The organism is Chloroflexus sp. (genome assembly GCF_056331925.1).
Genome location: NZ_JBWGQH010000008.1, coordinates 47,352 through 131,551, shown reverse-complemented (window position 1 = coordinate 131,551; position 84,200 = coordinate 47,352). Strand labels below are relative to the sequence as shown.

At 54.7% G+C, this 84,200-nt stretch carries 93 protein-coding genes; 65 read left to right on the top strand and 28 right to left on the bottom strand.

Annotated features, from left to right (window positions below):
* The 43 genes from AC01ZF_RS06350 to AC01ZF_RS06140 form a co-directional block, all read left to right on the top strand.
* On the top strand, positions 1-167 hold a 167-nt coding region (locus tag AC01ZF_RS06350; protein WP_476575213.1), incomplete at its 5' end, for an EF-Tu C-terminal domain-related protein.
* Between the two features lie 64 nt (positions 168-231).
* On the top strand, positions 232-540 hold the full coding sequence (rpsJ, locus tag AC01ZF_RS06345; protein WP_012258230.1) for a 30S ribosomal protein S10: 309 nt from the start codon (positions 232-234) through the stop codon (positions 538-540).
* Positions 541-649: 109 nt separating this feature from the next.
* Positions 650-1,282 (top strand): 50S ribosomal protein L3, encoded by a 633-nt coding sequence (gene rplC, locus AC01ZF_RS06340; protein WP_015941738.1) that lies wholly within the window; start codon positions 650-652, stop codon positions 1,280-1,282.
* Positions 1,283-1,294: 12 nt separating this feature from the next.
* Positions 1,295-1,963: a 50S ribosomal protein L4 gene (gene rplD, locus AC01ZF_RS06335; RefSeq protein WP_015941737.1), complete on the top strand. Its 669-nt coding sequence runs from the start codon at positions 1,295-1,297 to the stop codon at positions 1,961-1,963.
* Positions 1,964-1,966: 3 nt separating this feature from the next.
* Positions 1,967-2,251, top strand: coding sequence for a 50S ribosomal protein L23 (gene rplW / locus AC01ZF_RS06330; protein WP_015941736.1), 285 nt, complete (start codon positions 1,967-1,969; stop codon positions 2,249-2,251).
* A gap of 78 nt (positions 2,252-2,329) precedes the next feature.
* Complete coding sequence (gene rplB / locus AC01ZF_RS06325; RefSeq protein ID WP_424675966.1) at positions 2,330-3,154, top strand: 50S ribosomal protein L2; 825 nt, start codon at positions 2,330-2,332, stop codon at positions 3,152-3,154.
* Positions 3,155-3,208: 54 nt separating this feature from the next.
* Positions 3,209-3,496 (top strand): 30S ribosomal protein S19, encoded by a 288-nt coding sequence (rpsS, locus tag AC01ZF_RS06320; RefSeq protein ID WP_015941734.1) that lies wholly within the window; start codon positions 3,209-3,211, stop codon positions 3,494-3,496.
* Between the two features lie 89 nt (positions 3,497-3,585).
* A complete protein-coding gene (rplV, locus tag AC01ZF_RS06315; RefSeq protein ID WP_015941733.1) occupies positions 3,586-3,927 on the top strand; it encodes a 50S ribosomal protein L22 in 342 nt (113 codons plus the stop codon).
* 14 nt (positions 3,928-3,941) lie between these two features.
* Complete coding sequence (gene rpsC, locus AC01ZF_RS06310; protein WP_424675965.1) at positions 3,942-4,667, top strand: 30S ribosomal protein S3; 726 nt, start codon at positions 3,942-3,944, stop codon at positions 4,665-4,667.
* Positions 4,654-5,109, top strand: coding sequence for a 50S ribosomal protein L16 (gene rplP / locus AC01ZF_RS06305; RefSeq protein ID WP_424675964.1), 456 nt, complete (start codon positions 4,654-4,656; stop codon positions 5,107-5,109). Before rpsC ends, rplP begins: the two co-directional genes overlap by 14 nt.
* Positions 5,096-5,302, top strand: a complete 207-nt coding sequence (gene rpmC, locus AC01ZF_RS06300; protein WP_424675963.1) for a 50S ribosomal protein L29 — start codon at positions 5,096-5,098, stop codon at positions 5,300-5,302. Before rplP ends, rpmC begins: the two co-directional genes overlap by 14 nt.
* Positions 5,303-5,319: 17 nt before the next feature.
* The gene (gene rpsQ, locus AC01ZF_RS06295; RefSeq protein WP_015941729.1) at positions 5,320-5,589 is read left to right on the top strand and encodes a 30S ribosomal protein S17; all 270 of its coding nucleotides are present in this window, start codon (positions 5,320-5,322) and stop codon (positions 5,587-5,589) included.
* Between the two features lie 2 nt (positions 5,590-5,591).
* Complete coding sequence (gene rplN / locus AC01ZF_RS06290; protein WP_015941728.1) at positions 5,592-5,960, top strand: 50S ribosomal protein L14; 369 nt, start codon at positions 5,592-5,594, stop codon at positions 5,958-5,960.
* Entirely contained in the window at positions 5,960-6,292 is a 333-nt protein-coding gene (rplX, locus tag AC01ZF_RS06285) for a 50S ribosomal protein L24 (RefSeq protein ID WP_015941727.1), read from the top strand. Before rplN ends, rplX begins: the two co-directional genes overlap by 1 nt.
* A 54-nt stretch (positions 6,293-6,346) precedes the next feature.
* Positions 6,347-6,889, top strand: a complete 543-nt coding sequence (gene rplE / locus AC01ZF_RS06280) for a 50S ribosomal protein L5 (RefSeq protein ID WP_424675962.1) — start codon at positions 6,347-6,349, stop codon at positions 6,887-6,889.
* A gap of 57 nt (positions 6,890-6,946) precedes the next feature.
* Complete coding sequence (locus AC01ZF_RS06275; protein WP_424675961.1) at positions 6,947-7,132, top strand: type Z 30S ribosomal protein S14; 186 nt, start codon at positions 6,947-6,949, stop codon at positions 7,130-7,132.
* A 55-nt stretch (positions 7,133-7,187) separates the two neighbouring features.
* Positions 7,188-7,589: a 30S ribosomal protein S8 gene (gene rpsH / locus AC01ZF_RS06270; protein ID WP_287904768.1), complete on the top strand. Its 402-nt coding sequence runs from the start codon at positions 7,188-7,190 to the stop codon at positions 7,587-7,589.
* Positions 7,590-7,607: 18 nt separating this feature from the next.
* A complete protein-coding gene (gene rplF, locus AC01ZF_RS06265; protein ID WP_424675960.1) occupies positions 7,608-8,171 on the top strand; it encodes a 50S ribosomal protein L6 in 564 nt (187 codons plus the stop codon).
* A 90-nt stretch (positions 8,172-8,261) separates the two neighbouring features.
* Positions 8,262-8,624 carry a 50S ribosomal protein L18 gene (rplR, locus tag AC01ZF_RS06260; protein ID WP_424675959.1) on the top strand — a complete coding sequence of 121 codons (363 nt, stop codon included), beginning with the start codon at positions 8,262-8,264 and terminating at the stop codon, positions 8,622-8,624.
* A 29-nt stretch (positions 8,625-8,653) separates the two neighbouring features.
* The gene (rpsE, locus tag AC01ZF_RS06255) at positions 8,654-9,193 is read left to right on the top strand and encodes a 30S ribosomal protein S5 (protein ID WP_015941721.1); all 540 of its coding nucleotides are present in this window, start codon (positions 8,654-8,656) and stop codon (positions 9,191-9,193) included.
* Entirely contained in the window at positions 9,193-9,390 is a 198-nt protein-coding gene (rpmD, locus tag AC01ZF_RS06250) for a 50S ribosomal protein L30 (protein ID WP_015941720.1), read from the top strand. The genes rpsE and rpmD overlap by 1 nt, the downstream gene beginning before the upstream one ends.
* Positions 9,387-9,899: a 50S ribosomal protein L15 gene (gene rplO / locus AC01ZF_RS06245; RefSeq protein WP_428111467.1), complete on the top strand. Its 513-nt coding sequence runs from the start codon at positions 9,387-9,389 to the stop codon at positions 9,897-9,899. Before rpmD ends, rplO begins: the two co-directional genes overlap by 4 nt.
* 54 nt (positions 9,900-9,953) lie before the next feature.
* Positions 9,954-11,306, top strand: coding sequence for a preprotein translocase subunit SecY (gene secY / locus AC01ZF_RS06240; RefSeq protein WP_287904773.1), 1,353 nt, complete (start codon positions 9,954-9,956; stop codon positions 11,304-11,306).
* A 142-nt stretch (positions 11,307-11,448) separates the two neighbouring features.
* A complete protein-coding gene (locus tag AC01ZF_RS06235; protein ID WP_015941717.1) occupies positions 11,449-12,117 on the top strand; it encodes an adenylate kinase in 669 nt (222 codons plus the stop codon).
* A gap of 12 nt (positions 12,118-12,129) precedes the next feature.
* Positions 12,130-12,351, top strand: a complete 222-nt coding sequence (infA, locus tag AC01ZF_RS06230; protein ID WP_012258253.1) for a translation initiation factor IF-1 — start codon at positions 12,130-12,132, stop codon at positions 12,349-12,351.
* Between the two features lie 47 nt (positions 12,352-12,398).
* Complete coding sequence (rpmJ, locus tag AC01ZF_RS06225) at positions 12,399-12,515, top strand: 50S ribosomal protein L36 (protein WP_012258254.1); 117 nt, start codon at positions 12,399-12,401, stop codon at positions 12,513-12,515.
* 96 nt (positions 12,516-12,611) lie between these two features.
* Entirely contained in the window at positions 12,612-12,992 is a 381-nt protein-coding gene (gene rpsM / locus AC01ZF_RS06220; RefSeq protein ID WP_424675956.1) for a 30S ribosomal protein S13, read from the top strand.
* 19 nt (positions 12,993-13,011) lie between these two features.
* Positions 13,012-13,425, top strand: coding sequence for a 30S ribosomal protein S11 (gene rpsK / locus AC01ZF_RS06215; RefSeq protein WP_015941715.1), 414 nt, complete (start codon positions 13,012-13,014; stop codon positions 13,423-13,425).
* A gap of 190 nt (positions 13,426-13,615) precedes the next feature.
* Positions 13,616-14,236 (top strand): 30S ribosomal protein S4, encoded by a 621-nt coding sequence (rpsD, locus tag AC01ZF_RS06210; RefSeq protein ID WP_476575212.1) that lies wholly within the window; start codon positions 13,616-13,618, stop codon positions 14,234-14,236.
* Between the two features lie 23 nt (positions 14,237-14,259).
* Entirely contained in the window at positions 14,260-15,237 is a 978-nt protein-coding gene (locus AC01ZF_RS06205; protein ID WP_476575211.1) for a DNA-directed RNA polymerase subunit alpha, read from the top strand.
* Between the two features lie 10 nt (positions 15,238-15,247).
* On the top strand, positions 15,248-15,598 hold the full coding sequence (gene rplQ, locus AC01ZF_RS06200) for a 50S ribosomal protein L17 (RefSeq protein ID WP_015941712.1): 351 nt from the start codon (positions 15,248-15,250) through the stop codon (positions 15,596-15,598).
* Positions 15,598-16,434 carry a tRNA pseudouridine(38-40) synthase TruA gene (truA, locus tag AC01ZF_RS06195; protein WP_424675954.1) on the top strand — a complete coding sequence of 279 codons (837 nt, stop codon included), beginning with the start codon at positions 15,598-15,600 and terminating at the stop codon, positions 16,432-16,434. The genes rplQ and truA overlap by 1 nt, the downstream gene beginning before the upstream one ends.
* Before the next feature lie 5 nt (positions 16,435-16,439).
* On the top strand, positions 16,440-16,871 hold the full coding sequence (gene rplM / locus AC01ZF_RS06190; RefSeq protein ID WP_424675953.1) for a 50S ribosomal protein L13: 432 nt from the start codon (positions 16,440-16,442) through the stop codon (positions 16,869-16,871).
* Between the two features lie 92 nt (positions 16,872-16,963).
* Complete coding sequence (gene rpsI, locus AC01ZF_RS06185) at positions 16,964-17,362, top strand: 30S ribosomal protein S9 (protein WP_424675952.1); 399 nt, start codon at positions 16,964-16,966, stop codon at positions 17,360-17,362.
* 168 nt (positions 17,363-17,530) lie between these two features.
* Positions 17,531-18,118 carry a 16S rRNA (guanine(966)-N(2))-methyltransferase RsmD gene (gene rsmD / locus AC01ZF_RS06180; RefSeq protein ID WP_476575210.1) on the top strand — a complete coding sequence of 196 codons (588 nt, stop codon included), beginning with the start codon at positions 17,531-17,533 and terminating at the stop codon, positions 18,116-18,118.
* A gap of 3 nt (positions 18,119-18,121) precedes the next feature.
* Entirely contained in the window at positions 18,122-18,607 is a 486-nt protein-coding gene (coaD, locus tag AC01ZF_RS06175; RefSeq protein WP_424675951.1) for a pantetheine-phosphate adenylyltransferase, read from the top strand.
* Positions 18,604-19,038 carry an SPFH domain-containing protein gene (locus AC01ZF_RS06170; protein WP_424675950.1) on the top strand — a complete coding sequence of 145 codons (435 nt, stop codon included), beginning with the start codon at positions 18,604-18,606 and terminating at the stop codon, positions 19,036-19,038. The genes coaD and AC01ZF_RS06170 overlap by 4 nt, the downstream gene beginning before the upstream one ends.
* 70 nt (positions 19,039-19,108) lie before the next feature.
* Positions 19,109-19,642 (top strand): YceD family protein, encoded by a 534-nt coding sequence (locus tag AC01ZF_RS06165; RefSeq protein ID WP_424675949.1) that lies wholly within the window; start codon positions 19,109-19,111, stop codon positions 19,640-19,642.
* On the top strand, positions 19,612-19,842 hold the full coding sequence (gene rpmF / locus AC01ZF_RS06160) for a 50S ribosomal protein L32 (protein WP_476575209.1): 231 nt from the start codon (positions 19,612-19,614) through the stop codon (positions 19,840-19,842). Before AC01ZF_RS06165 ends, rpmF begins: the two co-directional genes overlap by 31 nt.
* 108 nt (positions 19,843-19,950) lie before the next feature.
* Positions 19,951-20,955 (top strand): beta-ketoacyl-ACP synthase III, encoded by a 1,005-nt coding sequence (locus AC01ZF_RS06155; protein ID WP_424675947.1) that lies wholly within the window; start codon positions 19,951-19,953, stop codon positions 20,953-20,955.
* A 95-nt stretch (positions 20,956-21,050) separates the two neighbouring features.
* On the top strand, positions 21,051-22,010 hold the full coding sequence (gene fabD / locus AC01ZF_RS06150) for an ACP S-malonyltransferase (protein ID WP_424675946.1): 960 nt from the start codon (positions 21,051-21,053) through the stop codon (positions 22,008-22,010).
* Positions 22,011-22,018: 8 nt separating this feature from the next.
* Complete coding sequence (locus AC01ZF_RS06145; RefSeq protein WP_424675945.1) at positions 22,019-22,765, top strand: 3-oxoacyl-ACP reductase family protein; 747 nt, start codon at positions 22,019-22,021, stop codon at positions 22,763-22,765.
* Positions 22,766-22,881: 116 nt separating this feature from the next.
* On the top strand, positions 22,882-23,631 hold the full coding sequence (locus AC01ZF_RS06140; protein WP_424675944.1) for a 3-oxoacyl-ACP reductase family protein: 750 nt from the start codon (positions 22,882-22,884) through the stop codon (positions 23,629-23,631).
* Between the two features lie 676 nt (positions 23,632-24,307).
* Here the strand turns inward: AC01ZF_RS06140 and AC01ZF_RS06135 are convergent.
* From AC01ZF_RS06135 to AC01ZF_RS06110, 6 genes are all read right to left on the bottom strand, one after another.
* Complete coding sequence (locus AC01ZF_RS06135) at positions 24,308-25,795, bottom strand: phytoene desaturase family protein (protein ID WP_424675943.1); 1,488 nt, start codon at positions 25,793-25,795, stop codon at positions 24,308-24,310.
* Positions 25,796-25,901: 106 nt separating this feature from the next.
* Positions 25,902-27,377: a TadA family conjugal transfer-associated ATPase gene (locus AC01ZF_RS06130; RefSeq protein ID WP_428111478.1), complete on the bottom strand. Its 1,476-nt coding sequence runs from the start codon at positions 27,375-27,377 to the stop codon at positions 25,902-25,904.
* Between the two features lie 15 nt (positions 27,378-27,392).
* Positions 27,393-28,766 carry an ATP-binding protein gene (locus tag AC01ZF_RS06125; protein WP_424675941.1) on the bottom strand — a complete coding sequence of 458 codons (1,374 nt, stop codon included), beginning with the start codon at positions 28,764-28,766 and terminating at the stop codon, positions 27,393-27,395.
* 164 nt (positions 28,767-28,930) lie between these two features.
* Positions 28,931-29,779 carry a tetratricopeptide repeat protein gene (locus AC01ZF_RS06120; RefSeq protein WP_424675940.1) on the bottom strand — a complete coding sequence of 283 codons (849 nt, stop codon included), beginning with the start codon at positions 29,777-29,779 and terminating at the stop codon, positions 28,931-28,933.
* A 136-nt stretch (positions 29,780-29,915) separates the two neighbouring features.
* Positions 29,916-31,268, bottom strand: coding sequence for a tRNA (N6-isopentenyl adenosine(37)-C2)-methylthiotransferase MiaB (gene miaB, locus AC01ZF_RS06115; RefSeq protein WP_476575208.1), 1,353 nt, complete (start codon positions 31,266-31,268; stop codon positions 29,916-29,918).
* 7 nt (positions 31,269-31,275) lie between these two features.
* A complete protein-coding gene (locus AC01ZF_RS06110) occupies positions 31,276-31,896 on the bottom strand; it encodes a hypothetical protein (RefSeq protein ID WP_424675938.1) in 621 nt (206 codons plus the stop codon).
* Positions 31,897-32,081: 185 nt separating this feature from the next.
* On the opposite strand from AC01ZF_RS06110, the gene AC01ZF_RS06105 reads away from it, so the two are divergent.
* Complete coding sequence (locus AC01ZF_RS06105; RefSeq protein WP_476575207.1) at positions 32,082-33,332, top strand: hypothetical protein; 1,251 nt, start codon at positions 32,082-32,084, stop codon at positions 33,330-33,332.
* Positions 33,333-33,392: 60 nt separating this feature from the next.
* On the opposite strand, the gene AC01ZF_RS06100 is transcribed toward AC01ZF_RS06105, so the two are convergent.
* On the bottom strand, positions 33,393-33,707 hold the full coding sequence (locus AC01ZF_RS06100; protein ID WP_428132048.1) for a DUF4342 domain-containing protein: 315 nt from the start codon (positions 33,705-33,707) through the stop codon (positions 33,393-33,395).
* Positions 33,708-33,960: 253 nt separating this feature from the next.
* Between AC01ZF_RS06100 and AC01ZF_RS06095 the strand changes: the two genes are divergently transcribed.
* From AC01ZF_RS06095 to holA, 3 genes are read left to right on the top strand one after another with little or no spacing between them, the layout of a single operon-like run.
* Positions 33,961-35,415 carry a PPC domain-containing protein gene (locus AC01ZF_RS06095; protein WP_424675935.1) on the top strand — a complete coding sequence of 485 codons (1,455 nt, stop codon included), beginning with the start codon at positions 33,961-33,963 and terminating at the stop codon, positions 35,413-35,415.
* 14 nt (positions 35,416-35,429) lie between these two features.
* On the top strand, positions 35,430-36,551 hold the full coding sequence (locus AC01ZF_RS06090; RefSeq protein WP_428111485.1) for a hypothetical protein: 1,122 nt from the start codon (positions 35,430-35,432) through the stop codon (positions 36,549-36,551).
* Positions 36,548-37,522 carry a DNA polymerase III subunit delta gene (gene holA, locus AC01ZF_RS06085; RefSeq protein ID WP_428111487.1) on the top strand — a complete coding sequence of 325 codons (975 nt, stop codon included), beginning with the start codon at positions 36,548-36,550 and terminating at the stop codon, positions 37,520-37,522. The genes AC01ZF_RS06090 and holA overlap by 4 nt, the downstream gene beginning before the upstream one ends.
* A 47-nt stretch (positions 37,523-37,569) precedes the next feature.
* On the opposite strand, the gene rpsT is transcribed toward holA, so the two are convergent.
* On the bottom strand, positions 37,570-37,854 hold the full coding sequence (gene rpsT, locus AC01ZF_RS06080; protein WP_424675932.1) for a 30S ribosomal protein S20: 285 nt from the start codon (positions 37,852-37,854) through the stop codon (positions 37,570-37,572).
* Between the two features lie 103 nt (positions 37,855-37,957).
* Between rpsT and murJ the strand changes: the two genes are divergently transcribed.
* The gene (murJ, locus tag AC01ZF_RS06075; protein WP_428132056.1) at positions 37,958-39,535 is read left to right on the top strand and encodes a murein biosynthesis integral membrane protein MurJ; all 1,578 of its coding nucleotides are present in this window, start codon (positions 37,958-37,960) and stop codon (positions 39,533-39,535) included.
* Between the two features lie 98 nt (positions 39,536-39,633).
* On the opposite strand, the gene AC01ZF_RS06070 is transcribed toward murJ, so the two are convergent.
* The gene (locus AC01ZF_RS06070) at positions 39,634-41,115 is read right to left on the bottom strand and encodes a phytoene desaturase (RefSeq protein ID WP_428111490.1); all 1,482 of its coding nucleotides are present in this window, start codon (positions 41,113-41,115) and stop codon (positions 39,634-39,636) included.
* A gap of 352 nt (positions 41,116-41,467) precedes the next feature.
* Here AC01ZF_RS06070 and AC01ZF_RS06065 point away from each other — a divergent pair, with 352 nt between their 5' ends.
* The 6 genes from AC01ZF_RS06065 to AC01ZF_RS06040 all read left to right on the top strand — a co-directional run bounded on the left by AC01ZF_RS06065 (position 41,468) and on the right by AC01ZF_RS06040 (position 46,940).
* Positions 41,468-42,205 (top strand): SCO family protein, encoded by a 738-nt coding sequence (locus AC01ZF_RS06065; RefSeq protein ID WP_424676936.1) that lies wholly within the window; start codon positions 41,468-41,470, stop codon positions 42,203-42,205.
* A gap of 15 nt (positions 42,206-42,220) precedes the next feature.
* Positions 42,221-42,382, top strand: a complete 162-nt coding sequence (locus AC01ZF_RS06060; RefSeq protein ID WP_424676937.1) for a hypothetical protein — start codon at positions 42,221-42,223, stop codon at positions 42,380-42,382.
* Positions 42,379-42,867, top strand: a complete 489-nt coding sequence (locus AC01ZF_RS06055) for a cytochrome c oxidase subunit II (protein WP_424676938.1) — start codon at positions 42,379-42,381, stop codon at positions 42,865-42,867. Before AC01ZF_RS06060 ends, AC01ZF_RS06055 begins: the two co-directional genes overlap by 4 nt.
* Positions 42,868-42,953: 86 nt before the next feature.
* The gene (locus AC01ZF_RS06050; protein ID WP_424676939.1) at positions 42,954-44,633 is read left to right on the top strand and encodes a b(o/a)3-type cytochrome-c oxidase subunit 1; all 1,680 of its coding nucleotides are present in this window, start codon (positions 42,954-42,956) and stop codon (positions 44,631-44,633) included.
* Positions 44,634-44,813: 180 nt separating this feature from the next.
* Positions 44,814-45,830, top strand: coding sequence for an ABC transporter ATP-binding protein (locus AC01ZF_RS06045; RefSeq protein ID WP_424676940.1), 1,017 nt, complete (start codon positions 44,814-44,816; stop codon positions 45,828-45,830).
* A 15-nt stretch (positions 45,831-45,845) separates the two neighbouring features.
* The gene (locus AC01ZF_RS06040; protein ID WP_424676941.1) at positions 45,846-46,940 is read left to right on the top strand and encodes an ABC transporter ATP-binding protein; all 1,095 of its coding nucleotides are present in this window, start codon (positions 45,846-45,848) and stop codon (positions 46,938-46,940) included.
* Positions 46,941-47,001: 61 nt separating this feature from the next.
* On the opposite strand, the gene AC01ZF_RS06035 is transcribed toward AC01ZF_RS06040, so the two are convergent.
* The 3 genes from AC01ZF_RS06035 to AC01ZF_RS06025 form a co-directional block, all read right to left on the bottom strand.
* A complete protein-coding gene (locus AC01ZF_RS06035) occupies positions 47,002-47,757 on the bottom strand; it encodes a protein kinase (RefSeq protein ID WP_424676942.1) in 756 nt (251 codons plus the stop codon).
* Positions 47,758-47,926: 169 nt separating this feature from the next.
* A complete protein-coding gene (locus AC01ZF_RS06030) occupies positions 47,927-50,968 on the bottom strand; it encodes an ATP-binding protein (RefSeq protein ID WP_424676943.1) in 3,042 nt (1,013 codons plus the stop codon).
* Complete coding sequence (locus AC01ZF_RS06025; protein WP_424676944.1) at positions 50,965-51,654, bottom strand: phosphoribosyltransferase; 690 nt, start codon at positions 51,652-51,654, stop codon at positions 50,965-50,967. The genes AC01ZF_RS06030 and AC01ZF_RS06025 overlap by 4 nt, the downstream gene beginning before the upstream one ends.
* Positions 51,655-51,803: 149 nt before the next feature.
* On the opposite strand from AC01ZF_RS06025, the gene AC01ZF_RS06020 reads away from it, so the two are divergent.
* From AC01ZF_RS06020 to AC01ZF_RS06005, 4 genes are all read left to right on the top strand, one after another.
* Positions 51,804-52,046 carry a cyclic-di-AMP receptor gene (locus tag AC01ZF_RS06020; RefSeq protein WP_424676945.1) on the top strand — a complete coding sequence of 81 codons (243 nt, stop codon included), beginning with the start codon at positions 51,804-51,806 and terminating at the stop codon, positions 52,044-52,046.
* Positions 52,047-52,050: 4 nt separating this feature from the next.
* Positions 52,051-53,277 (top strand): glycosyltransferase family 4 protein, encoded by a 1,227-nt coding sequence (locus AC01ZF_RS06015; RefSeq protein ID WP_424676946.1) that lies wholly within the window; start codon positions 52,051-52,053, stop codon positions 53,275-53,277.
* Positions 53,278-53,462: 185 nt separating this feature from the next.
* Complete coding sequence (locus AC01ZF_RS06010; protein ID WP_428132063.1) at positions 53,463-54,668, top strand: adenylate/guanylate cyclase domain-containing protein; 1,206 nt, start codon at positions 53,463-53,465, stop codon at positions 54,666-54,668.
* Positions 54,669-54,885: 217 nt separating this feature from the next.
* Entirely contained in the window at positions 54,886-58,680 is a 3,795-nt protein-coding gene (locus tag AC01ZF_RS06005; RefSeq protein ID WP_476575206.1) for an AAA family ATPase, read from the top strand.
* Positions 58,681-58,705: 25 nt separating this feature from the next.
* Here the strand turns inward: AC01ZF_RS06005 and dnaK are convergent, their stop codons facing one another.
* From dnaK to AC01ZF_RS05985, 4 genes are all read right to left on the bottom strand, one after another.
* The gene (gene dnaK / locus AC01ZF_RS06000) at positions 58,706-60,586 is read right to left on the bottom strand and encodes a molecular chaperone DnaK (protein ID WP_424676949.1); all 1,881 of its coding nucleotides are present in this window, start codon (positions 60,584-60,586) and stop codon (positions 58,706-58,708) included.
* 101 nt (positions 60,587-60,687) lie between these two features.
* Complete coding sequence (locus AC01ZF_RS05995; protein ID WP_424676950.1) at positions 60,688-61,929, bottom strand: flavin monoamine oxidase family protein; 1,242 nt, start codon at positions 61,927-61,929, stop codon at positions 60,688-60,690.
* Positions 61,930-61,964: 35 nt separating this feature from the next.
* Entirely contained in the window at positions 61,965-62,918 is a 954-nt protein-coding gene (locus AC01ZF_RS05990; protein ID WP_424676951.1) for a LysR family transcriptional regulator, read from the bottom strand.
* A complete protein-coding gene (locus AC01ZF_RS05985; RefSeq protein WP_424676952.1) occupies positions 62,896-63,657 on the bottom strand; it encodes a TerC family protein in 762 nt (253 codons plus the stop codon). The genes AC01ZF_RS05990 and AC01ZF_RS05985 overlap by 23 nt, the downstream gene beginning before the upstream one ends.
* A 246-nt stretch (positions 63,658-63,903) precedes the next feature.
* Here AC01ZF_RS05985 and AC01ZF_RS05980 point away from each other — a divergent pair, with 246 nt between their 5' ends.
* The 4 genes from AC01ZF_RS05980 (at position 63,904) to AC01ZF_RS05965 (ending at position 68,697) form a co-directional block, all read left to right on the top strand.
* Complete coding sequence (locus AC01ZF_RS05980) at positions 63,904-64,401, top strand: hypothetical protein (RefSeq protein WP_424676953.1); 498 nt, start codon at positions 63,904-63,906, stop codon at positions 64,399-64,401.
* Positions 64,402-64,443: 42 nt separating this feature from the next.
* Complete coding sequence (locus AC01ZF_RS05975; protein ID WP_428111504.1) at positions 64,444-67,542, top strand: AAA family ATPase; 3,099 nt, start codon at positions 64,444-64,446, stop codon at positions 67,540-67,542.
* Positions 67,543-67,718: 176 nt separating this feature from the next.
* A complete protein-coding gene (locus AC01ZF_RS05970) occupies positions 67,719-67,862 on the top strand; it encodes a hypothetical protein (RefSeq protein WP_424675385.1) in 144 nt (47 codons plus the stop codon).
* 4 nt (positions 67,863-67,866) lie between these two features.
* Entirely contained in the window at positions 67,867-68,697 is an 831-nt protein-coding gene (locus tag AC01ZF_RS05965; protein ID WP_424675384.1) for a metallophosphoesterase family protein, read from the top strand.
* A 105-nt stretch (positions 68,698-68,802) separates the two neighbouring features.
* On the opposite strand, the gene AC01ZF_RS05960 is transcribed toward AC01ZF_RS05965, so the two are convergent.
* Entirely contained in the window at positions 68,803-69,702 is a 900-nt protein-coding gene (locus tag AC01ZF_RS05960) for a PIG-L deacetylase family protein (RefSeq protein WP_476575205.1), read from the bottom strand.
* Positions 69,703-69,848: 146 nt separating this feature from the next.
* Between AC01ZF_RS05960 and proC the strand changes: the two genes are divergently transcribed.
* From proC to AC01ZF_RS05945, 3 genes are read left to right on the top strand one after another with little or no spacing between them, the layout of a single operon-like run.
* Positions 69,849-70,667 carry a pyrroline-5-carboxylate reductase gene (gene proC / locus AC01ZF_RS05955; protein ID WP_424675382.1) on the top strand — a complete coding sequence of 273 codons (819 nt, stop codon included), beginning with the start codon at positions 69,849-69,851 and terminating at the stop codon, positions 70,665-70,667.
* Positions 70,668-71,447, top strand: a complete 780-nt coding sequence (locus tag AC01ZF_RS05950; protein ID WP_424675381.1) for a hypothetical protein — start codon at positions 70,668-70,670, stop codon at positions 71,445-71,447.
* Between the two features lie 53 nt (positions 71,448-71,500).
* Positions 71,501-72,901, top strand: a complete 1,401-nt coding sequence (locus AC01ZF_RS05945; protein ID WP_424675380.1) for a MurT ligase domain-containing protein — start codon at positions 71,501-71,503, stop codon at positions 72,899-72,901.
* A 103-nt stretch (positions 72,902-73,004) separates the two neighbouring features.
* Here the strand turns inward: AC01ZF_RS05945 and AC01ZF_RS05940 are convergent, their stop codons facing one another.
* From AC01ZF_RS05940 to aroH, 11 genes are all read right to left on the bottom strand, one after another.
* Entirely contained in the window at positions 73,005-74,768 is a 1,764-nt protein-coding gene (locus AC01ZF_RS05940; protein ID WP_476575204.1) for a peptide ABC transporter substrate-binding protein, read from the bottom strand.
* Positions 74,769-74,905: 137 nt separating this feature from the next.
* A complete protein-coding gene (locus AC01ZF_RS05935) occupies positions 74,906-75,877 on the bottom strand; it encodes a P1 family peptidase (RefSeq protein WP_424675378.1) in 972 nt (323 codons plus the stop codon).
* A complete protein-coding gene (locus AC01ZF_RS05930) occupies positions 75,874-76,386 on the bottom strand; it encodes a zinc ribbon domain-containing protein (protein WP_424675377.1) in 513 nt (170 codons plus the stop codon). The genes AC01ZF_RS05935 and AC01ZF_RS05930 overlap by 4 nt, the downstream gene beginning before the upstream one ends.
* Positions 76,387-76,488: 102 nt before the next feature.
* The gene (locus tag AC01ZF_RS05925; RefSeq protein ID WP_424675376.1) at positions 76,489-76,815 is read right to left on the bottom strand and encodes a cyclic-di-AMP receptor; all 327 of its coding nucleotides are present in this window, start codon (positions 76,813-76,815) and stop codon (positions 76,489-76,491) included.
* A gap of 29 nt (positions 76,816-76,844) precedes the next feature.
* Positions 76,845-77,522, bottom strand: a complete 678-nt coding sequence (gene tmk, locus AC01ZF_RS05920; RefSeq protein WP_424675375.1) for a dTMP kinase — start codon at positions 77,520-77,522, stop codon at positions 76,845-76,847.
* A 147-nt stretch (positions 77,523-77,669) separates the two neighbouring features.
* Positions 77,670-79,292, bottom strand: coding sequence for a R3H domain-containing nucleic acid-binding protein (locus AC01ZF_RS05915; protein WP_424675374.1), 1,623 nt, complete (start codon positions 79,290-79,292; stop codon positions 77,670-77,672).
* Positions 79,293-79,298: 6 nt separating this feature from the next.
* Entirely contained in the window at positions 79,299-80,294 is a 996-nt protein-coding gene (locus tag AC01ZF_RS05910) for a hypothetical protein (protein ID WP_424675373.1), read from the bottom strand.
* Positions 80,291-80,863, bottom strand: a complete 573-nt coding sequence (pdxT, locus tag AC01ZF_RS05905) for a pyridoxal 5'-phosphate synthase glutaminase subunit PdxT (RefSeq protein ID WP_424675388.1) — start codon at positions 80,861-80,863, stop codon at positions 80,291-80,293. Before pdxT ends, AC01ZF_RS05910 begins: the two co-directional genes overlap by 4 nt.
* 47 nt (positions 80,864-80,910) lie before the next feature.
* Positions 80,911-81,792 carry a pyridoxal 5'-phosphate synthase lyase subunit PdxS gene (gene pdxS / locus AC01ZF_RS05900; protein ID WP_015941652.1) on the bottom strand — a complete coding sequence of 294 codons (882 nt, stop codon included), beginning with the start codon at positions 81,790-81,792 and terminating at the stop codon, positions 80,911-80,913.
* Between the two features lie 206 nt (positions 81,793-81,998).
* A complete protein-coding gene (aroF, locus tag AC01ZF_RS05895) occupies positions 81,999-83,012 on the bottom strand; it encodes a 3-deoxy-7-phosphoheptulonate synthase (protein WP_424675372.1) in 1,014 nt (337 codons plus the stop codon).
* 188 nt (positions 83,013-83,200) lie between these two features.
* Positions 83,201-83,620: a chorismate mutase gene (gene aroH, locus AC01ZF_RS05890; protein ID WP_424675371.1), complete on the bottom strand. Its 420-nt coding sequence runs from the start codon at positions 83,618-83,620 to the stop codon at positions 83,201-83,203.
* Positions 83,621-84,200 lie beyond the last annotated feature (580 nt).

Genomic DNA, 84,200 nt, shown 5'->3' with positions numbered 1-84,200 from the left:
GGGCGATTAGCTTGCCGGCGGGGATGGAGATGGTGATGCCGGGTGACAACGTGGTGATGACGATTGAGCTGATTGTGCCGGTGGCGATTGAAGAGGGCCTCCGCTTCGCTATCCGTGAGGGTGGGCGCACCGTCGGTGCAGGTGTCGTTACCAAGATCCTTGATTAGCGATATGTGAACCGAGAACGGAGGCGTAGGCCTTACCTACGTCTCCGTCGATTGGAGAAAAACAATGGCTAAGCAAAAGGTTCGTATTCGCCTCAAGGCGTATGATCATAAAATTCTCGACCAATCTGCGCGTCAGATCGTTGAGGCTGCCGAGCGAACAGGCGCACTCGTCGCCGGGCCGGTACCACTTCCGACCAAGATCGAACGCTATAGCGTGATCCGGTCGGGATTCATCGATAAAGACTCGCAAGAGCAGTTTGAGATTCGTACTCATAAGCGGTTGATCGATGTCCTCGATCCAAGTCAACAAACAATTAACGCGCTGATGAAACTCAATCTGCCGGCCGGTGTCGATATTGAGATTAAGTTGTAGAAGAAAGTAGGTATCACTCCGACTGCGACGGCTTCGTTCTTGGACTACAGTTTCGGGGTGAGCCGGAAAGGCAGCCGCTGCGCATCGACGCATGCTGCGGAGGTACACTATGATTCACGGATTGTTAGGTCGTAAAATCGGGATGATGCAGTACTTCACCAAGGAAGGGAGGGCTATCCCGGTAACGGTTATTGCAGCCGGACCTTGCATCGTCACCCAGATTCGCACACCCGAACGCGATGGCTATAGCGCGGTGCAGCTCGGTTATGAGGAGGTAGAAGCGCGCAAGCTCACCAAGCCCCAGCAGGGTCATCTCAAGGCGTCGGGTGGTAAGATGTTGCGCTACCTCCGTGAGTTTAGCGCCGACGACCCACTTGCCCATAAACCCGGTGAAGTGGTGACGGTTGAACTGTTTAAGCCCGGCCAGAAGGTCGATATTTCAGGAACCTCAAAGGGTCGTGGCTTTGCGGGTGTCGTCAAGCGGCACGGCTTCCGTGGTGGCCCTAAGACCCACGGCCAAAGTGACCGCCACCGTGCTCCCGGTTCGATTGGAGCCGGTACCACCCCCGGTCGTGTATGGAAAGGCCAGCGTATGGCCGGTCGAATGGGCGGCGACCGCGTCACCATCCAGAATCTGGAAGTGGTTGAAGTACTGCCCGAACAGAATTTGCTACTGGTAAAGGGCTCCGTTCCCGGCGCCCGCAATGGCCTGCTTCAGATCCGCAAAGCGGTGAAGGGCTAAAGGGGTACAGCGATGCAGGCAACACTCTACAATCAGGCCGGAGAGCAGGTGGGCTCAATTGAAGTCAGCGATTATATCTTCGGCATCGAACCAAACGTGCCGGTGATGCATCAGTACGTGGTGATGCAAAACGCTAATGCCCGCCTCGGTACACACAATACACGCGGTCGTGGAGAAGTTAAGGGATCGACCCGCAAGCTCTACCGCCAAAAGGGTACCGGTCGCGCTCGCCAGGGATCGATCCGCGCACCACACCACAAAGGTGGTGGTGTTGCCCACGGTCCACACCCACGCTCGTATCGGGTCTCGATGCCGCGTAAGATGCGCCGGCTTGGGGTACGCTCGGCTCTGTCGGTAAAGTTCGCTGCAAACCAGATTCGCTTTATCGATGAGCTTACCTTTCCTCAGCCGCGTACCAAGGATTTCGTTGCATTCTTGCAAGCGCACGGTCTCGCCGATAAAAAGACTCTTGTTGTCATCGATAGCAAGAGCCCGGCCAACGAGAATCTGCGCCGCTCGGCCAACAATTTGCCGAAGGTGAAGACGTTGCTGGCTCACTATCTGAATGTTCGTGATTTGCTGGTCTACGACCACATCATCATGCCTAAAGCGGCGGTTCAAGTGGTCGAGAGTTATCTCGGCGAACGCTCTCGCTTGGCGGCGCCGGCGCAGGAGGGATAGACCATGCTGACGCCGTATGATATTTTGATTCGCCCGCTGATCACCGAGAAAAACACGAGTTTGATGGAACTCAACAAGTATACGTTTGAGGTCCATCGCAATGCGACGAAGCCGCAGATTAAGCATGCGGTAGAGACCATCTTTAATGTGAGGGTCACGAAGGTTCATACGATGAACGTGCGCGGGAAGCGCCGCCGGCGCGGTCAGTCGGTTGGCTATACCCGCGATTGGAAGAAGGCCATCGTCACACTTGCCGAAGGCGATCGGATCGAGATCTTCGGCGCCTAACGTCGCTGCTGCACTGAAAGCAGCGACCGGTATCGGTTCGCACTGAAGAATCGATACCGTTAGAGGGAGAGAAAAGTTATGGGTATTCGCGTCTACAAGCCAACCTCGGCCGGTCGCCGCAATATGTCGGTTTCGACCTTCGAGGAGATTACCAAGAAACGACCGGAGCCAGGCCTGATCGAGCCGCTACGCAAGAAGGCCGGGCGTAATAACCAAGGTCGTATTACGGTACGCCATCGTGGCGGTGGGCACAAGCGCTTCTATCGGATCATCGATTTTAAGCGCGATAAGTTCGGGATTCCGGCCAAAGTGCAGGCGATTGAGTACGATCCCAATCGCAGTGCCCGGATCGCGCTGTTAGCCTACGTCGACGGTGAAAAGCGCTATATTATTGCCCCACTCGGCTTAAAGGTCGGTGATACGGTGATGAGTGGCCCCAACGCCGAGATTCGGGTTGGGAATGCGTTGCCACTCGGTGCGATCCCGCTCGGTACCCAGATCCACAACATCGAGCTGGAGATTGGACGCGGTGGTGTGTTGGTGCGCGCTGCCGGTACTGCTGCCCAGTTGATGGCCAAAGAGGGCGATTACGCAACCATCCGTATGCCCTCCGGCGAAGTGCGCATGATCCACCTGCGCTGTATGGCAACGATTGGGCAAGTCGGGAACGTCGACCATCAGAACATCCGATTGGGTAAAGCCGGTCGCTCACGCTGGCTCGGTCGGCGGCCGCGCGTGCGTGGTGCCGCGATGAACCCCCGCGACCATCCCCACGGTGGTGGTGAAGGACGCGCGCCACGTGGTATGAGTACGCCAAAGACCAAGTGGGGGAAGCCGGCCCGTGGTGTCAAGACCCGTCACAATCCGCGCTTCGATCGCTTTATTATCCGTCGGCGCAAGTAACATTGCACTGCCGGGTGACGGTAGCTGTCGCCCGGCGCTCTGTGAGGAGGAACTATGTCCCGCTCGTCGAAGAAGGGGCCATACGTTGATATTAAGCTGCTCGATAAAATCGAAGCGATGAATAAGGCTAACGAAAAGCGGGCGATCCGCACGTGGTCGCGTGACTCAACCATCTTCCCACAGATGATTGGTCATACCATCCTGGTTCACGATGGCCGCCGCCATGTGCCCGTTTACATTACCGAAAATATGGTCGGGCATAAGCTGGGTGAATTCGCTCCTACCCGGTTCTTCCGCGGCCACGGTGGTAAGAAGGCCGATAAGCGCGGGAAAGTTAAGTAGTTCCCGCCAAGGGCCGATGGCATCATGCGCAAAACGTGGTACAATAACCCGCCTGTAATGATGCGTCGGGTAGCGATACGAGAAGAGCAATGGAAGCAAAAGCTGTAACTCGTTATGTGCGAATCTCGCCGCTGAAGGTTCGTCTCGTGATGGATGTTGTGCGTGGTATGCCGGTTGACCGCGCCTTGGCAACTCTACGCTATATGCCGCAAAAGGCAGCACGTGAAGTGGCCCGCACGCTCAAGTCGGCCATCGCAAATGCCGAGCACAACTTCGATATGAATCGTGACGAACTGTATATTAAGACCATCTACGCCGATCAAGGCCCGGTCTTAAAGCGGTTTATGCCGCGGGCACGCGGTATGGCGAATCGCATCCGCAAACCAACCACCCATATTACGGTGGTAGTAGCCGATAAGTCGGATTATTAAAGAGGGAGGCTCGCTTGGGGCGCAAAGTACATCCGATCGGCTTCCGGCTCGGTTATATCAAGGATTGGCAGTCGAAGTGGTTTGCCGAAGGCGAAACCTACACGAAGCAACTCCATGAAGATATCGAGCTGCGTAAGCTGATTAGCAAGGAACTGCAAAGCGCTGGCGTGTCGCGGATCGAGATTGAACGCTCGGCAAATAAGATCGAGATTTCGGTCTATACGGCTAAACCCGGAATCGTAATCGGGAAGCGCGGCACGAACGTCGATACGTTGAAGAGCGCGCTGGAGAAAAAAACGGGCAAGAAGATTAAGCTGAATATTAAAGAGATCAGCCAGCCCGAACTCGATGCTCAACTGGTGGCCGAAAGTATCGGTGAGCAGATCACCAAGCGCGTTAGCTACAAGCGTGCAATGAAGCAGGCCGTCCAGCGTGCAATGCGCTTGGGAGCGCAAGGCGTAAAGATCCGCTGCTCGGGTCGCCTCGCCGGCGCTGAAATGGCTCGCGTGCATGAAGAGGCAGAGGGCCGGGTTCCACGCCATACGCTGCGGGCCGATATCGATTATGCACAGGTGCATGCCCATACGACCTATGGCCGGATTGGCGTGAAAGTCTGGATTTATAAGGGAGATGTCTTCCCCAACCAGAGCGCCAAGGCCTCTGTCGAGCAGCCGGCGACCGCACCCGCGCCTGAACGGCGTGAACGCGCGCCGAGGAGGAATAGCAATGCTTCTGCCTAAGCGCACGAAGTACCGCAAAATGCAGAAAGGGCGCAGTCACGGCCTCTCCTACCGCGGCAATAGCGTTGCTTTCGGTGAGTATGGCCTGATGGCGCTCGAACCAAGCTGGATCTCTAGCCGCCAAATTGAGGCCGCCCGCCGCGCGATTACCAATTACGTCAAGCGTGGTGGTAAGGTCTGGATACGGATCTTCCCGGATAAGCCGATCACCCGCAAACCCGCCGAAACCCGTATGGGCGGTGGTAAGGGTTCGGTCGATCACTGGGTTGCCGTGGTCAAGCCCGGTCGCATTATGTTCGAGCTGGCCGGTGTGCGTGAAGATATTGCCCACGAGGCACTACGCCGTGCCGCTCAGAAGCTGCCGGTTAAGTGCAAAGTGATCGATCGCGAAGAGCAAGGTGCGACGGCAAGTGATCAGGAGGTGAGCAGTGAAAGCGAGTGAACTGCGCGCCCTTGATGATGCCCAACTCCGCGCAAAGCTGAGCGAGTATAAGGTCGAGTTGTTTAATCTGCGCTTCCAGAAAGCGACCGGTAAACTCACCAACACTGCTCGGCCTAAGCAGGTGAAGAAGGAGATTGCCCGCATCCTAACCATCCTGCGCGAGCGTGAGTTGGCGCAGGCCGAGCTCGGCTAGTAGATATGGAGCAGAGCATGATGACTGCGGAACAAAAGCGCAAAACGACGAAGGTTGGTCGCGTCGTAAGCGATAAAATGGACAAGACGGTAGTGGTTAAGGTGGATTATCTGAAACCCCACCCGCTCTACCGCAAGATTATTCGGCGCTCGAAGAAGTTTCACGCCCACGATGAGGAGAATACCTGTAAAGTGGGTGATGTGGTCCGGATTGAGGAGACCCGCCCGTTGAGCCGTACTAAGCGCTGGCGGGTTGTGGAGATTATTAAACGTGGCGAGGAGGCATAGCCATGATCCAGCCTCAGACTCGGCTGAAAGTCGCCGATAACACCGGGGCCAAAGAGATCATGTGCATCCGGGTCCTTGGTGGTTCACGGGTTCGCTATGGCCGGGTTGGTGATATTATCGTCGCCTCGGTGAAAGAGGCAACACCCGGCGGTCAGGTCAAGAAGGGTGATGTCGTCAAAGCAGTGATCATTCGTACCGCCAAAGAGTATGGCCGACCGGACGGTTCGCACATCCGCTTTGACGATAATGCTGCGGTGTTAATTGGGAAAGAGAATAACCCGCGTGGCACCCGCATTTTTGGCCCGGTGGCCCGTGAGTTGCGCGAGAAGCAGTTTATGCGGATCGTGTCGCTCGCCCCGGAGGTGCTGTGATGCATGTCAAGACTGGTGATGAAGTATTGGTCATTGCCGGTAAAGATAAAGGACGGCGTGGAAAAATTAAACGCGCGTTACCGGCAGTCAATCGAGTGGTGGTAGAAGGCTTGAATATTGTCAAGCGCCACCAAAAACCGCGTGGCCCCGGTCGCCCCGGCGGTATTGTGGAGATGGAAGCTCCAATTCACGTCTCCAATGTGATGCTGATTTGTCCGAGTTGTGGACGGGCGTCGCGGACCGGTAAGCGTTTCCTTGAAGAAACCGACCACAAGGGCCGGCCACGCAAGGTACGCTACTGCAAGGCCTGCGATGCCATTATCGATAAGTAGTCAGTTCAGGGCCGGCGCAGCCGTGACTGACGCCAAGCCCCTGGAGAAAAAGCCATGACCGTTCGTCTACGTGAGAAGTATTACAAAGAGGTCGTTCCGGCCCTGATGGAGGAGTTTAAGTTCACATCCATCATGCAGGTGCCGCGCCTCGTAAAAATTGTCGTTAATGTTGGAGTTGGCGAAGCGGTTCAGAACGCGAAGGCAATCGAGGCCGCCGTCAACGATGTCGCTGCGATTACAGGCCAGAAACCGGTTGTAACCAGAGCGAAGAAGTCGGTCGCGTCGTTTAAGCTGCGCGCCGGCATGCCTATCGGTGTGATGGCAACACTTCGCGGTGACCGGATGTATGACTTTTTTGATCGTCTCTGCTCACTCGCGCTGCCGCGTATCCGCGATTTTCGTGGCGTGAGCCGTAGCTCGTTCGATGGTCGCGGGAATTACAGTATTGGTCTGAAAGAGCAAATTGTCTTTCCAGACATTGACTACGATAAGATCGATAAGATTCGTGGTTTAGAGGTGGCAATTGTCACCAGCGCGCCGAATGACGAGCAAGCCTATTCTTTGCTCAAGCGACTCGGCATGCCATTTCGTGATTAGTTTGAACTAAGAGCGCCTCACGCGCTGACTGGTTCAACGATTTGAGGAGGTATTCCGTTGGCTAAGAAATCGTGGGTCGTTAAGGCGCAGCGACCGCCGAAATTTAAGGTGCGTGCGTACAATCGCTGCAAGATCTGCGGCCGGTCGCGAGCGTATATCCGCAAGTTCGGGATGTGCCGCATCTGCTTCCGCGAGCATGCGTTGAAAGGCCTCATTCCGGGCGTTGTGAAGGCAAGCTGGTAAGCGCTGTGCGGCAATCAGAAACCTTTTTGACGCCCGTCTTGTGAGGAGGCATACCGTGAGTGTCAATGATCCTATCGGCGATATGCTGACACGCATCCGCAATGCGTGCATGGCCCGCCATACAACGGTGACAATGCCGGCATCGAAGATGAAAATTGCGATTGCCGACATTTTGAAACGCGAAGGCTTTATTCGTGATTACACCGTGATCGACGATGGTAAGCCGTACAAGACCATCTCGATTACCCTGAAGTACATGCCCGACCGCCGGCCGGCTATCACCGGTCTTCGCCGGGTGAGCAAGCCGGGGCTGCGCGTCTACACCAAGCGCGCTGACATTCCGCGGGTGCGCGGCGGCCTCGGGCTGAGCATTCTGTCAACGCCGAAAGGTGTGCTTGCCGATCACGAAGCATGGCGCGAGCGCGTCGGCGGTGAAGTGCTCTGCTACGTTTGGTAACGCGCACGGAGGAGTATCATGTCGCGAATTGGAAAACGACCGATTACCGTGCCGAAGGGCGTACAGGTGACCATCGGTGAGCAAAACCTCGTCACCGTCAAGGGGCCAAAGGGAACGCTTACCCAAAAGTTGCATCCTGATATGATTATCAAGCAGGAAGGTGATGTTATCACCGTGCAACGCCCTTCGGACGAGAAGCTGCATCGCTCCCTGCACGGCCTGACCCGCACGCTGATCAATAACATGATTGTCGGCGTGACGCAGGGGTGGCAGCGAGCGCTGGAGATTAACGGCGTCGGTTATCGCGCTCAGCTCGAAGGCAAGACCCTGGTGCTGAACCTTGGGTTTTCGCATCCGGTTCGGATTGAACCACCACCGAACATTAGTTACATCGTTGGTGAACGAAAATCGGCCAACGATCCACTGGCATTGACGGTGATCGGTATCGACAAACAGCAGGTGGGTGAAGAGGCAGCACGTATCCGCAGCTTACGTCCGCCAGAGCCGTACAAAGGCAAAGGCATTAAGTATCTGGAAGAGAAGATTCGCCGCAAGGCCGGTAAGGCCGGTAAGGCGAAGTAGCGATACGGGCTGTGTCATGATGAACACAGCCATCTACCGCGCGAGCGACGGGGGATGGAATCTCCGTTGCGATAGTTATTTGAGGATCGTATGGGAAAGCGAACACCACGTGAACTCCGGCTTCGCCGGCATAATCGCGTCCGTAAGCGCGTCTCGGGCACGCCAGAACGACCGCGGTTGAACGTCTTCCGTAGTCATGCCCACATTTACGCGCAGGTGATTGATGATACCGTTGGTCATACCCTTGTTGCCGCTTCGACGATTGAGAAGGGCTGGAGTGGTAGCCCGGAATTGACTAAGACGCAAGAGGCAGCGCTGGTTGGTAAGCTGATCGCCGAACGGGCGTTGCAGGCTGGAATTACGAAGGTGGTCTTCGATCGCGGCGGCTATAAGTATCACGGACGAGTAAAAGCGCTGGCCGAAGCGGCCCGCGAAGCAGGTCTGAACTTCTAGTTGCCCAAGGGCAGCGTAGCGGAGGAACTGTGAAACGAGAACGTATCAACCCCGACACGCTGGAGCTCGATGAGCGAGTCGTCCTGATCAACCGCGTGTCAAAGGTCGTGAAGGGTGGCCGGCGCTTCAGCTTCAGCACAGTCGTTGTGGTCGGTGATGGTAAAGGCCACGTAGGTATTGGCATGGGAAAGGCGGCGGAAGTCCCAGACGCGATCCGCAAGGGGGCTGAAGCAGCCAAGCGGAATCTCATCCGTGTGCCGCTGGTCCATTCGACGATCCCTCACGAGATCGTGACGAAGTTTGCCGCCACGAAGGTGATGTTGCGCCCGGCAGCACCCGGTACCGGTGTTATTGCCGGTCGTGGTGTCCGCCCGGTGGTGGAAGCTGCCGGGATCAAAGACCTTCTCTCGAAGGTCTATGGGAGCAACAACCCGGTTAATGTGGTGAAGGCGACCTTCAAGGCACTGAGTGAAATGACCTCACTGCAAGAGATGGCTCGCCGGCGTGATATGACACCACAAGAGCTGAACGCACGCCGGATGCGACGTGAAACGACGGAGGCGGCGTGATGGGTAAGCTGCGCGTAACCTACGTAAAGAGCGCAATTGGCTATGCGCGTGACCAGAAGGAAACGCTGGCTGCGCTTGGCTTGCGCCGCTTGAATCAGAGTGTACTCAAACCGGATAATCCATCGGTGCGTGGGATGCTGTTTAAGATTCAGCACCTCGTAAAGGTGGAAGAGGTTGAGGACGAGGTGCAGGCATGAAACTTCACGATTTACGCCCTGCCGAGGGTTCGCATCGTAAGCGTAAGCGGATTGGGCGTGGCCACGGCTCGGGTAAAGGTAAGACCGGTGGTAAAGGTATGATGGGCCAAAAAGCCCGGAGTGGCCCCGGCCCTTACCGAACCTTCGAGGGTGGTCAGAACCGACTGGTGAAACGAATGCCCTTCAAACGCGGCTTTACGAATAAGTTTCGCGTTGAATATGAAGTGGTCAATGTTGGCAGTCTGGTCGATTGGCCAACCGAACTCGAGGTAACGCCAGAGACGTTGTTAGCGCGTCGGCTCGTGCGGCGCAAGAAAATGCCGGTCAAGATTCTCGGCGATGGTGAGTTAAACCAGCCGTTGGTAATCAAAGCACACAAGTTCTCGGCGAGCGCTCGCCAGAAAATTGAAGCGGCCGGTGGTAAGGCAATTGACCTGACGTGGATTGTCGAACGCCATTCGCGCTCGCGTGGGCCTAATCCGAGTATGCGTAACGCTCGCCAATCGTAATCGGTCAGTGCGGCGAGAACGCGACTGTTCTCGCCGCTCACAGGAAGCATCATCATGCTGCAAGCTGTACTGCGTGCAATTCAGTTGCCTGATCTCCGGCGCCGTATCCTCTTTACCTTGGGGATGCTGTTCCTGTTTCGCCTGATCGCGCATATTCCGGTACCCAATATTAATCCGACAACGCTCGAACAGTTGCGACAGGCGCTGGCGACTAATCAGTTGGCGCAACTGCTGAATCTGTTCGCCGGTGGTGCGTTGGAAAACTTCTCGGTGGCTGCGATGGGGGTGTACCCCTACATCACCGCCCAGATTATTATGCAGTTGTTGCAACCACTGATTCCCGCGTTGCAAGAATTGCAAAAAGAGGGTGAACAGGGTCGTCTACGCCTCAATCGCTACCAATTGTGGTTAACGATCCCGTTGGCGTATTTGCAGGCCTACGGCCAAACCCTGACACTTGAACGAACCATCAACCCGAATAACGATCCAACGGCATCACTCTTCCGGACACCGTTCGATCTGGCGGCCAACTTTCTCCCTACATTTACCGTCCTTACCACGATGGTCGCCGGTACGATGTTGCTGATCTGGCTCGGTGAACAGATTAACGAACGCGGGATCGGTAACGGTATCTCGATCATTATCTTCGGCGGAATTGTTTCACGGCTGCCGGGTCTCATTATTCAGGGCTTCCAGATTAGCCAGGCCGGTGATTTTAGCACCATTCTTGGACTCATCGGTTTTGTTGCTATTGCATTGCTGACAATTGTCGGTATTGTGCTCATTCAAGAGGGGCAGCGCCGGATTCGCGTTCAATATGCACGGCGGGTCCGCGGCAATAAAGTCTACGGCGGTCAGAGCAGCTTCATTCCGCTCAAGGTCAATTCGGCCGGCATGATCCCGCTGATTTTTGCCCAGAGTATTATCATCTTCCCCGGTATCGTTGCCTCATGGTTTTACCGGCCCGGTGCCGAGGGAATTGGTAATGCTATCGCCGGTTTCTTTTACAATACGTTTAACCCAACCGGTCAGGGCGGTGGGATTGTCTATATGACGTTGCTCTTCCTCCTGACTGTCGGTTTTACCTATTTCTACACCGTTGTCATCTTTACCCAACAGGATTTGGCCGAGAACCTCCAACGCAACGGTGGTTTCATCCCCGGCATTCGGCCAGGTAAAAAGACGGAAGAGTACCTGATGAAGGTACTTAACCGCATTACATTGGCCGGAGCACTGTTTCTTGGCTTGATTGCAGTGCTACCATTCATCACCCAATCGATTACCGGTGTGCAAATTGGGTTGGGTAGCACGGCTCTCCTGATCGTGGTGGGTGTGGCGGTGGATACGATGCGCCAACTCGAGGCACAGTTGATCATGCGTGACTACGAGGGTTTCTTGACTAGGTAGTGCTGCACACAAACGGCAAAAGTGTAGTACAATAAAAGCCGTTGCTCGCCGGGAAGCCGGTTGGGCAGCGTCTTTGTGAGATAGGCAGATGGTCTACTGTACCTGGTAAAGGTATAGTTTTGAAATGAGCGAGCGCCGAGTCATGACCAACGTTATCTTGTTAGGACCACCGGGAGCCGGCAAAGGTACACAGGCAAAGACTCTCGCCGATCGAACAGGTCTCACCCACGTCGCTAGCGGCGATCTCTTTCGCGCAGCTTTGCGTGAAGGGACCGAACTGGGTATGCTGGCAAAATCCTATATGGATCGTGGTGAATTGGTACCTGATGAGGTCGTGATTCGTATGATCTTGGAACGCATTCGGCAACCGGATTGCGCTTCTGGGGTCATCTTCGACGGGTTTCCGCGTACCCAAGATCAAGCGCGCGCCCTCGAAGAAGCGCTCGCAAAAGATGGCGCCCGGATTGATGCCGTCCTCTTCTTGGCCGTACCCCAAGAGGTACTGTTGCGTCGGATTGCCGGGCGGCAAACGTGCCGTACCTGTGGCGCAGTATTCAACATCTATTATTTTCCGTCACACCGGCCGGATATCTGCGATGCCTGCGGCGGCAAACTCTACCAACGAAGCGATGACTCAATCGAGACAGCGCAGCACCGGCTGGATGTCTACTTCGCCCAAACGATGCCGCTGATCGAATATTACCAGCGGCAGGGCATCCTGCACGAGATTGATGGTCAACGCGAGATCGCGCTCGTGACAGAGGCAATGCTGAAAGCGCTGAGTCCGTATCTAACGCCAGCGCAGCCGTAGGTTAGGAGGACTATGTCGAAGAAAAAAGACGTCATCGAGATGGAGGGTACCATCACAGAACCGTTGCCAAACGCAATGTTCCGGGTGCAACTCGACAACGGACATGAGGTGCTTGCTCACATCTCGGGCAAGATGCGGATGAACTACATTCGTATCTTGAAGGGCGACCGAGTGCTGGTCGAACTCTCGCCGTATGACCTCACTCGGGGACGTATCACGTATCGCTATAAGTAGGGGCGCGACGCAGCACGGCGGCGTCCGCCGCTGCAAGGAGGTTGACTATGAAAGTGCGAGCGTCGGTAAAGCCGCGCTGCGAGTATTGCAAGGTGATTAAGCGCAAGGGCGTGATTCGCGTAATCTGCTCACGCACCCCAAAGCACAAACAGCGGCAAGGATAAACGGTAGTCGTCATGCGCACTACCATCGTTGGCTGAAAAGGACATTACCACCAACCGACCAGTTGGTGGAGCGTAACAGCAGCAAAGAGGACAGGCATGGCACGTATCGCCGGGGTTGATATTCCCCGCAACAAGAAGATCGAAATTGCAATCACATACATCTACGGGATCGGTCGCTCGAATGGTATGGACGTTCTGCGGAAGGCGAACGTTGATCCCAATCGCCGAGTACGCGATTTGACCGAAGAAGAAGTAGGCCGGATCCGCGAAGTTATCGACCGTGAATACCGAGTGGAAGGTGATCTACGCCGTGAAGTGCAGTTGAATATCAAACGTCTGATGGATATTGGCTGCTATCGCGGTTTGCGCCATCGCCGCGGTATGCCGGTGCGTGGTCAGCGCACACGTACTAATGCGCGAACCCGTCGCGGTCGTCGCGGTCAGGCTATCGGTATTAAGAAGAAGGTGAAGAAGTAGTTGCTATAAGGAGCACGGAATGCCCGCCAAGGGAAAAACAACAGCTACTACCACCCGTCAACGCGGTAAGCGCCGTGAGCGTAAGAACGTGCCGCGTGGGTATGCTCATATCCAGAGCACGTTTAATAACACGATTGTAACTATCACCGATCCACAGGGTGCCGTTGTGTGCTGGTCGAGTGCCGGTCAAAGCGGCTTTAAAGGCTCACGCAAGAGCACGCCCTATGCCGCGCAGGTCGCTGCTGAGAATGCAGCCCGCAAGGCGATGGAAAACGGCATGCGATCGGTTGAGGTCTTCGTGAAAGGCCCCGGTGCCGGCCGTGAGGCGGCAATTCGCTCGTTACAGGCTGCCGGTTTGCAGATTACGGCGATTACCGATGTAACGCCTATCCCGCATAATGGCTGCCGACCACCGAAGCGACGCCGGGTATAATCTACGGTTCTTGGACAATCGACGTTTTTCTCCTGTGAGACGACCGCAACTGGAACCGGAGGGCTTTGTTCCCGGACGCCCACTGCGGTGACGTTTGCCAACGAGCAGCGCTAGCGCCCATCTCACAGGTTTGGGAAAAGGCGTGCAGATGTTTCTGCCCTGTTTTACGATATAAAAGGATAATACGACTATGGCGCGATTTCGAGGGCCCGTCGGTAAAGTGAGTCGACGATTGGGCATTGGTATCACCGAAAAAGGTCAGCGTATTCTCAATAAGCGGCCAGACCCACCGGGTCAGCACGGCGCGGCTGCCCGTCGCCGGGCGTTGTCTGACTACGGCGCGCAGTTGCGCGAAAAGCAGAAGGCAAAGTTTATTTATGGCGTCCTTGAGCGCCAGTTCCGCCGTCTGTTCGAGCAGGCGGCGCGACGCAGCGGAGTAACCGGCGAGTATTTGCTGAGTTTGCTCGAGCGCCGACTTGATAATGTGGTGTACCGTCTTGGGTTTGCTACGACCCGCGCTCAGGCTCGCCAGTTGGTAAACCATGGGCATATCGTTGTTGATGGTCGCAAGACGAATATTCCGTCGTATACCGTGAAAGTTGGGCAAGTGATTGCCGTGCGACCACAAAGCCGCAGCCGTACATATTTCAAGAATTTGGTCGATAGCGGTGTGCTCAACAAGCATCGTGCCCCGGAATGGTTACGCTTGAATCCTGCCGAACTCTCAGGCACGGTTGTCGCGTTGCCACGCCGTGAGGATGCTGAGACCGGGATTAATGAGCAGTTGATCGTCGAGTTCTATAGCCGGTAAATGCTCCCAGTGCTGGGAAGCAAGTGAAGAAATGGGAGGCAGCAGTGCTCGATATCGCTCAGCCAAAGATCGAGGTTGTAGAAGCTACCGAGAGCTTTGGTCGCTTTAAAATCGAGCCGCTCGATCCGGGCTATGGACATACGCTCGGCAACGCGCTGCGGCGTGTTCTGCTTACGGCTATCCCCGGATCGGCGATTACTCACGTGCGGGTTACCGGTGTCTATCAGGAAACTGACCGCATCCCCGGCATGACCGAGGATATGGTTGAACTGATTTTGAACCTGAAAGGCATCCATCTGCGCGGTCACCACGAAGGAACGGTGACGGCAACGATCCGGAAGCAGGGGCCGGGGGTGGTAACGGCTGCCGATCTGGTACTGCCTGAAGGGCTCGCGGTCGTTGATCCCGATCACTATATTTGTACGCTCGAACATGAGCAAGCCCGGATCGAGTTGACGGCAACGATTGAGCGTGGGCGAGGGTATCTGTCGGCAGACCAGCGCGGTATTCTGCCGTTGGGTGAAATTCCCATTGATGCCATTTTTACACCCGTGCCACGTGTCAATTATATTGTCGAAAATACTCGTATCGGGCAGGCAACTGACTTCGATCGTCTACTTCTTGAAGTATGGACGAACGGCACGGTACGACCCGTCGATGCGCTCGATTATGCGGCACGGGTCTTGGTTCATTACAATACGACGATCGCGAATTTCAACCGTATGGCCGTTGAGGCGGAAGCTCAGCCCGAAACAACCGGTCTTGAGATTCCTCCTAGCGTCTACGATACCTCCATCGAGACGCTAGAACTCTCGACCCGCACGTACAATTGTCTGAAACGGGCCGAGATTACCAAGATTGGTCAAGTCCTGCAAATGGACGAAAAGGCGCTCCTCTCGGTGCGCAATCTAGGCCAGAAATCGATGGAAGAGATTCGCGACAAGTTGATCGAACGGGGTTATATTCCGCGATTGCCTATCAACGGGTCATCGCGCTCATGAGGATACGACCATGCGACACCGTCATGCCGGAAAATTATTGGGGCGATCGTATGAGCACCGCAAGGCGCTCTACCGCAACCTGATGATCGCTCTGATCGAACACAAGAAGATTAAGACAACGCTGGCCAAAGCGCGGGCCGTCCAGCCGGAAATCGAGCACTTGATCTCGATTGCCCGTGAAGATACCCCACATGCGCGTCGGATGGCGCTCTCGAAGCTGGCCAGCAAGAACGCTATGCGCAAGCTATTTACCTTTGCGCCGACGACCTATGGCGGACGCAACGGAGGCTATACTCGCATTACCAAACTCGGCCCACGTCGTGGTGATGGAGCCGAGATGGCTTTGATCGAGTTGATCTGATGCGCACGATTGCACTGCTGCTGGCCTACGACGGCACAGATTTCGCCGGTTCACAGTGGCAAACCGATGTTCGTACCGTCCAAGGTGCAATCGAGGCAGCTTGGGAGGCATTAACCCAAGAGCAACGCCGGATTGTATTGGCAGGACGTACCGATGCCGGTGTCCACGCCTCAGGTCAGGTAGCCCATGTGCAAACTGCGACCCGTCATTCGTTGGCAACGATCTGGCGTGGTTTGAACGCCCACTTGCCAACCGATGTGACGGTGCAAAATGTCGGTGAAGCGGTACGCGATTTTCATGCAAGATACAGCGCGATCGAGCGTGAATATCGCTACGTGATCGATTGTGCGCCGGCGCCATTGCCACAACTACGCCATCAGGCGTTGCATTATGCCGGAACACTTGATGTGACGGCAATGGCGACTGCGCTGAAGCTGCTAGAGGGAACGCACGATTTTGCCGCGTTTACGACGGCAACGCCGAGCCAACGATCAACGGTACGAACGATGTATTGGACTCGGATTGTTGAACGGGTCTGGTTTGACCGGCGCTTACTCGCGATTGAATTAGCGGCTAATGCGTTTCTTCAGCATATGGTGCGGATGATCGTCGGGACGTTGCTCCTTGTGGGGCGTGGACGGATGACCGTCGATCAGTTTGGTGAGGTGTTAGCCGGTCGTGATCGCCGACTAGCCGGTCCGACCGCTCCGGCACATGGGCTGACATTAACAGCGGTACGTTATCCACCCGGCCTCATCCGCTGGGTAGAACCATTAGAACGGCAACAAGGCGCGACGAAGGTCGAACAGCCTTCGTCCTACGTACACGAGGAATAGGTGCTGTGAAGACCTATCATCAGAAACCGTCAGAAGTGCAGCGCGACTGGTACGTCATCGATGCGAGTGGTAAAGTGCTCGGTCGGCTGGCGACACAAATCAGTACGCTCCTGCGCGGCAAACACAAGCCGACCTTTACACCATCTATTGATGGTGGTGATTTCGTGATTGTGGTCAATGCCGAAAAGATTGTCCTGACCGGGCGCAAGCCTGAGCAGAAGATCTACTACCGCCATAGCGGCTATCCGGGTGGTCTTAAAGAAATCCCGTACAAGGTGATGCTGGCCAAACACCCGGAGCGCATCCTGCGCCTTGCGGTGAAGCGCATGCTTCCCAAGAACCGCATGGGCCGCCGATTACTCAGCAAGCTGCGCATCTACGCCGGGCCAAACCACCCGCATGCCGCGCAGCAGCCTAAGCCCTACATTCCGCGCTAAAGCGGCACGGGCGATCGATGATACGGTGATTGCACCTCGCATGCAGGCAACGACGAAGCGCCGCGTTGGCGCATAGGTGGTGAGGAGAAGGAATGGAAGGCAAGCGCTACTATCAGGGCACCGGCCGCCGAAAAACGGCGGTGGCGCGTGTGCGCCTCTTCCCCGGCAGGGGGGATATGATCGTTAATGGCAAAAAACCGGAAGACTATTTCGGTAAGCGAGATTTGTTTCAGCATGAACTCCAGATGCCGCTCGTCTTGACCAACCATCTGAATACATTCAATGTGCTGGTGAAAGTCAAGGGGGGTGGTGTCTCTGGACAAGTCGGTGCGGTACGTCATGGGATTGCCCGTGCCCTGCTCGATTACGACAGTGGGTTGCGCCCAGTCCTCAAGCAGGCCGGTCTGCTTACACGCGATCCGCGTGCCAAAGAGCGTAAGAAGGCTGGTCTCAAGCGCGCACGCAAAGCGCCACAGTATACCAAGCGCTAGTGCGACATTATGACGCACGGGAGATTGTGCTGGCGATGACGTAGGTGCGAGGGCCGTACTACGGTATCCCTACGCCTATGGCTTCAGCACTGTGAGTAGATCGAGTACAGACCTCATCACAATGATGCTAAGCGGCAGACGGTCGGACATAACCGTCTGCCGTGCATTATGACAACTATGCGCGTCATTACCGGAAAAGCCAAAGGACATCGCCTGAAAGCCCCAAAAGGGCTAGGTACCCGACCAATGCTGGATCGGGTCAAAGAGGCGTTGTTTTCGGTACTCGAAGGCTATGGGCCGATCCGTGGTGCCGTCCTCGATCTCTACGCCGGAACCGGTTCGCTCGGTATTGAATGTCTCTCACGCGGCGCCGACAGCGCCGATTTCGTGGAACGAAATGCGCACGTCTGCACCATTATCGCCGATAATCTGCGCCACACACACTTTGAGCAACAGGGACGCATCTACCAAATGCCGGTCGATCGCTTCTTGCATCGGCAGCGAGGGGTCAGGTGCTATGATATAATCATCATGGACCCACCATATGCCGATCCAGCGATTGAAGCAACGATTCAGCTCGTTGCCCAGAGCGATGTAGGTAAGGAAGGTAGTTTATTGATCGTCGGTCATTCACCACGGGTTGAACTTGCCGACATCTATCCCGGCCTCCACCGGATCAAGTATCGCCGACTTGGTGATTCCTGTTTCTCGATTTATGAACTCACGGCCTCGGCTTCGCCGACCCCAGCAGGGTAAGCTATGCGCATCGCGATCTATCCCGGCAGTTTCGATCCGGTTACGTATGCTCACCTCGATATTGCCCGACGGGCAACGCGCATTTTCGATCGGGTGATTATGGCAGTGTTCGACCGGCCACAAAAGCGCTTGCTCTTCTCAACCGAAGAGCGGTTACACTTGTTACGGGCCGCTACAGCCGACCTCGATCACGTCGAAGCCATGAGCTACAATATCTTAACGGTCGAATTTGCCCGCCAAGTTGGCGCGTGTGCCATTGTGCGCGGCTTACGCGCTGGGAGTGACTTTGAGGCCGAGTTTCAAATGGCTCAAGTTAACCAGACGATCGATCCCGGTATTGAGGTGGTTGTGTTGATGGCAGGACGGCCATTTGCCCATATCAGTTCAACCGCGGTACGCGAAATGGCCAGCCTTGGCCGCGACCCGGTGGAATTTACCCCACCGGTAGTGGTGGCAGCCTTACGAGAAAAGTTCGCGCAGAGGGGGTGATCGCCATCGAGCTTGATGATCTGATTGATGAGCTAGAAGAGGTGATCGCTGCCGGTGTTCGGCTTCCACTGAGCGGTGGACGCACCTTGATCGATGAGAGTCGGGTGCTGGAGATCATCGATCAGATGCGTACGGTCATTCCAGAAGAAATCCGGCGTGCGCGCCGGATCATTGCCGAACAAGAGCAATTGCTCGCCGCTGCTCAAGCCCGTGTGCAAGAAGTGCTGAGCGAACGCGGTCTCCTGGCAGCAGTAGAAGCAGAACGGGTCCGTTTGTTGCAACAGGCCGAACAGGAAGCTGCCGAAGTACGAGCCGGCGCCGATGCATATGCCCGACAAGTGCTGGAAGAACTCGATGAGCGTCTGAGCAAGCTGCTCACAAGCGTGCGGAATGGTCTGCACGCTCTAGATGAACGTCAACCAGGCGCTTGACAACCCTCCGCCCTCTCGCCTATAATTTGGCGCTTGTGGCGGAGCCAATGGCGCGCCACAGGTGATTGCTATGACTGCATTACGGTTTAATCTCGCGCAGTTATTGCGCGAAGAAATGGGAGCGCGACGTGACATCTCGTTCACCGAAGTGGCATTGCCGCTCGATGATGAGTTGACGCTGCGGAATATTACCGGACGCCTGCGCTTGACCCGTACCGCAGCCGGTGTGTATGCCCAGGTAACCGTACATGGGATTGTGACACTGACATGCGTTCGCTCATTAGAACCGTTTGATTACGAGCTTGATCTCGACTTCAGCGACCAGTTTTATGCGGTGGTCGATGTGGTCAATGGGCATCGATTACCACAACCGGTAGAGGATGATCCGTTTATGCTCGATGAGCTGCACCATATTGATGTAGGTGAGGCAATTCGGAGCTACGCGCTGATTAACCTACCGATGAATCCGGTGGCACCAGCTTACCGTGATCAACCGGTCAACTATACCGTTGAGTCAGAAGGCATTGAAGAAGAAGACACCACCACCGATGAGCGCTTTGCTGCGCTGCGTGAATGGGTGGAACGACAACGCAATCAACACTGAGGAGTAACGAAACGATGGGTGCAGTACCAAAACGAAAAGTTTCGCGCCACCGGCGCGGCAACCGACGACAACATTTAGCACTGACGCCACCGGTCCTGGTGACATGCCCGCGCTGTGGTGAGCTGATGCGGGCACATCGCGTCTGCCTGTCTTGTGGGTATTACAAGGGCCGGCAGATCCTCAAAGTAGGTGCCGAATAAGTAACCACACCAGTGCAATGCAGAGGTGGTTTCACAGGCATAAGGGGGGCTGTACGCCGAGATGATCGGGCCGGCAGCCCTTCAGTGTATGATAGAAAGGTCGCGAGGGTGAGTAGGGAACGTTATGCGGCAGTAATTGGCTGGGGAATGGCCGTGCCCAATCGCTTGGTTACTAATGATGATTTAGCGCAACGGATCAATACTTCTGACGAGTGGATCCGTACTCGCACCGGTATTCGTGAACGTCGGGTGGCTAGCCCGGGCGAAAGCACTTCGACATTCGCGACTACTGCTGGCCACGAGGCGCTCGAGATGGCCGGTATCTCGCCGGCAACAATCGATACGGTGATTGTCGCGACCTGTACCCCCGACCGGCCCTTCCCCGCTACTGCTTGCACCGTGCAAGCAAATCTGCAAATCCCACGTGCTACTGCGTTTGATCTAGCAGCAGCATGTAGTGGCTTTGTCTACGGTTTGACGGTCGCAACCAGCCTCATTAAGAGCGGTGTGAGCCGTCGGTTGTTACTGATCGGCGCCGACATCTTTACCCATTATATTAACTGGAACGATCGCAATACCTGCGTCCTGTTTGGTGATGGCGCCGGAGCTGTCGTCCTTGAGGCAACCGATGAGCCGTTGGGTCTGATCGCTTCCAACCTGAGCGCCGACGGTAACCTCGAAGACCTAATGGCCGTTGACGCCGGGGGTACTCGTATGCCACTTACGACTGAACTGCTTGCCGAAGGCCGACAGTATGTTTACATGAACGGGCGCGAGATTTTTAAGCACGCTGTGCGGGAGATGAGTGAGTCGGCATTGCAAGTGGTACAGGCTGCCGGGTTGACCATCGATGATATTGCGCTCGTAATTCCCCATCAGGCGAATGTGCGCATTATTGATGCCGTAGCACGACGTCTGGAAGTACCGCCTGAGCGGGTGATGATCAATCTCGACCGGTATGGAAACACATCGGCGGCTTCGATCCCAATTGCTCTCTACGAAGCAGCTCAACAGGAACGGATCAAGGCCGGCGATTATGTCTTGATGACCGCTTTCGGCGGTGGTCTAACGTGGGGATCAGGGATCGTGCGTTGGGGACGGCCGAGTCGGTAACGGCCACCATCACAACTGTTTGACCAAAGTAAGTGCATGCTGGCGCACAGCAAGGGGTACTCTGCGCCGGTAGGGAAGGAGAAGGCGAGTATATCATGAGCATCGCATGGGTATTTCCGGGTCAGGGATCGCAAGTGGTTGGCATGGGACGCGATTTGATCGCAGTATCACCGGCAGCGCGTCAAATCTTTGCAATAGCAGACGAGACGCTCAATTTTGGGTTGAGTGAATTATGTTTTAGTGGGCCGGAGACCGACCTTACTGCAACCGAGAATGCCCAACCCGCATTGCTGACGACAAGTATCGCTTTACTGGCAGCACTGCGCGAAGTATCAGGTGACCGCTTAGAACCACCGATTGCCGTTACCGGTCATAGTTTAGGTGAATACTCAGCGTTAGTAGCCGGTGGCTCGCTCGACTTCGTTACTGCGCTTCGCCTCGTGCGCCGACGCGGTGAGTTGATGGCCGCCGCCCACGAAGGCGGTATGGCAGCCGTTATTGGGCTTGATGCCGATGTACTCGAACAGATTTGTGATGAAGTCAGTGCTACTCTCCAGGAACATGGCGTGTCACAAAGTACTGTGGTGATTGCGAATTACAATGCACCTGACCAACTAGTCATCAGCGGAACCTCGGTCGCCGTCGAACACGCTAGCTTGCTGGCAAAAAGTCGTGGCGCCAAACGGGTGATTCCGCTCAAAGTCAGTGCAGCCTTCCATTCACCACTCATGGTTGATGCCGCTGAGGGGATGGCTAAGGCTATCGCCGAAGTCTCGGTCCGCGATCTCGAGATTCCGTTGATTGCCAATGTAACTGCCGAGCCGATCCGCTCAGCCGATGATGTACGCCGTGAGATCGTCGCGCAAGTAGTGGCCCCGGTGCGTTGGATTGCATCAGTTCGTTATATGGTGGCAATGGGGGTCGAAACCTTTATCGAAATCGGACCGGGTCGAGTATTAACCGGCTTGATCCGTCGGATTGCACCAGAAGCGCGGTTGATCAATATCGCGACATTTGAGGATATACGAGCACTCACTGTAATGCAGCCGGTGTAAAGATTGCTATGGAGTTACAGGGACAAGTCGCCATTATTACCGGCGCCGGTCGCGGGATCGGGCGGGCAACTGCCCTTGAGCTAGCCGCTGCCGGTGCCCGTGTGTTGATCAACTATCAGCATAGTGCTGCGGCGGCTACGCAATTGGCAGCCGACATCATTGCCAACGGCGGCGATGCCCTCACGTATCAGGCAAATGTCTCCGATGAACAAGCGGTGCAAGGGATGGTGCAGGCTGCCCTTGATCGGTGGGGTCGGATCGATATTCTCATCAACAATGCCGGAATTACCGCAGATGCACCGCTGGCTCGCCTGCGTCCTGAACAATGGCAGCAAGTACTCGACATCGATCTCACCTCGGTGTTTTTGTGTTGTCGCGCTGTTACGCCAACTATGCGAGCAGCCGGTTATGGTCGCATTGTATCGGTCAGTTCACTAGCAGCACTAGCCGGTAATGTTGGTCAAACCAATTATGCTGCTGCGAAAGCCGGGATTATTGGTCTGAGCCGATCATTGGCCCGGGAAGTCGCCCGTGAAGGCATTACCGTCAACATCGTCGCGCCCGGTTATATTGAGACCGATATGGTAGAGACGGTGCCCGAAGCATTACGCGCATGGGCACTACAAGCGATTGCCATCGGTCGGTTTGGCTATCCTGAAGAGGTTGCCGCTGCTATCCGATTTCTTGTCTCACCGCGTGCCTCGTACATCACCGGCCATGTCTTAACCATAGACGGTGGCTGGGTAATGCCATAGCCAACGATACTCATAGGCAACGTACCTGTTGGGTTATCGTAAACATAGCAGGGCGAATGTCAGACAAACCGCCCCTTCTTTATAATTCGACGCATGACAGAACCGTAGGTATACGTATGATCGACTTCAGTGGACAAGTAGCAATTGTCACCGGCGGTTCGGGCGGTATTGGGCAAGCAATTGTACGAGGTTTAGCGCGATACGGTGCCCGCGTTCTCGTTGGATATTACCACAACGAACAAGCTGCAATTGACACAGTTGCCGCGGTGCAGAATTCCGGTGGTGACGCCCAAGCACTTGCTATCGATGTACGTGAAGTCGACAGTGGCAATGCACTAGTTGCGGCAGCCATTGAACGATGGGGACGAGTTGACATCTTAATCAATAGTGCGGGGATTGCCAATTATGGACCGTTTGGTGAGATAAGCAGCGAACGCTGGCGACAAACCATTCAGACCAACCTAAGTGGGGTGTACCATACCTGTCGCGCCGTCTTGCGACCGATGATGCAACAACGCTACGGCCGGATCATCAACATAGCGGCCTTGTACGGTATATCAGGCTTTCCCGGCCAAGCTGACTTTGCAGCAGCAGCCGGCGGTATCATCGGCCTCACCCGATCCCTCGCCCGTGAAGCGGCCCCGTGGCAAATTACGGTCAATGCCGTCGCACCGGGGATGATCGAAACGGAACTGATAAACGTGATCCCCCCGGCGATCCAGCAGTGGAGTACCGGGATCATTGCCTTGCGCCGGTTGGGCAAACCGGAAGAGGTCGCTGCAGCGGTTCTCTTTCTCGCCTCGCCAGTTGCCTCGTACATTACCGGACAGACGCTGATGGTCGATGGTGGGTGGACGATGGCCTAATAACATATATTAAAAAACACAGATGCGGCAGATACCTGCCGCACCTGTGACTAGAAGCTAAACCTATTACCTACCTACCACCATACAGAGGCCGCTGCTTCGAGAGTTCATCAGGGCTACCAGAGAGTGACAACCACCGTACCCGCACAGATCCTTTAGCTGCTCTGCCTTCAGCAGATATTGCGCCGGGCCAGCTTTTGCTATCGGATAACCTCACCATCTAGCGTGGGATAGCAGCTCCTTCTTCCCCAACGCGGTGAGTTTGTGTGGGAAGCAACCGTATGGCTCGCAGAGCATCCGATTACTCAGCAGTAATCTGGCGCTTGTCTGTTCGTCTCCCCGCCGCTCATCATCATTACATTTTTCATATATTGATGAGGGCGTTTCCCCGAACTTACGCTATACCTCTCTCAACTTACCCACACATAACCTTTTACATTAGAGGTATAGCGCTTGCCTTCCGGTTGCATGTAAGTGATTGTGTTCCCTCCTTTGCTTTTTGATGTCCTCTCGAAGCTACGGCCTTATCATAGCACTACAACAGTGTAGAATCAAGTAGCTTATCGTAATTTAACGATGATAAAACACAATTATTTCTACGATAAGCGATCGTATAGTTAAAAAACCATGAAGAATCGCCCGCAAATCATGGCAGTGTTGTAAAACATTTTTAGCCTTACGACCCCTGATCGGCCAAAATCCGAGTGGTCACAGCTTTCCCGGATAACAGAACCAGCGGGATTCCACCACCCGGATGCGTGCCGCCTCCGACAAAATAGAGCTGCTTGATGCGACGGGCACGGAGAGGAGGACGGGCAAAGGCAGCAAAGGGGGAATTGGAACTCAGACCATAAATAGCACCGAACGCTGTGTTGTAGCGTTGAGCTAAATCACGCGGTGTCCAATAGTATTCGTAGCGGATCGCCTGACGTAAACCGGACAAACCCATTACCTCAAGTTTGGCGATGATATGGTCGCGATACGCCGGCATTACAGCTTCCCAATCGATCCGACCATCATCGGCAGGCGCATTCACCAGCACGAACAAATTCATATGACCGGGAGGGGCATGGGTTGGATCGGAACGGCACGTAGCAGCGATGTAGATGGTCGGATCGAGTGCTGGACGACGATCTTGCACGATGGCACGAAACTCGGATGGATAGTCGGCGCTGAAGAAGATGGTATGATGCGCCAATGTGGGAAAATCCCCTTCAACCCCAAGGAAGAGGACAACTCCGCTGTACGAAGGTTCACACCGGGCCAACCGAGTCGCTTCGCGCTGACCGCCGGGAATGAGGTGGGTGTAGGCGTACTGCGGATCGGCGTTAATAACTACCGCGGCTGCTGGCAGGACACCACCATGAGCCAACCGTACTCCACGTGCATATCCCTTCTCAACGATTACTTCACTGACCGGTGTTGTGGTACGCACTTCAACCCCGAGTTCGGCAGCCAACCTGCCCAGAGCGACGGCTAACTGGTACATACCACCGCGTACATACCAACCACCTTCTGCTAACTCGATATAGGAAATAAGGGTGAACGTAGCCGGCGATACATAGGGAGACGATCCGTTGTAGGTGGCGTAACGGTTGAAGAGCTGGCGCAAATGCGGGCTACGAAAAAACGAGCGTACAGCAGCATCAACGCTGCGCAACGCATCGATACGAAATGCGTGACGCACCATTGATAGCGTGATTAATTCACGCAGCCCATCGAACGGACGGAGTAAAAAGGGGCCGGCAACCGCATCGTAGATCCGTGCAGTATGGGCCATAAACTGAAAAAAGTGGGGCACATCAACCGGGCTAATGCGCTCGATCTCTTGCACCAATTGTGGCAGACGCTGCCAGGCATCAAAGCGAGTACCATCGGGCCAGAAATAGCGACACGTCGGCTCAATCTGTGCCAGACAGAGATAATCTTCCATCCGGCGTTGGGCAAACGCAAATAAATCACGAATAACCCATGGCATGGTCAACAACGACGGACCGGTATCGAAGGTATAGCCAGCGGCCTGATGAAGATTCAGCTTCCCGCCGAGTCGTTCGTTCTTTTCACACACGATAACGTGCCGGCCCCGTGCCGCAAGACGGATTGCAGCAGCTAAGCCACCTAAGCCCCCACCCACAATGACAATCGGGAGTCCCATTATCTGCATCACCCATCTAGACACAACAAAACGGTGCGAAGAAGCTGTGCATACGGTGGGCTAATCGCAACCCTTATCGCAACGCTCAGCGTCTTCGCACCGTCATATGACGCTTTCACACGCTAAAACCGACCCGACCGCGCTGACCCGGAATTTGCGCACCGAAGACACTTGGCGGCAACTTGAAGCCGTGCGCCTCGAGGCGAGGAGTAAACTTAGGCCGGACACCGGTAGGACGCAATTCGGCCATGATTTTGCCTTCCGGCGTCTTGCCCAATATCTCAAGCTTAAAGATATCTTGCAAGACAACAGTATCACCCTCCATACCCTGCACTTCGGTAATATAGGCCACCTTACGTGAACCGTCTTCCAACCGGGTTTGCTGCACGATCAGGTCAATAGCCGAGGCAATCTGCTCACGAATCACGCGTAGCGGCATATCCATACCGGCCATCAGCGACATCGTCTCCATACGAGCAATCGCATCGCGCGGCGTATTGGCGTGGAGGGTGGTGAGTGAACCGTCGTGACCGGTATTCATAGCCTGGAGCATATCGAGTGTTTCGCCACCACGACACTCACCGATTACGATCCGTTCGGGGCGCATACGCAGCGAGTTAATCACCAGATCGCGAATCGTCACCCGACCGGTACCATCGATCTCCGGTGGTTTTGCTTCGAGGCGCACTACATGATCTTGAGCCAACTGCAACTCAGCGCTGTCTTCAATCGTGATAATACGCTCATCTTCAGGGATAAAGTTCGATAGCACGTTGAGCAAAGTTGTTTTACCTGAACCGGTACCGCCGGCCACCACAATATTCAACCGTGAGACCACGCAGGCGCGCAAGAACTCGGCCATTTCGGCGGTCATCGAACCAAAGCGGATCAGGTCTTCGACCTTAAGCTTATTCTTCGAGAACTTACGAATCGTGATCGTCGACCCATCAATCGCGCACGGCGGGATAATCGCATTAACACGCGAACCATCAGGTAAGCGGGCATCGACCATTGGCCACTTACGGTCGATACGACGACCAAGTGGACGAATAATGCGGTCGATTATCTTCATCACGTGCTCATCGGAGGCAAACCGCACATCCGAGAGTTTCAGCTTACCCTTCTGCTCGATATACACTTTGTGAGGTCCGTTGACCATAATCTCAGAAATACTATCGTCATCGAGCAACGGTTGTAATGGGCCAAAACCGAACAACTCATCGCACACCATTGCGAAGAGTTTCTTGACATCTTGATCGGACAGGTTCACATTAGCCTGCTGATAGATCCGCGCAAACCGTTCCTGCAATAGACGTTCGGTTTCAGGCGAACGCTTCAACTCAGTCTGGCTACCGAGTGAAGCTTGAATACGGTCAACGATCCAGAGTGACAGTTCGAGCATCCGCTTCTGGTCGTTCGCCGGAGTCGCATCTTGGACGGTTGGACGCACCGGAGCGGGGGTAGAAGCTACCGGCGGAGGCGGGACTGGAGCTGGGGTCACGGCAGACGCTGCCGGTGGAGGAGGCGTGGCAACAGCCGGAGCAGGATCGGGCTGAGGCGTACTACCGGTAAGACGCTTGAGCAGTGACATAACGAAACAACCTCCTTAGCCGAGCTTGACGAAATACGCTTCGCAGGCACGATCGATCAATTCACGTGACATTGCCGGCGGAATGCCACGGTATTTTGCTTCATCAAGAATTTGGTCGCAAAGATCACGAGGATGACAAGCGCGTAATTCACGACCAACCTTCATATAATGCTCTTGAATGAGGTAGCGCAAGCCATCATCGCTGTATGGGATGCGTTTACTCTTACACACCAATTGAAAAATGGCACGAAACTCGGTTGGTGTTGGGTTTGGCACTTCAATTTTATGACGAATGCGCCGGAGGAAAGCGTCATCAACCAAATCTTTCGGATTGAGGTTCGTAGAAAAGACAATTAAGACATCAAACGGCACCTGAATTTTCTTGCCGGTTTGCAGAGCAAGAAAATCAACTTTCTTCTCCAATGGTACAATCCAACGGTTCAGCAAATCTTGCGGACGGCACTTCTGGCGGCCAAAGTCGTCGATTAGGAAGAGGCCACCGTTCGCCTTCATCTGAAATGGTGCTTCATAGACCTTCGAGACCGGATCGAAGATCAATTCAAGCTGTTCAAGTTCTAGTTCACCACCAACCATCACCCGGGGCCGCTTACACACCACCCAGCGTGCATCAGGATAGGTTGTGGTTGGCACGGCAGGCCCACTGAACGGTAAAGGTGGAATATCGGTGTGTCCAACTTCATTTACCTGCACGACCTGATGGTTGAGTGGGTCGAAGACTTTGATAATCTGCCCATCGACTTCCACCGCATACGGAATAATGACCAAGCCACCAAGGAGATTGGCGATCCCTTCGGCGATGGTCGTCTTTCCATTACCGGGCGGCCCGTAAAGGAAGAGTGACCGCGCAGAGTTAGCGGCCGGACCAATCTTGTCGAGCATCTTCTCACTCACCACCAGATGGCTAAAGGCTTTACGGATAGTCGCCTGATCGATCACCAATTCGCCAATACTCTGCCGTAACGTCACTTCTACATACTGTTGTAACGGCACCGGGGCCGGACCGGCGTACTGATTACGGTCGATCACCTCGTGTACTTTATTCCGACCTTTAGCAGTAATTACATACTGAAATGAGCGCTCGCTGAACCCCCCTTCAGCCCCAATAATATCGACATACTCTTCCAGCTTAAGAAACTCGAGAACTTTATCAATGACACCAAGAAACGGCAGCTTCACTGTCTCTTCTAGTTTCTGGCCGGTAATTGCGCCGGAAAAATAGATCACTTTCAGAATATGATCGGTCAAAAACCCCATTGACAACCCTGTCTCAGCGATGGTCGTGGGCTGAGGTGGAATATTCGGCATCTGTTGTGCCGGTGTGCCGGGCGTCGTTACCGACGGATTAACTTCATGCAGACGGAAGTTCATAACTCACCCTCTCTGCCGCAACGCCGGGCAAGTAATATCTTGGGGCTGGCAGTGACCTTAAACTAGCCAATCATCAGCTCGCTAGAGGTAGTATAGCGAGCTAAACGAGTGAGCGCAAGGGGAAGCCGGCGAGCGAGCGACAAACCCACTCACCGGCTAAGGCACTATTCTTCGAGTGTATCATCATCGTCGGCGATATCTTGATCGATTTCGTCCAAACCGACTTCATCTTCCTCATCGCCGCCGATATATTCTTCGTCAAGGGTCTCCGGCTCTTCGACCAACTCTTCTTCGTCGAGGACATCTTCGTACTCATCAAAGCGGAACGAAGAGAGAATAGTCGCACCTTCGCCAAACTTGCCGGGGAATGAGACTCGTCCGCGCTGGCTCGGATCCTGATAGATCTCGCGGATGAGGATCCGCACATTGCGCGAGTCAGCCTGAACCACGGCAGCGAGATAGCGATTCCCACCGTTTATCAGCTCAACGAGCCGATGACTCAGCTTAGGTTCGACACGCCCGATCAGATTACCGTCGAGATCGACGACGTAGACCATCTTACCCTCAACGCGCAGTTCAACCTTCTCGCCGGTAATCAGTGCATCAACGGTGGGGCCACGCTGCACATCGACCAGCGAAGTCAGTGCCGTGCGGCCGGTTTCGGTAATGAACATCCGCATATCAACTTGCTGGCGCGTCGAGCGCGTAACCGGTGCTTCGGTAATGCCACGCGCCAACAACGACTCAAGGCGAGCGACATTTTTACGGGCAATCGGATTCGATGCATTCAGGCGCAGCGCATTCTGATACGCGCGATAACTTTCGGCATACTTACCGAGTTCAAATAACGCTTTACCGAGGCGATTATACGTCTCGGCATCTTCGACCACGCGCAGCAACTGTTGGTTTAACTCAGCCGCTTCTTGCCAGCGATTCAACGCCGCCAGTTCAATCGCTTTTTCTTGGAGACGGCGGCGAATCCGCAACTTTTCATCTTGCTTCGACAAGGTCATACTCCTTGCATCTCTAGTGGTGTGATAACACAGCGCTCCCATTGATCGCCACTCGTTGGCACCACGAGCGACGACAGCGTGATTCTATTTGATGAGAGCGACCACTCGGTTAGCGCGGTTGAACCGTCTCGGCCTGTTAGTCGAGCAACGGCACACCTTGCAATGACCACGGACTGGTAGCAGTAATCTTGACTGAAACCAACTGGCCGGTCAGATCGGCGGGATGGGAAAAGAAGACCAGCCGATTACCGGGAGTACGGCCACGCCACTTCCCCTTGCTTTCACCTTCAACCAACACCTCAACCGTCTGACCGAGGAAGTGAGCCATGCGCTCGGTAGCAATTTGTTCTTGCAACTGTTCAAGACGGCGGCGACGTTCCTCTTTAACGTCGGGTGGCACTGCCAGCGCCGGATCCTGCTCTTGCTCGGCGGCACGCGTTCCAGGACGCGCCGAGAAAGCTGCGATATGCACTTTATCAAAGCCGATCTCGGCGCAGAGTTCCATGGTCTGGCGAAAATCCTCTTCGGTTTCACCGGGATGACCAACGATAATATCGGTGGTCAGCGAAATATGCGGAATCGCGGCACGAATCTTCGCGATCAACGACTTATAGCGGGCCACCGTATAGCCACGTCGCATCAGCTTAAGAACGCGGTCAGAACCAGCCTGCACCGGCAAATTGATTTCTGGTTGGCAACGCGGCAAGCGCGCCACCGTCTCGATCAAGCGGTCGGTCATCCAGGCCGGATGCGAGGTAAGGAACCGCAACCGGAGCAGACCGGGGATTGGATCGACCGCCTCGAGCAAATCAGCCAGCTCAGGCCGTCCGGGGAGATCGTGGCCCCAGGAGTCGACAATCTGGCCGAGTAGCGTAATCTCCTTAGCACCACGCGCTACAATCCGCCGTACCTCCTCGACGATTTCGGGCAACGGGCGGGATCGCTCACGGCCTCGGCGGAGTGGAATAACACAGTACGAGCATGTCATATTGCAGCCATACTGGATCGGTACATGCACCGAGACCGGTGGATGGCTCCAGTCCCGCACCGGCAGCGCCGGTTCATCGAGGGTATAGATCGGGTTCGGAGCTAGTGCCACTACTTCATCGACCGCCGACGGTGAGACAAAATGATCGACCATTGGCAACTGCTCGGCGAAGATCGAGCGGTTATTCGGGCCAACCATACACCCCCAGAGCACAATCTTGGTATCGGGATAGGACCGCTTCACCCGCACCAACTCGCCGAGTTTGCCCAGAATCCGCTCTTCGGCAGAAGCGCGTACACTGCATGAATTCAAGACAATAAAGCTCGCCTCTTCGGGCCGTGCAGCCGGGCTATAGCCGACACCTTGCAAAGCCGCTTCAAGGCGTTCTGAATCGGAGATATTCATTTGACAACCGACCGTCCATACATAATAGCGCCGCTCACGCGGCGTCTGATCACGGTCAGGACGGGGGCGTTGTTCAAAAAAGATCACATCCTGCATGGAACCGTTACCAAACGATGATGGGAAGTCCGCACTTCACACTCTGGTCGGCAGCCTCACGGAGTACCTCAAGGCAGCGGAAGGCATCAGAACGAGGCGAAACGCCGGCCTTGATCAACTGCGGGGCCAATTCCGACAACTCACGCAACAACTGCACCGACGAGCCAAAAAATGCCTGATCCTCTTCGCCATCGTCATCTTCAAAGGGCAAATAGATCGGATCGGCGAAATCAACCGGCAGATAGTAACTATTAATGCCCTGGAGATTGATCAGATGACGATAGCGACTCGACACCAGTTCATCCCAAACATCAGTCACCGCTCGGTCGAGATCGTCGTCAAGGACAGGCCCGTCGGCGATAATTGGGGCTAAGTCATTACCCCGCTCAAGATGGGCGGCCATACGGGCTAATTGATAGAGCGCACCCATCGTCTCAATGGAACCTTCCCAGATCTCAACACCGGGCTGGCTCACGAGATCGATATCAATGCCAAGCTCGCGCAGTTGATCCTGCACGGCAGCAACACTTTCGTACTGTTCTTCGTACTCTTCGCGATCCTCGTCAGGTCGCACCATAATTAACGACGCAACCGCCAGATCGAGTTCGGCGGGGGCATGGCTAGACATAGGTTTCTCCTCACTGAGCACTTGTTGTGCATACAACAGTATACCATAACAAAATGCGCAGTGCGATCAACGCTATGATACCCTTACCGTAGTCCAACAACTAACGGTAGAGGGTAATACTACGGTAACGTACATGCTTAGGATTATGAGCGAGGCGATAAGACGTGAAAGGAGATGATGTCGGCATGGAACACACTCATAATACATTAACCGTATATGAACTTCAGTACAGAACACCATCACGAAAAACACATGCACTGACATTATTTGGTCTAGTCAGTATTCCTTATTTTTCCCAGATCTTTTTAAGTTTCTTACTGTGGCAACAACCGATCCCGCACGAATGGCTCATCGGGGAATGGTTGATTAATTATCAAGGTGGGTTTGTAAGACGAGGATTACCTGGCGAAATCATCTTCCAGATCACCCAGAGATTATCGATTCCAACCGCCCAACTCACTATTCTCGTGCAAACCACAATTCTAACCGTATTTTTTATCTTAACCTATTACCTTATCCGCACAACCGAGCTATCACCTATAACATTTACGCTATTATTCTCACCAGCATTTCTCTTGCTTTCATTTTATACATGGCCACACCTCGGCGTTCGTAAAGAGCTAGTCTTGGAAATTATCCTCCTTCTCGTTATTCTTAGTTTGAGATTATCAAAGAGACCACTACGATTTCTACCAATATGGGTTGGTGGAGCGAGTATTGTCGCAGTACTGTCTCATGAGATGTTAGTGCTTTTTTTACCGTATATCATCGCGGCTACCATTATCTACGAACGGGATTTTGGTCCATTGTCACGATCTACAACCGTTGCCTTACTACCGGCGGTGTTAATCGGTGGACTCATCGTTCGATCACCACAGGCAAACACAGATACTATCAATGCGATTTGCAGCTCAATTCAACCAATTCCCACACGGGATTGTATGATGCTTGGCGAAGTGCTCGGTGCTATTTCTTTTTTAGAGCTAAGCACCGAGCAAGGTATCGAGTTTGTTAGACTATTCACTACGCCTGAAACAAGTGTTGTCTACCTCATCACCGGTTTCATGAGTTTCATCCCTATTATTGTTGTTATTACTGCATACCGATTATGGCAATGTATACCACGACGAGGATTGGCAGCCATTATCATGTTCATCGGAATATCGCTACTATCCACCGTTCCACTAATGATTGTTGCAGCAGATTATGGCCGATTCATCAATATTCATGTAACATGCCTTACATTCTTGCTCATATGGCTTATCCAAGAAATACCAAATCGTATGACATATCTACCTCAACACCATGCCCTGCTATCTTGGATAGCAGCCATTGTGTTTGTTGTAAGCTGGCGTTTGCCAATGTGGTTGCTGTTTGCTACCTACAGCAATGCATTCCCGCTTTTCAAATTGTTTACCGAATCCGTCAGGAATTGAAGAAAACAGCATAGCAGTAGTCAAAACCACTGCTATGCTGTGAGAGAACATATACTCAGCCTAATACCGCTCAAACACCGGTTCGACCACATCCATCGCTCCATCAAACTCATCGGTTTCACCCATCGCGCTGGCAAGCTCGGGGTTGTATACAATTGCAATCGTCACCCGCGGCAACTCATTAGCAATTGCCTTCACGGCCGCCAACATCGGACGTATGGTGGAACCTTCCAGCATCGCCGGGACCTTCATCGCGATGAGGTCGTCGCCATTCTCATTCCGAATTATCAACTGTTGCACGCCCGGCTCGTTGATCAGCTCACGAAAACGAGCGAGCAAGCGCCAGCTCTGAATAAGTTCAATTGCGATGTTCATAGCCCCTCCTGCGCCGCGCTGGCGCCTTTGGTAACGACTCCCCGCTATCCTATAGCGTAGCTGAGCAATAGCCCTTTGCGTGAAACGAACTCTTCACCTGCGGTACAGATACTTTAATCATCAATATTTTATATCTAAATTATATCCCGCTTTTCTGAATCTTTACGCCTAAAATGTTTGACATCGAAGCAAGCAGCAGCTTATAATGTTGCCGTATCCGCCGCTCTGTATGCAGAGGGAGCTAGCGAGCAGCATGAAAACCTCTGTGAAACTCCGCAACCTCACCATCACAATCTGTGTAACAATACTGATGGTACTGACAGCCCTACCACAACTTCCGGCTAGTGCAGCACCGTTAGGTCAAACGATTGATTTTGTTTGGACACCAACATCTGCAACCGTCAGCGGTCAAGCCGGTCAAGTTTCGATTTCGGTTAATACCAACCTGCAAAATCGTGGCGTGTCCGATACGTTTGGGATCACAGCAACGCTGCCGACCGGCTGGAGCGGTTTTACGATTTCGCCCGGACAACCTATTGCTATCGCAGCGAACGCAACGCAAAACTTTACCTTTTTCTTCGATATTCCGCCAAGTGCGGTGCCGGGGAACTACACCATTGATGTTTTTGCTTTTCGTACCAGTACTCCCAGCGTGACTGCCCTTTTCCGTATTATCGTGCAAGTGGTCGCTGCTACACCGACACCAACACCTATTCCAACTTCTACCCCATTAGCACGAGCTGTTTGTGTCGATGGTTTTGAACCTGACGATATGCCGGCCCAAGCGAAACGGATCGACGTGCAGATTCCGCAAGAGCATGTGATTTGCCCAACCGGCGATGAGGATTGGCTCTACTTTGGCGGTGTCGCGGGCAAGGTTTACACCATTGATATACCGGTGATGCAATCGGGGATCGATCTCTCGCTCGAATTGCTCGATAGCCAGCTTAACCGATTGGCCTTTAACGATGATTTCTACAACCGCGATCCGGCCAATCCTAACCCACGTGATACGCGGCCACGTATTACGTTCCGTAGTCCGACTGATGGCAGTTATTACATTCGAGTGCGTGACACTGCCGGGAGGGGTGGCAACGATTATTCGTATGTCATTGTTTTGATCGATGAGAGCAATGGCCCAACGCCAATGCCTGCCGAGACGGTCTGTCTGGATATATTTGAGCCAGACGGGTTGCCTGAGCAAGCACGTCTGATTACGTCTAATGAGGTGCAAGAAAATCGCCGTCTCTGTCCGACCGGTGATGCCGATTGGGTGATATTCTTTGCAAAGGCCGGTAAACGTTATGTGATCTACACCGATACCCGGCGGTATCGTGGACCAAATACGGTTAACAGTGACACCCAAGCAGGAGCCGACACGGTGCTGGTGCTGGCCGATCGTGATGGCGTGAGTATTCTCGATATCAACGATGATATGCCGGGAGGAAATACGCTCGATTCGCAAATTGAGTTCTCACCGAAAGTTGACGGCTTCTATTTCGTTCAAGTGAAGAATGTCGGTGATATCGGCAACCAGTTTATTCGTTACGATCTGGTGTTGCTCCTTTGTCTACCGGGCCAAACTGATTGCCGGCGCCCAGACACACCGTTGCCCGGTTTGCCGGCCAATCCAGGGTCACCTCCGGCCACTGCGACACCGATCAGGGCACCAAGCACACCCATACCTACACCCACACCAGCGCCCTAGGCAAGCACAGATCAATGCCGGTGCAACCTTTTAATCCTGTTGGAATATTGGCCGGGCTAGCCGAACAGCTTGGTCCGCGCCGTGCCACTTCTACAGCAGAAGCAGTGGCAGCAGCTCAGATTAATGCCCGCCTGCGACAGGCGGGCTTCAGCGTGGACACGCGTTCACTCCCGGCAGTTGATCACCCAGGGGTGCGTTTTAGACCGGTAGCTGTATGGTTGATCGCCGTTACGGTGTTAAGTGGTTGGCTTCCGGTGGCAGGTATTGTGCTCGTCCTTTGGCTGGTGGCAGTCTTGTGTGCCGATGCTTTGGCTACCCCACTACCGGTGTTGCGCCGACAGCGCATGAGTCAGAATATTATTGCAGCCCTACCCATCGCTGTTACTGACATCGATAAGCCGAGTCAACCACGCTGGCGTTTAGTTATCGTTGCACCGCTCGACACACCCCCAGCATGGCGCGGCATATCTCACTTGATCGCACCAACGACAGAAGGTTTGTTAATACGGCTGGTATTCACCAGCTTACCGCTCGTCAGCGCGACTACTGCGGCTTGGACGATCTGGCAGTGGTCGTTGCTGATTGTTGCGCTACTCGGTGCCATAGGTTGGCTTTGGGCTACTTATCGACCAATAGAGCTAATGGAGCCTGATGGTGGGATCGCGGCGCTGGCGGCGCTATTGATTGCCGGTCATCATCTTCACGGGTTACGTCACGTGGAAGTGTGGGCGGTGACTATCGGTGCTGCCTATTGTGACCAACACGGTATCAAGACGTTACTTACCCGTTACCCGTTCGATCCGCGGAATACGTTCGTGATCGGCTTAGGACCGTTAGCATGTGGTCAATTGGCAATTATCAGCCGTGACGGTGTATTGCGGCACGAACGGGCTGATCAGTTTTTGTATCAACTGGCGATGATGGCGGATCAGACCGATCCGGTGATCGATCTCGAACCACGCACATTGGCAGTCCGTGACGAGCTACTCGCACCGTTTCGGCAACGACATTTTCGCACGTTGAGCATCCGCGCTATCGCCGATAGCAGGTATGAGTACGATCCGTCGTTAGCCGAACGGGCGGCACGATTAATCGGTGCGATTGCCCGTGCCCTTGATAATGAGCCAGAGCGATGATTTACCTCTTCTACGGAGCAAATGAATTGGCGCGTAGCGAAGCGCTGGCTGAATTACGGTCGCATCTGCCGGCTGACGTTGCCGATCTGAATGTAAGTGTGCTTGACGGGCGGAAACTGACGATTGAACAACTCGTTGCGGCCTGCGAAGCGCACCCGTTTTTGACCGACCGGAGACTGGTGATTGTTTACGATGCCCTCAAACACAGTAAGGCAGGCAAAGCACGTGAGGAACTACGTGACTATTGCGCACGGGTACCGCCGACGTGTGATTTGGTGTTTGTCGAACAGGAAGATATTGACCGACGACACCTTCTCTTCACCTATCTGAGCAAACATGGTGTGGTGCGCGAATTTCCACTGCTCAGCGGTTCGGAACTGTTGCACTGGATTGGTCAGCGCGCTCGTTTGCTGTCGGTGACGATTGAACCGACAGCAGCGCAGCGACTGGTCGATTTAGCCGGTAATGATAGTCGTACCTTAGTGAATGAGCTGGCGAAATTAGCCAGTTATGTTGGGAGGGGTGGCAAGATCGATCAAGCAGCAGTTGACCGACTGGTTACCGATCAGCAAGAGCAAAATCTGTTTGCGTTTATCGATGATCTGAGTGGAAAACGCTTAAGGGCAGCCTTGCGCGGCGCACGCGCACTTATCGAGGATGGTGAAGCTCCACACTACGTGTTGTTTATGCTGGCACGACAGATTCGGATTCTGTTGCACGTTAAGCAGCTCCTCGGCCAACGTCATCGGGCCGACGATATTGCCGGCGAGCTAGGATTAAAACCGTTTGTCGCACGGAAAGCAGCAGAACAGGCCCGTCATTTTACTGCGGCGGAACTGGTAACTGCGCATGACCGTCTGCTTGAACTCGACCATGCAATTAAGACCGGTAAGATGCAAGCAGAGACGGCACTTGAATTGTTTGTAGTGGAGATTTGTCAATCATCATCGACGACGGTACGACGTCGATAGTACGTGGGCCGCACCCTGTGCGGCCCGACCGGAATAAGAGGGGAAGGTTATGCTGCCGAACCGGCTTGAGCGGCCAAGGCAACTTTTTTGGCCTTTTGGGCTAAGCGCGACTTACGACGAGCGGCGTTATTTTTGTGGATAATCCCCTTTACAGCGGCCTTATCGAGCGTGCTATAGGCAGTGCGCAAAGCAGCTTCATCAACAACACCGCTCGCCAACGCGAGTTCGGCCTTCTTAATCATCGTCTTTACACGCGAACGATACGACTGATTGCGCAGACGCTTACGTGCGTCGCTCCGAATGCGCTTTTTTGCCGATTTTGTGTTCGCCAAGGTTAAACTCCTCGGATATAATTGGTGCGTTACTGATGACAAGTGAAGCGGCGAGCGCTTGCTCGCCGCGCTAGTTCTGAAGTATAGCATAGGAACGCCGACTGTGCAACTAAGGACCGTCCACCGCCGTCTCCGCACGCAACGTAACAGCTTGATTGTGATGGGCGGCTTTATGTTGAGCCGGATAACCGGTTTGATCCGCGACATGGTCGCTTCATACTATTTCGGTACTTCCGCCGAAATGGCCGCTTATGGGGCAGCGATTAGCACCGTCGACTTGCTGTACCTCGTGATTATTGGTGGGGCGCTTGGTAGCAGCTTTATTCCGGTATTCATTGAACTGTGGGAACGTGAGCGGCCAGAACGCGCATGGGAGCTGGTCAGTGCTGTAGTGACGTGGGCATTGATAGTTTTGTTAGTAGCCAGCACTGTTTTGTTTGTCGCAGCACCGTGGCTTGTCCCGCTGCTCTACGGCGGACAAGGCTTCACGAACACAACCCTCGACCTCATTGTCGCTATGACCCGCCTATTTCTCCTCTCACCACTCTTGCTCGGCCTTGGCGGACTAGCGATGGCGGCGCTGAATGCCCGTGACCGATTTACGATGCCAGCACTTGCCCCAAGCATTTACAATCTGGGGATTACCGGCGGAGCATTATTGGCGCCATGGGTTGGCATTTGGGGGATGGCATGGGGGGTCATCATTGGTGCGCTATGTTACTTGCTGATCCAGTTACCGGCACTATTCGAGCTAGGTATGCAACTGCGACCACAGTTGGGTCGCAATATGGCAGAACTCAGGAAAGTGGCGCAAGCGATGGGTCCGCGCGTGATTGGGCAAGCGGCGGCCCATCTGAGTATTGTTGCAACGTTAGCGTTAGCTGCCCGTCTGCCCGACGGTGATGCCAAACTAGCCGGATTACGTTGGGCCTATCAATTGATGCTGTTACCATACGGCGTCTTTGCGCTTAGTTTAAGCACCGTAGCTTTCCCACGGCTCGCCCGACTCGTCGCCGAACAACAATTTCGTGACCTGATTGATGATGTGCGCACAACGCTGAGTCGCATTCTCTGGCTAACGCTACCGGCAACCGCCGCCTTACTGACCTTAGGCCCAGCGCTAGCGCGCGTCGTATTTGAACGGGGCGCTTTTGATACACTCTCGCTCTCGTACACTGCTGCGGCACTCACCGGCTACGCCTTCGCGTTACCGGCTTTCGCTGCATCAGAAATCATGATCCGTACTTTTTATGCAATGCAACACACCTGGCCACCGGTACTGATCGGTTTCGGACAGGTGACGCTCAACATCACCCTCGGTACCGTATTGCTGTTCGCAGGAGCTGATATAGGAGGGCTGGCAATTGCCTTCAGTATTGCTAACACCCTCGAAACAGTGTTACTGGCAATTGCCCTCGCACGCACGCTACCGGGTATCTGGAGTACACCGAGAGTTTGGCAACAATTCATAAGTGCCTTATCTGTCAGCCTCCTCGTTGGCGGGTTATGGTGGTATGCACGCGATCTGATCCCTGGCGGCACACCAACAGCCAGCTATCGCTGGCCAAATGATGTACCGGGACTACTGATCGGCTTGACCCTAACCGGGATCGGTGGGGCAGCCCTGTACATCGTTCTCACGCTCTTGATAAACCGTTACACCACGAGAACGACAAATTAAGAACAAGTGTTCACAAGAACACCAAGCGTACCGTGAACAATGCGAGCAGGAACACCGCAAGAGTGGGCTATGACCCACTCTTGCATCAACGGCGGTTATCAGGCCTCTTGAGCGACCAAATTAGCAACAATCGCCCCTGAGGCAATCACACCGGGTAAGCCGGCGCCGGGATGCGTACCTGCTCCTACCAGATACAGGTTATCGATATCTTCAGAGCGGTTATGCGGACGGAACCACGCCGATTGGGTCAAGAGCGGTTGGATCGAAAAGCCGGCGCCGAGGTAGCTATTGAGGGCATCACGGTAGTAGCGCGGATCGACCATATGTTCAACCACGATATGACGCCGCAGATCGGGCATGTAATGTTCTTCGAGGAAGGTAAGAATAGCCTCGCGCAGGCGCGGCCCAGCCGTCGCCCAGTCGATGTTCGCCGCCAGATTAGGCACCGGTGTTAGGACGTAGAGCGCCTCGTGGCCAGGAGGAGCTAACGTCGGGTCGTTATGTGATGGACGGTGGAGATAGAGCGAGAAATCGTCGGCGAGCCATTTTCGATTGAAGATATCGTCGAGTAATCCCTTGTACCGTTCACTGAAGATGATATTGTGCTGAACCAACCGACCATCATCATAACGACGATTAATACCGAGATAGATTACGGCGAGTGACATACTATAGCGCATCCGGCGCAGGCGGCGGTCAGTCTGCACTTTGCGATACCGTGGTGGGATTAAGGTCATATACGTCTGTGGCACATCAGCATTCGAGACCACAATATCGGCCGGGAACAGACGACCATCTTGGGTACGCACGGCGCTAGCACGGCGACCGTTGATCACAATCTCTACTGCCTTAGCGTTCAACTCGATTGAACCACCCAACTCAGTAAAGAGTTGCACCATTGCTTTCACAATAGCACCGGTACCACCACGAGCATGATAGACACCCCACCGCCGCTCAATGTAATGCACCATCGCATAAATCGACGTTGCGTCAAACGGATTCCCCCCGATAAAGAGCGGATGGAACGAGAAGCAACGGCGGAGAAAATCATCTTGGAAAAACTGTGAGACAAACTGATACACACTTTGATACGATTTAAGCCGGATCAGGTCGGGGGTAATCCGTAACATATCGCGAAAGTGAAGAAACGGCTTATCGATCAAGCTAAAACCCTTTTCAAAGATTGGGCGGGTACTAGCAATAAAGCGGCGATACCCTTCCACATCAGCCGGATTCCACTGACGGATCTGCTCAAGCAAAGCCTGTTCATCATCACCATATTCAAGGCAGCGACCCTCATGGTTGAAGAGGCGATAATACGGTCGGCATGGCTCGAACGTCACATAATCTTCGCGTCGTTTACCGGCTAACTGCCACAGTTCATCAAACATAAACGGCGCGGTAATCACTGTTGGCCCACTATCAAAGGTATAGCCTTTCGTTTGATAGACATAGGCACGACCACCGGGGCGATCACGTTGTTCGAGAATCGTCACCGCATGGCCCTGTGCTGCAAGCCGAATAGCAGCGCTAAGCCCCCCAAACCCACTTCCAATCACGACAATCTTCTTTTGCGTCATACAGCAACACCTCATCAACTCAACAAAACGGCATACCGAACGCGATAACGCAGCCGGCCATGCCAATTGTAGCTATCGGTTGCGACCGATGAGGAAAGAGTTCCCTCATGCAGCGTAAAGAACAGACAACCGAGCCAGATAGCAACGATGAGCGGTTGATGTGGACCTAACCGACTAACAATTTTGTGCAGCTACTTTATGATTGTCTAACAGGAATTATGTGAATATCGTGCGTGTATTCACCTTGAATACAACCGCAAAAAGTTGTAAGACTGCAACTGTTTGTTATAACCGCTTTACTCCACTAGCAACTATTGCCCGGTATACTCGCCTTGCAAGCAATTGTAGCTAGATGGATCGCACGATGCGGCTTGACATAGCACTCCCTGTAACGACAGATGAGTTAACAGCACGCAGACGGGTCATCATCCGCTTGTTGTTCGGGCTAGGCATCATCCTCATCGGTGGCCTGATCGCGGCCTTCCTATGGTTTGTGATTGCTCGTCCGGTGAAAGTTCTCCCGCGCGGCGAGCCACTACCACCCTTTGCGCTGACCGATCAGCGTGGGAACCGCCTACTCGACAGCGACCTGCGTGGACGGATGGTCTTCATCAGCCTCATGTATAGCCGCTGCGGAGACGACTGTGCCGAGCAAAACCGACGGCTCCTCGAATTGCGCCAAGCCTTGCAAACCGCCGGACGATTGGGCAGTGAAGTCATCTTTCTCACTATTACCCTCGACCCGGCCCACGATACACCGGCCGATCTCTCGGCACTGGCCGGACAGTTAGGTGTCGATCCACAGAGTTGGCGCTTTGTCACCGGTGATCCGCGCGACATCAAGATGCTCGTCGGTGGCGGGCTAGGGGTGTACTACACCGAACCAGACGAAACCGGCAAACTCTACGCCGAACGCCGCACGTTTCTCATCGATCCGATTGGTAACATCCGCACCTCGTACCCTGCCGACGGTCCACCGCTCACCATCGCACTGCGTGATGTTGATCTGATCGCACGTGAAATGGGCAGCCAAGGTGCCATGCGATTGGTGTACGAAGCGTCGCATTTGTTTGTATGTTATCCGGAGTAAGTAAAGGAGGAGTGAATGGCAAACTATCGCCGCCCATCAGATGACGACCATGAGGACGATCACGAGCCACCACGCGGTGCGCTCATGATCACGCTCGGATTCTTGCTTGCACTCAGTATTCTGTGGATGCAAGTCTACTTAACGTTGCTAGCTAACGGAGGGATACCGGCATCATGAAAGACAAGAAGTTTATTAGCTATCTCTTTGAAGTGGCGTGGATCCTGCCCAGCGTTGCAATTCCTGTATCGATGTTGGTTGCCATTCTGGTGACGGCATTTGCCGTCGGGGTACGGGTACCGACTACAGCCGGGCGCGTGAGTGTGAGTGCCGTCGCTGCCGGAACCGATGCCACTTTCAGCCAACCCGGTTTACGCGAGATTGCGCCCGGTCGCTATGAAGCAATTTTGACCGCCCAGACCTTCATGTTCACGCCTAACACTCTCGAGATCCCGGCCGGCGCGAAAGTCACCTTCATTCTGACCAGCAAGGATGTGATCCATGGCTTTAGGATCGAAGGGGTACCGATTAATGTCATGGTCATTCCCGGTCAAATTTCACGGGTAACGGCCACTTTCGATAAGCCGGGTGAGTATTTGTTCCTATGTCATGAATACTGCGGCGCCGGACACCATGTCATGGCGGGCAAGATCATCGTGAACTAACCAAAGCCTAACGTGACACTGTCCGGTGTCCCCCAATGGAAGAGTAGCACCCTCGCTACCCTAGAGAAGCAAGAAGGAGAGAGAGAATGGCCAGCATTGCTGCACGCGCCCGACCGGTAGCTATCAGCACCGACCTCAGTGTCGAGCGCAAGCTTGCCGGGATCAACATTTTCATCGCATTTGCCGCCCTTGCTGTCGGTGGCTTAATGGGCGTACTGCAGATCCTCCGTTACAACGGACTGGATCTCTATACACCGGCCAAGCCACTACTACCCGGCGGGTATTATCAAGGGCTGACCGTGCACGGCGTCTTAAACGTGCTTGTCTTCACAACCTTTTACATTATTGGGTTTTTAACCTATATCTTCGCCAAATCGCTCGGTCGGCCCTTAGCCAGCAGCCGACTAGCGTGGGCCACGTTGTGGGTGATGGGCAGTGGGTTAGTATTGGCGGCCATCCCACTGCTGACCAACAACGCAACAGTCATGTTCACCTTCTACCCACCCCTTAAGGCCGATTCGCTCTTCTACATCGGGTTGACATTGGTAGTAGCCGGTACATGGCTCTTGTTGGCAAACATGATTATTACCCGGAACGCGTGGAAAGCCGACAACCCCGACCAAATCACACCACTCCCCGCGTTTATGGCCATCGTCACCATGCTCATGTGGACGATTTCGACCATCGGTGTGGCGAGTGAGATGATCTTTCTCGTCATTCCGTGGTCGCTCGGACTGGTCGGTGGCACCGATCCGGTACTAGCACGCACGCTGTTCTGGTTTACCGGTCACCCCATCGTCTACTTTTGGCTCTTACCGGCGTACATTTCGTGGTACACCCTCGTACCAGAACAAGCCGGTGGGAAGCTGTTTAGCGACCCGATGGCGCGCGTTTCGTTCATTCTCTTCCTGATCCTGTCATTACCGATTGGCATGCACCACCAAGTCGCCGATCCGGGTATTTCCGAGATGTGGAAACTAGTGCATGCTATCTTCACGTTTGGTGTCTTCTTCCCCAGCTTACTCACCTTCTTTAACGTGGTGGCATCACTCGAATACGCCGGACGGCGCAACGGCGGTGAGGGCTGGTTGGCGTGGATCTTTAACTTGCCGTGGGGCAAACCGGAGATTTCGGCCCAGATCGTGGCGATGATGCTCTTTGCCTTCGGTGGGATTAGTGGGCTGGTCAATGCTTCATACAACGTCAACCTGGTGGTACACAATACATCTTGGATTTCGGGTCACTTCCACCTAACGGTTGGTACGGCAGTAGCGCTGAGCTTTATGGGCATTACCTATTGGTTAGTGCCCCACCTCACCGGACGGCAACTGTGGAGCCGTAGCCTGGGCGTAGCCCAAGCATGGCTGTGGTTTGTCGGGATGGGACTATTCTCGCACTTCATGCACGAGCTAGGCTTGCGCGGCATGCCACGACGAACCGACATCGGTGGTGCACCCTATGTGCAGGATGAATGGCGCTTCTTCCTCTTCTTTGCCATGATCGGCGGTCTAATCATGTTCGTGAGCGCCATCTTTTACTACCTCAACATGATTATGACGCTGACCCGCGGCAAGAAGCTGGCCGAAGCACCCGATTTCAACTTCGCCAAGACGCTCTCTGGCCCTGAAGACGCACCCAAAATCCTTGATCGGTTGTTGGTGTGGGTCACCGTTGCGGCAATTATTCTGATTATCAACTACCTCCCAACGATCCTTGACATCTTGAACACAGCAACATTCGATGTGCCGGGTCGCAGGGTCTGGTAACGAGTGCGCGCATTCCCATGAACGCATCGGAGCGCCGCACGATTGTGCGGTACTCCGAGCTTTCTTGACACCGACCGGTTTTCTGTGGTACTATCCCTCATATCCGCACTATCAAAGGTAAACATAACAACGGAACGACCATGCCCGCACATGATGAGGGCAACGAGACAGAGGATTCGTATGGCCCCATTGCTCGAAGTTCGCGATCTACGCACCTATTTCCATACGCAAGACGGCATCGTCAAAGCAGTTGACGGTGTTTCTTTTTATGTTAATCGGGGAGAAACGCTCGGTATCGTCGGCGAGTCAGGTTGCGGTAAATCGGTGACGTCACTTTCGATTATGCGGCTCATCCCTAACCCACCGGGTAAAATCGTCAGTGGTCAAATTTTATTTGATGGTGAGGATCTGTTACAGGCCAGTGAAGAAGAAATGCGCCGTATCCGTGGTAATCGGATTGCGATGATCTTTCAAGATCCGATGACGTCACTGAATCCGGTATTGACGATTGGCCGCCAAATTACCGAGTCGCTTGAATTACACCTTAAGTTGAGCAAAAAAGAAGCCCGTGACCGCGCAATTGAGTTGCTTGATATGGTCGGGATTCCGTCACCGAGCAAGCGTCTTGACAACTATCCGCATCAGTTTTCGGGCGGGATGCGGCAACGGGTGATGATCGCGATGGCACTTTCGTGCAACCCTGAATTACTGATCGCCGATGAGCCGACGACGGCGCTCGACGTGACGATTCAGGCCCAAATTCTTGAATTAATTAACCGGCTACGCGAGGAGTTGGAAACTGCGGTTATCTTGATTACCCACGATTTGGGTGTCGTGGCCGGGATGACCGACCGAGTGACGGTGATGTACGCCGGTAAGGTGGTCGAAGAGGGACCAACGGCCGAGATCTTTGCTAACCCGCGTATGCCGTATACGATCGGTCTGTTGCGCTCAATCCCGCGGCTTGATGAAGAGCGAGGTCGCCGACTCACACCAATTCGCGGCTTGCCGCCAAATCTGATCGACTTACCACCGATTTGCCCCTTTAGCCCCCGCTGTGATTATGCTCGCGAAGAATGTTTAGCGAGAGTGCCAGAGTTGCGCCGGGTTGGCCCCGATCACCGAGCCGCTTGCCACTTCGATATTACGATTGAAACTCCGGTACCACAACAGACCACTTCCGATATAGCAGTGTAAGACACGAGGCGTAGCATGGCAACTCAACGCTCAGATACTACCTTAGTTGAAGTCAAAGATTTGCGGATGCACTTCCCGGTAACACGCGGTATTATCTTTCAGCGACGCGTCGGTACGGTAAAGGCGGTTGATGGGGTCAATTTTACGATTAAGCGCGGCGAAACGCTCGGTCTGGTCGGCGAGTCGGGTTGTGGGAAGAGTACAACGGGGCGCGCGATTTTACAGCTTTATCGGCCAACCGGTGGGCAGGTCCTGTTTGAAGGAATTGATCTGACCAAACTACGTGGGAATGAATTACGTCAAATGCGCCGTCGTGTGCAGATGATTTTTCAAGACCCGTATGCTTCGCTCAACCCACGGATGACAGTTGGCGACATTATTGCCGAGCCGATCCGGGTGCATAAGCTGCGCGAGGGACGAGCGGTACGCGAGCGGGTTGAAGAACTGTTGCATTTAGTGGGGCTTAACCCGGCGTTTGCCAACCGCTACCCACACGAATTTTCCGGCGGTCAACGTCAACGCATCGGGATTGCCCGCGCCTTAGCAGTAGAACCGGATTTTGTCGTCTGTGATGAGCCGGTGTCGGCGCTCGATGTGTCGATTCAGGCGCAAGTAGTCAATTTGCTGGAAGAACTCCAAGACAAGTTGGGTTTGACGTATTTGTTTATTGCCCACGATCTGAGTGTGGTTAACCATATCTCCGACCGGGTGGCGGTCATGTATCTCGGTAAAGTAGTTGAACTGGCCGAGGGGTCGAAACTCTATTCGATGCCACTTCACCCGTATACGCAGGCCCTGCTGTCGGCGGTGCCGATTCCCGACCCAAAGATTGAGCAGCAACGACGCCGGATCATTCTCGAGGGTGATGTCCCAAGCCCCTTGAACCCGCCATCAGGATGCCATTTTCATACTCGTTGCCCGATTGCGATCCAGAAATGCAGAGAAGAAGAGCCGCCCTTCATCGACTACGGTGATGGGCACTTTGCCGCTTGCTGGCGAGCGCGTGAGAGTGTGACTCTGATGCCAGAAGTGGCGCGTAAACAGACTGAAGCGGTCGCTGCACGTATCGCGGCTGATGCCGAAAAGGTCAAGCAGATTTCTCACTCTTAACGACAGACACGGACTGGCTGCAGAAGGCTTGCTTGAGAAACCTTGTGCCGGTCCGCAACTATCATGCCCTTGAACCGTGCATCCGCAGCGCTAGATCAAGTGCAATGGTGGTGGCCGGTGGCCGAGCTGCCGGATCGAGCGTGGTACAAGCCGCACATAGTTGAGCAATGTCAGGATCGGGAACGGTTGCGATGAATAGGTCGCTGAGGATTTGCCCAAAGGCAAACACATCGGCGGCAGGCGAAGGAGCGGCACCTTCACGACGTTCAGGGGCCAGATAACGACTCGGTGTCATGCCGCCAATCGCTAACACTTCGCTACTGAGCCGACCAAGCGCAAAACCACTTACGACTAATCGTAATCCGGATCGATACCGAATATCGTTCGTGAGCAAGAGGGATGCCGGACGTAAATCACCGTGAACGACGTTGAACCGGTGTGCGTACACTAACGCAAGTGCTGCCTGGCGCGCCAAATCTAACAGGGTTAAGAGTGACGGACTCGTCCGACGCAACCATAGCGGTAACGATCCTTCGGCCATATACTCACTGATAATGTACCCATGACCACGCCATTCGCCGATCTCATTAATACGGAGAATGTGAGGATGGTGGAGGGCAGCAGCGATACGCGCTTCGTGGTAAAACAGGACGTGCAAGTCAGTCACATGCTCAAACGAGGTGCGAAAGATTCGTACCGCACAGCGGTGGCCGCTCCTCAAATCAATGGCCCGGTAGACATCACTGATCATCGAGGAAGCAATAAGTGCTTCGATCTGGGAATGACCGATTGTATCCCCCACCTGTAGCTGAACCATATTCTTACCACTAGCAGCCCCTTGTCCACCACTATCATTCGGTGCAAAGTGCCACAGGTTTACTACTCTCGAACGACTGCCGATCTACACCTACCCAAACCCGCTACGCGAGCGATCACGATGTCTCCGTCAACATGCAACGGCATTTTGCACGACGGCATATGTATCATCAACGCGGAACAGTCGCTTGATTGGATAACGCCGCTCGAACTTGGGCAATTGCCGCCAGTAGGCGTTGTCTGCCGCCCGCCTCGGCAATTGCTTGGGCTTCGGCCAGCCGTATCCGCGCTTCAGTCGGTGGTAAGAGCGGTGCCAGCCAAACCCGAATCTGGGCAGCCAGATGACGGGCGCCAAGCGTATCGGCTTGGGCTAATGCCGTCGAGAGGTAATGCACAGCACAGGTCGTATCACCATGTTGTAACGCGACTAAGCCAAGATTGGCCGTGATACCGGCTACCCGTTCAGGAATGCTGAATTGAGTGGCGAGTGCCAATCCCTGTTGGAAGCGAGCGGTAGCCGTCTCCAGATCACCTTGCGCCAACGCCACTTCACCGGCGGTCGAGAGCAGGTATGGCATAACCGAAAGCAAACCACCTTCTTCAGCCAGGCTTAATGCGGCAGTGATCAGGGACTCGGCAGCCGTGATTTCACCGAGCAGCAGACGATGATACGCCTGATTATTGCGAGCCAATACCCGCCACGTCAGCGCACTATCACCGGCTTCGTCAGCGACCTGTTGGGCCATCTCGTAGCGGGCAATGGCAGTAGTGAGATCTCCCTGCTGGGCGGCAATATTGCCTAGCTCAAACGAGACTTGAGCCAGAGCGGCTGCTTCAGCCGTCGGGCAAGCACGTAACACGGCTTCGGCCATCATTAACCGTTCGGTGGCAGCACCGAGATCGGCACCTTCCAACGAGAGCGCCGTCCCCCAGAGAAAAAGAGCTTCTGCCCGTTGACGTGGATCGATATCAGGATCGATCTGGCTCACCAAGGTAATCACATCGGCGTAGCGACCTTGCGGGATCAGGGCGTGGGCAAGCGCTAATCGCGCGACAACGGCTTCATGCGGGGTTAACGCCACACCCATCGCTTCACGAAAGGCTTCGGTAGCCAACCCCGCTGCACCGGCGTATAGCCGAGCATAGCCGAGTTTACGCAAGACGGTTGAACGTTGAGTTGGTAGCACACCGTCTAAAGCTTTGAGATAAAACTCTGCCGCTTCCGGCCACGCTGCCAACGCAGCGGCTCGTTCGGCGGCCCGCAACGCATAGCCGGCCGCCCGTTCCGGCCAACCACCCTCAGTAAAGTGAAACACAATTTGCCCGGCTACCTCGTCAATCCGATCGCGATACAACGCCTCCAAAGCTTCACCTACGCGCCGATGGAGCATACGGTGACGCAGCTCGCCGAGATTCCGATAGACCACTTCCATAGTCAAAGGATGATCGAAACGAAACCGACCATCGCTAAGCGGCAACACCAAACGAGCGGCCAGCAATTCATCGAGTGCGTCCAGCGTTGCCTCTTCGGAAAGCGCGGCGACCTTCGTGACAACAGTAAAGGCGAAATCACGACCTACGACAACCGCTGCATCGAGCACGCGCCGGGCCGCACCTGATAACCGACTGAGGCGCGCTTCGATGAGATGATACACACTCTGCGGAACCACCGATTGAGCTGAGAATGCACTTAGATCGACCATGCCATTAGGTGTCAGCCAACCGGCAATACGCGCGTAGCGCACCAGTTCGGAAACGATGTAGGGATTTCCTTCTGCATTACGCTCTAACCAATCGGCGAGTGGATGGGCAAAGGTCGGACTTAGCTGGCGGGCAATCGTCAAAATTGCAGCCGGTGCCAGCCGTTCAAGTACGACACGCACGAGGCGCTCTTCCCGGATTAAAACACGGATGAGATGAGCAAGGGTGCTACGCGGTTCGGGAGGGCGAGTCGTAGCGATAACCGTTAATGCGACATCGGTACTACGCCGCAACAGATAGCCGAGCAAGCCTAAGGTACTTGTATCAGCCCACTGAAGATCATCGATCAGGAGGTACACCGGCCGCTGGCGGGCCAACTCGTTTAAGAAGCGGGCAATCGCTTCCCACAACCGCGCTTCATCGGGTGGTGTAGTCGGCGGTAGCGCCAGGTCGGGCACCAACCGCCCTAGTTCATGCCACCAGATCGGCGCCAACAGTAGTCGACTATGCAGCGCAGGCCATTCAGGCCGAGCTACAAACGCAGCAAGAGCAGTGCGGATAGGATGGTAGGGTAAATTCTGCTCAAGTTCACGGGCACTCCCGCTCAGCACTAGCCCACCACAACGGGCAAGAAACTCCTCGGCGAGTCGCGTCTTACCAATTCCGGGCACACCTTCAATCAGCAGTAAACGACCGGGCTGGGCTTCTGTTTGTAACAATGACAGTTCGGTATCACGGCCAATAAAGGGCAGCACACCGTTCAGTGATACCGCACTCAAACGCACCGGAGCCGACGTACCGGGAAGAGTATCGGTAATAATCGCATCGTACAGCGCCTGCGTTTCGCGCATCGGTGACACACCCAACTCTTGGTCAAGCAGATCGCGAAACTGCTCAAACCGACGGATAGCACCTACCCGATCACCGTTCAGATACGCCAAACGCATCGCATCACGCTGCACATCCTCTTGTAGTGGATCGATACTCAACGCCACATCAAGCGCATGCAGTGCAGCCGCCAAATCGCTGCGCTGTTCATACAAACGGGCCAGCCGTAACCAACCACGCCCAACCAGCACCTGCGCTTGTTCACGCACACCGGTGAGCCACGACTGAAACGGCTCACTGTCGGGCAGATCAAACCCGGCTAACACCTCGACGGCATGTGTTGGCAATGCCGACGTTAACATCTGTACCGTTGCGTGCGGATCGGCAAGTACGGCTTGCAGCGTGCGCAGATCAACCGTTGCCGTCAGCGCCAAGTGCTCATCATCGGCAACTAGCGCATCACCGAGGACTTGCCGAACGGTGTAGAGCGTTGAACGCAGCAGTTGTTGAGCAGAGCTGCGTTCGTGGTCGGGCCACAACAAGATCAACACCTGCTCCCGCCGCACCGGCTGCGTATGTGCTGCAAGGTAGTAGAGCAGTGCCCGACTGCGCCGGCGTGACAATACGACCGGCTGATGGTTACGCAATACCAGCGGCGAACCAAAAAGCTGAACAGTAATCATGCATGTTCTGGCGATGATGTAGTACTCAGCGAACGACTAGCCTGCAACAAACGTCGCACCTCATCATCACTCGTTTGGCTAAAGTCTTCGTACCAATAACTCAGAGCATAAAACGGTTCAACCACCATCACCGCGATCACATCATCGGCCACCGCGCGTAACATCCGCACGGCTGCTTTGCTGGCGACCGGCACGGCTACGGTGATCCAACGAGGATGCTGTAATCGCACACATTTTACTGCTGCATGCATCGTGGCACCGGTCGCCAAACCGTCGTCGATCAGAATCACCGTCTTATCCTGCAACTCAGGTGGCGGATTCGAACCGCGATACGCACGAGTACGCCGCTCAATCTCGGCCTGTTCGAGGACTGTCACCTCCTCGACGACATGAGGAGGAATGTTCAACTCAGCGATGATATCGTGATTCAAGACGCGCGCACCTTGCTCGGCAATTGCCCCCATGGCTAATTCTACTTGACCGGGCACCCCCAACTTGCGCACCAGCAACACATCAAGTGGTGCAGACAACGCTTGTGCTACCTCATACGCTACGGGAACACCACCGCGTGGTAAGGCCAACACCTGCAAATGCGGGCGACCGGCGTAGTGGCTCAAAGCCCATGCCAGAGCACGTCCGGCGGCGCGACGATCGAAAAACCGCTGTGACACGACGGGAGCCGGCATAGCACCACCTCCTTTCAGCGGGCAACAGCAAACCGGCTACCACGATCATAGCATACCGCCTGTTGCCCAACAATACAACAAATTGACGATGTGGCAGCGTCTCCGTATAATCTCGGCAGCAGTAGATGGTCGAGCGGGAAAGGTTCAGTATGAAACTGATTGTGTTTGTGGTGGAAGACTCTCACGCCGATGCCGGTGTTGATGCGCTTGTCACTGCCGGTTTTCGTGTAACCCGACTGGCGACGACCGGTGGTTTCTTACGGCGTGGGAATACGACTCTGTTAGTTGGTGTGGAGGACTCGCAAGTAGATCGCGCCCACGAAATTATGCAGCGCACTGCACCGGGCACCCTTGCCATTACGATGGATCTTGAGCGTTACGAGCGGTTGTAAGCCTGTGCGCATTCTCTATTTAGCCTCTGGCATTCCGGTACCGGGGACATTGGGCGGCAGCATCCACACCTTGGAAGTTGCGCGTGGGCTGGCTCAACGCGGTCATGACGTTCACGTGGTCGCAGCGAGCCATGAGCTGCCGCTCAGTCATGTTCGGCTCCGGCCAATGCGTCAACTCACCGCACAGTCGTGGAATGGTTTTACTCTCTACCATCAAGACATCCCCAAAGCCCTTAGCCTACTGGGAACGGCGGCAATTATCAAGCTCACAAAGCAACTCCGGCCCGATCTGATAATGGAGCGCTACTACAACTTTGCCGGCGCCGGCCTCATCGCTGCCCACCGACTCGGCATCCCGGCACTGTTGGAAGTAAACGCCTTGATCGTTGATCCGCCGGAGATTCTCAAACGACGGATCGATGACGCGCTCGGTGGGCCATTTCGACGCTGGGCAGAACAGCAGTGTCGTTGGGCGAGTCGGATTGTGACGCCGCTGCACACAACGGTACCGGCTAGTATTCCACGGACAAAGATTGTTGAATTGCCCTGGGGCGCAAACGTCGAGATGTTCATGCCGCCGGCGGCGCCGCCCCCCGGCCCGCCCAACATTGTGTTTATCGGCTCATTTCGGGCGTGGCACGGCGTGCAAGACTTCGTGCACGCGGCGCGGCTCTTGATTGAACGCGGGCACGCCTACCGCTTCACGCTGATCGGCGACGGCCCTGAACGCGCCGCCGCCGAGACGTTGGCCGCACCATACCGGCAACGGTTCACCTTCACCGGCGCGATGCCACACGAACGGCTGCCGGAACTATTGGCGCAGGCCCACCTTGGGGTTGCACCCTTCAATACCGCACCACATCCTGCCTTACGTGCTGCCGGCTTTTTCTGGTCGCCACTGAAGATTTACGAATACATGGCCGCCGGTCTGCCGGTCGTCACGGCGGCGATCCCGCCGCTGAACACTATCATCCGGGAAGGGACGGAAGGGGCACTCTTCCGGGAAGGCGATATCGCCGATCTGGCCGCCGCCATCGAGCGCGTGCTGGCCGACCCTGCTGCTGCCTTTGCGATGGGGCAACGTGCGCGAGCGCGCGTCGTTGCCGAATTTTCGTGGCAACGACATTGTGCCGAGCTAGAGCAAATTGGAGAAGCTTTGATCAAAGCGAACTCTCACTATATTTTAAGAGAAACAGGTGAAAGAGAGAGGGGGGCGCCGCCATACGGTTAGGATCAAAGCGAACTCTCACTATATTTTAAGAAAAACCCAATAATATTGTGTTATCTTAACCGACAACAACGAGTGATTCATCACTTGTTTGTGCGGTATCCTTCGTTTCACCAAGAGAACCTACTATGCATACCGTACCAAATCTGGTCGAACGTCGACTCAATGGCTCATTCATTACGCATTATATGCTCGAACTCTTCGGAAACTCCATTCATTTTGCCCTTGCTAACATTTTACTTGAATCGCTTATCGACTATCAAAGTGATTACTTCCTCTCGTTTGATCCGTACATTCTTCTCCTCAGCAGTTTGATCCAAGGGTATTTCTTGACGATATATAGCACCAAATCGCCTTTCTACCGCTTCATTGGCAATCTCATTGCCCCATCACTATACATCACCATCGAGCTTTCAATCGAAGGCGTGAATTTTTGGAATGATCTTAATCATAGATTTTATCCGTTGTTTGGAGCCTTGATCGGCCTTACTCAATTACTTCAAGGGGTTACCAACCGTAAACTGATCAAAGATTTTCTGATTATTATTGAGAACATCATCCGTACCGGAATTATCTTTTTGATGTACTATATTTTTGAAACGCACGCCAATCCCAATCAGACGAAAAACCTCACCATGTTTTTTTCCGATACCAGTCACCAGTTCATCGGATTATCCCTGCTCTTTTTCGGTGTGGCAATCGGCTTAGCCAATGCAACGAGCCAACATTATCTAGGTCTACTCCGTGATACCACGGCCAAATTAAAGACCTTTTCGGAGTGGCTGCTTGGGCGTGAGCTGCTCAACACCTCCCTTACTCAACCGGAATTGCTGCATCAGCAACGTCAACAGCGAACGATTATGTTTATCGATATTCGTGGCTTTACGCAATGGAGTGAAGCCCATTCACCGGAAGAAACAGTTACGCTGCTCAGTCAGTATTACTGTGCAGTTGAAGATGTGTTAGATCGATATCAGGTCGTTAAATGGAAAATATCGGCTGACGAGGTGATGGCAATCTTTACTCAGCCCCTTGAAGCAGTACGGGCTGCTGCCGAGATCCAACAACAGATCACACCACTCCTTGCGCCCGAACAGTTAGGTGCTGGCATTGGGTTACATTGTGGTCAAGTGGTCGAAGGATTGTTGGGCAGCGACACCATTAAGTTCTATGACGTGATAGGCGACACAGTCAATACCACTAAACGAATCGAGAGTGCTGCCGGTAAGGGCGAAATCTTGATCTCGGAACCGCTGTATCAGCATGTTAAAACCATCTTTGCCAGCGATCGCTCACGTCAGCTTCACGTGAAGGGAAAGGCGCACCCGCTTACGGTTTACTCGCTCACCGAAACAGCATCGCAGCCGGTTGTAGCGGTTCCTGCTTCCGCTTGATCGGGCTGCATCGCTCCACAATATTCGTTCATCACTCAATACACCCTCGGCGAAGGTGGTCTGTGACCAATCGATCATCTTCGCTTGCGTTGCAGCCTACTCTGATCCATAATCAAATAGATCAAACAATGATTTGCGACCCAAAATGTATCCAGATCGACCTCCACCGATGATCACTTATTTGAGAAGCGGTAAGCGAAGGTGTGGATGATCGGCCATGATGCTTGCTCACCTCAGTGAACTCGCCTGCTATCTTCCCGGCCTCATTCGACGCCGGCTGCAAAGTCTGGGGGTCGATGGGCAGCTCGAACCGGCGCTAGAAACATGTTCAGCAGCCATTCTGGTGGCCGATCTATCGGGTTTCACTGCGCTTACCGAACACTTAACGCAGACGAATCCGGCAGGTGCAGAAGAACTGACGCAAATTCTCGACCTCTACTTTGGGCATCTGGTGCGGATTGTCACGGCGCATGGCGGCGATGTTATCAAATTTTCCGGTGATGGTCTGATTGCACTGTGGTACGGCGATGAGTCGTTGACGATCCTTACCCGACGTGCCGTGCAATGTGGACTGGCAATTCAGATGATGATGGCGCCGGCAGTATGGAGCACGGCAGTGATTGATGAGCAAGCCCGCCGACTGCGTGCCCGGGTCGGGATTGGTGCAGGCGAAGTCACGATCATGCATCTCGGTGGAGTATTTGGGCGGTGGGAATTACTGATTACCGGCGACGCAGTTCAAGAAGCGGGAGCAGCGGAAGCAGCAGCACCACCGGGTGAGGTGGCCTTAACGAACACTGCGTGGGAACTCGTGCGGCAATGGTGTGAAACCGTACCGCTGCCGAATGGACATCGGAAGCTAACCGCCCTGCTCGATGATGTGCCGTTACAGGCGTTACGCGAGGTCGAAATAGTACCGGAACAGATCGAACTTCTGCGCGCATACGTTCCCAAAGCGATCCTCACGCGCATCGACGCCGGGCAGAGCGCATGGCTCGCCGAGCTACGGTACGTGACCGTTCTCTTTATCCATTTAGGTAGCCTCACCGCCGAGACTCCCCTCCCGGCAGCACAAGTCGTGATTCGGGCCATTCAGACCTGTTTGTACCGCTACGAAGGTAGTATCAATCGGCTTGGTACCGATAGTAAGGGGCCGACATTATTGGCGGCTTTCGGCTTACCACCGTTTGCGCACGAAGATGACACCCTGCGCGGTGTATTAGCGGCTCAAGACATTGTGCAAACATTGACCGATCTGGGCTTCACCTGTGCAATCGGTGTAACCAGCGGGCAAGCGTTGTGCAGTTCGGTCGGAGGGCAAGAACGGCGCGAATATACGATGATGGGTACGGTTGTCAATCGAGCCGCACGACTGATGCAGGCAGCCCGTCAGCACAACGTACCAATTTTGTGTGACGGTGAGACGGTCGCTGCGTGTCGTGAACATATCAGTTTTAGCGCTTTGCCGCCATTGCACCTCCGCGGGATTCCCGATCCGGTCAACGTCTTCCAACCGCTACCGCCGACACCGAACGGTCATCATCAACAGATCACGATGATTGGCCGGCGTAGCGACAAGCTGATCGGGCGAGCAAGCGAGTTGGCATTTCTCCAGGACCGACTCGCAGATTTACGCCAAGGACGCGGCGGTGGTGTTCTCATCACCGGTGAAGTCGGTATCGGCAAATCGCATCTCGTACAGACATTTCTCGTGCAGGCACAAAGCCAGGATGTGGTTGTATTGAGCGGCATCGCCCGACCCATCGATCGCAGTCCGTATAACACCCTGCGGACCTGTCTCCCCAGCCTCCTCGGTGATCCACGTCTAACCCATCTGACGGATACGGTTTACGAGGTTGCCAACGAATTGTGGCCGACCACGTTAAGCGGCCAGGCAATCCAACCAACAACCTTAGCACCGGCCCACGCCGAGCGATTACGAGAGAGTTTGATCAGCCTACTCATCAGTGCTGCCACTCGTGTACCGCTTGTCCTTGTCATTGAAGACATTCAGTGGCTCGACGAAGCGACGTGGGTTTTGCTGGCCGCATTGCTCGATCGGCGTCCCCCCATCTTGCTGGTCACCACCGGACGACCACCACTGAACCAGATGGAAGTGCAGCGCCGACTGATTCATCACCCATTGATCGAGCATATCAAATTAAGCGGCCTGAGCCCACCGTTGGTTCACGATCTCCTTGCTCAAATCTTTGGTGTTGAGCATGTCGATGAGGCAATCTGGCGTATGATTGCCGACCAGACGCAAGGCCATCCGTTTTTCAGTATCGAATTGGCTAAAGCCCTGCGTGATGCGGGATTAGTCATGCGCCAGCAGGGTATCTGCCGATTTGTACCAGGTGCGAGCAGTACGGCCAACCAGATGGTACGCCTGCCGGCAACTGTGCAGGGATTGATTACCAGCCGGTTTGATCAGTTAGCACTCGATCAGCAATTGACGCTCAAAGCAGCCAGTGTTATCGGAGTTGAATTTGACACGACCACGTTAGCTGCCATTCACCCGACCAATCTGAACGAACAGCAACTGATCGGGCAGCTCTTCGAGTTACAACAGTCCGGTCTCATTTTGCTCGAACGCCTTGAACCTCATCCGTTCTACGCTTTTCGTCCGGCAGCGGTTGCCGAAGCGATCTACAACCTCATGAGTTTTGCGCAGCGTCGACAACTTCATGGACGTTTGGCAGAGTATCTTGAGCAAACCGTCGGTCACGATCCGCTCCAAGCGACAACGATTGCGTATCACTGGCAAGCAGCCGGTGAGCCGATCCGTGCTCGTCCGTATCTTGATCGTGCGGGTGAATTAGCCCTCTATACCGGTGATTATGCACGGGCTATCGAACTGCTCAGTCAAGCCAATCAGATCGGTAATGATCTGCAACCGCAAGTGCGTGGGCGACGCGAACGAATGCTTGCGGAAGCGTTTTACGGGCAAGGGCGACTAGCCGAGAGCTATCGCTGTTTACAGAGCGCATTTACCCACCTAGGGTTGCCGTTACCGGAGGCACGACGAGCAATGCTCTGGCCAGCATTAGCAGAAATTATGCGGCAGAGTTTGCGTCTGTTTGACATCCGTTCGCAACTGCTACCAGACGGCATACACCTTCTTGAGATTGCACGAGCAACCACTTTACTCGTCCAGCTTGACTACTATCAACGTGATCCGATCACCCTCGTTCATAGTACCTTGCGAGCATTAACCTTCGCCAATGCCATCGGCTTAGCGCACGCACGGGCACGGGCATATGCGCATATGAGCATCATCCTCAACCGCTTGCCGGTTCTTGCCGGTAGGTACCGACGAAAATCGATGCAGCTCGCCCAAGCGTTAGGTGATCCGGCTACCGTCGCGTGGATCGCGCAAGCCCACGGGTTAGCTGCGCTTGGCCGTGGGGACTGGAAGCGAGCACAGGCCGCATTGCAACTTGGTTTGACAATTGCCGAGGAGATCGGCGATACCCGCCGCTGGGTCGAATGTCGCGCCTTATTGAGCATAGTACAGGTGCGCACCGGTCAGATTGCCGCTGCGCTGGCCGGTTCGTCCGAGATTTTGGCCTATGGCGAACGCAGCCGTGATCATCAGGTGCAAATTTGGGGTCGCTTAAGCGCCGTCGAGATTTATCTGATTACCGGTAATCTGCCGGCAGCGATCAATGAATGGCAAGCGGCGAGCAATTTGTTTACCGATCCAAACCGAGTTAGCCGTGCCGATCAGATTTGGCATACTGTGCTCGCTGCCCGGATCGCGTTGCTGAACAGCGCAACTCAGCAAGCCTACGAATTGGCGCTGCAAGCCCTCGACCAAATCGATCAAGCTCCTCCCCTGGCAATCTACCTTTTGCGCAGCTATGAAGCGCTAGCCCAAATGTCACTACCGTGGCGAAAACGCTGGGAAGCACGCCTCATTCGCTGGCAAGTAGGATTATTCTTCCCAATCGCGACGAAAACCACCCCGCTCACGAGTGAACAGGGCAAAAAAAAGGGACGGGTACGATGACCCGTCCCGAGCGGCGTACCGTCGCTTAGTTCACGGTATACTCACCTTCGACGACCCCATCATCCTTACGGCCACTGCCACTACCGCCGGTGCCTGGGGTAGCACCGTCACCGTAAACCGCCTGCGAGATCTTAAACACCGCCTGCTGCAACTCGTTCGAGAGTTGCTGAATGCGGCTGCGCTCCTCCTTAGCAATAGCCTCGCGCAGGTCTTTGATCAGGTTCTCGATCCGGCCGCGCTCGATGCTATCGATCTTGTCACCTAGCTCATTGAGCGACTTCTCGGCCTGATAGGCGAGGCTATCGGCCTGATTCTTCAGCTCAACCAGCTCACGGCGTGCCTTGTCTTCAGCAGCGTGGAGCTGCGCCTCGCGAACCATCCGCTCCACTTCCTCTTTCGAGAGGTTAGTGCTGGCGGTGATCGTAATCCGCTGCTCCTTACCGGTCGCTTTATCACGCGCGCTCACATTTAATATGCCGTTTGCATCAATATCGAACGTTACCTCGATCTGCGGCACACCACGCGGCGCCGGCGGAATACCTTCGAGGCGGAAGCGACCCAGCGAGATATTGTCAGCCGCCATCTCGCGCTCACCCTGCAAGATGTGGATATCAACCGCCGTCTGGCCATCGGCTGCGGTCGAGAAGATTTCAGTCTTGCGGGTCGGGATGGTCGTGTTGCGCTCGATCAGCTTCGTCATCACGCCACCGAGCGTCTCCACACCGAGCGACAGCGGCGTCACGTCAAGCAGCAGCACGTCTTTGACTTCACCACCCAGCACGGCAGCCTGGATCGCAGCGCCAACCGCCACTACTTCGTCTGGGTTGACACTCTTGTTCGGCTCTTTGCCGAGCATCTTGCGCACCAACTCTTGCACGACCGGCATGCGGGTTGAACCACCAACCAGTACCACTTCATCAATCTGGCTTGGCTGCAAGCCGGCATCTTTCAGCGCGCGCAACACCGGCTCGCGCAGACGTTCGGTCAGGTGCGCCGTCAACTGCTCGAACTTAGCCCGCGTCAACTTCATCGCCAGATGCTTCGGCCCACTGGCATCAGCCGTGATGAAGGGTAGGTTGATCTCAGTCTCCATCATCGAGCTGAGTTCCATCTTGGCCTTTTCCGCCGCCTCTTTGAGCCGTTGCAAAGCTTGGCGGTCTTTGCTCAGGTCAATGCCCTGATCTTTGCGGAATTCATCGATGATCCAGTTGACGATTGCGGCATCGTAGTCGTCACCACCAAGATGGGTATCACCACTCGTAGCCTTGACCTCGATAACACCATCACCAACCTCGAGGATACTCACGTCGAACGTACCACCACCGAGGTCGAAGACGAGGATGGTCTCATCTTTCTTCTTATCAAGGCCGTAGGCCAGTGCCGCAGCCGTCGGCTCGTTAATGATGCGCAATACTTCCAGCCCGGCAATCTTACCGGCGTCTTTCGTCGCCTGGCGCTGACTATCGTTGAAGTAGGCCGGCACCGTAATCACCGCCTGAGTCACCGGCTCACCAAGGAAGGCCTCGGCGTCAGCTTTGAGCTTCTGCAAGACCATTGCCGAGATCTCCTGCGGTGCATACTCTTTGCCGGTCTGTGGTACATAGATACGCACGTCGTTACGCGGCCCCTTCACAACCTTGAAGGGTACCCGCTCACGCTCTTCAGTTACCTCATCAAACGAGCGACCAATAAACCGCTTCACCGAATAGAGCGTATTTTCTGGGTTAATCGTTGCTTGACGCTTCGCAGTCAAACCGACTAACCGTTCACCGTTCTTCGTAAAAGCCACGACCGACGGTGTCGTGCGGTTGCCTTCGGCGTTGGGAATGACAACTACATCACCGCCTTCCATCACCGCAATGCACGAGTTGGTCGTGCCCAAGTCAATTCCCACAATCTTGCCCATAGTAATGGCCTCCCATCGCAATGTTGTCGTACACCCTACGGGGCGTTGTTGTTTCTGTGTGTAGTGTACCTATTTTCTAGCAACGATACACTAGCGGGATGTTAGAGGTGTGTTTGAATCTGCGCTTGACGGGCCAACAAGATCTGACGCGCCACCCGGCGCCCACTCTCAAACGCACCATGTACGGTAGCGATCTCAGCCCCGGTGACGGTCGCTTCGCCGGCAAAGAAGATTGGATCGAGCGGAGTAGCGAGCACGGCACGTGCCGCCGGTGTTGTCACTGCACTGTAGGTGTATGCCCCCCGACTCCACGGATCGTTTGACCAGTCGATCAACCGACCATTACGATAGTAGGCTGCCGCGTCAACTTGAAACAAGGTGCTCAGTTCTTCGAGGGCAACTGTTATTGCTCTGGCTTCACCTAACTCGGACACCACCACCGCCTGCTGCCCACCCGTGTAGCCCATCAATGTCGGTACATGCGCACTCGTAACCGGCCACCACGTGGCAATGGTGTTATTAGTGCTAAGCACAGTGAAAGATGTCCAAAACTGCCGATCAAACCAAAGGACCAACTTGGTGACGTGGCCCATTGGAATAGCGTGAATCGCAGCTTGCTTGTCAGCCGGCAGCGGTGGATCGAACCGCAGGTGACCGGCTTGCAACAGCGACACCGGTACGGTAATGACCACGCGGCGAGCCTGAAGTCGGCGCTCATCGGCAAGGATGACGTCAACCTGCTTGGCCGACCAAACCACGTTCGTCACGGCCGCCCCTAGCTCAATCGCAATCCCGGCACAGAGCGGATCGAGTAACCGGTCATAGCCACAATCAATGTGAAAGTTATCTTCACCCATAGTACTCAGCCGACGCTCACGGGAGAGAGCTGTCGCACTCAAACGAGTTAAGTCGGCCCCTTCGAGATTTGCCAGCCAGCGCCCAATGAGCGTCTGCACGTATGGTGACGGCGACAGTCGCGCAATCAAGTCGGCGACACTCACTTCGGGGCCACGATATTGGCAGATTTGCCGGTACAGTTGATAAACCGCTTGCACGACCGGATCGGTATCGGTCAGCATCTGGCCGTCTAACGCAAACCGACGGTCGCGTCCCCAGCGTGACGTGCTAAGACCGATCCGTTGCACCAGTTCCCACGTCGCAGCGCGATGACCGTGAATAAATTCGGCGCCAAACTCAACCGGCCCGTAGCTCCGGTCGGTCCAGATCCGACCACCAATGCGCTGCCGCGCCTCAACGACGAGCACGTTGCAGCCGGCGGCGTGCAAGGCATGGGCTGCGGCTAAACCGGCGATACCGGCGCCAATAATGATCACATCGTACATAAAACCTCATACTATCAGGTTGCTGTAGCTCGGCATTACGTCGTCAATCCCAACTGCAAGAGCACTGAGCGCGTTTTTTCACCCAACAACGTCTCGTACATAAGATCGACAACGTGTGCCGGTGCGCGTTCACGTAGCCGAACGAGATGCCATTCTTGGGCCACCGGTTGACCGGCCAATGCGATAATGCCCAGCCGTTCAAGCCGAGCGGGCAACAGACTAACCGGTAAGAACGCTAACGCTATGCCAGCCTCAACGGCGGCCCGTAGGAGCAGGGGGCTATCAGCCTCCAAGGCGATGCGGAGATCGGGCACGTTAACACCACGACGGCGTAAGCCGTCTTCGAGCACGCGCCGTAACGGATGACCGACACGTGGTAAGGCCAAGGGGTAGTCGTGTAAGATACCGGCTGGGACCTGCTCCGCCGGCAAAAGCGGATGCCCGGTCGACGCAACCAGCACCAACCGTTCAACGGCCAACAATCGCGTCTCGAAGCCACGCCGTCTCGGTGTATCATTCACCAACACCAGATCGAAGAGCCGCTCACCAAGACCTTCTAACAATTGGTCAGCGGCTTGTACCGCAACTTCAACGGTAACTGCCGGGTACTGACGCTGAACCACCGCCAGTGCATACGGCAGAAATGCTTCAGCCCCACCGGCGACACACCCCACCCTGACCCGCCCACCGATCTGACCGCGGAGTGCGCTCACGGCCTGCACCGTTCGTTCGGCCATAGCTACCAGTTCCCGCGCATTACTGAGTAACTGCTCACCGGCCAGTGTAAGCACCATCTGTTGTCCGCTACGCCGGAACAAGCGCACCCCACCCATCTGCTCCTCAAGGGTACGGATTTGCTGGCTGACCGCCGGTTGCGACATATGCAGACGTTTAGCTGCCGCTGAAAATGAACCGGTTTCCACGACGGCCAAAAAAGTTTGCAGATGAACGGTATTCAACATCGCCTTAATGACCGAGCTTCGTCGCATCGTAGCGTTGGTGTAACTGGACCGGTTGCCGTGCTTTGGCCTTTGCCGCTACCCGCAAGTTGAGCATCTCGACCATCACCGAGAAACCCATTGCGAAATAGATATAACCTTTGGGGATGTGCAATTCAAAGCCCTCGGCCACTAGCGAAAACCCGATTAATAAGAGAAAGCTGAGGGCGAGCATCTTCACGGTTGGATGATCGTTGACGAATTTGGCAATTCCTTCGGCAAGAAAGAGCATAACTCCAACCGCAATGATCACCGCTGTCATCATTACCCATAACTCATTGGCCATACCTACAGCAGTGATCACCGAATCGAGCGAAAAAACAATATCGATCAGGATAATTTGGATCACCACCGCCTGCAATGTCGTCACGGCGACCGATTGCTCACCGTGTTCAGTGCCTTCAAGCTTCTCGTGGATTTCGGTAGTGGCTTTGTAGATCAAAAATAAACCACCCCCCAACATAATCAGACTACGTCCGGTGACATGCCACGGACCGACCTCAAAGAGAGGCTGTGTGAGACTGGCAATCCAACTGATTGACAACAGCAGCAGTAATCGGGTGATGAGCGCAAGCGATAATCCGATCTGCCGCGCCGGGCGTTGTTGTTCCATTGGGAGTTTACCTGCTAAAATGCTAATAAAGATGATATTGTCAACGCCCAACACGATCTCCATAACGGTAAGTGTGATCAACGCCAAGAGATTCTCGACCGAAAAGATAGTTTCCATAATTGTTTGCAACACCTTTTCCATCTTATATTCACCATACACCGTGCTATATGGTAGCACTCAGCAACCGACCGGTCAACGTTCGATCGCGAATTGGTATAATGACGGTGACACAAAGTTGGTCTGCCGGCGTTGACACATCTGACTTAGACGGTAAGGGCTGTACCGAACACCGAATATCAAGGTATTATTGGTTGTGCTTACCTCAAACAATCTTGAGTTTCATACTGGATCTAGGAACAGATTATGACGTGGCAATTAGTTCAAGGCAGTCCTGATCTTGTTACTGTGCGCTTTATTCCATGGCTCACATGGAGTTTTGCGGCTCTCGTCATCTACGGCGTAACGACGATTGTGCAATCGATTATTACACGCGGGCAAGGCATTACGACCGGTGAAATAGTAACGCTTGTTTTACTACTTGGCATGATGATCTTTACTCTGATCACCGGTGGGCAATTCGGCCTGTGTCGGATCGACCGCCGACACGGTCTCTTGTCCGTGACATCGTATGGGCTGCTCGGTCGCTCGTACCAAGAACGTCCGCTGGCCGACGTTAAAGGATTAGAAGTGCGCTTGCTCCGGCGTGCCCAGTATCGGCTGCTGGTGGCTTTACGTTCGGGTGAACGACTACCACTCGCGCCGTTTTATCTGGTGAGCTTTAACGACCGCAGTATTCGCTCGATTGCGAAAGCCCTCGGCGTTGAACCGGAATTGATACAGGAAAAGCGTTCGTTTCGTTGATCATACGCTGCACAATGGTACGGTGAGAAAACACGTATCGGTATGATTCCAATCCAGCTTTCACTGCGAAACTTTATGTGTTACCGTACCGACGACGACGGTAAACCACTCCGCCTCGAACTTGATGGTCTCCACGTGCTGTGTTTGTCAGGCGAGAATGGGGCAGGCAAATCGACCCTACTTGACGCGATCACGTGGGCTTTGTGGGGGGAAGCCCGTAGTGCCGACGATGACCTGATCACACAAGGTGAGACCGAGATGATGGTCGAGCTGATATTCGCCCTTGATGGTCGCACATACCGGGTGATTCGTCAGCGCCAACGTGGGCGAAACACCGGCAAAGGTACGAGTGCCGGAAAGACATGGCTCGATCTGCAAATACTAGACGGCACGCAGTGGCGACCAATCGGCGAAAATACCATCCGCGAGACGCAGGCCAAGATCGACACTCTGTTGCGGATGTCATACCGTACCTTCATCAATGCGTCGTTTCTGTTGCAAGGTCAGGCCGATAAGTTCACCAGTGCTTCAGCCGCCGAGCGTAAACAGGTGCTGGCCGAGATTCTCGGTCTAGACGAATATGCCGAGCTTGAACAACGTGCCCGTGAACGGGTGCGTACCCTCGAGGCTGAGACGATCAGGGTACGTGGTCAGCTTGAATCGTTGCAACCGACTGCTGCCAAAGTACCGTTCTGGCAAGAGGCGGTGATCAATGCCGAACAACAACGGCTGCGTTTGCAAGCGGCTTACGCTGAGTTAGAGGCGGAATATACCGTTGCCGTCAATCGGCTCCGCGAGTTGGAAGCCCTCGCCCAACGTCATCGTGAACTCCTCGACCGAATTACGTCTTTGCATACCGACATTCAGCGTTACAACCGTGAATTGCACGAATTAGACCAACGGATCGCTCATGACGAAAGTATCATCGCCCGTCGCTCAGTGATCCAAGCCGGTCTCGCCGAACTGACAACCGCTCGTGCCGAATTGGAACGTCTCAGGCAAGTGCGCGACCAGTACAATACGCTGATGATGCACCGAACCGAGCTGAAACAGGAACTCAAGACGGCGTTCTACGAATTGCGCGAGCGTCTATCTCGTGCCGAACAAGAACGTGAACGCCTGTACACTGCGGTAACCCGCTTCGCCGAATTACAACAGCGAGTCGCTACCTTGCAGCACCGTCTACACGAATTGGCACCGGTGCATGCGCGCATGGCACACCTCCAAGACCAACGGATCGCTATTGAACAACAACTGTCGCACCTGAAAGAACTCACATACCGACAAACGATGCTCAAAGACCAGCTTGACCAGCGCCGCGTTGCGCTCAAGAACGAGCAGGATCGTTTGCAGCAAGATCGGCAACGCCTCGACCGTCAACTCGCCGACGTTGCCCGGTGGCGGGTTGCGCTTCAGGAAGCGCAAACGGCCCTTGCCGCGTTACGTGCTCTGGAAGAGCAGCAGTTGCTGCACCGTCGGCGTGAACAAGAGATTGTCGAAACACTTGGGAAGGCACGGGCTACTGCGGTGCAGGCACAACAAGCGATGGATAAACTACGGGCAAATCAGGCTCTGCTGGCTACCGGTAGTGGTGAATGCCCGGTCTGCCGCCACCGGCTCGATCCTGCTGAAACTGAACACGTGATGGCTCACTATGCCCACGAGCTAGCAGCGCTTCAGCACGAGGAAGCACGTGCATTGGCAACGGCGCAAACCGCCGAACAAGCATTGGCAACCGTGCGCGCCACGATTGCGGACAACGAGCAAGAACTGGCCAAGTTACGCCGACAAGCTGCCGCTATCGAGACGCTGGAACGTCAACTGGCGCAAGCTACTGCTTGGGAACAAGAACGGAACGATATTGTCCAGCGACTCACAGCTCTTGAAGCGAAACTTGCCACCGACGAGATCGATCCGCCGCTCCAAGCCGAACTCGCTGCGGTCACCGCACAACTGACACAGTTTGACCACATAACCGGTCTCCAAAACGACTTGGCGATGATCAACGACGAACTAACCGCCTGTGAGCGCCAACTGCGTGAACAGAGCCGTCTCGAAGGTGAACTCGATAGCTGTCAACGCGAGCTAGAACGCTTGCAAGATGCCTCGGCCAAACTTCCCGACGTCGAGGCAGTCGTCGCCGAACTCCAACGCCAAATCGAGACTAACGACTTCGCCCACGAGATTCGGAGCGCCGGACGGCAAGTGGAAGCCGAGATCGCAGCTCTCAACTACCAACCCGAATTACTCGAGATGGCCGAGGCGAAGATTCGTTCTTTAACGCATTGGGAACAGGAAGAACGGGAATTGATATTGGCTGAACAACGCTACTCCGGCGAACTAAAACTTCGTTCGCAGACGCAAACGCTGCGCGATCACGCCGAGCATAAGCGACAAACACTGCAAGCAGAGGCGGATACATTAGCTAACGAACTGACCAAACTGCCGCTCGTGCAAACCACCGTTACCCAGATCAAACAACGTCTAGACGAAACTGCACGTGCATTGCAGATTGCTGAGCGCGATCTGACCGAAAAGCAGACGTACCTCCGACAGGCAGAGGCTGCCGCTGCGCAATTAGAGACATTGCAAGCTCAGGAACGACAGCTTCGCGAACGCAGCGCACTCTTTGCCGAGCTGGCCGAAGCCTTTGGCAAAAAGGGGGTGCAGGCGATGTTGATCGAAACCGCCATCCCCCAAATCGAAGACGAAGCTAACAGCTTGCTGGCCCGCTTGACCGATGGGCAGATGCATCTGCGCTTCGAGATGCAGCGTGACACCAAAAAGGGTGATACGGTTGAGACGCTCGATGTGCGTGTTGCCGATGCCCTCGGTACACGCGACTACAAGGCGTTCAGCGGCGGCGAGGCTATGCGGGTCAACTTCGCCATTCGGATTGCGCTTTCTCGTCTGCTTGCTCACCGCGCCGGTGCGCGCCTTGAAACACTGGTGATCGATGAAGGATTCGGTACTCTCGACGCCGATGGCCGTGAGCGGATGGTAGAAGCAATTACGGCGATTCAACAAGATTTTGCCCGTATTATCGTCATTACCCACATCGACGATCTCAAAGATCGCTTTCCGGCAACGCTTGAAATCCGCAAGACGCCTGCCGGTAGTCGGTGGGAATTGCGCGGGTAATGCGATCCTAAGGCCTAAGCTGATATCATTGTGGCAAGTAACTTGCCGCATTACCCATCACCACGCTGTGCAATCGGTCATCTATAGACGCTGTTCTACGCTAACTGATGAAATTGTTCGTATAATGATGTTGGTTGTGCAATGGCGTTGTGCAATCATCAAGAAAGGCTTTTCCGATGGAAATCATCCCTACCCTGCTCAAATACACCTTTGTAGCGGTTGTAGCCGTTGAAGGCGTATTAATTTTACGTGCTATCATCACCCTCGCCCGCGAGAAAGCACGTGCTGCGGCTACACCATCATCGACTGTCGAGGAGTAAGGTTGTGGCATTCCGTATCCTACATATCTCCGACGTTCACACCGGCCCGCCGTTCAACCCTGCCGCTGCCGAACGCTTGATTGCCGATGCACACACTCTCAAACCCGATCTGGTGGTCATTTCAGGCGATTTCGTGCAACGGGCCGACTTTGCCGCTCAGTGGCGTGCTGCCCGTATCCTGCGAGAACGCCTCCCAGAACCGCAACTGGTGGTGGCCGGGAATCACGACGTGCCGCTCTTTAACTTGCCCGAACGCCTGTTGAATCCGTTACGCCGGTATCGACAACAGATCTCACCTGACTTGAACCCTGTCTTTACTGCACCCGGCCTCGCAGTTGTCGGTGCGTGTACTGCCCATGGCTGGACAGTAGACGGCGGGAAGCTTTACCCCAACCAAATGATGGCGTTGCGTCAGCGCCTCACCCAATTCGGCCCTGATGTCTACAAAATTGTGGTCTGGCATCATCCGGTCGCGTTGCCACCCACCTATCGGCGTAAGCGGGTAACGATCAGCAACGCCCATGAAGCGATTCGTCTGCTTGATGAGTTGGCCGTCGATCTCCTGCTCTGTGGTCACTTGCACATCAGCTTCGTCGGTAATACCCGTGACTTCCAGCCCAATGTACGTCACGGCACCTATATCGTGCAGAGTGGCACCACCACTTCACGACGCGGCTATGGCCTTGAGCACGGCATGAATACCTGCAATCTGATTACCATCGAGCATGACGGTGCGCGCGTACAGCATCTACGGCTCGATCAACACGGTGACGGGTTCCGCCCCTTCGCCGAGCATTGGCTTCCACGACAGACAGTGACAGTGACCGGGTCTTGACCATTTGCGCAATATTCCTATTCCCGATGACCGTTCTGCCAAGCTCCAGCGTCATCTGACAATCATTGAGCGTATGTATCACCGCCAGGTAGGAAATTTGCCGTCCTACCACACCACGCCGGCAAACAGATCATCTTCGCGCACATCATCGGTGGCCGGTGGATACGCCCGCATAAACGTATCAGCACTGCCGAGCAACCTCACAATAGTGCTTAACGGGCCACGGGTAAACGGTCCACCACCACCCTGACTCAGATGTGCTGCTGCCGCCGCCTGTACCTGCTCACGGACAGCGGTCGTATCGATCCGGGCATGGGTCGGAAACGCAACGTCTGCCAGTTTGGTCAGATCGACATCACGATTACGGCCAAACGCACGTGGATCTCGTCCGAACAGCGGCATCAACCGCACGACTAGGCGCAAGAGACGGCGCGAAAAGGTAGTGTAGTAGAGCTTCTGTGGCACGTAAGCCGGTCCTGCCGATGGGTAAGCCGACGGATTGCCGGCAGCGTGGAAGGCAGCAACGGTCGCTTCGTGGATGGCGATATGGTCGGGGTGGCGATACCCACCGATTGGGTCGAAGGTGATCACGACTTGCGGATGCAGTTGGCGAATACGCCGCACAATCTGCTCAACCACCTGTTCACGCGGTTGGTTGATCAGCGCGTCAGGATGGGTATTGGCCGCGGTTCCGGGCATCCCCGAATCACGGTAGCCCAATAACGTCACACTGCTCAGACCAAGCACCTCGGCTGCCCGCAATAGTTCAGCGCGTCGCAATTCTGCCACCGATTGGTAGCCGTTGAGCAGTGCTGGATCGACAGTACCCTCTTCGCCACCGGTTGCACAAATCAGATGCACCGCCGCCCCCGACCACGCATACCATGCTAATGTACCGCCCGGACCGAAGCTTTCATCGTCAGGGTGAGCAAAAACGGCTAATAATGTGGGACGAGTATCGATGATTGTGGGTCGCAGGATTATCGTTTCTGGTTGTGAACGCATAGTTGCCTAGAGAGATGAGAGCCTTCTTCAGAGCAATCGCTTATCATCAAGCCTATCGGCTACTATGGTATCATACCCCACAGAACTACAGATGTTGTCGGTCATGTGATGGAAGAGTGACCAATTGTTTGCACAGGTGATCATGTATGCTTACTGACTTGCCAATTGCCGTGATCGGCGCCGGTGCAATGGGTGAAGCAATCATCGGCGGTCTTTTGCGCAACGAACTCGTCACACCCGATCAGATACTAGCCAGCCATCCCCGCGACGATCGCCGGCGCGACCTCGCTCATCGCTACGCGATTCACACAACCCACGACAATCTCGAAGCAGCTAAATGGGGGCGGATTGTCATTTTTGCCGTCAAACCACAACAGTTACAACGCATTTTACCGCCATTACGTGGTGCAATCCGCGACGAAGATCTCGTGATCTCGGTGATTGCCGGTGTCACCATCACTACATTTGCCGAGGCCCTCGATCACCAAGCTATCGTGCGGAGCATGCCAAATACGCCTGCCCAAATCGGTGCCGGTATGACGGTATGGACGGCGGCGCCCGCCGTGACCGAGCATCAGCGGAGGTGGGCAACGACAGTACTCGGTGCACTGGGACGTGAGCTGTATGTTGATAACGAGACGTATCTCGATATGGCTACTGCGATTAACGGGACGGGGCCAGCTTACGTCTTTTTGATGATGGAAGCGATGATCGACGCCGGCGTCCACCTCGGCTTATCGCGCCGCATCGCCGAGGAGCTGGTCCAGCAGACGATGCTTGGTTCGGTACAGTACGCAATGCAGAGTGGTCTCCATCCGGCACAGTTGCGCAATGCAGTCACCTCACCTGGCGGCACCAGCGCTGCGGCACTGAGCGAACTTGAACGGGGTGGATTACGGACAGTGCTGGCCGATGCGATCTGGGCTGCTTACCGTCGTTCGGTTGAATTGGGAAGGCAGGGCTAGATGGCAGTAAGTTATGCACGTGTACGATTAACGACCGAAGACGACCGGCGCTACCGCGCTTATGTCGAGAAATTTAAGCTCCAACGCAAAAATCAGAAGGCGATCCGCCCCCCCCGCCAACGTGACATTTTTGGTGGGCAAGCTGAAGCTGCCCTACGCGACTGGCTGGCGACGCAGGTATCGCTCGACGAGCGTCGCATTCTCGAATACGAAGAACGGCGCAATCGTACCGCGCAGATTAAGTATCGCGAACTTGATGCCTTAGCTATTGTTGACGGTGTGGCGTGGGTATTCGAGATCAAAGCCAGCCGCACGGCCAGTGCTTTACGTCGTGCTGTTGCGCAACTGAACGAGACACGCCAGATTTTGCACCTGCTTTTCCACCGCGTCGGCGTAACGATTCTGCTGGTCGATACCGGCATTCCCGTCGATAGCGCTGCTGCTGACGCATTGATGCAGAGCGATCGACCACCGCCACGCCGACCCGAACCTCTTGCCGAAGTACTTACCGCGCTGCCCCAACTTCAGATCATCGATACGTTGGCGGTGCGCTCGGCCGATGACGATCAGGTCAACCTCATGCTGTTTAGCGTTGACGACATCATCGCGCTGGTCGGAGCCGAGAATCTAGCGTTGAACTGGGAAGAAGACGATCTCTACGACGAATTGGACGACGAACCACCACCGGCCACGACTCTCTTTGCCAGTAGCGGCGACGATGACGATAACGATGATGATAATCCACTAGCCGCCGCGTTGCGCAAGGCTGGATTACGCTAACTACGTCAGACAAGTTCTGCTATTGCCCGATCTCCACCGTGACTACCTACCGTATGAACCATTTACGCACTACTGTCGCATTAGTTTTGGGACGTACCGCCAGAATCTTCTCCCGTCGTTTCCATCTCGGCGGTGGGACGAGCTTACCCGGTCAAATCGCCCGCTCAATTGAACCGGCAATCTTGACCACCATTTGCACGGCATTACCCGATGGTGTGATTCTGATCGCCGGCACCAACGGGAAGACCACGACGAGTCGCATGTTAGCGGCCATTCTCGAACATACCGGCGAACCACTGTTGCACAACCGCGCCGGCGCCAACCTGCTTCCCGGCCTTACCACCGTCGCCATCACCGATACCGATTGGCGCGGACGCCCCCATGCCCGTCGCGCCCTGTTCGAGACTGATGAAGCTGCGTTACCACAAGCTATCGCCGAAACCCGCCCACGGCTCGTTGTCTTGCTCAACCTATTCCGAGACCAACTCGACCGCTACGGCGAGATTGACACTATTGCCGGCAACTGGCGGCGGGCATTGCAAACCTTACCCGCAACCAGTACTGTCGTGTTCAACGCAGATGATCCGGCTATTGCCGGCCTCACCGAACACCTTCCTGCACGCGTAATCGGGTTTGGGTTAAATGACACTCGTCACGCAGTCGCTGCCGCTACGCACATCGCCGACTCACAATTTTGCCAGACGTGCGGTCACCGTTATCACTACCGGCACATCTTCTACGCCCACATCGGTCACTATACCTGCCCCCACTGCGGACGCCACCGACCCGATCCGCAGATTGCACTGACTGCGCTTGAACCACGTGGATTAGACGGCAGTGAGCTTCAGATCAGACATCCGGTCGGTCAACTCCAAATACACCTCCCACTCCCCGGCCTCTACAACGCCCAGAATGCACTGGCCGCAACCGCCGCCGCATTAGCTCTCGGCATTGCGCCGACAACAATTGGTGCAGCCCTAACCACATTCCAGGCCGCTTTTGGTCGCATCGAGCGGATCACTGCCGGCCCCAATGGCCCACCAATGCTGATTGCGCTGATTAAAAATCCGGTGGGAGCTTCAGAGACGGTGCGGATGCTTACGGCCACAACGACGCGACCATTACACCTCCTGATCGCGATCAACGACCGCTTCGCCGACGGTACCGACGTTTCGTGGCTGTGGGATGCCGATTTCGAGCCTTTGGCTGGACGGGTCGCCCGCGTGACAGTCAGCGGTACGCGCGCCGCCGATATGGCCTTACGTCTTGATTATGCTGGGGTTGATGGAGCCGCGATCACGGTTATCGATGATCTGCCAACAGCCCTCGATACAGCATTGGTAGCCTTACCCGTTGGCGAAACCCTCGCCGTACTACCGACCTATACCGCTATGCTCGACCTCCGCGCCGAGATCGCCCGCCGTGGCTGGGCCAAACCGTTTTGGGAAACCTGATCACGCAAAGGGCGCAAAGGGCGCAAAGGGCGCAAAGGGCGCAAAGGGCGCACGGCATCATCACACTTCGCTTTGCGTTCTCTGCGTCTCGGCATTCTTTGCGTTACCTGAGTTGCCACTCGCTAATGTTCCACGTAAACGGTGCAATCGGATCAAGGCGCCAACCCGACAAACCATCACGCGCCACGAGCACATCAATCCGCTGAAAGAGCGGCAGCACCGGCAACTCTTGGGTAAACAACTGCTGTTGGCGTAAATACGCCGCCTTTTGTACTTCTGGATCAAGCACCGTCGTTGCCGTATTAATCGCCTCATTCGCCTCAAAGAAACACCAACCGGCAAAATTATTGCCCGTCCAATTGTTCGCCTCGCCCGGCACACCGGCACAGCTCCACAGCTCCCAACCACGAGGGTGCGGACCGGCAATCCAACCAAACAACGCCAGTTGGAAGGTGCGCCGGTAAAGTGGGCCATCGACACTATACAACTCGTTCACCGGCAACGACGTCACTTCAACTTGAATCCCGACCTGCGCCAGATCGTTGGCAATCCGCTCGGCGACGGCTTGACGTAGCGGCGAGTTGGCGCTTGTTACCAACGAAAGTAACAACGGTAAACCTTCATACTCCCGCCAACCATCCCCATCGGTGTCGACCAACTTTGCTTCATCAAGCAGACGGCGTGCTTCATCGGGATTATACGGGTAGCGCGTAATCTGATCGAGCGGTGGATACCCAAGCTGACCGGGCAATATCCAACTCTCGAGGACGTTACTCTTCCCACCTAACAACTGCTCCACAAGCAACGGGCGGTTAATCGCATACGCAATCGCTCGCCGCACGCGAATATCTTGCAGCAGCGGTACATCAAGGTTGAAATCGAGATGCTCCCAAATTGGGTTCGGTGATGTGCTGATCTGAAACCCACGGTTATCGCTCTGCAATAAGCTGGTTAAGAGTTCCGGCGTCGGCTGCTCAATGAAGACAAGATCAAGGCTGCCACTGTTGACCAATTCGATCAACTGCGCCGGATCGTTACGAAACACGAAGAGTATCGTATCAAATGGAGCTTTCGGTCCGGTGTAATAGGGATTACGCACTAACTCCAACGAACCGCCGTCGAAACTGCGGATCATATAAGGGCCATAGCCGACCGGACGGCGGGCAAAATCGCTTTGCCAGATTTGTTTCGGATCGACATCGCTCAGTAAATGACGAGGTAGCGGTATCCAGAAACTGGTCAGATAGGCCGGATCGGTAACATCAGGATTGAGCACAGCACGGGTCGTATGCTCATCAACTTGCTCATAGCGGGCAATCATCGCCAACCGACTAGCAGCCGCTTGACCGAGATCGGCGCTCTGTGCTAGCTCATAGGCAAAGACCGAATCGGCAGCCGTCACCGGTGTACCATCAGACCAACGCAGTTCAGCGTTCCAATGAAAAGTCACACTAACTTGGGTTACTTCATCGGTCTGTTCAGTCGGTGTATCGGTAATCTGGCCCAGTGCATCACGAAAAACAGTCACCGTTGTTGTAACGACATCACCGTTGGCCAAACTGGGCAAGTCCGTTAATACACCGGTAGTTTGCAGCGTAAAATTCACCGGTAAAAGCGGTGAAGGAAAGATCAACTCGGTAATCGCCCCACTCAACCGCTCATCGGTTGGCGTACTGTGGTACGGCAATAGATCAGGAGGTTCGGCAACCAATCCGATCCGTAGTATTCGCTCGGCGGATAGCGTTCCTGTCGGTGTCGGTGTCACCATTACAACCGGTGTATTTTCCAGATTGGTTAACTCGACCCGACATCCGGCAACTGTTACCAACCCCCAAAGGGCTACAATAACTATCAGTAAACGCTTCATGGCGTATATCATTCGCTTAAAAACGGTAGTTGATGATCGAGACGATAATCCGTGACATCCCAACCTAGCCTAAGAGGGCCAAGACGATGACACGTTAACGTCATTGTGATTGTGTTTTTGCGTGTGATACGCAACAATCAGGCTGATGGCACATCACGCGCTGCCGGAACACCGGCTACCGTCGTTGCAGCTTGGACAGCACGTACAATCGCGATCGCAAGCACATCGGCAGCTACAGCACCGAGCGTTACCAAAGGGGGCGCTTCGTAGACACCGGTAGAAAGGGCAAACACGGTATCTCCATCAAACGGCGAATGAGCCGGACGAATAGCGCGGGCCAGCCCATCCTGCGCCATAATTGCCAGGCGGGTTGCCGCAGCTTTATCCAATCGAGCATCGGTTGCCACAACCGCAATCGTCGTATGTTGGCCGGTGGTATCAGCAAATGATTGTCGGCTCAACCCTCCACGCAACAACGCACCGGTACCTACCAATGTTTGATTAGGGCCGCGTGCGCCGGCGATGATCCGTCCTTGTGGATCAACCACATCACCAAACGCATTCACGACCACCAATGCGCCAACCGTTACCCCATCGGCAAGCGTTTCACTCCACGTCCCCACACCACCCCGCATTGCCGTGTTCATACCACCAACTTTACCCACAGTTGCTCCGATCCCGGCGCCAACACTACCTTCAGCTACACTCGTATCAGCCGCAGCACAAGCTGCATAGCCCATTGTCGCATCGGGCCATACATCAGCACGTCCGATACCGAGATCGAAGATCACTGCTGCCGGGACAATTGGCACTTTGGTGAGGCCAACATCAAAACCGTACCCCCGCTCGTAGAGCCACGACACTACTCCTGTGGCGGCGGCCAACCCAAACGCACTACCACCCGTCAATACCACCGCATTAACCTGCTGAACCAGATTCACCGGATTGAGCAGATCCGTCTCACGGGTACCGGGGGCACCACCGCGCACATCAACACCTGCGGTTGCACCATCTGGTGTCAACACAACCGTCACACCGGTCAATGCAGCAGTATCGGTAGCGTGACCGACCAATACGCCTTTCACATCGGTAATAGCCGGTACCTTCATTGTTTACTTACTCCTACCGATGGTACCACGGGTTGGGACTCTGCCCGCACCGTAGCGACACCACGGGTCTGACTTGATCCACAATACGGGCAAATACGCCATGTCAAATCGATGACTCTACCGCACGTATCGCAATGCCGGCGCAACTGGGTATGACAGTGAGGACAGATAATAAAATCCGGCTCAATCGGACGCTGACATTCGGGACACACCAGTTGATCTTCAAGATCGCGACGGAGAAACTCCTCTTCGAGCGTGCGTTCGTATTTCTCGGCGAGGGTTTGTGGTGGACGAAGGATCAAATGGAGGGGAATACCGAGGAATGGCAACAACAGCACAATACCGACTGCTAACACCTGGACTGAGACATCCTCGGTACGACGACGAATGTCGCGATAGGCCCACAACACAGAAGCTGCCCACAGCAGCACTGCATATGCCCCTAAAACGATCGCACCAAGGCGTAGCAAGGGCAAAATATTGGCAATAAATTCCTGGATTGCTTCCATAAAAAGTAAAGCCGTTTCTAAACGGTAAAACTTCTATCCGTATTGACTGAAGCTATTCAATTCAATCGACTCGCGCCTCAACCGATTGACAAGTGTCCCGCATTATAACCTACGAGTCTGGGCACGCAACACAAACACGGTGGCACCGCCCACTTGAACCTCGAGTGGTGCTGGCGGATAAAACTCACCCGACTCGGCAATCGGTGGCATTGGCGAAACGTAACGTGTGCGGGTCGAACAATGTTCACGGATGATATTGATGACCGGATTAACCTGCTGATCCTCGACACTAAGCAACAGTGTCACATTCCCTTCGCGCAAAAATCCACCCTGACTACTGAGGCGGGTCACGCGATACCCATGTTCGGTCAGCGCTTCCACCAAATTAGTTGCATCTTGCGATTGAACGACAGCCAGAATGAGGCGCATGGCGTCCACCCTAGTTCTCAGGCTACGCATCATCGCGTAGCAAGCGGCGTAATCCGAGCCAATAGCGGCATCACGGCATGCCAAATTTGTTCAGCCAGTTCATCAACCGGCTGATCGGCATCGAGTGCATGCCAGCGTTCCGGTTCCTGTTTCATTAACTCAACGAATCCGTGCGCAACCCGCCGATGGTAAGCCAAATCACGAGCATCTAGACGGTTCCATTCAGCCGACTGCCCACCTCGTTCCGAACGCTCACGGGCATTTTGCTTGCGTTGCAAGCCGATTTCCACATCAATTTGCAGGTAAAACGTAAGATCGGGCTTAAGCCCTCCGGTCGCTACCTCGGTAATCACCCGCAATTCTTCGAGATCACGCCCCAACCCGTAGCCCTGATACGCAAATGTCGAATCGGCATACCGGTCACACACTACAATCCCACCGGTCGCCAGATAAGGTCGGATCAATTCACTGACCAACTGTGCACGTGCTGCCGAAAACAACAATATTTCGGTAGTGGGAGCCATTTCCGTATGGCGCAAATCGATCAAAATCCGGCGGATCAGTTCTCCAATTCGGGTACCACCCGGCTCGCGTGTCAAGATAACCGGATAGCCCGCAGCTTGCAAACGCTCATAAAGGCGGCGTGCTTGTGTGCTCTTGCCGGCTCCCTCTGGCCCCTCAAACGTGATAAACAACCCACGGTGCATACTATTGCCATCAACCCGTTGCAGTTACCTACGTTAAGGATAGCCGATCTTTGCCAATCTGTCGATTGCCTGTTCACTGTGCGGGTCTGGCGTCGTGCCATTCCTCATCACGGCATTGGGCTGCAATGTCGCAATGGGGAATGTTCTTTACCGAAAGATCTTCACCCGCCGGTTTGGATCATCGCCACGGCTCTCTGAACGTAGATTGTACCGATCGGCCATTTGATGTTGTAAGCGGCGAATATAACTACTCCGCGGCGTCAATTCTACCGCATTGCGTTCACCGTTGATAACTTGCGCAATCGCCTGTTCAGTCTCGAGCAATGCCTCTTCGATCACCGAATCACTACGCGAATACTCGGCTTCATCATCAAACATCTCGCGCAACTGAAAGACTTGGGCTAATTGACGTTCCATCTGCGTGATCGTATTGTTGCGCAACACATACACCGGCACCCCCTGTTCCTCAGCTTGCCGCAACTGGTGCGAACTCTGCCGGTAATAGTTTTTCAGTGTCATTACTAAGGTTGCATCTTTTAAGTCACGCACAATAACGGCGGGTACCCGCAGTCGTTCAATCGCATTTTGCAATCGGTTGCGGCTCACACCAAACGGGAAGATACGCTGGGGTGGCACGGTAGTAACCGAACCGGCCGTACTACCATTCCGATCGCGCAAACGTGGACCGTTTGTCCCCATCTGCGACTGTTCACGCCCATTCCGACCACGTCGGAAACCAAACGCCGGGGCATCGATCAGCATTCGCCGTACCGGCTCACGCCGCACCGTACCGTCCGGCTCGCGGATGCGTTGCTCACATGGCGGCTCCTCACCGCGCAAAATGGCATCAACCGCCGCTGCCACATCCGGGTAGACGGTCACGCTATCCCACGACTGAATCTCAACCAGAATGCTAAACGTCGGTGGCGCTTTGCGTTCGAGCACCGTCTTTTGCGTTCCACGCCGACGCGCCTCTTCATCACCAAGCGTCACTGCCTGGATCCCACCCACCAAATCCGACAGGGTGGGGTTAATCATCAGATTATCGAGGGTATTGCCATGCGCCGTACCGATCAACTGCACGCCACGTTCGGCAATAGTACGCGCGGCAGCAGCTTCCAATTCGGTACCGATCTCATCGATTACAATCACTTCAGGCATGTGATTTTCAACCGCCTCGATCATCACATTATGCTGTTCGGACGGTCGCGGGACTTGCATACGGCGGGCACGACCAATACCGGGATGGGGAATATCACCATCACCGGCAATCTCATTCGAGGTATCGACGATCACCACCCGCTTACGCAACTCATCACCGAGCACTCGCGCCGTCTCGCGCAACAGCGTCGTCTTACCGGTACCCGGCTTACCGAGCAGCAAAATACTCTGCCCGGTTTCAACCAAATCGCGAATAATATCAACCGTACCGTAGACTGCCCGGCCAACGCGGCAGGTCAAGCCAATAACCACACCACGGCGATTACGAATGCCCGATATGCGATGCAGGGTGCGAGGAATACCGGCGCGATTATCTTCACCAAACTCACCGATGCGGGCAATGACATAATTGATATCTTCAGCGGTCACCTCCCGATCGCTCAAGAATAGTTCGTGACCACGATAGCGTGCTTCAGGCAGACGGCCCAGATCCATCACGATCTCGAGCAAATTATCCTGATCGTTAGCTTTCTGGATCGCGTCACGTATCGCTGGTGGCAATGTTGCTAATAGAAGCTGAATGTCATTGACAGTGTCCGTCACAGCCATAATCGCTTAGCACTCCTCCTGCCTTGTTGGAGGCCAAACATACCGTCGCACCGATATAGGTGGTTCCAACCCCACCTCGAGCGATGGCGCCAACACCGCCCGCCGAATCGGTACAACTGTATGTTTGACAAGTAATATCTGCTCACCAACCGGTTGAAAACCCAGTCGGATTGCTGGTTCAAACAATTCTTGCTGATACTCACGTAAGATCAAATAGACCGGGCGGCTATCGCTCAGTTGGGCAAGCCCAAAGCGTAAAATATCGACTACTTGATCACGCGCTTCCGGCCGAATCAACAATGAGAAGACGTGACCACTCGGCCCACTCAACAAGCGCAGATAGGCCACCAGATCATCATCAGGCCCTAAGACCCACGCCTGCCGACGCACCAGCGAATAAGGTTGGTTGATCGTCCAATGGCGAGCATTACGTACTTCTGCCTGCTGAACAACATGCGGTGCGATCATGCCGTAGAGTTTGTGAATAGCCCAATGATCACGCCGCGACTGCATACGCATTGGCGCCAGCCGTGTACCCTGATCCCAGTCGGGGCCTGAGAGATGGAACAGGTGACGATGGGTATACACCTGAAAACCGACCTGCCGAAAGATTTCACGCAGTTCATTGTGCTGGCTCGGCAATGCGGCATAGAGCCGCTGCACTGAATGCTGCGCTGCATCGATGCAGAGGCGGTGGAGGAGGTGGAACCAGAGCTCGTAATCACTAGGTACCTGTTCACTGCGGGTACCGCTAGTAGCCAGATAGATCACATCTTGTTCTGGACGACCGAGACGACCCATTGCCTGAACGAGAGCCAAACTACCATGTTCGGCCAGCACCAACGTTGTGCGTTCACGATGATTACCGGCCAAGATGCTCTGTAACGCAAACCAAAGTGGCCGATGGCTGTAAGCCAACAGTCGTTCGGTATAGAGCACGTGTTGGCAGCGAGGTTTACGCCGCAGCGACCACATATCGCTCAGCGTTACGGCTCGTATCATAGTTCCAGGAAGAGTCGGTGGACTCGATCATCATGGGTTAACTCGGGATGAAAGGTCGTCGCCAGCAAACGACCTTGGCGGGCAGCAACAACACTGCCATCTTCCAACCAGCCCACTGCTTCGCATCCCTGACCGAGCGCCATAATCCGCGGAGCACGGATAAACACGCCAGAAAGCGGTGCCTCGCCGATGATCGGCATCGTAATCGGTGCCTCGAAGCTATCGAGCTGGCTCCCATACGCATTTCGTCGAATCGTCAGATTCATCAAGCCTAAGGTGGGTTGACCACCTTGCTTCTGATCCACTACTTCATTCGCGAGCAGGATTGCACCGGCACAGGTACCCCAGATCGCTAAATCGTGACCACCGCGCGCCTGGATCGGTTCGAGCATCTGGTAGATTGCCAACAGCCGGCCGATAGTTGTACTCTCGCCACCGGGGATAATCAGGCGGTCAACCTGGGCAAGTTGGTGCGGTAACCGCACCTCAATCGGCTCAATACCTATCCGACGCAAGACCGCACAGTGTTCGCGAAAATCGCCTTGTAATGCTAATACTCCAACTGTCATACTCATCGGGTGCGGACGGAGTAACACTCCGCCCGCGGCCTCCTCAGCTACCATCCACGCCGAGCCATCAACTGCTCAGCAGGAATCTGATCGATGTTAATCCCAACCATAGCCTCGCCGAGGCCTTTACTCACCTCAGCGATGATTTCTGGATCGTTGTAATGGGTCGTTGCTTCCACAATGGCGCGTGCGCGCTTGATCGGGTTACCGCTCTTGAAAATACCAGATCCGACAAAGATACCATCAACACCAAGCTGCATCAACAAGGCAGCATCAGCCGGAGTGGCAATCCCACCGGCAGCAAAATTGACGACCGGCAGCTTGCCTTCCGTAGCTACTTGCTTGACCAGCTCATACGGTGCTTGGATCTGTTTGGCGTAAGTAAACAGTTCATCTTCGTTCATCGACTGCAAGCGGCGAATTTCACTGTACACAGCGCGTGCATGACGAACTGCCTCCACGACATTACCGGTACCGGCCTCGCCTTTGGTGCGCAGCATCGCTGCACCCTCGGCAATTCGGCGCAGGGCCTCACCCAAATTGCGGCAGCCGCATACGAACGGCACTCGGAACTTATGCTTGTTAATATGGTGCTCTTCGTCGGCCGGCGTCAAGACCTCACTCTCGTCGATGTAGTCGACACCGATTGCCTCTAGCACCTGTGCCTCGACGAAGTGACCGATCCGCGCTTTTGCCATGACCGGGATGGTTACAGCCTGTTTGATCGCCAAGATCAGCTCTGGATCGCTCATCCGTGCAACACCACCTTGAGCGCGAATATCGGCCGGTACCCGTTCAAGTGCCATCACCGCCACTGCACCGGCTTCTTCAGCGATCCGTGCTTGCTCAGGCGTCACCACATCCATAATGACGCCACCTTTAAGCATTTGCGCAAGCCCAACCTTCGTCGTCCACGTCGATTTTTCCATATTGCCTCACTCAAACCTCGCCAGATGTTGTAGATCTCGTTACATAATTGTACCACGCTGTACCAGGTCGGGCAATGCGACGCAGGGCGGAGGTAGATGGATGGCAGAGCCGCTCGCCGGGTGGCTCTGCCTGTCTACCATCACCTAAAGCGCAATACACTACGACAAACTCACATGCGAACATCTAGGCCACATTCCGAATGTTGCTACCGTCGCCCAACGACCTGTGCGACCGCCCGTAGTTTCGGCATCAAATTCATGAAGTTTTCCGGGCTGAGCGACTGTCCACCGTCCGACTTAGCCCGATCGGGGTCAGGATGAACCTCGATGATCACTCCGTCAGCGCCTGTTGCAATCGCTGCCAATGTCAACGGTGGTACCAAATACCATTTGCCGGTACCATGACTCGGATCGACAATCACCGGTAAATGCGAGCGTTTCTTGACCACCGCTACGGCGTTCAGATCAAGGGTATTGCGTGTTGCCGTCTCGAACGTGCGAATACCACGTTCGCACAAAATAATGTTGGGATTCCCCTGCGCAATGATGTATTCTGCCGAAAGTAACCACTCCTCAATTGTCGCCGATAATCCGCGCTTCAGCAGCACCGGCTTGTCACTGCGCCCAACCTCCTCTAGCAACTGATAGTTCTGCATATTGCGCGCCCCGATCTGCAGTACATCGGCGTACCGCGCGACCAGCTCAACATCGGCCGGGGTCATAACCTCGGTAACGATTGGCAAGCCGGTCTCTTCCCGTGCCTGTGCCAGCAACTGTAACCCCACCTCACCCAAGCCACGGAAGCTGTAGGGAGAGGTTCGCGGTTTGAATGCGCCACCCCGCAACATATTTGCTCCCGCTTCGCGTACAGCACGCGCGGTAGCCATAATTTGCTCTTCACTCTCGACCGAGCACGGCCCGGCGATGATCGCCAGATGCCCACCCCCCACTTTCACATCACCGACCTGCACGATGGTATCGGTCGGTTTGACTTCGCGGGAGACCAACTTATAGGGTTGCGTAATCCGCAGCGTCTCTTTCACGCCGGCGAAATGCTCAAGCTCTTCGCGTAACGTGGGAGGGATCGATGCACCAACAACAGCAATCACCGTGCGTTCTTCACCGACAGTTAAATGGCCGCGCAAGTTATACTCACGCAGCCGTTCCAACACCGCATCAATCTGACTTGGAGTCGAATTAGTTTGCATGACAACAATCATAGAACGGTCCTCCTCTGCAGGATAGGTACAGGAATCGGTAGTCAACTCGAGCCTTATCTGCCCGCAGTTACGAAGGGAATGGGCCGCACACCCGATGAGGCGAGTACTCCACGTTGCTTGAAGTGGGGATAATTCTATCGCCTTAGGCTGATCGCACCGTTGCGTCACGTTCGTTGGGTGACGACAACTCATTGTTCTTCCTCCGACAACGTTGATGTAACCATACGGAAGGCACTCATCAATGCGGCGCGTTCAGGCCTTAGACCATGTGCGCCGCGGATATAGACATGGACAATTTCATCGGCACGCTTGGTCGTATTCCAGTGGATCAAGACGCGAATACAGCGTGGCAAGCTGCCCGGCACGGCCATTTCGTGGCCGCAAAGCAGTGCAGTATCCACCCATCCAATCGCCCGCGCTGCCACAGCCGGAAACTCGGCATTGAGATCGGGAGTGGTGGTAAAAATGGCGCTGGCAATGTCTTCCGGCTTAATGTCGTTAGCTTCGATCAGCAACGTGAGCAGTTCGTGCGTGGCAGCCAAAATCGCCTCGCGCGTGTTTTCCTCACAGGTGGTCGCTCCTCGTACTCCGCGGCAACGAACGTCCATTACCTTCCTCCTCGGCAACAACAGAGGGGGCGCGAGGTTGCTTCGCCTCGCGCCCCCTTTTGCTTGCTCTGTACTCTCTTGCGCCTTTCAGGAAATGCGAAGCGACCAGTCCAATTGTGGGCTGGTAAAGTAGAAGAAGTAGGTGTAAAAGCGCGAACCACGCATAATACTGCTTACCTCATTCTTCCCGCTTCGACGGGGGAAATATACCATAGCCGCGGCAGTTCGTCAAGCAGGCTGTAGAACCGGACAGCTAACCGGCTCGGCAGAGAACGCTAAGGATTTAAACGCAAAGGCGCAGAGAACGCGAAGGACGCAAAGAATCTAAACGCAAAGGCGCAAAGATCGCAAAGGGCGCGAAGGGCGCGAAGGGCGCGAAGGGCGCGAAGGGTTTTTGATGATTGGGTACAAGCGCGCTGGAAGCACCCTATCATATCCCTTCGCGATCTTTGCGTCCTTCGCGTCTAAGATGATGCCACGCCATGGTGCAGAAAGGATGTTAGCTATCATATCCCTTCGCGATCTTTGCGTCCTTCGCGTCTAAGATGATGCCACGCCATGGTGCAGAAAGGATGTTAGC

Excerpts from the sequence above, each read along its gene's own strand:
- AC01ZF_RS05975 (WP_428111504.1), top strand. The coding sequence starts at position 64,444 with ATGATTCCAATCCAGCTTTCACTGCGAAACTTTATGTGTTACCGTACC.
- AC01ZF_RS06140 (WP_424675944.1), top strand. The coding sequence starts at position 22,882 with ATGATCGACTTCAGTGGACAAGTAGCAATTGTCACCGGCGGTTCGGGC.
- AC01ZF_RS06030 (WP_424676943.1), bottom strand. The coding sequence starts at position 50,968 with ATGATTACTGTTCAGCTTTTTGGTTCGCCGCTGGTATTGCGTAACCAT.
- secY (WP_287904773.1), top strand. The coding sequence starts at position 9,954 with ATGCTGCAAGCTGTACTGCGTGCAATTCAGTTGCCTGATCTCCGGCGC.
- rplR (WP_424675959.1), top strand. The coding sequence starts at position 8,262 with ATGGGAAAGCGAACACCACGTGAACTCCGGCTTCGCCGGCATAATCGC.
- dnaK (WP_424676949.1), bottom strand. The coding sequence starts at position 60,586 with ATGGGCAAGATTGTGGGAATTGACTTGGGCACGACCAACTCGTGCATT.
- AC01ZF_RS05990 (WP_424676951.1), bottom strand. The coding sequence starts at position 62,918 with ATGCGACGAAGCTCGGTCATTAAGGCGATGTTGAATACCGTTCATCTG.
- rplB (WP_424675966.1), top strand. The coding sequence starts at position 2,330 with ATGGGTATTCGCGTCTACAAGCCAACCTCGGCCGGTCGCCGCAATATG.
- AC01ZF_RS05910 (WP_424675373.1), bottom strand. The coding sequence starts at position 80,294 with ATGATACGAGCCGTAACGCTGAGCGATATGTGGTCGCTGCGGCGTAAA.
- AC01ZF_RS05925 (WP_424675376.1), bottom strand. The coding sequence starts at position 76,815 with ATGCGCCTCATTCTGGCTGTCGTTCAATCGCAAGATGCAACTAATTTG.
- rpsI (WP_424675952.1), top strand. The coding sequence starts at position 16,964 with ATGGAAGGCAAGCGCTACTATCAGGGCACCGGCCGCCGAAAAACGGCG.
- miaB (WP_476575208.1), bottom strand. The coding sequence starts at position 31,268 with ATGCAGGATGTGATCTTTTTTGAACAACGCCCCCGTCCTGACCGTGAT.
- AC01ZF_RS06005 (WP_476575206.1), top strand. The coding sequence starts at position 54,886 with ATGATGCTTGCTCACCTCAGTGAACTCGCCTGCTATCTTCCCGGCCTC.
- AC01ZF_RS05940 (WP_476575204.1), bottom strand. The coding sequence starts at position 74,768 with ATGAAGCGTTTACTGATAGTTATTGTAGCCCTTTGGGGGTTGGTAACA.
- rpmD (WP_015941720.1), top strand. The coding sequence starts at position 9,193 with ATGGGTAAGCTGCGCGTAACCTACGTAAAGAGCGCAATTGGCTATGCG.
- AC01ZF_RS06040 (WP_424676941.1), top strand. The coding sequence starts at position 45,846 with ATGGCAACTCAACGCTCAGATACTACCTTAGTTGAAGTCAAAGATTTG.
- tmk (WP_424675375.1), bottom strand. The coding sequence starts at position 77,522 with ATGCACCGTGGGTTGTTTATCACGTTTGAGGGGCCAGAGGGAGCCGGC.
- AC01ZF_RS06130 (WP_428111478.1), bottom strand. The coding sequence starts at position 27,377 with ATGTCACTGCTCAAGCGTCTTACCGGTAGTACGCCTCAGCCCGATCCT.
- AC01ZF_RS05970 (WP_424675385.1), top strand. The coding sequence starts at position 67,719 with ATGGAAATCATCCCTACCCTGCTCAAATACACCTTTGTAGCGGTTGTA.
- rplW (WP_015941736.1), top strand. The coding sequence starts at position 1,967 with ATGCTGACGCCGTATGATATTTTGATTCGCCCGCTGATCACCGAGAAA.
- AC01ZF_RS05945 (WP_424675380.1), top strand. The coding sequence starts at position 71,501 with ATGAACCATTTACGCACTACTGTCGCATTAGTTTTGGGACGTACCGCC.
- infA (WP_012258253.1), top strand. The coding sequence starts at position 12,130 with ATGTCGAAGAAAAAAGACGTCATCGAGATGGAGGGTACCATCACAGAA.
- AC01ZF_RS06095 (WP_424675935.1), top strand. The coding sequence starts at position 33,961 with ATGAAAACCTCTGTGAAACTCCGCAACCTCACCATCACAATCTGTGTA.
- rpsJ (WP_012258230.1), top strand. The coding sequence starts at position 232 with ATGGCTAAGCAAAAGGTTCGTATTCGCCTCAAGGCGTATGATCATAAA.
- AC01ZF_RS06120 (WP_424675940.1), bottom strand. The coding sequence starts at position 29,779 with ATGACCTTGTCGAAGCAAGATGAAAAGTTGCGGATTCGCCGCCGTCTC.
- rplP (WP_424675964.1), top strand. The coding sequence starts at position 4,654 with ATGCTTCTGCCTAAGCGCACGAAGTACCGCAAAATGCAGAAAGGGCGC.
- rplD (WP_015941737.1), top strand. The coding sequence starts at position 1,295 with ATGCAGGCAACACTCTACAATCAGGCCGGAGAGCAGGTGGGCTCAATT.
- proC (WP_424675382.1), top strand. The coding sequence starts at position 69,849 with ATGCTTACTGACTTGCCAATTGCCGTGATCGGCGCCGGTGCAATGGGT.
- rplQ (WP_015941712.1), top strand. The coding sequence starts at position 15,248 with ATGCGACACCGTCATGCCGGAAAATTATTGGGGCGATCGTATGAGCAC.
- AC01ZF_RS05995 (WP_424676950.1), bottom strand. The coding sequence starts at position 61,929 with ATGTACGATGTGATCATTATTGGCGCCGGTATCGCCGGTTTAGCCGCA.
- AC01ZF_RS06070 (WP_428111490.1), bottom strand. The coding sequence starts at position 41,115 with ATGACGCAAAAGAAGATTGTCGTGATTGGAAGTGGGTTTGGGGGGCTT.
- pdxT (WP_424675388.1), bottom strand. The coding sequence starts at position 80,863 with ATGACAGTTGGAGTATTAGCATTACAAGGCGATTTTCGCGAACACTGT.
- aroH (WP_424675371.1), bottom strand. The coding sequence starts at position 83,620 with ATGGACGTTCGTTGCCGCGGAGTACGAGGAGCGACCACCTGTGAGGAA.
- rplE (WP_424675962.1), top strand. The coding sequence starts at position 6,347 with ATGACCGTTCGTCTACGTGAGAAGTATTACAAAGAGGTCGTTCCGGCC.
- rplX (WP_015941727.1), top strand. The coding sequence starts at position 5,960 with ATGCATGTCAAGACTGGTGATGAAGTATTGGTCATTGCCGGTAAAGAT.
- AC01ZF_RS05915 (WP_424675374.1), bottom strand. The coding sequence starts at position 79,292 with ATGGCTGTGACGGACACTGTCAATGACATTCAGCTTCTATTAGCAACA.
- rpmJ (WP_012258254.1), top strand. The coding sequence starts at position 12,399 with ATGAAAGTGCGAGCGTCGGTAAAGCCGCGCTGCGAGTATTGCAAGGTG.
- rpsQ (WP_015941729.1), top strand. The coding sequence starts at position 5,320 with ATGATGACTGCGGAACAAAAGCGCAAAACGACGAAGGTTGGTCGCGTC.
- AC01ZF_RS06045 (WP_424676940.1), top strand. The coding sequence starts at position 44,814 with ATGGCCCCATTGCTCGAAGTTCGCGATCTACGCACCTATTTCCATACG.
- AC01ZF_RS06235 (WP_015941717.1), top strand. The coding sequence starts at position 11,449 with ATGACCAACGTTATCTTGTTAGGACCACCGGGAGCCGGCAAAGGTACA.
- rplF (WP_424675960.1), top strand. The coding sequence starts at position 7,608 with ATGTCGCGAATTGGAAAACGACCGATTACCGTGCCGAAGGGCGTACAG.
- AC01ZF_RS06055 (WP_424676938.1), top strand. The coding sequence starts at position 42,379 with ATGAAAGACAAGAAGTTTATTAGCTATCTCTTTGAAGTGGCGTGGATC.
- AC01ZF_RS06125 (WP_424675941.1), bottom strand. The coding sequence starts at position 28,766 with ATGAACTTCCGTCTGCATGAAGTTAATCCGTCGGTAACGACGCCCGGC.
- AC01ZF_RS06060 (WP_424676937.1), top strand. The coding sequence starts at position 42,221 with ATGGCAAACTATCGCCGCCCATCAGATGACGACCATGAGGACGATCAC.
- AC01ZF_RS06025 (WP_424676944.1), bottom strand. The coding sequence starts at position 51,654 with ATGCCGGCTCCCGTCGTGTCACAGCGGTTTTTCGATCGTCGCGCCGCC.
- rpsD (WP_476575212.1), top strand. The coding sequence starts at position 13,616 with ATGGCGCGATTTCGAGGGCCCGTCGGTAAAGTGAGTCGACGATTGGGC.
- pdxS (WP_015941652.1), bottom strand. The coding sequence starts at position 81,792 with ATGGAAAAATCGACGTGGACGACGAAGGTTGGGCTTGCGCAAATGCTT.
- fabD (WP_424675946.1), top strand. The coding sequence starts at position 21,051 with ATGAGCATCGCATGGGTATTTCCGGGTCAGGGATCGCAAGTGGTTGGC.
- AC01ZF_RS06065 (WP_424676936.1), top strand. The coding sequence starts at position 41,468 with ATGGATCGCACGATGCGGCTTGACATAGCACTCCCTGTAACGACAGAT.
- rplO (WP_428111467.1), top strand. The coding sequence starts at position 9,387 with ATGAAACTTCACGATTTACGCCCTGCCGAGGGTTCGCATCGTAAGCGT.
- truA (WP_424675954.1), top strand. The coding sequence starts at position 15,598 with ATGCGCACGATTGCACTGCTGCTGGCCTACGACGGCACAGATTTCGCC.
- AC01ZF_RS06035 (WP_424676942.1), bottom strand. The coding sequence starts at position 47,757 with ATGGTTCAGCTACAGGTGGGGGATACAATCGGTCATTCCCAGATCGAA.
- rplN (WP_015941728.1), top strand. The coding sequence starts at position 5,592 with ATGATCCAGCCTCAGACTCGGCTGAAAGTCGCCGATAACACCGGGGCC.
- AC01ZF_RS06135 (WP_424675943.1), bottom strand. The coding sequence starts at position 25,795 with ATGCAGATAATGGGACTCCCGATTGTCATTGTGGGTGGGGGCTTAGGT.
- rpsK (WP_015941715.1), top strand. The coding sequence starts at position 13,012 with ATGCCCGCCAAGGGAAAAACAACAGCTACTACCACCCGTCAACGCGGT.
- AC01ZF_RS06145 (WP_424675945.1), top strand. The coding sequence starts at position 22,019 with ATGGAGTTACAGGGACAAGTCGCCATTATTACCGGCGCCGGTCGCGGG.
- AC01ZF_RS05950 (WP_424675381.1), top strand. The coding sequence starts at position 70,668 with ATGGCAGTAAGTTATGCACGTGTACGATTAACGACCGAAGACGACCGG.
- rpsM (WP_424675956.1), top strand. The coding sequence starts at position 12,612 with ATGGCACGTATCGCCGGGGTTGATATTCCCCGCAACAAGAAGATCGAA.
- AC01ZF_RS05935 (WP_424675378.1), bottom strand. The coding sequence starts at position 75,877 with ATGAAGGTACCGGCTATTACCGATGTGAAAGGCGTATTGGTCGGTCAC.
- AC01ZF_RS05985 (WP_424676952.1), bottom strand. The coding sequence starts at position 63,657 with ATGGAAACTATCTTTTCGGTCGAGAATCTCTTGGCGTTGATCACACTT.
- coaD (WP_424675951.1), top strand. The coding sequence starts at position 18,122 with ATGCGCATCGCGATCTATCCCGGCAGTTTCGATCCGGTTACGTATGCT.
- AC01ZF_RS06020 (WP_424676945.1), top strand. The coding sequence starts at position 51,804 with ATGAAACTGATTGTGTTTGTGGTGGAAGACTCTCACGCCGATGCCGGT.
- AC01ZF_RS05980 (WP_424676953.1), top strand. The coding sequence starts at position 63,904 with ATGACGTGGCAATTAGTTCAAGGCAGTCCTGATCTTGTTACTGTGCGC.
- AC01ZF_RS06105 (WP_476575207.1), top strand. The coding sequence starts at position 32,082 with ATGGAACACACTCATAATACATTAACCGTATATGAACTTCAGTACAGA.
- AC01ZF_RS05960 (WP_476575205.1), bottom strand. The coding sequence starts at position 69,702 with ATGCGTTCACAACCAGAAACGATAATCCTGCGACCCACAATCATCGAT.
- rpmF (WP_476575209.1), top strand. The coding sequence starts at position 19,612 with ATGGGTGGAACGACAACGCAATCAACACTGAGGAGTAACGAAACGATG.
- AC01ZF_RS06110 (WP_424675938.1), bottom strand. The coding sequence starts at position 31,896 with ATGTCTAGCCATGCCCCCGCCGAACTCGATCTGGCGGTTGCGTCGTTA.
- rpsS (WP_015941734.1), top strand. The coding sequence starts at position 3,209 with ATGTCCCGCTCGTCGAAGAAGGGGCCATACGTTGATATTAAGCTGCTC.
- AC01ZF_RS06010 (WP_428132063.1), top strand. The coding sequence starts at position 53,463 with ATGCTCGAACTCTTCGGAAACTCCATTCATTTTGCCCTTGCTAACATT.
- AC01ZF_RS06100 (WP_428132048.1), bottom strand. The coding sequence starts at position 33,707 with ATGAACATCGCAATTGAACTTATTCAGAGCTGGCGCTTGCTCGCTCGT.
- AC01ZF_RS06090 (WP_428111485.1), top strand. The coding sequence starts at position 35,430 with ATGCCGGTGCAACCTTTTAATCCTGTTGGAATATTGGCCGGGCTAGCC.
- rplV (WP_015941733.1), top strand. The coding sequence starts at position 3,586 with ATGGAAGCAAAAGCTGTAACTCGTTATGTGCGAATCTCGCCGCTGAAG.
- AC01ZF_RS06165 (WP_424675949.1), top strand. The coding sequence starts at position 19,109 with ATGACTGCATTACGGTTTAATCTCGCGCAGTTATTGCGCGAAGAAATG.
- rplC (WP_015941738.1), top strand. The coding sequence starts at position 650 with ATGATTCACGGATTGTTAGGTCGTAAAATCGGGATGATGCAGTACTTC.
- AC01ZF_RS06050 (WP_424676939.1), top strand. The coding sequence starts at position 42,954 with ATGGCCAGCATTGCTGCACGCGCCCGACCGGTAGCTATCAGCACCGAC.
- aroF (WP_424675372.1), bottom strand. The coding sequence starts at position 83,012 with ATGATTGTTGTCATGCAAACTAATTCGACTCCAAGTCAGATTGATGCG.
- holA (WP_428111487.1), top strand. The coding sequence starts at position 36,548 with ATGATTTACCTCTTCTACGGAGCAAATGAATTGGCGCGTAGCGAAGCG.
- rsmD (WP_476575210.1), top strand. The coding sequence starts at position 17,531 with ATGACAACTATGCGCGTCATTACCGGAAAAGCCAAAGGACATCGCCTG.
- AC01ZF_RS05930 (WP_424675377.1), bottom strand. The coding sequence starts at position 76,386 with ATGGAAGCAATCCAGGAATTTATTGCCAATATTTTGCCCTTGCTACGC.